The sequence below is a fragment of the Pseudomonas sp. NIBRBAC000502773 genome (assembly GCF_006517195.1).
GTDB lineage: Bacteria > Pseudomonadota > Gammaproteobacteria > Pseudomonadales > Pseudomonadaceae > Aquipseudomonas > Aquipseudomonas marginalis.
The window spans coordinates 3,689,218-3,804,560 of record NZ_CP041189.1 but is presented as its reverse complement, the minus strand read 5'-3'; the positions used below and the strand labels follow the sequence as shown (position 1 = coordinate 3,804,560).

Here is a 115,343-nt window from a genome sequence, read left to right as displayed (position 1 = left end):
AACGTCGAAGTAAAACCAAGGCCGGGCACAACCTCTGTGGCGAGCGGGCTTGTCGAATCGTCGCACCGCCCGCGTTGGGCTGCGTAGCAGCCCCATTAAGATCACCGCGTTTTTTCAGGCAGATCACAGCGTCAGATTTGGGGCTAGCCCGCTCACCACCAACAACTCCACAAACGCCTTCGCCATCGGCGTTTGTGCGCCTTTGCGCTGCACCAGCCATACCGCCGTCACCGCCTCCTGATCCAGCAAGGTGCGATAGACCACGCCATCGATGCGTATCCGTTGGTATGACGCTGGCAGCACCGACACGCCCAAGCCCGCCGCCACCAACCCGATGATGGTCATCGCCTCCCCCGCTTCCTGGGCGAAGTGCGGGCTGAAGCCGGCATCACGGGCCAGGTTGAGCAGTTGGGCGTACAGGCCACTGCCGTAGGTGCGAGGGAAAAATACAAAGGGCTCCTCCGCCAGTTGCGCGAGGCGCAGGCCACGCTCACTGCCCTCCACTAAGGGGTGGTCAGCGTTTAATACGGCAACCAGCGGTTCGCGCATCAGCTCAATCACACTCAATGAGTCCGGCAACGGCAGCGGCCGCATCAGCCCAACCTGGATCGACTCATCCACCAGCGATTCGGCCACTTCGGTGCTGCTCATTTCCTGCAGGTTCAGGTGCACCGCCGGGAAGGCTTGGCGAAACGCGAAGATCGCCTGCGGAATCGTGGAGTTGAACGGCGCCGACGAGGTGAAGCCGATCTTCAGCTCGCCCAGCTCCCCCAACTGTGCGCGGCGGGCCACATCCGCCGCCTTGTCGACCTGGGCCAGTACCAGCCGCGCCTCGTGCAGGAACAGGCGTCCGGCCTCGCTCAGTTCGACCCGACGATTGGTCCGCTCGAATAACCGAGCCCCCACCTCCTGCTCCAGCGCCTGGATCTGCTGGCTCAACGGCGGTTGCGAGATGCCCAGCACCTGCGCCGCGCGACCAAAGTGCAGCTCCTCGGCGACAGCGATGAAGTACCGCAGGTGACGTAATTCCATGCCAGCCTCATTAGGTCGTAAAAGCTATCAAACGGGTCGAACAATATATTGGAAAGAATCATTAGCCAGCTATATTCTTTTTTGCATTGCCAGTCCTGGCAGGCTTTTCCTCCCCGAGGTCTCCGTGAAATCTGCTGTCGCTCCATTCGCCCAAGAAGTCCCGCCCACCGCCCTGGATGAGGTGGTGGCGCAGCTCAATGACGCATACATCGAAAAAGGCACGCCGATGTTCATGCGCACGGTGCTGGCGCTGTTCTCCGGCGGCTTCGCCACGTTCGCCCTGCTGTATTGCGTGCAGCCCATGATGCCGGCGCTGTCCCACGAGTTCTCGATCAATGCGGCACAAAGCAGCCTGATCCTCTCAGTGGCGACGGCGATGCTGGCGCTGGGTTTGCTGATCACCGGGCCGATTTCCGACACCCTGGGCCGCAAGCCGGTGATGGTCGCCGCGTTGTTTTGCGCCGCGCTGGCGACCATCGCCAGCGGCCTGATGCCGTCCTGGGAAGGGATTCTGCTGATGCGTGCGCTGGTGGGCCTGTCCTTGAGCGGCCTGGCTGCCGTGGCGATGACGTACCTGAGCGAAGAAATCCACCCCCAGCACATCGGCCTGGCTATGGGCCTGTACATCGGCGGCAACGCCATCGGGGGCATGAGCGGACGCCTGATCATCGGTGTACTGATCGACTTCGTCAGCTGGCACACCGCAATGCTGATCATCGGCGCCCTGGCGCTGATTGCCGCCACGGTGTTCTGGAAGATCCTCCCCGAATCGCGCAACTTCCGCGCCAGCAGCCTCAAGCCGCGCAGCCTGGTGGATGGCTTCGTCATGCATTTCAAGGATGCCGGCCTGCCGTGGCTGTTCCTTGAAGCCTTCCTGCTGATGGGCGCGTTCGTGACGATGTTCAACTACATCGGCTATCGCCTGCTGGCCGACCCGTATGACCTGAGCCAGGCCGTGGTGGGCCTGCTGTCGCTGGTGTACCTCTCGGGCATCTACAGCTCGGCAAAAATCGGCTCCCTGGCCGACCGCCTCGGCCGCCGCCGCGTGCTCTGGGCCACCATCGTGCTGATGCTCGCCGGCATGGCCCTGACCCTGTTCACCCCGCTGTGGCTGGTGGTGCCGGGCATGCTGATCTTCACCTTCGGCTTCTTTGGCGCCCACTCGGTGGCCAGCAGCTGGATCGGGCGCCGCGCGGTGAAAGCCAAGGGGCAGGCGTCGTCGCTGTATCTGTTTTGCTATTACGTAGGCTCAAGCATCGCCGGGACAGCGGGCGGATTCTTCTGGCACTTCGGCGGATGGAACGGCATCGGCGCGTTTATCGTGGCGCTGTTGATGGGTGCGTTGCTGGTGGCGTTGAAGTTGGCGAAGTTGCCACCGCTGACCGCCCCTTGAACAACCGGCGCCTTGAACAACATCCGCGCCATCACCCGCTTGCCTCGTCGCTCATGCATGACTACGGCGCCGATATGCAGGACCAGCATCAGCAGCAACCCCACACACGAGAGCACATGCACACGGGTATACAGGGCGATGCGGGCCGGGTCGTGCTCGAGGGGGGCGATGGAGAGCAGGTTAAAGATATTGATCGGGCGATCCATCATCAGCACGCCGGTCGCCAACACCATGGCGAGCACCAGGTACATGGCCTTGTGAACCAGCAACGCCAGGTATTCCTGCAGTGTTCGCTTGACGGAAAAGTCCAGGCCGTGGGCAAAGGAACAATAGACCCGCAAGACAAACACCGGAATATAGACAGTGGTCAGCGACACATTGAAGAACGCCACCCACGCCTTGACCGAGGCGGGCACGCTGAATACCGCCACGAAAAAACCCGACAATAACGCCCACACAATAATGACAGCCGAAACCCAATGCAGCAGTTTCTGGCTCGTTGAATACGCTGAAGTGTTCATCCTGAGATCACCTGACAATGAACGCCATGCACTGGCGAGAGGAAGAGTCGGGTAGGATTTTTACCGAGGCAAGTTACCGGGGGCTGTAGGAGAAATCCCAAAGCACCCACACTACCAAGGCAGGACTTAACGAACGCTGAAACGCAGCGAATCCCCCTTCGCCAGGCAAAGGGGGATCCGATTCAGGCGGGAGTATTACGGGTGGTATTGCGCAGACAGCTCGTGCACGGCCTGCAGGAACGCACCCGCATGGTCCGGGTTCACTTCCGGAGTGATGCCATGGCCGAGGTTGAACACGTGGCCACTGCCTGTGCCGTAGCTGGCCAGGATGCGGCTGACTTCGGTGCGGATCGCTTCCGGCTTGGCGTACAGCACGGTCGGGTCCATGTTGCCTTGCAGCGCGACCTTGCCACCGACACGACGACGGGCTTCGCCGATATCGCAGGTCCAATCCAGGCCCAGTGCATCCGCGCCAGCGTCGGCGATGCTTTCAAGCCACAGGCCACCGCCCTTGGTGAACAGGATGACCGGCACTTTGCGGCCTTCGTGTTCACGGATCAGGCCGCTGACGATCTTGCGCATGTAGGCCAGGGAGAATTCCTGGTACGCCGCCGCGGACAGGTTGCCGCCCCAGGTATCGAAGATCTGCACGGCTTGCGCACCGGCCATGATCTGGCCGTTGAGGTAGGAGGTGACCGACTGGGCCAGCTTGTCCAGCAGCAGGTGCATGGCTTGCGGGTTGTCGTAGAGCATGGCCTTGGTCTTGCGGAAGTCTTTCGACGAGCCGCCTTCGACCATATAGGTGGCCAGGGTCCATGGGCTGCCGGAGAAGCCGATCAGCGGCACGCGGCCGTTCAGCTCGCGGCGGATGGTGCTGACGGCGTCCATCACGTAGCCAAGGTCTTTGTGCGGGTCGGGGATCGGCAGGGCTTCGATATCGGCCAGGGTGCTGACGACTTTCTTGAAACGCGGGCCTTCGCCGGTCTCGAAGTACAGGCCCTGGCCCATGGCGTCGGGGATGGTGAGGATGTCGGAGAAGAGGATGGCCGCGTCCAGCTGTGGGTAGCGGTCCAGTGGCTGCAGGGTGACTTCGCAGGCGAACTCCGGGTTCATGCACAAGCTCATGAAGTCGCCGGCGTGGGCGCGACTGGCGCGGTATTCCGGCAGGTAGCGACCGGCCTGACGCATCATCCACACGGGGGTGACGTCCACGGGTTGCTTGAGCAGGGCACGAAGGAAACGGTCGTTCTTGAGGGCAGTCATGTCGGCATCCGCAAAAAAAGTGCGGGCATTTTCTCAGAGCGCGACGCAAAAGGCACGGCAAGAGCGGTGCCTTTTGTCTATCGGGTCAATTTGTCGCGGTAGCTTGAACACAGCACAAAACAAATGTGGGAGAGGGCTGGCTGTGGTGAGCGGGCTTGTCCCGCGCCGGGCTGCGAAGCAGCCCCTTTGATCTGCGGTGAACCCGACGGGGGGCAAGCCCCCTCACCACAGCCAGCCCCCTCCCACATTTTGATCCCATTTCAACCTGGGATCAGGGTCAGACTTGCAGGTAGTCCAGGATCCCTTCGGCGGCATTGCGGCCTTCGAAGATCGCCGTCACCACCAGGTCAGAGCCGCGCACCATGTCGCCACCGGCGAAGATTTTCGGGTTGCTGGTCTGGTGCTTGTACTGGCCTTGTTCCGGGGCGACAACGCGGCCCTGGCTGTCGGTCTGGATCTCGAACTGCTCGAACCACGGCGCCGGGCTTGGACGGAAGCCGAAGGCGATGACCACGGCGTCGGCAGGGATGATCTCTTCGGAGCCCGGGATCGGCTCGGGGCTGCGGCGGCCACGGGCGTCCGGTTCGCCGAGACGGGTCTCGACCACCTTCACGCCTTCGACGCGGTCTTCACCGACGATGGCGATCGGCTGGCGGTTGTAGAGGAATTTCACGCCTTCTTCCTTGGCGTTCTTCACCTCTTTGCGCGAGCCGGGCATGTTGGCTTCGTCACGGCGATACGCACAGGTCACCGACTTGGCGCCCTGGCGGATCGAGGTACGGTTGCAGTCCATCGCGGTGTCGCCGCCGCCGAGGACCACGACCTTCTTGCCTTTCATGTCGACGAAATCTTCCGGCGACTTTTCAAAGCCCAGGTTGCGGTTGACGTTGGCGATCAGGAAGTCCAACGCGTCGTAAACGCCCGGCAGGTCCTCACCGGCAAAGCCGCCCTTCATGTAGGTGTAGGTGCCCATGCCCATGAACACGGCATCGTATTCGGCGAGCAGCTGCTCCATGGTCACGTCTTTGCCGATTTCGGTGTTCAGGCGGAACTCGATGCCCATGCCGGTGAAGACTTCGCGGCGATTGCTCAACACGGTCTTTTCCAGCTTGAACTCGGGGATGCCGAAGGTCAGCAGGCCGCCGATTTCCGGGTTTTTGTCGAACACCACCGGGGTCACGCCGCCGCGCACCAGCACGTCGGCACAGCCCAGGCCCGCCGGGCCCGCACCGATGATCGCGACACGCTTGCCGGTCGGCTTGACCTTGGACATGTCCGGACGCCAGCCCATGGCGAACGCGGTATCGGTGATGTACTTCTCCACCGAACCGATGGTCACCGCGCCGAAACCGTCGTTCAGGGTGCAGGCACCCTCGCACAGGCGGTCCTGCGGGCACACCCGGCCGCAAACTTCCGGCAGGGTGTTGGTCTGGTGGGACAGCTCGGCGGCGGCGAGGATGTTGCCCTCGGCCACCAGCTTGAGCCAGTTGGGAATGAAGTTGTGCACCGGGCACTTCCATTCGCAATACGGGTTACCGCACCCCAGGCAGCGGTGGGCCTGATCGGCCGAATGCTGGGGTTTGAAGGGCTCGTAGATTTCCACGAACTCTTTCTTGCGTTGACGCAACAGTTTCTTCTTCGGATCTTTGCGCCCGACATCGATGAACTGGAAGTCGTTATTCAGACGTTCAGCCATGTTAAAACCTCATCAAACTCTTCAGGCGCATATCACTGCGGGTTGGCACGGATGCTGGAAAGCAACGATTTCAGGTTGGCAGCCTTGGGCTTGACCAGCCAGAAACGACGCAGGTAATCATCGAGGTTTTCGGCGAGGTTACGACCCCATTCGCTGCCGGTCTCCTCGACGTACTCGTCCAGCACGTGCTGCAAGTGGTTCCGGTAGGATTCCATGGCTTCGCCGCTGATCCGCTGGATCTCGACCAACTCGTGGTTGACCTTGTCGACGAAGGTGTTGTCCTGGTCGAGCACGTAGGCGAAACCGCCGGTCATGCCCGAACCGAAGTTGTAACCGGTCTTGCCCAGTACCGCGACAAAGCCACCGGTCATGTACTCGCAGCAGTGATCGCCCGTGCCTTCCACCACGGTGTGGGCACCGGAGTTACGCACGGCGAAACGCTCACCGGCCGTACCCGCGGCGAACAGCTTGCCACCGGTGGCGCCGTACAGGCAGGTGTTGCCGATGATGGCACTGTCCTGGGTCTTGTAGACGCTGCCTTTGGGCGGAACGATGACCAGTTTGCCGCCGGTCATGCCCTTGCCTACGTAGTCGTTGGCGTCGCCTTCCAGGTACATGTGCAGGCCGCCGGCGTTCCACACGCCGAAGCTCTGGCCCGCAGTGCCCTTGAAGCGGAACGTGATCGGCGCCTTGGCCATGCCCTGATTGCCGTGCTTGCGCGCGATTTCGCCGGAGATGCGTGCGCCGATGGAACGGTCGCAGTTGCAGATATCCAGGGCGAATTCGCCACCAATGGCGTCGTTGATCGAGGAACCGGCCATTTCGACCATCTTCTCGGCCAGCAGGCCTTTGTCGAACGGCGGGTTGCGATCCACCTGGCAGAATTGTGGCTTGTCTGCAGGGATGTGATCGCTGCCCAACAACGGCGTCAGGTCCAGGTGCTGTTGCTTGGCGGTCTGGCCTTCGAGGATGTCCAGCAGGTCGGTGCGCCCGATCAGCTCTTCCAGGGAACGCACGCCCAGCTTGGCCAGCCACTCACGAGTTTCTTCGGCGACGTAAGTGAAGAAATTCACCACCATGTCGACGGTGCCGATGTAGTGATCCTTGCGCAGCTTTTCGTTCTGAGTGGCGACGCCGGTGGCGCAGTTGTTCAGGTGGCAGATGCGCAGGTATTTGCAGCCCAGGGCGATCATCGGCGCGGTGCCGAAGCCGAAGCTCTCGGCGCCGAGGATGGCGGCCTTGATCACGTCGAGGCCGGTTTTCAGGCCACCGTCGGTCTGCACCCGCACTTTGCCGCGCAGGTCGTTGCCGCGCAGGGTCTGGTGGGTTTCCGCCAGGCCCAGTTCCCACGGTGCGCCGGCGTACTTGATCGAGGTCAGCGGCGATGCGCCGGTGCCGCCGTCGTAGCCGGAGATGGTGATCAGGTCGGCATAGGCCTTGGCCACGCCGGCGGCGATGGTACCGACGCCCGCTTCTGCGACCAGTTTCACCGAGACCAGGGCCTGCGGGTTGACTTGTTTCAGGTCGAAAATCAGTTGCGACAAATCTTCAATCGAGTAGATGTCGTGGTGCGGCGGTGGCGAGATCAGGGTCACGCCCGGTACCGCATAACGCAGCTTGGCGATCAGGCCATTGACCTTGCCGCCCGGCAGCTGGCCGCCCTCACCGGGCTTGGCGCCCTGGGCCACCTTGATCTGCAGCACTTCGGCGTTGACCAGGTATTCCGGGGTCACACCGAAACGGCCAGTGGCAACCTGCTTGATTTTCGAGCTCTTGATCGTGCCGTAGCGCGCCGGGTCTTCACCGCCTTCACCGGAGTTGGAACGCGCGCCCAGGCGGTTCATGGCTTCGGCCAGGGCTTCATGAGCCTCAGGCGACAAGGCGCCCAAGGAAATACCGGCGGAGTCGAAGCGCTTGAGGATCGATTCCAGCGGTTCGATTTCGCTGATGGCCAGCGGCGTATCCAGGGTCTTCACCTTGAACAGGTCGCGGATCATCGACACCGGGCGGTTATCCACCAGCGCGGTGTATTCCTTGAACTTGGCGTAGTCGCCCTGCTGCACGGCGGCTTGCAGGGTGCTCACCACGTCCGGGTTGTAGGCGTGATATTCGCCACCGTGCACGAACTTGAGCAGGCCACCTTGCTGGATCGGCTTGCGCGCGCTCCAGGCTTCGGCGGCCAGGGCTTTCTGTTCGGCTTCGATGTCGACGAAACGCGCACCCTTGATGCGGCTCGGCACGCCACGGAAGCTCAGCTCGCAAACTTCTTCCGACAGACCAATGGCTTCGAACAGCTGCGCGCCACGGTAGGAGGTGACGGTGGAGATGCCCATCTTCGACAGGATCTTCAGCAGGCCCTTGGTGATGCCCTTGCGGTAGTTCTTGAACACCTCGTAGAGGTCGCCCAGCACTTCACCAGTACGGATCAGGTCACCCAGCACTTCATAAGCGAGGAACGGGTACACCGCCGAGGCGCCGAAGCCGATCAACACCGCAAAGTGGTGCGGGTCGCGGGCGGTGGCGGTTTCCACGAGGATGTTGGAGTCGCAGCGCAGGCCTTTTTCGGTCAGGCGGTGGTGCACCGCGCCGGTGGCCAGGGACGCGTGGATCGGCAACTTGCCCGGAGCGATATGACGGTCGGTCAGCACGATCTGGGTACGCCCGGCGCGCACGGCTTCTTCGGCCTGGTCGGCGACGTTGCGCACAGCGGCTTCAAGGCCGAGGCTCTCGTCGTAGTTCAGGTCGATGATCTGGCGGTCGAAACCCGGGCGCTCCAGAGTCATCAGCGAACGCCACTTGGCCGGGGAAACGACCGGCGAGCTGAGGATCACACGGGAGGCGTGCTCAGGCGACTCCTGGAAGATGTTGCGCTCGGCACCGAGGCAGACTTCCAGGGACATCACGATGGCTTCGCGCAGCGGGTCGATCGGTGGGTTGGTCACCTGGGCGAACTGCTGGCGGAAATAGTCGTACGGCGTGCGCACGCGCTGGGACAGCACAGCCATCGGCGTGTCATCGCCCATGGAGCCGACCGCCTCGTAGCCTTGCTCGCCGAGCGGACGCAGGACCTGGTCGCGCTCTTCGAACGTGACCTGGTACATCTTCATGTACTGCTTGAGCTGGTCGATGTCGTAGAACGCCGAACCGTGGTCGTTGTCTTCCATGGTCGCCTGGATGCGCAGGGCGTTCTTGCGCAGCCATTGCTTGTACGGGTGACGGGACTTCAAGCGGTTGTCGATGGCATCGGTGTCGAGGATCTGGCCGGTTTCGGTGTCCACGGCGAGGATCTGGCCAGGGCCTACACGGCCTTTGGCGATCACGTCTTCCGGCTTGTAGTCCCACACGCCGATTTCCGAGGCCAGGGTGATGAAACCGTTGGTGGTCGTAACCCAGCGGGCCGGGCGCAGACCGTTACGGTCGAGCAGGCACACCGCGTAGCGACCGTCGGTCATGACCACGCCGGCCGGGCCGTCCCACGGCTCCATGTGCATCGAGTTGTACTCGTAGAATGCACGCAGGTCCGGGTCCATGGTCTCGACGTTCTGCCACGCAGGCGGAATGATCATGCGCACGCCACGGAACAGGTCGATGCCGCCGGTGACCATCAGTTCGAGCATGTTGTCCATGCTGGAGGAGTCGGAGCCCACACGGTTGACCAGCGGGCCGAGTTCTTCCAGGTCCATCAAATCGTTGGCGAACTTGGTGCGACGGGCCACGGCCCAGTTGCGGTTGCCGGTGATGGTGTTGATCTCGCCGTTGTGGGCGAGGAAGCGGAATGGCTGGGCCAGCGGCCATTTCGGCAGGGTGTTGGTGGAGAAGCGCTGGTGGAACACACAAATGGCGGTTTGCAGGCGCTCATCGCTCAGGTCTGGATAGAAGGCGGTCAAGTCCGCCGGCATCATCAGGCCTTTATAAATGATGGTCTTGTGGGAAAAGCTGCAGATGTAGTGGTCGGCATCGGCGGCGTTGGCCACGGACGAGCGACGACGGGAGGTGAACAGCTTGATCGCCATGTCCTGGTCGCTCAGGCCGTCGCCTGCGATGAACACTTGTTCGATCTGCGGCAGGCGCTCCAGGGCCAGGCGGCCGAGCACGCTGGTGTCGATCGGCACTTTGCGCCAGCCGACAAGTTGCAGGCCGGCAGCGACGATCTCGCGGTTCATGTTCTCGCGAGCAGCTTCGGCTTTGGCCGGGTCCTGGTTGAAAAACACCATGCCCACGGCGTACTGCTTGGGCAGGTCGACCGCGAAATGCTCTTTGGCGACCGCGCGCAGGAACTGGTCGGGCTTTTGAATCAGCAAGCCGCAACCGTCACCGGTCTTGCCGTCGGCGTTGATCCCACCGCGGTGGGTCATGCAGGTCAGGGCCTCGATGGCCGTTTGCAAAAGGGTATGACTGGGCTCGCCCTGCATATGGGCTATCAGGCCGAAACCGCAGTTATCCTTGAATTCATCGGGTTGGTACAGACCTGCTTTCATAGACACTTTCTCACCAGGCTGCCTCTTGTAACGAGGCAAATTTCTTTTCAATTCAACCGGTTACCTTCCACGCCGAACGTACGCCGGCTTAGCGGGGGCAAAAGGGAGGTCATTGTACACACCGACACGAACGCTCACAAATTTAGCGACGAAATGTCGCAAATCTATGTCGCATTTATGAAAGGTTTAAAGCGATATGCTGTGCTAGTCAAAACTTTTTTAATTCTGACCGCTACGACTCAAAAGCTACTGTAACGCAGACACCACAAAGCGCGCGGCCTGGAGGGGCTGCACGCCTTGCGATCTTTTTTGAGGTGCCGGGAGGGCGGCCTGGGTAAGGCCGCCGGATCTTCAGCGAGTTGCTGCCAGTTCTTGTTGAACGCTGGCGACAGTGCGAGGCCAAGGTTTACCAGCCTGAACCTTCGCTGGCAAGGCTTTGATGGCGGAATCAGCTGCGGCACGGCTTGGGAAGCTGCCGTAGGTGATCACGTAGAGAGGCTTGCCGTTGAGCACTTTCTTGAAATAACGGTATTCGCCGCCCTGCTCTTTCACGAACGCCTGGGCGTTGGCTTCGGAGCTGGTGCCGAGGATCTGCACGACAAAGTTGCCGGTGGGCTGGCTGCTGTACCAGCTGCTGCCGGCCTTGGCGACGGTGGCTGCCGGCTTTTCGGCCGATTTGGCGGCTGGCGCCGGAGCCGGAGCCGGCTTCGCCACTGGCGCCGCAGGCTTGGCAGTGGCAACGGTCGGTGCCGGGGTCGGCTTGGCGGCTGGCGCAACAGGGGTCGCTGGCGTACCTGCGGGGACGCCGGCAGGTGGCGCAGTAGTGGTCACGGTCGGCGGTGTGGCGCTGGAGCCTTCCACCGGCACGCCGTCGTCGCCTTCAGAGATACCACCGGCTTCTTCGGCGAGCGGGCCACGCATCACCGGCTGACCCACCATCGGCAGGTTGGTCGGCTGACCGGAATTGGCGAACTCGACATTCGGCGTGGGCTTGCCCAGTGGCAACTGCGCCTGTTCGGTTGGCGCACCTGCGGTAGTCGGTGCCTTGCTGCGACCCGGAATCAACCAGGCGGCGGCAACAGCAACCACGACAACGGCGGAAATTGCCAATACGTGCTTCTTAGGCATAGTGAACCCCATCTTTGGACGCTTGACCGCAGAGCGGCTGGCAATCATGGCTTCGATCATGGCATCGCGGGCGACCTGGTTGATGGTGCCAGGCCAGCCGTCAGAGCTTTCGTGAATATCAGAGATCTGCGCAGCAGAGAAAAGTTCGATGCCCTGCCCTGCGCCTTCGAGGCGCTGAGCCAGGTATTCCCGGGTTTCTTCCTCTTCGTACGGCTGCAGTTCGATAACGTGGAACAGCTCCTGATCACCGCTGATCTGCTCCAGATCGGCGATCAACGACGATTCACCGAACAGGAACACATGGGGGCGACCTTCCGGCGTGCCCGCCGCCAGCGCCAACAGCGCTTCCAGGGCGGATTCGTCGAGCTGCTCGGCGTCATCCACCAGCAGGTAGACTTCCTGGCCGGTCAGACCCAGTTGCACCACCTGCTTGAGGATCGCATTCGGCTCGGCAGTGGCGACATCCAGCGCCTGGGCTACCTGACGCAGCACGCCCGCCGCATCACCGGCGCCACGGGCAGACACCACCACGCTCTGTACGGACTGTTTGTTGGTACTGGCCACCAGGGCCTGGCGCAGCAAGGTCTTGCCGCTGCCCAACGGGCCCGTGACGACCAGCAGCAGCTGGCTGTAGCGCGCGAGATGGTGCAGTTGCCCCAGCACCGGCTTGCGCTGGGCCGGGAAAAATTTGAAACCAGGCACCCGTGGAGCAAAAGGGTCGTGGCTTAACTGGTAGTGGCCGAGGAACGCCTCGTCGGCATGCAAACTAGTCATCGGGATCTTATTAACCTTTCAGCTGAGCCAGGGCGCGGTAATCCGCTCCCAGCGTGGCCTGTAAAATCTCTTTCGGATAATCGTCGGTCACTACCGCTTCGCCCATATGGCGCAACAGCACCAGTCGCAGGCGACCGTCGATCACTTTCTTGTCTATTGCCATATGTTCGAGGAAGTCCGCCTCGGTCATCTCTTCCGGTGGGATAACCGGCAAACCGGCACGCTGGAACAGGCGGATACCGCGATCACGCTCCTGGGCGCTGATCCAGCCCAGACGTTGCGACATCTCCAATGCCATCACTGTGCCAGCCGCTACGGCCTCTCCATGCAACCACACACCATAGCCCATGTGGGTTTCGATCGCATGGCCGAAGGTGTGGCCCAGGTTCAAGGTGGCCCGCACACCGGACTCCCGCTCGTCGGCATTCACCACCAGCGCCTTGGCGGCGCAGGAGCGGGAAATCGCCTCGGTGAGCGCCACCTGGTCGAGTGCGCGCAGGGCGTCCACATGTTCTTCCAACCAGGCCAGGAAGGGTTCGTCGCAGATCAACCCGTACTTGATGACCTCCGCCAGGCCCGCCGACAGCTCCCGCGGTAGCAAGGTGTTGAGGGTCGCGGTGTCGATCAGCACGGCCTGGGGCTGGTAGAACGCGCCGACCATGTTTTTGCCCAGGGGGTGGTTGATGCCGGTCTTGCCGCCCACCGACGAATCGACCTGGGACAACAGGGTGGTCGGCACCTGGATAAAGTCCACGCCGCGCTGGTAGCAGGCCGCCGCAAAGCCGGCCATGTCGCCGATCACACCGCCGCCCAGGGCAATCACGGTGGTTCGGCGGTCATGGCGTGCGGTCAGCAGGCCATCAAAGATCAGTTGCAGGGTTTCCCAGTTCTTGTGGGCTTCGCCATCGGGCAGAATCACGGAGATCACTGAGTACGCCGCCAGGCTGCGGCTCAGACGCTCAAGATACAGCGGCGCGACCGTCTCGTTGGAGATGATTGCCACTTGCCGCCCGGCGATGTGCGGGGCCAGCAATTCGGGCTGGTCCAGCAGACCTTCGCCAATATGGATCGGGTAGCTGCGCTCGCCTAGATCGACCTTAAGTGTCTGCATGTGTCCCCGCGTTGAAGATGTATTGACGACCGGCAACGTCAAGATCTGACGTTGCCTGATGGCTCTACGCCACACCCCGCAGGGTGATAGCGCGCCGCCGAGAATAGCGCATTTCGGGCCTGGCTTTAACGGGGTGGCAGCCGTTGCAGGCGCTCGAGAATATCGAGAACCACCATCCGAGGCGGCCGCTCATCGGTTTCCACCACCAGATCGGCGATTTCCCGATACAGCGGATCGCGCAGCGCGAGCAGGTCGCGCAAGGTTTTTTCCGGGTTTGCCGTGCGCAGCAAAGGACGATTGCGATCACGGGCGGTACGCCCCACCTGCTGCTCGACCGACGCATGCAGATAGACCACCCGACCACCGGCATGCAGCGCCCGCCGATTTTCATCGCGCATCACCGCGCCGCCGCCGGTGGCCAATACCACGCCGTCGCAGCTGCACAGCTCGGCAATCATCGCCTGCTCGCGGTCGCGAAAGCCCAGCTCACCTTCCTTATCGAAGATCCATGGGATATTGGCACCCGTGCGCAATTCAATTTCCTTGTCGGAATCTTTGAATGGCAGGCGCAGCTCTTTGGCCAGCAATCGGCCGATGGTGCTTTTTCCAGCCCCCATCGGTCCTACAAGAATCAAATTTCGCACAGAATCAACGACTCACAGCAATCGCCTGGTTATTCATAATACGCGGAGTCAGGAATACCAGCAGCTCGGATTTTTTCTCCGCCAGCACATCGCGCCGGAAAAGGCGGCCAAGATACGGCACATCGCCCAAAAATGGCACTTTATCTACCACTTTGCTTTGGGTATTGGAGAAAACCCCGCCGATGACGATGGTCTCGCCGTCCTTGACCAGCACCTTGGCATTCACCTCGTTTTTCTTGATCGGCGGTACGTCGTTGAGTTTGTTGAGATAGTCGGGCTCGTCCTTGGTGACCTTGACCACCATGATCACATGGTCATCGGGGGTGATCTGCGGCGTGACCTCCAACGACAGGGACGCCTCCTTGAACGACACCGAGGTAGCACCTTGAGAAGTGGATTCCTGATAGGGAATTTCGGTGCCCTTTAGAATGCGCGCGGTTTCCTTGTCGGAAGTGACCACCTTGGGCTGCGAGACGATTTCGCCATTGCCGGTTTTCTCCATGGCGGTCAGTTCCAGGTCCAGCAGGAGGTTATCGGCGATGAAGGCGATGCCCAGGCCTGATGTACCCGTGAGTGAACCCAAGTCGACAAATGGCGAGCTGGGCACGTTTTCCGGCGCCTGGGCACCGTCCGGCAAAGGCTTCTGGATCCCCCCGGCAGCCCAATTCCCGCGATTGAGCCGCCCACCCCAGCGTGCGCCCAGGCTTTTGTCGTAGTCGACATTGGCCTCTACAATCCGCGCTTCGATCATCACCTGGCGCACCGGCACATCCAGTTGCGCCACGATCCGCCGCAACTCTTCCAGGCGCTCGCCGGTCTGGTAGGCAATGATGTTATTGGTGCGGTCATCCACTGCCACTGAGCCACGTTCATCGGTCGTGCCTTCAAAGCCGCTCACCGACTGAAACAGCTTGGCCAGGTCTGCCGCCTTGGCGTGGTTGACTTGCAGTAGCTCACGGCGCAGCGGCGCCAGGTCGGCCATCTGCTTGCGTGATTCCAGCGCCAGCAGTTCGCGCGCAGCCAGCTCCTCGGCCGGCGCCACCAGCAGGACGCCAGCCTTTATCCGCTTATCCAAGCCTTTGGTTTGCAGCACCAGGTCCAGCGCCTGATCCCAGGGCACGTCTTTGAGCCGCAGGGTGATAGAGCCCTGTACGTCATCGCCGACCACCAGATTGAGGCCCGCCACGTCGGCGATTTGCTGCAAGGCAGCGCGCAGCCCGATGTCCTGGAAGTTGAGGTTCAATTTGTCCCCGCCATAGGCGCCCGAAACCGCGCTGCCGGGAGGCGGTAGCTGGATCAGGTCCACACGATTGGGCACAGCAGCAGCCATCGGTGCCGTGAACGCTATCCATAGCGCCACACCGAAGGACGAGAAAGTCCTTTTCATTGTTTGATTCCGTTATGAGTTGACGTTTAGCACGAGGGTTCGCGGGCGCTCCAGCCATGCCCCCTGTTCATCGGGAAATAACTCGATCAGTTCGATATGGCCGTCATGAATCGCTGTGACTCGACCATGATCCGGCCCCAGATAGTCACCGACTGCCAGGCGATGCACGGTTGAAGCCTGGCGCAGCAAGGCGAAGGTCTGCGCCCCACGGGACAACGTGCCAACCATCTCGAACTGATCCACTGGGTGGCCTTCCAAGGCTTCACGCCGGCGAGCGAGGTCCGGGGCAGCGGCCGTCCGCCCTGGCGCGCGGTCGACTTGCAGGGCAATGGGCTGGAACGGGTCACGAATACCAGAAGCGCCGTATACAAAGGGTTGCCCTTGCATGACAGCCGCGTCCCGCTTGATGCCTTGTCGCTCATGCCAGTACGTCTTGGCCAGCAGATCAAGGTGCAGCAGCTTGCCATCCCGTCGCATGGCAATATCGTGCGCCGTGGCGATTCGCGAAAGGCCGCCCAGGGCACTCACAAACGTCGCCAGGTCGTGATAGGTACCGGTGGCGCCGATGCGAACGGGCTGTTCGTGATAGAACGACCTAGACAGCTTATCCAGCGGAGTGACGCTCTCAATCACCAAACCGTTGGCCAGCGCCATCCTGGCGATGTCTTCAAGAAAGCCGGGCATTTCGGACTCTTCGGGCATTTGCTGCAAAAGCTCGCTGACCTTCTCCTGCATAAGCTGGACCTGGCGAGCCCGCTCTTCAAGGTCCGCAGCCAGGACGGCTTTTTCCGCAAGTTGCTGCTGCAAGCTCACTTCCTGCACCTGGACCTCGTGCAAGCGCTCCCGCGACGGGCTGAGGCACACAAAGTCGCCCACCAACAGCACCAAGCCGGCCAGCGCACAGCCCAGCAAGATCCTGCCAGGTAAGGGCCATTTGGCAGCATTGTGAGTCAGCGCGGAAAATTCGAGCCTGGGCCGGCTCATGGCTGGGCCTCGGAAGATTCTCCCTGGCGCACCATCAACTGGAATTCAGTGTTGCCGCGAGCGCCTTCGGTTCGTACATGCTGCAGGCGAGTGGCGTGGGCGCCTTCGGATGCCTCCAGGCGACGCATCAGTTGGGCGATATCCTGGCTGGACTCAGCACTACCGCTGATACTCACCGTATCGCCTTTCGCCACGACCTCATGCAAATGCACACCGTCGGGCACCGCACGGGCCAACTGATCCAGCAGCTGTGCACCGGCGGAGCGATTATCGTGCAGGTCCTGCACGACTTTCATGCGCTCCGCCAGTTGCTGGCTTTGCACCTGGAGGTCATCAATGGTCTGGATACGCGAGTCCAGGACGCCGACGTCCTTGCGCACATGATCGTTTCGCGTCACCTGCCGGTCGATCGCCTGGTCGATCACCTGGTCCGCCAGCCACACCGTCGCGAGCGCGACACAGGCAAACGCCACCAGCAGTATCAGGAAATATTTACGCCTGCGCTCCGCCAGCGCCTGGCGCCAAGGCAAAAGATTGATTCGTGTCATCCAGCGAAACTCCTCAGGGCCAACCCGCAAGCGACTCCCATCCCAGGGGCATCCACGATCCACTGGGCACCATCGACTCGATGGCCCGGTGTAAAGCTGGCGAAATCCTGACGGCAAGCGCGCGCCAATGCAAACCCTTCGACATCCACCACCCTGGGCACCAGCCCCGCCAGGGCCAACACGGCTTCACGGACCTCCACGTGCTCCTTGAGACACGCCGCCAGCAACACCTCGACCCGCGCGGGATCCTGCGTCGACGGCCCCTGGACCTGAAAGTCCAGCGCCACCTCGTCCAGCGGGTAGGGAATGTATTGCTCTGCCTCCACCTGGATCCTCCGGGCCATTTCGTCGTCGCCAAGCCCAGCCTGCATTTCAATGACCCGTGTAATGACCGAAGGACCGGAAACGGCGACCGCCGCCTGCCTGGCCGACGTGCCCAGCCGGGACAGCGCCGTGTACAGCGCATGGCCTATGCCTTCCAGGTCCAGCCAGACGCCGTCGACCACCGCCTGGGCCGGCAGCGCCTGTATGGCGTAGCCCTGCACGGTGTAACGGTTGGCCGAACAGCTCAGTTCTACCAGCTTGATCCCTGCTTCATTGATGTCGACGCCAAGAACGGTGTCGACTTTGCGCCTGAAAAATCCCTTTCCCATAAAACTCCCCAAAGCTTTCCCTGTCTTAACGCCTGATTGCCGCCGGAAGCCCTGCATTCGGTCGACTTGTTGAGCCGGCGCGAATGACGCCCCAAGGCGAAAAATGCTTTAATGCCCAGCGTTTTTCCCCGCTTTTTATCCGCAGCTCGGGTCGATCCATCGTTTGCCATGCATGCCCCGACGCGTAACCCATTCTTTTCTCTGGAAATCCAAAAGCCTTGATCCGTCTGCTGAAGTTTTTCGGGTACTCCATTGTCGCGATCGTCTGCGGGCTGCTGCTCGTACTCAGCGGGGCCTACCTCTACCTTAGTCCGGGTTTACCCTCCGTAGAGGCCCTCAGAAGTATCCAGTTGCAGATTCCTTTGCGGGTCTACAGCAGCGATGAAAAGCTGATCGCGGAGTTCGGCGAAATGCGCCGCACACCGATCCGTTTTGCCGACATTCCACCTAATTTCATCAGCGCATTGCTGTCGGCCGAAGACGATAATTTTGCCAACCACTATGGCGTCGACCCCAGCAGCCTGGTGCGTGCGGCCACGCAACTGGTAAAAAGCGGACACATTCAATCCGGCGGCAGCACCATCACCATGCAGGTGGCGAAAAACTTCTTCCTCACCAGCGAGCGCAGTTTTTCCCGCAAAGCCACTGAAATCCTGCTGGCATTGCAGATCGAACGTCAGCTGACCAAGGACGAGATCCTCGAGCTGTACGTCAACAAGATCTACCTGGGCAACCGTGCCTACGGAATCGAGGCGGCCTCGCAGGTCTACTACGGCAAGTCGATTCGTGACGCCAGCCTGGCGCAGATGGCGATGATTGCTGGCCTGCCCAAGGCCCCTTCGCGCTTCAACCCCCTGGCCAACCCGGCGCGCAGCAAAGAGCGCCGCGACTGGATCCTGGGGCGCATGTACAAGCTGGGCAAGATCGACCAGGCCGCCTATGAAAGTGCGGTGGCGGAGCCGTTGAACGCCAGCTACCACGTGCCGACGCCGGAAGTGAATGCCCCGTATATCGCAGAAATGGCGCGTGCCGAGATGGTCGGCCGTTACGGAAGCGAGGCCTACACCGAAGGCTTCCGCGTGACCACGACGGTTCCGAGCGACTTGCAGGAGATCGCCAATGACTCCGTGCATTCCGGCCTGATCACCTACGACCAGCGCCACGGCTACCGAGGCCCTGAGTCGCGCCTGCCAGGCAAGACCCTGAGCGCTTGGACGGCCGAGCTGGGCAAACAGCGCGCGATCAGCGGCCTGGAACCGGCCATCGTCACCCAGGTGAAGAAAGATGGTGTGCAGGTACTGACCCGCACCGGCGAAGCCCACGTGGCCTGGGACAGCATGAAATGGGCGCGCCCGTTCCTGAACACCAACAGCATGGGCCCGATGCCGAAGCAACCGTCGGATGTCGCGCAAGTGGGCGACCTGATCCGCGTGCAACGCCAGAAGGACGACAGCCTGAAATTCAGCCAGGTGCCGCTGGCCCAGGGCGCACTGGTATCGCTGGACCCGCAGAACGGTGCAATCCGCGCCCTGGTGGGTGGCTTCGCGTTCGAACAGAGCAACTACAACCGGGCCACCCAGGCCAAGCGCCAGCCAGGCTCGAGCTTCAAGCCGTTCATCTACAGCGCCGCCCTGGATAACGGCTACACCGCCGCCAGCCTGGTCAATGATGCACCCATCGTGTTCGTCGACGAGTACCTGGACAAAGTCTGGCGCCCCAAGAACGACACCAACACTTTCCTTGGCCCTATCCGTATCCGTGAGGCGCTGTACAAGTCACGCAACCTGGTGTCGATCCGCCTGCTGCAGGCGATGGGTGTCGGCAAGACCATCGACTACATCACGCGCTTTGGCTTCAACAAGTCGGACCTGCCGCCGAACCTGTCCCTGGCCTTGGGTACCGCGACCCTCACGCCGATGGAAATCGCCACCGGCTGGAGCACCTTTGCCAACGGCGGCTACAAGATCGCGCCGTACCTGATCGACAAGATCGAAAGCCGCAACGGCGACACCCTGTTCACCGCCAACCCGCCACGCGTGCCGGGTGATGTGGTCAACGGCATCGCTGCGACGGATGGCTTGGCGGCGCCAGGCAATGGCGGTATCACCATCGAGCCGACCCCAGGAACCGCGCCAGCCACCAATCCCGCTGCAACCGAACCGCAGGCACCCGCCGTGGCCGAGCGCATTGTGGATGGCCGTACCACCTATATCCTCAACAGCATCCTGGAAGACGTAATCAAGAAAGGCACCGGCCGTCGCGCCCTGGCCTTGGGGCGCGCGGACATCGCGGGCAAGACCGGTACCACCAACGAATCCAAGGATGCCTGGTTCTCGGGCTATAACGCCGACTACGTGACCACCGTGTGGACCGGCTATGACCAGCCGGAAAGCCTTGGCCGCCGCGAGTTCGGCGGTACAGTAGCGCTACCGATCTGGATGAGCTACATGGGCGCGGCCTTGAAGGACAAGCCGCTGCACACCCAACCGGAGCCGGAAGGCATCCTCAGCCTGCGGATCGATCCGGTCAGTGGCCGTGCGGCCTCGCCGAGCACGCCGAATGCGTACTTCGAACTGTTCAAGAGCGAAGATACGCCGCCGTCGGTCAATGAACTGGGCAACGGCGTCGTACCGGGCAGCCCGTTGCCGGCGGATGAGGCGGCGCCGATCGATCTGTTCTAACCTGGACCTTAAGCCCCCTCCCACATTTGATCTCCACAGGACACAAGTTAATCGCCACACCCACAAAAAGCCCCGACTCGCGAGAGCCGGGGCTTTTTGTTGGTGCGCTACAACGGCTTAGCCGTTGAACACATCATCCACGCTTTGCAGCGGGTAGTTTTTTGGATACGGCAGGGTGGCCACACCGGTCTCGATCGCGGCCTTGGCCACGGCATCGGAGATCAGGGTGATCAGGCGCTTATCCATTGGTTTCGGGATGATGTACTCACGACCGAATTCCAGCTTGGCGCCACCGTAGGCGTCGCACACGTCCTGAGGCACGGGCAGCTTGGCCAGTTCACGCAGGGCGTTGGCGGCAGCTACTTTCATCTCTTCGTTGATGCGCTTGGCGCGAACGTCCAGGGCCCCACGGAAGATGAACGGGAAGCCCAGCACGTTGTTGACCTGGTTCGGGTAGTCCGAACGACCGGTGGCCATGATCACGTCGTCACGGGTGGCGTGGGCCAGTTCCGGGGCGATTTCAGGATCAGGGTTGGAGCAGGCGAACACGATCGGGTTGGCCGCCATGGACTTCAGGCCTTCAGCGCTCAGCAGGTTCGGGCCGGACAGGCCGACGAACACGTCAGCACCGTTCAGGGCGTCAGCCAGGGTACGCTTGGAGGACGGGTGGGCAAACATCGCCTTGTACTGGTTCAGGTCGGTACGCTCGGACTGGATCACGCCCTTGCTGTCGACCATATAGATGTTTTCTAGCTTGGCGCCCATGCTGACGATCAGCTTCATGCAGGAGATGGCCGCAGCGCCGGCGCCCAGGCAGACGATCTTGGCGTCAGCCAGGGTCTTGCCGGCGATTTCCAGGGCGTTGATCATGCCGGCCGCGGTGACGATCGCGGTGCCGTGCTGGTCATCGTGGAATACCGGAATGTCGCACTGCTCGATCAGGGCCTTTTCGATCTCGAAGCACTCAGGTGCCTTGATGTCTTCCAGGTTGATGCCACCGAAGGTGATGGAAATGCGCTTGACCGTGTCGATGAAAGCCTGCGGGCTCTCGGAGTCGACTTCGATATCGAAAACGTCGATGCCGGCGAAGCGCTTGAACAGCACGCCCTTACCTTCCATGACTGGCTTGGAGGCCAGTGGGCCGAGGTTACCCAGGCCGAGAATCGCGGTGCCATCGGAAATCACTGCAACCAGGTTGCCTTTGCCGGTGTACTTGTACGCCAGTTCGGGGTCGCGGGCGATTTCACGTACGGGCTCGGCCACGCCAGGGCTGTAGGCCAGCGACAGGTCGCGGGCGGTGGCGGTGGCTTTGGTGAGCTCTACACTCAGCTTTCCTGGACGAGGATGGGCATGATATTCGAGAGCGGCAGTTTTCAAATCAGACATATCGGCATTCCGCTTTTACTGTTGGTCGACGGACCGCCGAGGATACTCGTGTCGTAAAGTCCCTACAAGACTGGGCAGTCACAGGTGTCAAGGGCCCTGCACTAAGACTTTCGGCCAAGAGCCACGGGATACAAGGGCTCAACTGTTCACAATCGACTCAAAAAATGTCTACAATTTTTTCTCAAGGCGTCGATTTGAGCATGCCCGGATCGGTCAACGGCAGAAGCCAGCGCGCCTGACCTTTTTTCAGCCCGCCGCGTCGCGAGCGATCCTGTACCCAGCCCCGCGCCTCAACAGTGCGGCCTTGCAGACCATTGAGCCCGGCAGCATCGAATTGACTGACCAGAGCAGGCGAGACGCGTAATACCAGTGATCCCCGCATTTCAATCCAGATACCGCCACGATTGCGCTTTACCTGGCTGACCCGGCCGCTGACCACGGCAAAACCTGAGCGCTTGAGTTGCACCACAGACCGCACCGGCGATTGGCGCCACAGGCCCAGGCGCGCTTTACGGGCGCTGTTTTCAGCCGCCTGCTGACAGGCGACGAGATCGACATTCGGGGCCACGCCGACCTGGAACCCCAGGCCCTCGGCCAACAGTTGCGCCTCCAGGTTCTCGCCGTTGGCACCATAGAGGTGGGCCAGGGTGCGACCGTAATGATCCTTGCGATCACGCCCCGGCACCAGGCCGACACGACCACCGCTGGCAGCCACCAGCGCCTGCAGGCGCTGACGAGCCGCGACTGCAAATGGCTCGTCGGCGCGCCCTTTCTTGCCGGTTTCCGGGGCATTGATACCGATCATCCGCACACTGCGGCCATCCTTGAGGCGCACCGTGTCGCCATCCACTACCCGCTGCACTTCCACGCGGGCCAGGGCCGTCGGCGCGGGGCAGAATACCTCGGCCTGCACGGCCGCCACCCAAATCGCAGGCACAAAAAAGGCGCCCGCAAGGGACGCCTTTTTCAACAGCTGGCAAAAGCCCATAAGGCTTTTGAGCCTTACTCTGCTGGAGTAGCAGCAGGCTTCTTGCCGAAAGCACCAAAGCGATCTGCGAAGCGCTGTACACGGCCGCCGGTGTCCAGAGTTTTCTGCTTACCGGTGTAGAACGGGTGGCACTCGTTGCATACGTCAGTACCCAGTGGCTTGCACAGGTTCGAGCGAGTTTCGAACTTGTTGCCGCAGCTGCAGGTTACTTCGATGGTTTCGTACGCTGGATGGATATCGGCTTTCATGGTGACTTCCTCGGGCTAGCGTGCCGCCACTCGACACTATTGTCGAATACCGCACGTAATTAGGCCGCGGATTCTACCAGACCTTTTTAAACGCGCAAGCGGCGACACCCATCGCGTGTCAACATAAAAGCACCTTTCATCAGAAAACTGGCGGCTACCCCAAGCCTCCCCCGGTCTGCTAGGCTCCCGCCCCTGCGCCACCGCCTGCCTTTATAGATGAGACCTCTCGCGTGCCCGACGCCATTTTGCGCCTAGCCCTGCCCTCGCCCCTGCGCCGCCTGTTCGACTACCGGGCCCCGGCCGGTGTGCTGCGCGCGCAGTTGCAGCCGGGCATGCGCGTGCGCGTGCCGTTTGGCCGTCGGGAGATGATCGGCATCCTGGTGGAAGTCGCCGACCACAGTGAAGTGCCGGCCGAGAAGCTCAAGCCGGCCATCGCCCTGCTCGATGCCACCCCGCCGTTGCCGCCCGCGCTGTTCAAGCTGTGCCTGTGGACCGCCCAGTATTACCAGCACAGCCTCGGTGACACGCTGAGCTGGGCACTGCCGGTGCTGTTGCGCCAGGGTGAACTGGCCGAAACACGCCAGGAGCGCTTCTGGTCGACGGTGCCCGGCGCACACCTCGACGACCCGCGCATCGCCCGCGCCCCGCGCCAGCGTGAAGCCCTGGCAACCCTGGCCCAGCATCCCCATGGCGTCGCCCATCAGCTATTGAGCAAGCTGATGCTGAGCAAGGACAGCCTCGACCTCTTGCTGGCCAAGGGCTTGGTGCAGGTGGAAATCCGCAGGCACGCCCCCGACCCGCGCCACGAACACTGGCTGGCCCAGCCCGAACTGCCGCTGAACCCTGAACAACGTGCCGCCTATGAAGCGATTCGCGCGGGTTTCGACAGCTTCCATGCGTTCCTGCTGGCGGGCGTCACCGGCAGTGGCAAGACCGAAGTCTATTTGCAGTTGATCCGCGAAACCCTGCAGGCCGGCAAACAGGCACTGGTGCTGATCCCCGAGATCAACCTGGGCCCGCAGACCCTGGCGCGCTTCGAACAGCGCTTCAATGCGCGCATCGCCCTGGTGCACTCGGCGGTCAATGACCGTGAGCGCCTGGAGTCATGGCTGGCGGCGCGGGACGGCGAAGCCGACATTATTATCGGCACCCGCTCGGCGCTGTTCACGCCGATGAAAAATCCCGGGCTGATCATCATCGACGAGGAGCACGACGGCTCCTATAAACAGCAGGAAGGCCTGCGCTACCACGCCCGCGACCTGGCGCTGGTGCGCGCGCGCCAGGAAGACATCCCGATTGTGCTGGGCTCGGCCACACCGTCCCTGGAAAGCCTGCACAATGCCTACACCGGCCGTTACGGGCTGCTGCGCCTGAACGAGCGCGCCGGCGGCGCCAAACAACCCCGTTTCCTGCGCCTGGACGTGAAAAGCCGGCCGCTGGACAGCGGCATTTCCGGGCCGATGCAACAAGCTATCGGCCAGACCCTGGCGGCCGGCCAGCAGGTCTTGGTGTTTCTCAACCGCCGGGGCTTTGCGCCGACGCTGCTGTGCCATGACTGCGGCTGGATGTCCGAGTGCGAGCGTTGCGATGCGCGCATGACCGTGCACCAGCGCCATGGCGAACTGCGTTGCCACCATTGCGGCCATGTGGAGCGTGTACCGCGCCATTGCCCACAATGCGGCAAGGTCGACCTGCGTCCGGTGGGCGCTGGCACCGAGCGCGCCGAGGAGCGCCTGGGCATTCTGTTCCCGGACTACCCGGTTTTGCGGGTCGACCGCGACAGCACCTCGCGCAAGGACGCCATGAACCAGCTGTTCACCACCATCCAGAAGGGCCAGCCGTGCATCCTCGTGGGTACGCAAATGCTCGCCAAAGGGCACCACTTCCCCCGGGTGACCCTGGTGTCGATCCTGGATGCCGACGGCGGCCTGTTCTCCGGCGACTTCCGCGCCAGCGAGCGCATGGCACAGTTGATCGTGCAGGTCGCCGGGCGTGCCGGGCGCGCGGAGGAGCCGGGCAAGGTGATTATCCAGACCCACCTGGCCGACCATCCGTTGCTGATTCAACTGACCGAACAAGGCTACTTTGCCTTCGCCGAACAGGCGCTGAGCGAACGCCGCTCCGCCGGCCTGCCGCCCTTTGCGCACCTTGCGCTGTTGCGCGCCGAAGCCCATAAACCGGGGCAGGCCGAGGGTTTTCTGGATGAAGCCTGCAGCGCCGCCGAACGCTTGCTCGGCGAGCTGGGGCTGAGCGGCATCGAATTGCTCGGCCCGGTACCCGCGCCCATGGAGCGTCGTGCCGGGCGTTATCGTGCCCAGCTACTCTTGCAGGCCACGTCCCGCGCACCGTTGCATCGGCTATTAAGTAGCTGGTTACTTGCGCTGGAGCAAATGCCCAGTGGCCGCCAGGTGCGATGGTCGTTGGATGTAGACCCGGTAGATTTGTATTAAGCCTGGCCACAGGTCCTGCGAAGGTTGGCAAGCCCGCCCTCGCCACGGATAATGTCCAGTTTTTCCACCTGCGCATCGCGCGCCGCCGCTTGCGGTCGAAAGAGAACACCATGAAAGACACCATTCGCCAGCTGATCCAACAAGCCCTCACCCAACTCGTCAACGAAGGTGTGTTGCCTGAAGGCCTGACGCCGGCGATCCAGGTGGAAAACACCCGCGACAAGACCCACGGCGACTTCGCCAGCAACATCGCGATGATGCTGTCCAAGCCGGCCGGCATGAAGCCGCGCGACCTGGCGGAAAAAATCATCGCCGCGCTGCCTGCCGACGAGAGCGTTACAAAGGCCGAAATCGCCGGCCCGGGCTTTATCAACTTCTTCCAGAACACCCAGGCCCTGGCTTCACGCCTGGATGCGGCACTGGCCGACGCCAGGATCGGCGTGCGCAAGGCCGGCCCGGCTCAGCGCGTGGCCATCGACCTGTCGGCGCCCAACCTGGCCAAGGAGATGCATGTCGGTCACCTGCGCTCGACCATCATCGGCGACGGCGTGGCCCGGGTACTGGAGTTTCTCGGCGACACCGTGATCCGCCAGAACCACGTAGGCGACTGGGGCACCCAGTTCGGCATGCTGATGGCCTATCTGCAGGAAAACCCGATCACCAGCAACGAGCTGTCAGACCTGGAGAACTTCTACCGCGCCGCCAAGAAGCGTTTCGACGAATCCGAAGAGTTCGCCGATCGCGCCCGCGGCCTGGTGGTCAAGCTGCAAGCCGGCGACAAGGAATGCCTGGAACTGTGGGGCCGCTTCCGCGAGATCTCGCTGTCCCACTGCCAGGAAATCTACGAACTGCTCAACGTCAAGCTGACCATGGCCGATGTAATGGGCGAAAGCGCCTACAACGACGACCTGATCAACGTGGTCAACGACCTCAAGGCCAAGGGCCTGCTGGTCGAGAGCAACGGCGCGCAGTGCGTGTTCCTCGAAGAATTCAAGACCGCCGACGGCGAGCCGCTGCCGGTGATCATCGTCAAGGCCGATGGCGGCTACCTCTACGCCACCACCGACCTCGCGGCCGTGCGCTACCGCAGCGGCGTGCTCAAGGCCGACCGTGCGCTGTATTTCGTCGACCAGCGCCAAGCCCTGCATTTCCAGCAGGTGTTCGAAGTGGCACGTCGCGCCGGTTTCGTCACCCATCCGATGCACATGGAACACATGGGCTTCGGCACCATGAACGGCGCCGATGGCCGCCCGTTCAAGACCCGCGACGGCGGCACCGTCAAGCTGATCGACCTGCTCAACGAAGCCCAGGACCGCGCCTACAACCTGGTGAAGGAAAAGAACCCGGAGCTGGCCGAGGCCGACCTGCGCAATATTGCCCGCGTGGTGGGGATTGGCGCGGTGAAATACGCCGACCTGTCCAAGCACCGCACCAGCGACTACAGCTTCAACTTCGAACTGATGCTCAACTTCGAGGGCAACACCGCGCCGTACCTGCTGTACGCCTACACCCGCGTGGCCGGTGTGTTCCGCAAGCTGGGCAAGGACTTCAGCGAAGTCGAAGGCCGGATCGTGCTGGACGCGCCCCATGAACAGGAGCTGGCCGCCAAGCTCGCCCAATTCGGCGAAGTGCTGAACAGCGTCGGCGAGAAAGGCACACCGCATATCCTGTGCACCTACCTGTACGAAGTCGCCGGGTTGTTCTCCAGCTTCTACGAGAATTGCCCGATCCTCACCGCCGACGACGAAGCCCAGAAGCAAAGTCGCCTGCGCCTCGCCGCACTGGCTGGACGGACCCTCAAGCAAGGCCTGGAACTGTTGGGCCTGGAAACTCTGGAGCGTATGTAAGTTGGCTGCCAAGAAAAAACCTGCACCCAAGCGCGGCGCCAGCCGCTACCAGGCCCCGGCGAAGAAGCCGATCCCAGGCTGGTTGTGGATGGCGATCGGCCTCACGGTCGGCGCGTTTATCGTGTTCCTGATGAAGCTGGATCCAGGCCAGGGCGATGACGTCAAACGGGTCAAGCAGGAACAGCAGAAGGCCACGAAAATGGCTGAAGCCAACAAGACTGCACCGAGCCCGACAGCTCCGGTAAAGCCGAAGTACGACTTCTATACGCTGCTGCCGGAATCGGAAGTGATCGTGCCGCCTGACGCCGTGCCGGAGAAAACCCTGCCGACGCCGCAAGTGCCGACCACCCCGGTAACCCCGGCAGAAGCAGCGAAAATCGATACCGCCCGGGCCCAGGCAGCACTGGCCGGGATTACTCCGCCGCCAGCACCACCGGTTGCCGAAACCAAGGCCGCGCCGGTGACCAAGTTCTTCCTGCAGGCAGGCTCGTTCCCGAAGCAGGCCGATGCGGATCGCGTGCGTGCGCAGATCATTCTGTTGGGCCAGACGGTGACGGTGGAGTCCGGCACGGTGAAGGACGCGACCTGGTATCGCGTGCTGGTGGGGCCGTTCAGCAACCGCGAACAGCTGACCGTGGCGCAGAAGCAATTGGCCGGGGCCGGGTTTAGCAACCTGTTGTTACAACAGCGCCAGAGCCGCTGACCCCAGCCAACACCGAGCAAAATGTGGGAGGGGGCTTGCCCCCGATGGCGGTGTATCAGTCGCCGAAAATATTGACTGATCTACCGCTATCGGGGGCAAGCCCCCTCCCACATTTGGTATTGCAGCCCTCTGAAATGGGTGTCAGACCGATAAACACCACTCGTCCGCCATAAACCCCCATGGTTGAAATCCCCCCCGCCACCCCCATATGAGTTTCCATCAGGGCATTTTCGCCCCGCTGCGTGGAGACTCTCCCTTGACCACCATCGTTTCAGTACGTCGCCACGGCAAAGTCGTCATGGGCGGCGACGGCCAGGTTTCCCTGGGCAATACCGTGATGAAAGGCAATGCGAAAAAAGTGCGTCGCCTGTATCACGGCCAGGTCCTCGCCGGTTTTGCCGGCGCCACCGCCGACGCCTTCACCCTCTTCGAGCGTTTCGAAGGCCAGCTGGAAAAACACCAGGGCCACCTCGTACGTGCCGCTGTCGAACTCGCCAAGGAATGGCGCACCGACCGTTCCCTCAGCCGCCTGGAAGCCATGCTGGCCGTCGCCAACAAAGATGCGTCCCTGATCATCACCGGTAACGGCGATGTGGTTGAACCTGAACATGGCCTGATCGCCATGGGCTCCGGCGGCGGTTATGCACAAGCCGCAGCCAGCGCACTGTTGAAGAAAACCGACCTGTCGGCCCGCGAAATCGTCGAGACCGCCCTGGGCATTGCCGGCGATATCTGCGTGTTCACCAACCACAACTTCACCATTGAGGAGCAGGACCTCGCCGAGTAAGCCGTAGGCTTATTCCCGCTTGAGGCCGCCAAACACTATGTCCATGACTCCCCGCGAAATCGTCCATGAACTCAATCGCCATATCATCGGCCAGGACGATGCCAAGCGCGCGGTTGCCATCGCGCTGCGTAACCGCTGGCGCCGGATGCAACTGCCCGAAGAATTACGCGTTGAAGTAACGCCCAAGAACATCCTGATGATCGGCCCGACCGGCGTCGGTAAAACCGAGATCGCGCGACGCCTGGCCAAGCTGGCCAACGCACCGTTCATCAAGGTCGAAGCCACCAAGTTCACCGAAGTCGGCTATGTGGGCCGCGATGTCGAGTCGATCATTCGTGATCTGGCCGACGCTGCCCTGAAACTGCTGCGCGAACAGGAAATGACCAAGGTCAGCCACCGTGCCGAAGACGCCGCCGAAGAACGCATCCTCGACGCCCTGCTGCCACCGGCGCGCATGGGCTTCAATGAAGACGCCGCACCGGCCTCGGATTCCAACACCCGCCAGCTGTTCCGCAAGCGCCTGCGTGAAGGCCAGTTGGACGACAAGGAAATCGAGATCGAAGTCGCTGAAGTCTCTGGCGTCGACATCTCCGCACCGCCTGGCATGGAAGAAATGACCAGCCAGTTGCAGAACCTGTTCGCCAACATGGGCAAGGGCAAGAAGAAAAGCCGCAAGCTCAAGGTGAAGGAAGCGCTGAAACTGGTGCGCGACGAGGAAGCCGGGCGCCTGGTGAACGAGGAAGAACTCAAGGCCAAGGCCCTGGAAGCGGTTGAGCAGCACGGCATCGTGTTTATCGACGAGATCGACAAGGTGGCCAAGCGCGGCAACGCCGGCGGCGTCGATGTATCGCGCGAAGGTGTGCAGCGCGACCTGCTGCCGCTGATCGAAGGCTGCACCGTCAATACCAAGCTTGGCATGGTCAAGACCGACCACATCCTGTTTATCGCTTCGGGTGCGTTCCACCTGAGCAAGCCAAGCGACCTGGTGCCCGAGCTGCAAGGCCGCCTGCCGATTCGCGTAGAGCTCAAGGCGCTGACCCCCGGCGACTTCGAGCGCATCCTCAGCGAACCCCATGCGTCGCTCACCGAGCAGTACCGTGAGCTGCTGAAAACCGAAGGGCTGGGCATCGAGTTCCTGCCGGACGGTATCAAGCGCCTGGCGGAGATTGCCTGGCAGGTCAACGAGAAGACCGAGAACATCGGCGCGCGTCGCCTGCACACCCTGCTTGAGCGCCTGCTTGAGGAAGTGTCCTTCAGCGCCGGCGACATGGCCGGGGCGCAGAATGGCGTAGCGATCAAGATCGACGCCGACTACGTCAACAGCCACTTGGGCGAATTGGCGCAGAACGAGGACTTATCGCGGTATATTCTGTAAGCCTCACACAGAACTGCTTTGCTTCAAATGTGGGAGGGGGCTTGCCCCCGATAGCGGTGAATCAGTCAGCTTATCTATAGCTGACCCACTGCAATCGGGGGCAAGCCCCCTCCCACATTTTTAAGCCGGTTTATTCAAGAGCACCTCATATGGCCAAGTTTCCTACCGCTGTAAACCTGCACAAAACCTCCAACACCCTAGGCCTCACCTATGGGCCCGACGAGGTCTACCAGTTGCCCGCCGAACTGCTGCGGGTGCATTCGCCTTCCGCCGAGGTCCAGGGCCACGGCAAGCCTATCCTGCAATTCGGCAAGCTCAACGTGCGGTTGACCAAGATCGAACCGGCCGGCCAGTACGCACTGAAATTGACCTTCGACGACGGGCATGACAGCGGACTGTTCACCTGGGACTACCTCTACCAACTGGCCGTGCGTCAGGAGGCGTTGTGGGCCGATTATCTCGCCGAGCTCAAGGCAGCCGGCAAAACCCGCGATCCGAGCGAGTCGGTCGTGCGGCTGATGCTCTAGTCCAGGCTTCTTGCTCTTTAGAGGGCATTTTCTAATTTCATCTGCTTGAATGCCCTGTCGCGTGGCCAACGATTGGCCCGCTTGCGAAAAAAATTAAACTCGGGTAACCAATGGAACTGGCAAGTTCCCTGCATTTGACGATGCGGTATCAACGGTCACCCGAGTCGCAGTACCTGGCTTGTGTTGTGTATCGAAACCTGGTGCGCAGCGGTACCCGGTACTCGTCTTTCGGACAATGGAGCGTCGTAGATGAGTAACAAGAACAACGATGACTTGAAACGCCAGGCCTCGGAAAACACCCTGGGGCTCAACCCGATCATCGCGTTACGTAAAAAGGATTTACTGGCCTCGGCCAAGATGGTGCTGACCCAAGCCATCAAGCAACCGTTGCACAGCGTCAAGCACGTCGCCCACTTTGGCGTTGAATTGAAGAACGTGATGTTCGGCAAATCGCAGCTGCAACCCGAAAGCGATGACCGTCGCTTTCACGACCCAGCCTGGAGCCAGAACCCGCTCTACAAACGCTACCTGCAAACCTACCTGGCGTGGCGCAAGGAACTGCACGACTGGATCGGCGACAGTAACCTGTCGGAACAGGACATCAGCCGCGGCCACTTCGTGATCAACCTGATGACCGAAGCCATGGCCCCCACCAACAGCGCAGCCAACCCGGCGGCGGTCAAACGCTTCTTTGAAACCGGCGGCAAGAGCCTGCTCGACGGCCTGTCGCACCTGGCCAAGGACATGGTGCACAACGGCGGCATGCCGAGCCAGGTCAACATGGGCGCGTTTGAAGTGGGCAAGACCCTGGGCATCACCGAAGGGGCGGTGGTATTTCGCAACGACGTTCTGGAGCTGATCCAGTACAAGCCGATCACCGAACAGGTGCACGAACGCCCGTTGCTGGTGGTACCGCCGCAGATCAACAAATTCTATGTATTCGACCTGAGCCCGGAGAAGAGCCTGGCGCGCTTCTGCCTGCGCAACGGGCAGCAGACCTTTATCGTCAGTTGGCGCAACCCGACCAAGGCCCAGCGCGAGTGGGGCCTGTCGACCTATATCGAGGCGCTCAAGGAAGCGGTCGACGTGGTCACCGCGATCACCGGCAGCAAAGACGTGAATATGCTCGGCGCCTGCTCCGGCGGTATCACCTGCACCGCCCTGCTGGGCCACTACGCGGCGCTGGGGGAGAAGAAGGTCAACGCCCTGACCCTGCTGGTGAGCGTGCTGGACACCACCCTGGACACCCAGGTCGCGCTGTTCGTGGATGAGCAGACCCTGGAAGCGGCCAAGCGCCACTCCTACCAGGCCGGTGTACTGGAAGGCCGCGACATGGCCAAGGTGTTCGCCTGGATGCGCCCCAACGACCTGATCTGGAACTACTGGGTCAACAACTACCTGCTGGGCAATGAGCCGCCGGTGTTCGACATCCTGTTCTGGAACAACGACACCACGCGCTTGCCGGCGGCCTTCCACGGCGACCTGATCGAACTGTTCAAAAACAACCCACTCGTGCGCGCCAATGCCCTGGAAGTGTGCGGCACGCCCATCGACCTCAAGCAGGTCACGGCCGATATCTATTCACTGGCCGGCACCAACGACCACATCACGCCCTGGCAGTCGTGCTACAAGTCGGCACAGCTGTTTGGCGGCAAGGTGGAATTCGTACTCTCCAGCAGCGGGCATATCCAGAGCATCCTCAACCCGCCCGGCAACCCCAAGGCGCGCTACCAGACCAGCGACAGCCTGGCGGGCAAGCCACTGGAGTGGCAGGAGAATGCGACCAAGCATACTGACTCGTGGTGGTTGCATTGGCAGGCGTGGCAAGCGGAACGGGCGGGCAAGCTGAAGAAGGCACCGACGACTTTGGGTAACAAGACCTATGCCGCAGCAGAAGCAGCCCCCGGGACTTACGTACACGAACGCTGAATTGAAATGCGTTCAAATGTGGGAGGGGGCTTGCTCCCGATGGCCGTGTGTCAGCCATCTGATCAATTGCAATCGGGGGCAAGCCCCCTCCCACAGTTGGCCTGCATTCCAACCGTCACATCTCACAGGGCTTGAGCATGCCGCAACCGTTCATCTTTCGTACCATCGACCTGGATGGCCAGACCATCCGCACGGCGGTACGCCCGGGCAAGCCCCACTTGACGCCGCTGCTGATCTTCAATGGCATCGGCGCCAACCTTGAGCTGGTGTTTCCGTTCGTCCAGGCCCTGGACCCGGACCTGGAAGTGATCGCCTTCGATGTGCCGGGCGTGGGTGGCTCCTCGACGCCCAACCGGCCTTATCGTTTTCCCGGCCTGGCCAAGCTCACCGCACGCATGCTGGACTACCTGGACTATGGCCAGGTGAATGCGGTGGGCGTGTCCTGGGGTGGCGCCTTGGCGCAGCAGTTTGCCTACGACTACCCGGAGCGCTGCAAGAAGCTGATCCTGGCCGCGACCGCGGCCGGTGCCTTTATGGTGCCAGGCAAGCCGAAGGTGCTGTGGCTGATGGCCAGCCCCCGGCGCTACATCCAACCGTCCCACGTGGTGCGCATCGCACCGATGATTTATGGCGGTTCGTTCCGCCGCGATTCGAAACTGGCGGCCGAGCACGCGAGCAAAGTGCGCTCGGCCGGCAAGCTGGGCTACTACTGGCAGCTGTTCGCGGGGCTGGGCTGGACCAGCATCCACTGGCTGCACAAGATCCGCCAGCCGACCCTGGTGCTGGCCGGGGACGACGACCCGCTGATCCCGCTGGTCAACATGCGCATGCTGGCCTGGCGCATTCCCAACGCACAGTTGCACATCATCGATGACGGCCACCTGTTCCTGATCACCCGGGCTGAAGCCGTGGCGCCGATCATCATGAAGTTTCTCGAGGAGGAGCGCATGCGGGCCGTGATTCACCCGCGACCAGCGGTGTAAGGACCACACCGCCGCGCAACTTGCCGAGAACCGACTATGGTTCTGAATTGGCGTGCCTGTTGATGGCTTGACGAAGGAGTGTTGGCTCATGCGAGAAAGACCCGTGACGAACCCGGCGCCCACCCCTGCCGCGTTCATCAACGCACAAAACGCGATCACCGGCCTGCGCGGTCGGGATTTGCTGTCGACCTTGCGCAGCGTTGCCGCCCACGGCTGGCGCAACCCGGTGCATACCGCCCGCCACGCCCTGGCCCTGGGCGGTCAGCTGGGTCGTGTGCTGCTGGGTGAGACCGTGCACGAGCCCAACCCACGGGACAGCCGCTTCAGCGACCCGACCTGGACGCTCAACCCGTTCTACCGACGCAGCCTGCAAGCCTATTTGAGCTGGCAGAAGCAGACCCGCCAGTGGATCGATGACAGCTCACTGAGTGACGACGACCGCGCCCGCGCGCACTTTGCCTTCGCCTTGATCAACGACGCCGTGTCGCCCTCCAACACCCTGCTCAACCCGCTGGCCGTCAAGGAGCTGCTCAACTCCGGCGGCAACAGTGTGGTGCGCGGCGTGAGCAACCTGTTCGACGACCTGCTGCACAATAACGGCCTGCCACGCCAGGTGAGCAAACAGGCCTTCGAAGTCGGCAAGACCGTGGCCACCACCCCAGGCTCGGTGGTGTTTCGCAATGAGCTGCTGGAGTTGATCCAGTACAAGCCCATGAGCGAAAAACAGTACGCCAGGCCATTGCTGATCGTGCCGCCGCAAATCAACAAGTACTACATCTTCGACCTGAGCCCGGCCAACAGCTTCGTGCAGTACGCCCTCAAGAACGGCCTGCAGACCTTTATGGTCAGCTGGCGCAACCCGGATGTACGCCACCGCGAATGGGGCCTGTCCACCTATGTGGCGGCGCTGGAGGAAGCACTCAACGTCTGCCGGGCCATCACCGGCGCCCGCGAGGTCAACCTGATGGGTGCCTGCGCCGGTGGCCTGACCATCGCAGCCCTGCAAGGCCACTTGCAAGCCAAGCGCCAGCTGCGTCGTATCTCCAGCGCCAGCTACCTGGTGAGCCTGCTGGACAGCCAGATCGACAGCCCCGCCATGCTGTTCGCCGATGAGCAAACCCTGGAAGCCGCCAAGCGTCGTTCCTACCAGCAAGGCGTGCTGGACGGCCGCGACATGGCCAAGGTGTTCGCCTGGATGCGTCCCAACGACCTGATCTGGAACTACTGGATCAATAACTACCTGCTGGGCAAGGAACCGCCGGCTTTCGACATTTTGTACTGGAACAACGACAACACGCGCCTGCCCGCCGCACTGCATGGCGACCTGCTCGATTTCTTCAAGCACAACCCGCTGAGCCATCCCGGCGGCCTGGAAGTGTGCGGCACCCCCATCGACCTGCAGAAGGTCACGGTGGACAGCTTCAGCGTGGCCGGGATCAACGACCACATCACGCCGTGGGACGCGGTGTATCGCTCCACACAATTGCTCGGTGGCGAGCGGCGCTTCGTGCTGTCCAACAGCGGGCATATCCAGAGCATCCTCAACCCGCCGGGCAACCCCAAGGCCAACTACGTCGAAAATCCCAAGCTGAGCAGCGACCCGCGTGCCTGGTACTACGACGCCAACCACGTCGAGGGCAGTTGGTGGCCGCAGTGGCTGGCGTGGATCCAGCAGCGCTCGGGCGTACAGCGCGAAACCCTCACCGCCCTGGGCAACCAGAACTACCCACCGATGGAAGCGGCGCCCGGCACCTATGTGCGAGTGCGCTGAGCTCAACGATCAGATTAAGAAGACTGGATGAAGACCCGCGACCGTATCCTTGAATGTGCCTTGCAGTTGTTCAACCAGAAGGGCGAGCCGAACGTGTCGACCATGGAGGTGGCCAATGAAATGGGGATCAGCCCCGGCAACCTCTACTACCACTTCCATGGCAAGGAACCGCTGGTGCTGGGGTTGTTCGAGCGCTTCCAGGGCGAGTTGGCGCCGCTGCTCGACCCGCCGGCGGACGCGCAACTGCAGGCCCAGGATTACTGGCTGTTCCTGCACCTGATCATCGAACGCATGGCCCAATACCGGTTTTTGTTCCAGGACCTGTCGAACCTGGCGGGGCGCCTGCCGAAACTGGCCAAGGGCATTCGCCACCTGCTGACCGCACTCAAACGCACCCTCGCGTCCTTGCTGGCGCGTCTGAAGGCGGACGGGCAACTGGTCAGTGACACCCAGGCGCTGGGCCAGTTGGTGGAGCAGATCACCATGACCCTGCTGTTCTCCCTGGACTACCAACGCATTCTCGACCGTGAGGGCGAGGTGCGGGTGGTGGTGTATCAAGTCATGATGCTGGTGGCACCACACCTGCTGTTGCCGGCGCGACAGGCGACGGAACGATTGGCGCTACGTTATCTGGACGATCAGGGCTGACTACCCGAGTTTTCCGAACTGGTGAGTAAACTTGAACAGTTCACTGTCGTTCCTGATTCCCAACTTTCGATAGGCGGATTGTTTTTGCGTGCTGATCGTACTTGCACTTCGAGAAAACTTAGCCGCAATGGAATTCACGGACATGCCGTCCAGAAAACACCGCAATACTTCCTGCTCTTTTGGCGTCAGGCATTCGTTAAACTGCAATGGCTTCGAAAAGTCTCTGTCCGATTTAATCTTTCCCTCCTTCAATACGGATTGCACACCCTGCAGCGCAGGCACCATGCAAAGCTGCAGGTAAATCCGTCCCTGGGCGACGGTTCGGATTGCCGTGATCAACTCCGTCAGGTTTTGGGTTTTTCCCATGATCCCCCTGCAACCCGCCTTCAACGATAAAGAAACAGTGGCGGGCGTGTAGTGCGAACACACAATCAAGAGCCTGCAGGTGCTGAAACGCCGGTGCAGCGCCTCGATCAGGCTGAGGCCATCGCTGTCCGATGGCGCGAGGCTAAAGTCCATCACCACGACATCGGCCGGCCGCCGCGTAAGAGCCTCCAGCAGTTCCTTGCCGGTTCCGAAGGAACCGATCACCGCGAGGTCGGCTTCCTTGCTCAACCCCAACTCGATGCCCTGCCGAACCATCTCGTGATCATCCAGCAGCATGACGGTATGCGTAGTGGACATTGAAGTAGCCATAATTACACCCATACAAGTGAATACAGCACCACACCCATAATCGCTCTGGTTAAATACACGGTATACCCAGTTACAGGCGAGGATCAATACGACAATTCAATAAGAAAAAACCCTTCAGGTATAACTTACAGATATTTCCCAGTACTACAGAAAACACCTACAAAAGTTAAATTAACTTATCGAACGATCACGAGATAAGTCTCGCTGATTCTCTATGGATACCACTCGGCAAACGCGACAAATTAGGGCACCCCGCCATTCGAAAGATCAGCGATCTTCATCGGCGACGGGCAAGACCTATGAATGACGACTGGAAATATCATGAACGTTAACCCCCTCTCCACGATTACAGCCGCGCTGGCCTTGACCTTCGCCGCTTCACAACCGGCGCACGCAGCAGATGGCATCATCAAGTTCAGTGGTCTTGTGACAGACCTGACGTGCACGGTCGAAGGTGCAGCCCCCGGCACTGGCGCAGTCGTCAAGGACGTCAACCTGGGAGGCGTCTCGGCGGCACGCCTGGCAAGCGCGGGCAGTCGTGCCAACCCGACGGGCTTCACCATCCGTATCGGCGCGCCGGGTGAAGGCAGCTGCAGCAACGGGCGTACCGCCATGGTCGCGTTCGATCCAACCAGCCCGGCCATTGATGTGGCGACCGGGCGCTTGAACATCGACGGCTACGATGACCCGTCCGACACCAGCGCCGCCAAGAACGTACAGGTGGAAGTGACTCAACGCGATGGCACGCCGATCAACGTCTACACCGAGAAATCGGCCGGCGCGGTGATCGTCGACAACCAGGCCGTGATCCCACTCGCGGCGCAAATGTATGCCAGTGGCCCTGCCACCGAAGGCAAGGTCAACACCCGTGTGGGCTTTTTGATCGAGTACGCCGAGTAAGGCAATCCAGATGAAAAGAATCGCCTGCCTGATGTTGGTTGCCACCGCGGCTTGCGCGTGGCTCTGGCTGTTGCCGCTTCCTGCCCGCGCAGGCGTGATCATCCATGGCACACGTGTGATCTACCCCATGCAGCAGCAGGAAGTCGTGGTGCGCCTGGAGAACAAGGGGCCGCTTCCGGCGCTGGTGCAAACCTGGCTGGACACGGGCGACCGGCATTCGACACCGGTAACGGCCCACACACCGTTCATTCTCTCGCCACCGATCTTCCGCATTGAGCCGCACCAGCAACAGGCTTTGCGCCTGCGCTATGGCGCAGGCGCCTTGCCGGCCGACCGTGAAAGCCTGTTTTGGTTGAACGTATTGGAAGTACCACCGCTTGCCGCTGACGCTGCACACAACAACCAGATCGAATTGTCGTTCCGCACCCGTTTGCGTGTGTTTGTGCGCCCGCCGGCATTGCCCTACTCCGTCGACAGCGCCCCGGAAAAACTGCAGTGGAAGCTGGTGGCCCATGAACAGGGTTTCGCCCTGCAAGCCACCAACCCCACGCCGTACCATATTTCCATCGCCTCGATCGAGTTGCTGAACGACGGTAAACGGTTCAGTAAAGCCGCCAACAAAGACGCCAACGACAGTCTGCTGATGCCGGCCGGTGACGTGAAACTGTTTGTGCTGCCCCTGCTGCGCCATCACCCCGTCGATGCAGCCACGGTCGAATTCACCACCGTCAGTGACTTTGGTGCCCGAGTCCGTCACTCGGCCCGCCTTACCCTTCAACCGCAGGATGATCGATGACATGAAGGCCGCTACCCGCTCACACCTGCCGACCCGGTGCATGGCGTTGGTGCTTGCGCTGTTGAGCACCCTGCCCGTGCAGGCGAGTGTGGTCATCAATAGCACCCGAATTGTCTACCCGCAGGACGACAAGGAAGTGACGATCAGGCTGCACAGCAAGAACCAGGCACCGGTGCTGATCCAGGCGTGGCTGGACAGCGGCGATGAGCAATCAACACCGGATCTGACGACAGCGCCCTTCGTCCTCACGCCACCGATCTTCCGCATGGAGCCAGGCAAGCAACAGGTGGTACGTATGGCCTACACCGGCGAAGCCTTGCCCACGGCACAGGAAAGCCTGTTCTGGTTCAACGTGCTGGAGGTGCCCTCACGCTCCCAGGGCGGCCAGCAGGGCGATCAGGTGCAGTTCGCCTTCCGCTCGCGCATCAAGGTGTTTTTGCGCCCATCGAACCTGCCTTACCAGGTCGAGGAAGCACCCGGGAAGCTGCAGTGGCGGTCTGTCCCGGGCGAACATGGCCAGGCGCTGGAAGTCTTCAATCCGACGCCTTACCACGTGACGTTCGAGCGCATCGAAGTGCAAGTGGCAGGGCAGCACCATGTCCGCGAACCGGCGGCGTCGGGTACGGAGAATATGGTGACGCCCGGTGGGCGCGCCCGCTTTGAGTGGCCTCGCCTGAAAACCCCGATGGGCAGCGCTGCAACCGTCGAGTTCCAGACGCTCGACGATTTCGGGGTCAAGACCCACCACAGCATCGAGGTCTCTCTATGACGACCGTTCTTCTGTAGCAATCCCACTTCGCCTAATTGAACGCACCGTCGATTGATACCCCATTCAGTGGGTAGGGATGCCCTTTGCCGACATTCGGGGAGCCCATTTATGGAAACGCGAAAAATGAGTTTTTACACGCCTGCCAGCCTCGTAAGCCGGCCCCGTTTAAAGCAGACGCTGCGTGGCATGCTGTTGGTAAGCGGAGCCCATGCCATGGCCGCCAATAGTGCAGAGCAGGCCGAGTTCAACCCGGCTTTCTTTACCGGTGGCCGGGGCGGGCTGCAGATCGATATTGCACGGTTCAGCCAAGGCAACGTCGTGCTCCCGGGCAACTATCGCACCGACATCCACCTCAACGGCCAATGGGTCGGGCGTGAAACCCTGACGTTCATTGCGGTGGAAGGTCAGCAGGTCACGCAGTTGTGCCTGGAGCGTGATGTGCTGCTCAGGTTTGGCATTGACCTGCAAACCACTGAAGCCAATCAGGCGTCCCGTACGCCGTTTGCGCGCTGTGCGGATATCGGCACCTACCTGCCGGGAGCCAGCAGCCAATTCGATTCAGGTGAAAACCGTCTGGATTTGCAAGTGCCGCAGGTTTTCCTGGTGCGCAAGGCGCGGGGCTATGTCGACCCGCAGCACTGGGACAGCGGGATCGATGCCGCCTTTGTGCGGTACAACGTTAATACGTTCGCCACCCAGACCGATACGCGCGCACTCGGCTCCAGCTACCTGGGCCTGAACACTGGGCTCAATCTGGGCGATTGGCACTGGCGGCATAGCGGCAGCTACAGCCATTCAGAGGCTGCCTCGAGCTATCAAAGCAGCGCCACCTATGTGCAGCACGAAGTGGACACGTTGCAATCCCAACTGATGGCGGGCGAAATCTACACGCCAGGCGAACTGTTCGATAGCGTGCGCCTGCGGGGTGCCAGCCTGTCCAGCGACGATCGGATGCTGCCCGACTCATTGAGCGGATTTGCACCGGTAGTGCGTGGCGTTGCCGAGACCAACGCGCGGGTCAGCGTGCGCCAACGCGGCGTGTTATTGGACGAAGTGTCTGTAGCACCCGGCCCGTTTGTCCTCAACGACCTGTTTCCCACCGGGTATGGGGGCGACCTGAGCGTCACCATCACCGAGGCCGACGGCCGCCAGCGTGAGTTCATCGTACCGTTCGCCGCCAACGCCAACCTCTTGCGTCCCGGCCACAGCCGCTATGCATTGAGCGTCGGCCAGCTGGATGAAGTGGGCCTGCACCATCCGCCCGCGCTGGTGCAGGCCACTTATCAGCATGGCCTGAGCAATCTCCTCACGGGGTACACCGGCGCGACGCTCGGCGACGACTACCAATCGCAGTTGCTGGGTACGGCGTTCAATACCTCAGTAGGTGCGTTGTCGTGCGACCTGACGCATTCGAGCGCGCATCTGCCGGGGCATGGTTCACGCCAGGGGCAAAGCGTACAACTGCGCTACAGCAAGAACTTCACGGACACCGGCACCCACTTTGCCCTCGGGGCGTACCGCTACTCCACCGAAGGTTTCCTGAATGTGGCTGATGCCGCACGCATTCGCGACCTGGCCATCGACGGACTGAACCCCGATAACCTGTCGCGGCTGCGCAACAGAATGGACATCAGCCTCAACCAGAGCCTGGGCAACGGTTCGGTGTACCTGACCGGTTCTTCGCAGCACTATTGGAACCGCACCCATGGCAACCTGACCTTTACCGCCGGGTACAGCGGCACGTGGCGAGGCCTCCACTATCTGCTGAGCGCACAGCGCAGCCGTGATCTGCGCAGTGAGCACGGGGACAAGCAACTGGAGCTCACCTTGAGCCTGCCACTGGGCAGCCACGCCCATTCGCCGACATTGACCACCACCGCCTATGGCGGCGATCAAGGCAGCGGCGAGCGCGCCAGCCTGGGCGGAGGCCTGGGTGAGCACAATCAGTTCAGTTACAGCGTCAGTGCCAACCGGACCCAGGGTAGCAGCAACGCCACCAGCGCCGACATGAGATACCACACCCGCCATGGCGTACTGTCCGCCAGCCATGGCCAGAGCAGCACTTACCGTTCCACATCGCTTGGCATGGCCGGAGGCATTGTCGCCCACGCAGACGGTGTGACCCTCGCCCCAGAACTCGGCGATACCATCGGCATCGTCCAGGCGCCTGACGCCCAAGGCGCGCGCATCAATGGCAATCACAGCGCGCAAATCGGCAAAGGCGGCTTTGCCGTGGTGCCGCACCTCACCCCTTACCGCCAGAACATCGTGGAACTGGACCCGAAGGATCTGTCCACCGATGTGGAGCTCAAGACCGCTGCCCGGAACGTGGCGCCGCGCGCCGGTGCAGTGGTGAAACTGCAGTTCGAGACGACCAGCGGCCAGGCCTTGTTGATCACGGCACTGCGCGAGGATGGCAGCCCGTTGCCGTTCGGTGCGGATGTGTTCGATGAGGACGGCGCAAGCGTCGGAGTGGTCGGGCAGGGCGGTCAGGCTTTTGTGCGCGTGCCCCGTACACAGGGGCCATTGACGATCAAGTGGGGTCCCCATGCCGGTGCCGCATGTCAGTTGCATTACGACTTGGCTACACAGTCGAACACTGCCGGCACCCAGCGCTTACTCAATCTGGACGCAGGCACCTGCCGGCCCGATACAGCACAGCGCATGACACCCTCGAGCGAGAGCAATGCAAGCAGTTGATCCGGCGCAGGCGAGTAATGCCATTGCACTGCTTGCCTGCAAACGCCCTACTTCTTTTGCGGGACTGAAGATGAAACGCGCCATACAACTCATATCAACAGTGCTGATCCTTGGCTCGCCAATCGCGGCTCAAGCGGCGTGTGACAGGTATCAGAACGACACATTCACACTCACCCTTCCTTCCACAATCGTCGTACCGGACAGCCTCCCGGTGGAGTCTGAAATTGTCATTAAGGAGTTCACTGGCACGGCCCCCTATTTCACTATGTACTGCAGCAACACTTTATTAACGATTACCGGACGCTACCGCGCAAGGTCCCACGCAAAGTACTACGAGACCGAAGTTCCGGGTGTGGGCGTACACATGCGCATCCGGCATTCCGGCGCGTTTTACCCTTTCTTTGGCATGCATAGCCAACAACGCACATTCAGTGGCCCCCTCACCAGCTTCATGGCCGCGGAGTTGAGGTTTTATAAAGCCGGGCCTGTAACAGACGGGACAGTGCCTGCCGGAGACATTTGGGTACAGAGACTGGATAACCGCCCGGAGAGTTTTACCCTGAGGCTCGGCAACGCAGTGCGCTTTGTCAGGCCCGCCGCCACCTGCGACCTGGCAGCCGGCGACGCCAACCGCACGATCTCCCTCGATCCGGTGCAAGTCGGCGCATTCGAACACTCCACCACCGTCGGCGCCCGCGAATTTGAGCTGTCGGCGCAGTGCACCAACGCCTCCAACGTCACCTTCAGTTTTTCTGGCACCCCCGCACCAGGCAATGACCGGCTGTTCGCCAATACCGGCACCGCTGGCGGAGTGGCCTTATGGCTTTACTCACGCCTCGATGGGGGCGTCCAGAACATTCTCGCCAATGGCACCGAGAATAGCCGCACGGTACCGGTTTCCGGCAACCGTGCAGTCTTGCCGCTTGGCGCGGCGTACCACCTGAACGGCACGGTCAGCCAGGGCACGCTCGCCAGTACCGCCACCGTCACCATTACCTACAACTGAAACCCTGAGCACTCTTTGATGAAGATCCGAACGCGCGCCCTGCTGCTGACAATGACTGCGAGCCTGGCCTCCCTGCCTGCTGTGCACGCCGATACCACCGGCACTTTAAACTTTACCGGCCAAGTCAACGCCGGTACCTGCGACCTGGCCGCAGGTGACCTGAACCGCAGCCTCGCCCTGCCGGCCATCAAGATTTCGGACTTCGATGCGACCTCCACGGCAGGCTCGCTTGATTTTGAGATTTCTGCCGAATGCGACTCGGATATACGCAAGGTGGTTTTCCAGTTCGGGGGCACACCCGCAGAGGCGAACCCCTTGTTGTTCTCCAATACCGGAACGTCGAAAGGGACGGCCCTGGCGTTATCACACCGCGCGGCCAAGGCTTACGCCATCCCTGCGAACGGCACGGTCGAGCAGCGCAGCCGTACGATTGCAACAAAAGGCAAGAAGGCCGTGATACCACTCACGGCGGCCTATCACAAAACCGGCGTAGCGATCACCCAAGGAACCCTTGCCAGCGCGGTGACTGTCTCGATCACCTACAACTGAGGCACTGACAACGCACAAAAAAAATGCCCCACCTTCGCAGGTGGGGCATTTTTTGTGTCCCGGAAAAATCAGGACTGACTGGTTGGCGTCGGGGTGACCGGCGTTGCAGTCGGGGCGGCAGCAGGCGTGGGTGCCGACACCGAGTTGGCTGTCGAAGCAGACGGTGCGGTGGTTGCCGGCTTGGCGGCAACAGCAGGCTTAGGCGCTGCCGGTTTTTTCGCTGCAGCTGGCTTCTTCGCCGCAGCAGGTTTGGCGGCTGGCTTGGCCACCGGTTTCGCGGCAGCAGGCTTGGCTGCAGGTTTAGCAGCGGCAGGCTTGGCCGCGGATTTGGCGGCTGCGGTTTTGGCTGCGGGCTTAGCGGCCGGTTTGGCTGCTGGCTTGGCCGCAGGTTTGGCAGCGGCTTTCGCAGCCACGGGTTTAGCGGTGGCCTTGGCAGCCGGTTTGGCCGCTGCGGTTTTGGCAGCCGGTTTAGCGACTGCTTTTGCAGCAGCCTTGGCCGCAGGTTTGGCAGCTGGCTTGGCGGCAGCTTTCACCAGAGGTTTGGCAGCCGTTTTAGCCGCCGGTTTGGCAGCGGCCGTTTTTGCAGCAGGCTTGGCAGCCGGTTTAGCGGCAGCCGCTTTCACTGGAGCCACTTTGGCACCGGTCAGTTTTTCGATTTGCTTTGTCAGGGTATCGACCTTGCTGTGCAGGGTCTTCAGCTCAGCTTTACTCGGCACGCCCAGGCGCGAAATAGCACTGTTGAGGCGCTTGTCCAGAGCCCCTTCGAGTTCGCCCCAAGTACCCAATACCTGTTTCTTCGCATCACTGATGCGCGAACCGGCAGTCGCTTTGGCAGCACCTACTTGTTTACCCACTGCGCTCTTGGTCAACTTCTCGGCTTTCTCGCCGTCTTTAACCAAGGTCTCGAAGAGTTTACTGCCGTCACTGTCGATCTTCGAGTAAACGCCTAAACCAGCCAGCCAGATCTTGCGGGAATACTCTTCAACTTTCCCGACCCACGAGCTGCCTTCTTTCTGAGTAGTCTTTTTAACAGCCATCCCGATGTCTCCTTAGTGTTTACGCGCGACACGTTCGAGCAATGCCGTCAGCTCTTCGAGCTTAGCAGAGAGTGTCTCCACGTCATGTTTAGACGCAATGCCAATTCGATTCAAGGCACTGGCAACGCGAGTATCAAAAGCTTTTTCAACTTTATCCAGCTGAACTTCTACCAGACCTTTGACCGCGGAGACATTACTCTTTACTTGATCAATCTGACTGTTGGCCGCATCAAGTTGTTCCACCGCAACTTTTTTGCCTTTACTTTCAACATGTTGACCGGCTTTTACCAGCTCTTTGAAGTAGTCGCCGCCCTCGCTGCCGACCTTCGCGTAGGCACCAAGACCCGCCAACCAGATCTTGCGGGCATAGGTTTTAACGTCACTCAACGCGCCGGTCTGAGCATCGATTTTTTTCTTCAGGATAACTTTGGCCATGGTGCACCTCACGCAGAAAGGGGGGGAGGAACGGCCCGCAGGAGTTGAGGACCTGGGCACAAAGTAGGCTGGAAAATTAGAATCGGCACCCTAAGTACTCGCGGATCAGGCCAAGGCTTTATCCAGGGCTTTCTCGATTTCGGACTTGATAGTGCCACTCATGGCCGACATCAACAGGCCCAGTTCCACATCAATGCGCAGCGAATCATCCGCCACCAACACGGTGCCTTTAACCCCCGAACGCTTGAGGTTCAAGGTATCGCCGGACCACGAGGGCTCCAGGCCATATTGCTCCTGGAGTTTATGCGCCAACTTCTCGGCCTTTGCGCGTGCCCCTTCTTTACCCAGGGAATGTGCACGCTCAACGGTTATACGGGCCATTACGATGACTCCTCTTTATAGGGATTTGAATACCTTGAATGCGGCAAAAGGTCTCGGTGCGTGCCTATCTTACCTGCAGCCTTGCCAAGACAAAGCAGGCCTTGGGGATTATCATGTCCTGCATTCTCTTTTGGTGACAGCGATATGACTGATCAGCGCAAAGGCAGCGATGCCGAACCCACCACTCACTTCGGTTTCAAGAACGTCCCGGAAAGCCAGAAGGCGGAAAAAGTCGCTGAGGTGTTCCACTCCGTGGCGGCCAAGTACGACCTGATGAACGACGTGCTCTCCGGCGGCATGCACCGCCTGTGGAAACGCTTCACCATCGAGCTGTCGGGTGTACGCACCGGCAACCGTGTGCTGGATATCGCCGGCGGTACGGGTGACCTGGCGGCCAAGTTCTCCAAGCTCGTCGGCCCTACCGGCCAGGTGGTGCTGGCGGATATCAACGGCTCGATGCTCAAGGTCGGCCGTGATCGCCTGCTCGACAAGGGCGTGGCCGGCAATATCGAATTCGTCCAGGCCGACGCTGAAAAGCTGCCGTTCCCCGACAACCATTTCGACTGCGTGACCATCGCCTTCGGCCTGCGCAACGTGACCCACAAGGAAGACGCGATCCGCTCGATGCTGCGCGTCCTCAAGCCGGGTGGCCGCCTGTTGGTACTGGAGTTCTCCAAGCCGACCAACGCGCTGATGTCCAAGGTCTACGACACCTACTCCTTCGCCTTCATGCCGTTGATGGGCAAGCTGATCACCAATGACGCCGAAAGCTACCGCTACCTGGCCGAATCGATCCGCATGCACCCCGACCAGGAAACCCTGAAGTCGATGATGGTAGAGGCCGGTTTCGACCGCGTGACCTACCACAACATGACCTCGGGCATTGTCGCCCTGCACCGTGGCATCAAGCCCTGATGCTGCTCAAAGGCCTTCTCGCCAGCGTCGAACACGGTATCAACCGTGTACTGCGCCTGGACAGCACCGCCCTGGCACGGCTGGCGCACTTGAACGGCAAGGTCATCGCCGTGGACTGCACCAGCCCCGCCCTGCAGCTGTTTATCCTGCCCAGCGATGAAGGCCTGCTGCTCGCCACTCAATGGGCCGCCGAAGCCGACTGCACCCTGCGTGCACCGGCCTCCAGCCTGTTGCACCTGGCGCTGAGCCGCAACAAGACCGCCATCCTCCACGGCCCCGACGTGCACCTGGAAGGCGACAGTGCGGTCCTGATGGACCTGGCCGCCGTGCTGCAGGACCTGGAGCTGGACTGGGAATACGAGCTGTCACGCTGGATCGGCCCCGTCGCCACCCAACTGATCAGCGGGCACCTGCGCAGTCGTACGCGCTGGTACCAGCAGGGGTTCGCCAGTCTCAACCAGAACCTTGCCGAATACCTGAGCGAAGAATCGCGCACCCTGGTCGGAGAACGCGAAGCGCAAGCGCGCTTTCGTGAACTCGACAAGGCCAAAATCGACCTGGAACGCCTCGAGGCCCGCTTCGAGCGCCTGAGCCGTTCCCTTGATCCAAGCGATAACGCATGAAGCTGCTCGCCGTCCGCCGTTTGTTCCGTATCCAGCGCGTCGTAATCCGCTACCGCCTCGATGACCTGCTGTTCGCCCTGCCCTTGCCATGGTTCCTGCTGGCGGTGCGCTATGTGCTGCCGTGGCGCTGGTTCCCGCGCAAACAGCTGGAGTTGAGCCGAGGCGCGCGCCTGCGCCTGGCGCTGCAGGACCTGGGACCGATCTTTATCAAGTTCGGGCAGATCCTCTCCACGCGCCGCGACCTGCTGCCCGAAGACATCGCCGACGAACTGATGCTGCTGCAGGATCGCGTACCGCCGTTCGACTCCCAGCAGTCGATGAAGCTGATCGAAGAGCAACTGGGCAAGAAGATCAGCGAGGTGTTCAGCCGCTTCGACGTCGAACCGCTGGCCTCGGCCTCGGTGGCGCAAGTGCACGCCGCGCAGTTGAAGAGCGGCGAAGAAGTGGTGGTGAAGGTGATCCGCCCGGGCCTCAAGCCGATCATCGGCCAGGACCTGGCGTGGCTGTTTATCCTGGCCCGCGCAGCCGAACGTTTCTCTGCCGATGCGCGCCTGCTGCACCCGGTGGACGTGGTCGCCGACTACGAAAAAACCATCTACGACGAACTCGACCTGCTGCGCGAAGCAGCCAACGCCAGCCAGCTCAAGCGCAACTTCGAAGGTTCGCCGCTGCTGTACGTGCCGCAGGTGTACTGGGACTGGTGCCGCCCGAAAGTGCTGGTGATGGAGCGCATCTACGGCGTGCAGGTCACCGACCTCGCGACCCTGGCCGACCAGCGCACCGACATGAAGATGCTTGCCGAGCGCGGTGTGGAGATTTTCTTCACCCAGGTGTTCCGCGACAGTTTCTTCCACGCCGACATGCACCCCGGCAATATCTTCGTCAGCACCGTCAACCCGTGGAGCCCGCAGTACATTGCGATCGACTGCGGCATCGTCGGCAGCCTGACCCCGGAAGACCAGGACTACCTGGCGCGCAACCTGTTCGCCTTCTTCAAGCGCGACTACCGCCGCGTGGCGCAGTTGCACATCGATTCGGGCTGGGTGCCGGCGGAAACCAAGCTCAATGAATTCGAAGCGGCGATCCGCACCGTATGCGAGCCGATCTTTGAAAAGCCACTGAAAGATATCTCCTTCGGCCAGGTGCTGATGCGCCTGTTCCAGACCGCGCGGCGCTTCAATATGGAAGTGCAGCCGCAACTGGTGCTGCTGCAAAAAACCCTGCTCAACATCGAAGGCCTGGGCCGTCAGCTGTACCCGGACCTCGACCTGTGGAACACCGCCCAGCCGTTCCTGGAACGCTGGATGCGCGAGCGGGTCAGCCCGAAAACCCTGCTGGGCAACCTGCACAGCCAGTTCGAACAGCTGCCGCACCTGGCCAACATGACCCGCGACCTGCTGGAGCGCATGTCCCAGCCCCATGCCAAAGACCCCGCACCGCCCTGGCAGAAGCGCAAGGACGACTGGTTCCTGCGCCTGCTGGGGGCCGCGCACCTGGTCGGTGGCGTGATGCTGGCCATTGGCGGGCCGCTGAACCAACTGGGCCACTGGCCGGCCGGCATCATGGTCGCCGTGGGTGTTTATCTGATCGTGCGTCGATAGCCAATCCGGTTATACACTGTCGCAAATTGCCGGAGCCGAAGATGAAAGACTGGCTGGACGAGATCAAGTGGGACAGTGACGGCCTGGTGCCGGCCATTGCCCAGGACTACAAGACCGGGCGCGTGCTGATGATGGCCTGGATGAACCGCGAGGCCCTGAGCCTCACCGCCACTGAGCAGCGCGCCATTTACTGGTCACGTTCCCGTGGCAAACTGTGGCGCAAGGGCGAAGAGTCCGGGCACGTGCAAACCCTGCACGAGATGCGCATCGACTGCGACGCCGACGTGGTGATCCTGAAGGTCGAGCAGATCGGCGACATCGCCTGCCACACCGGCCGCCACAGCTGCTTCTATCGCGTGTTCGAGAACGGCGAATGGAAGGTCGTGGAGCCGGTGCTCAAAGACCCGCACGCCATCTACTCGGCAGGACACTGACCATGAGCGATACCCTCAACCGTGTGGCCCAGGTGCTGGAGGACCGCAAAGGTGCGGACGCCGACAGCTCCTACGTCGCCAGCCTGTACCACAAGGGCCTGAACAAGATCCTGGAAAAACTCGGCGAAGAGTCCATCGAGACCATCATCGCCGCCAAGGACGCACAAATCAGCGGCGATTGCAGCGATGTCATCTATGAGACCGCCGACTTGTGGTTCCATAGCCTGGTCATGCTCGCCCAACTGGGGCAGCATCCACAGGCCGTGCTGGATGAACTGGACCGTCGCTTCGGCTTGTCCGGGCACGCCGAAAAGGCCTCGCGCCCGTCCGCTTGAATAACTTTTACTAGAGGATTTGCAGCATGGGCATTTTTGACTGGAAACACTGGATCGTCATTCTGGTGGTGGTGGTACTGGTATTCGGCACCAAGAAACTCAAAAACCTCGGCACCGACGTGGGCGAGTCGATCAAGGGCTTCCGTAAAGCCATGAACGACGATGAGAAGCCTGCCGACCCGGCCGCCAACCCGGTGCCACCGGCCCAGCCTGTACACCCCCAGGCCACCCAGCCGATCACCGAGCGTCGTACCTTCGACGTGCAGGCTGAAAAAGTCGAAGAGCCGACCCGCAAAGACTCGTGAGCACTGACTAATGTTTGGTATCAGCTTCTCTGAACTGCTGCTCGTCGGCCTGGTTGCCTTGCTGGTACTGGGGCCGGAACGCCTGCCCGGTGCCGCACGCACGGCCGGCCTGTGGATCGGGCGCCTGAAACGCAGTTTCAACGCCATCAAACAGGAAGTTGAACGGGAAATCGGCGCCGACGAGATCCGTCGCCAACTGCACAACGAACATATTCTGTCGTTGGAACAGGAAGCCCGGAAGATCCTGTCGCCGGTGCAGGAGCCCGCCAAACCGGTGGAGCCTGTGGCCGAGCACAGCATCGCGCCTGCGCCTGCGCCTGCGGTGGATACCCCGCCAGCCGCCCCGACCCCGACCCCGACCGCTGCAACCGAGCCTGCGCCGACGCCCGCTGCGTCGCCCGCGCCCCATGACCCTACATTGCCGCCGCGAGCCCCATGAGCGCTGATAAACCGGAAAACGACCAGCATATGCCGCTGGTCTCGCACCTGACCGAGCTGCGGACCCGCCTGCTGCGTTGCGTGGCCGCGATCTTCGTGATCTTTGCCGGGCTGTTCGCCTTTACCCAGCAGATCTACACCTTCGTCTCCACGCCGTTGCGCCAGTACCTGCCGGCCGGCGCGACGATGATTGCCACCGATGTGTCGTCGCCCTTCCTCACACCGTTGAAGCTGACGATGATGGTCTCGCTGTTCCTGGCGATCCCGGTGATCCTGCACCAGATCTGGGGCTTTATCGCGCCGGGCCTGTACAAGCATGAGAAGCGCATCGCCGTGCCCTTGCTGGTGTCGAGCATCCTGCTGTTCTATACCGGCATGGCCTTCGCCTACTTCCTGGTGTTCCCGTTGATCTTCAAGTTCTTCGCCGCCGCCACCCCGGCCGGCGTGGAAATGATGACCGACATCACCAGCTACCTCGACTTCGTGATGACGCTGTTCTTCGCCTTTGGCGTGGCGTTCGAAATCCCCGTGGCCGTGGTGCTGCTGGTGTGGATCGGCGTGGTCAACGTGGCGTACCTGAAGAAAATCCGCCCGTACGTGATCATCGGCTGCTTCGTGGTCGGCATGATCCTCACGCCGCCGGACATCTTCTCCCAGACCCTGCTGGCCGTGCCAATGTGGATGCTGTTCGAGATCGGCATCCTGTTCAGCGGCCTGATCAGCAAGCGTGGCGATCACCCGGATGACCAACCCGCCGACGACGACCAGCCGCCAGCGACCCAGCCGTGAACCTGCTGCTGCTGTTCGATGCCGACTTTATCGCGGCCGACCGGGTGATCCTGCGTGATCGGCGCCTGGTGCATATGCAGGAAGTCCACCGCGCCGCCGTAGGCGACAGCCTGCGGGTCGGGCGCCTTGGCGGGTTGATGGGCAACGCGCAATTGCTGCGCCTGGAAGCCCGCGAAGCCGAACTGCAAGTGAGCTTCGACCAACCACCGCCGGCCAAATTGCCCCTGACCCTGCTGCTGGCCCTGCCACGTCCGAAGATGCTGCGCCGGGTCCTGCAAACCGTGGCGGCCATGGGCGTGCCGAAAGTGGTGCTGGTCAATAGCTACCGGGTGGAAAAAAGCTTCTGGCAGACCCCCTTCCTGGAGCCCGAGGCCATTCGCGAACAACTGATCCTCGGCCTGGAACAGGCACGGGACACGGTGCTGCCGCAAATCGTTATCGAAAAGCGCTTCAAGCCCTTCGTCGAAGACCGCCTGCCGGCCATGACCGAAGGCACCCTTGGCCTGATCGGCCATCCCGGCGACTACCCACCCTGCCCCCGTGGGCTGGATGAACCGGTCACCCTGGCCATAGGCCCGGAAGGTGGCTGGATCCCCTATGAGGTGGACCTGCTGGCCAAGGCCGGCTTGCAGCCGGTGCAATTGGGCGCCCGCATCCTGCGCGTCGAAACGGCCGTCACCGCCCTGCTCGCCCGCCTTTTCTAACCACACCGCATATCCCTGTGGGAGGGGGCTTGCTCCCTCCCACAGGGTAGAGCGTCGCTACAGAATCCCGTATGCAGGCCGATAACCCGTGAATAAGTCCAAGCTTTGTTCCAGGGGAGTTCGCAGCATGTATCGTTGGTTAGCCGAAAAACTGGGGAATGTCAGCGTCAAAACCAAGCTGGCGGTGGGCTTTGGCCTGGTATTGCTGTTGACACTGATGATCACCTTCACCGGCTGGAGCGGCCTGGGCAGCGTGATCAGCCGGGGCGACAAACTGGGTTACATCTCCAGCCTCAATGAGCTGACCAAGGACCTGCGCCTGGCGCGCCTGGACTACGAAATGCGCCGGGGCGAACAAGGCCCGACGGCGGTCAACGAGCTGATGAGCAAGCTTGAAAGCGGCCTGAAAACCGCCGACACCTTGATCGATCAACCCGCCGACAATCTGCTGGTGGACGAGCAATTGGCCGCGATCGCCCAATACAAGCATGCGTTCGACGATATGGTCCAGGCCGGCGCCAACCGTGAAAACGCCCGTAGCAAGCTGGGCGATACGGCCGACAATGCGGTGCTCAAGATCGGCGAGATCGAAAAATCCCTGTTGCAAGGCGACAGCGTCACCCAGTTCAACAGCGTGGTCGAGCTGAGCAAGCTGATCCAACAGGCGCGCTTCCAGGTGCGCGGCTACACCTACAGCGGCAAGGTTGAAGCAGAACAGCCGGCCCTGGACGCCATTGATAACGCCCTGAAGAAAATCACCACCCTCAACGGCACGCTGCCTGAGCAGTACGCAACCAACCTGCAGCAGGCCAGCGTTTCGCTGCAAGCCTACCGCGCGGCCGTCAGCCAATACCGAGACTCCCAGGTCGCGAGTACCGCCGCCATGAAAAAGATGGGCGAGCAGGGCGACATCTTGCTTGAGCGCAGTAAAAAACTGACCCTCTCCCAGACCGTCGTGCGCGATACCGACGCAGCCCAAGCCAAGAGCCTGTTGCTGCTGGCCACCGTGCTTGCCTTGGTCTTCGGACTGGTAGCGGCCTGGGCCATCACGCGGCAGATCATTCTTCCGCTGAACCAGACCCTCGAAGTGGCCGAGCGCGTCGCCTCGGGTGATCTGAGCCACAACCTCATTTCACTGCGCCAGGATGAATTGGGCCAATTGCAACGCGCCATGCAAAGCATGACCGTGGGCCTGCGCGAGTTGATCGGCGGCATCAGCGAAGGGGTCACCCAGATCGCCAGCGCCGCCGAGCAACTGTCGGCCGTCACAGAACAAACCAACGCGGGGGTCAACAGCCAGAAAGTCGAGACCGACCAAGTGGCCACCGCCATGAATGAAATGGCCGCCACCGTGCAGGAAGTGGCGCGCAATGCCGAGGAAGCCTCGGAAGCCGCAGTGGCCGCCGACCAGCAGGCCCGCGAAGGCGACAAAGTGGTCGGCGAAGCGATCGCCCAGATCGAACGCCTGGCCACTGAAGTCGGCAACTCTACGGTCGCCATGGCCGATCTGAAGCGCGAAAGCGACAAGATCGGCAGCGTGCTCGATGTGATCAAGTCCGTGGCCCAGCAAACCAACCTGCTGGCGCTCAACGCGGCCATTGAAGCGGCGCGGGCCGGCGAAGCCGGACGCGGTTTCGCGGTGGTGGCCGATGAAGTGCGCAGCCTGGCCCAGCGCACCCAGAAGTCCACCGAAGAGATCGAAGAGCTGATCGTCGGCCTGCAAAGCGGCACCCAGCAGGTGGCGAACATCATGGACAACAGCCGTGGCCTCACCGACAGCAGTGTCGAGTTGACGCGCCGCGCCGGCAGCGCCTTGGAGAACATCACACGTACGGTCTCGACCATCCAGGCGATGAACTCCCAGATCGCCACCGCCGCCGAGCAGCAAAGCGCCGTGGCGGAAGAGATCAATCGCAGTGTGTTGAACGTGCGCGATATCTCCGAGCAGACGGCTTCGGCCAGTGAAGAGACCGCCGCATCGAGTACCGAACTGGCGCGCCTGGGCACTCATCTCCAGGCGCTGGTCGGCCGCTTCCGGGTCTGACCCCTTCCCCGCGTGGCGACCCGCCCTGGGTCGCCGCCTGCAATCTGTGAAATTTCCTACGCGTTTATCAGCCCCACCTCTGCGCCGAGAGAACTAGCGTTCAATTCAGCTCAATGTGCCTGCGCATGTTGAGAACGCCCACTGTTCACTTGTCGGAGGTTGATCATGCTTCGTCGAATGACTTACCTGTTGGGTGACGCCAGTGTCACTCTCAAACTGGCCCTGGGCTTCTCCCTGGTCCTGGCCTTGAGCCTTGTGATTGCCGTGACTGGCTGGCAGGCGCTGGCCGCGTCCCTTTACCGCTCGCAGACCCTGACCGTGCTCGCGCAATTGGCCGTGACGGGTGAAGAACTGCGGGCCGACCGAATCGTTTACCGCACCCTGGACGATACCAACAGCCTCAACAAATTGAGCGTGAGCATAGAAAAAATAGACGGGCTCCTGAGCGAGCTTTCCAACCGCCTCAAAGCCCCAAAACCCATTCAGTACCTGCAGGAGATGACCCGCCTTTCTGCAACGTTCAAAGCCACGCTCAAGGAGGTGCCCGCGCTGGTCGAGACACGTGAGAGTGCCCGTGAACAGCTCAAGCAGAGCTCCGTACGCACCGGCGATGTACTGGCACAACTGGCCAGCGACTTACCCGACCAGGAGGATGAAAAAGCCCTCGATGCCATCGAAAACCTGCGCCAGGCCATAGAGCAGGCGGAGGATCGTGCCCAAACCCCTGCCTGGGCCGCCAGCTCGCTGGATGCCTACGCCCAGGCCGTCAGCGACGCCGAGCGCAACCTCGAACTCGCCCAGGCGGGCGTAGCAAAATTGCCGGTCGACAGCGGCGCCCTGAAAAATACCGTGCTCAGTATCCGCACCCACCTCACACGCCTCAAGGACACGCAACTCACAACCGAGGGCGCGCAAAATCAATTGGAACAGCAACTGGACCAACTGCTCGCCCAGAGCGATCTCTTGAGCCAGGACCAGACTCAACGGCGCGAACGCGAAGCCGAACAAGCCCGCACCCAAACCCTTGGTACAACTGCTGCCGCCTTGCTGCTGGGCACCCTGGCGGCCTGGCTGATTGCCGGGCAAATCGTGAAACCGCTGCGCAAAGCGCTGTCCGCTGCCAATCGCATTGCGCAGGGCGACCTGAGCCACGACGTGCAGTCCCGACGGCGTGACGAGTTGGGCCAACTGCAACGCAGCATGAGCCAAATGACGCTGAACCTGCGGGGGCTGATTGGCAACATCAGCGACAACGCTCGGCAAATTGCCAGCGCCGCCGAAGAGCTTTCCGCCGTGACCGAACAAACTCGCGCCGGGGTGAATCATCAGCGCGATGAAACCGAGCAGGTCGCCGCCGCCATGAACCAGATGCTCGCCACCGCCCAGGAGGTTGCGCGCCACGCCGAGCAGGCTTCGCTCGCCGCCGGACAGGCCAATCAACAGACTGAGCTGGGCGATCAGGTGGTGACGGATGCCGTGGCGCAAATCGAGCACCTTGCCCATGAAATGGCGCGCGCGGGTCAGGCCATGGTGGGGCTGCAACGGGAAAGCCAGAAAATCAGCAGTGTGCTGGATGTGATCAAGTCCGTGTCACAGCAGACCAACCTGCTGGCGCTCAACGCCGCGATAGAAGCCGCACGAGCCGGCGAGGCCGGTCAAGGCTTCGCGGTGGTCGCCGATGAGGTGCGCGGTCTCGCCCAACGGACCCAGCAGTCCGCCGAGGAAATCGAAGAGCTGATTGGCGGCCTGCACAGCGGAACCCAACAAGTGGCCGACATCATGGACTACAGCCGCACCCTGACCGACAACAGTGTCGGCCTGGCCCGCAATGCCGGGGACTCCCTGACGGAGATCGCCCGCACGGTGTCGGTCATCCAGGAAATGAACCCGCAGATCGCCGCTGCCGCCGAGGAGCAAAGTGCGGTGGCCGAAGAGATCAACCGCAGCGTATTGAAAGTACGCGACGCCTCGGAGCAAACCGCCGCCGCCAGTGAACAGACGGCAGCGGCCAGTATCGAACTGGCGCGGCTGGGAACGGATTTGCAGCAATGCGTGGGGCGGTTCAAGGTATGAACGCCCCGCGCCCTATAGCACCTGGCGCAGGAACGCCTGGGCGCGCGGGTCTTTGGGCGCTGCGAAGAACTCGGCCGGGGCCGCATCTTCCAGCAATTTGCCATGATCGAAGAACAGCACCCGATCCGCCACTTCACGGGCAAAACCCATTTCGTGAGTGACGCAGACCATGGTCATGCCTTCCAGGGCCAGGGTCTTCATCACGTCCAACACCTCGCCGACCATTTCCGGGTCGAGGGCCGAGGTGGGCTCGTCGAACAGCATCACCTTGGGCTCCATCGCCAACGCCCGGGCAATCGCCACCCGCTGTTGCTGGCCGCCGGAAAGCCGCGACGGGAACTCGTTGGCTTTCTGCGCAATGCCGACCTTTTCCAGCAGCGCCAGGGCCTTGGCTTCGCGCTCCTTCTTGCCGCGCTTGCGCACGACTTTTTGCGCCAGGCACAGGTTTTCCAGCACCGTCATGTGGGGGAACAGGTTGAAGTGCTGGAACACCATGCCGACTTCACGGCGATAGGCATTCACATCGGTTTTCGGGTCGGCCAGTTGCAGGCCATCGATACTCACCGAGCCGGAATCGAACTCTTCCAGGCCATTGAGGCAACGCAGGAACGTGGACTTGCCGGAGCCGGACGGGCCGATCACCACCAGCACTTCGCCCTTGGCCACCTGGGTGGTCACATGGTCCACCGCGCGCACCACATGCCCGCGGGTATCGAAGACTTTCACCAGATCGCGGACTTCAATCACTTTGGGCGAGCCTCCGCTCAAGCCGGCTGGCCATTTTCGACAGCGGCAGGTTGATCAGCAGGTACAACCCTGCGACGCAGAACAGGATTTCAAACGGCGAGAACGAGGTGGTGATCACTTCGCGACCGCTTTTGAGCAGCTCGGTAATCGCGATCACCGAGACCAGCGAGGTGTCTTTCACCAGGCTGATAAATTGCCCGGCCAGCGGCGGCAACACGCGCTTGAAGGCCTGCGGCAGCACCACATGGCGCATCGACTGGCTGGCGCTCAGGCCCAGGGAACGAGCCGCCTCGTTCTGGCCACGGGTGATGGACTGCACGCCGGCGCGGACGATTTCCGCCACATACGCGCCCGTGAACAGTGACAGCGCGGCGATCCCGGCAAACTCCCGAGACAGGTTGAGCACCGTGCCGATAAAGAAGTAGAAAATGAAAATCTGCACCAACAACGGCGTACCACGCACCAGTTCGACGTAGATCGTCGACAGATCGCGCAGGGTCGGATTAGTGGAGAGTCGGCACAACCCCGTGGCCAGGCCAATCGCCAGGCCGAGGATCCCGGACACCACCGACAGCCACAACGTGGTCCACAGGCCCCACATCAAGGGGCCCAACGCCCAATGGCGGTTAACCCCGATGACATCGCCTTCGGCCACATCATCGCCGCGCGCCACTTGCAGGCTGTTGTCGGCCACGCTCACGCGCTGTTCGACGCCGGCATCGTTGCGCAGGGTGACTTCGGCCACATCGCCCTTGCGGACCAGCTCCACGACAGTGGAGATGTCCGCAGCGCGCTGGGACTCTTCGGCCTGGTAGGCGAAGTATTGCGGGACCCGGTTCCAGCGCCATTCGTAGGACATCAGCGAGGTGGCGTAGTACAAGGCGCCAGCCAGGCCGACCAGCACGACGACGGTTAGCAGGTGCCAGGGCCATTGGGCTTTTTTCTGTTTCATCTACTCAGCATCCAAAAAAAATCGAGGCCCGCACACCTCATGTAGCGAGCGGGCTTGCTCTCATGCCGTTCAGTTAAGAGCGAACACCATACCTGTGGCCCTTTCTGCGTCTTGACTGAACGGCATGAAGGCAAACCCGCTCCCCGCTTTATTCCATGTCCTTGAGCCACTCGGAGCTCTTGAACCACTTGTCATGGATGCGATCGTAGGTGCCGTCGTTCTTGATCTGGTGCAGGAAGTTGTTGATGAAGTTGATGCTGTCGTAGTCACCCTTCTTCAGGCCGAACGCCAGCGGTTCAAAGGTGAAGGGTTCTTCGAGGAACACCAGCTTGCCGTTACCGACTTTTTTCTCGGCGACCACGTTATACGGCGCGTCATACACGAAGGCATCGGCCTTGCCGTTGACCACGTCCAGCACACCTTCCTGCTCGTTGTCATAGCCGTGGTACTTGGCCTTGGAGATCAGCTTCTTGGCGACCATCTCACCGGTGGTGCCGAGCTTGGAGGTCAGGCGGTACTTCTCGTCGTTCAGGTCTTTATAGGACTTGATGGTGCCTTCCAGGTCCTTGCGGATCAGCAGGGTCTGGCCAACCACGATGAAGGGCTCGCTGAAGTTCAGGCGCAGGTTGCGTTCCTGGGTCAGGGTCATGCCGCTGCCGATCATGTCGAACTTGCCGGTGAGGAACGCCGGGATGATGCCGTCATAACCGGTGGACACCAGCTCGAGCTTGACGCCCATGGACTTGGCCATGGCCTTGAGGATATCGACCTCGAACCCAATGATTTCGCCCCGTTTGTCGGTCATTTCGAACGGCATGTAGGTCGGGTCCATGCCGACTTTCAGCGTGCCGCGCTTGACCGCATCATCGATGGCACCGGCCTGGGCGGCATTGGCCGCAACCAGCGCGGCAACGCCGAGCAGCAGCATCGAAAGATACTTTTTCATCATCAAGTCCCCTGAACGATTCTTATACGGTCGGCGCGCAAAAGGGCTGCACCAATTCGGGGTGCGATCCTAACCCACTCATTGCCTGTCACAAAGGTTTCACGGGTATTTGTTATCTGCGTATGTCGGAAAAGTCCCACAACAACGCAGCCAACTGCTGGGATAGACGCTTGCGTTGGCAGCGCTGGCAACGGGTTGATGTGTAAGAAGTTATGACTTCCAGTCGACCTCTACCAGCCAGTCCATGTCCTTGAACCACTTGTCGTGCAAGCGATCGTAGGTCCCGTCCTGGGCGACTTGATTGAGGAAATGGTTGATCCAGTTGAGGCTGTCAAAATCGCCTTTTTTCACGCCAAATGCCAAGGGTTCAAAGGTGAATGGCTGTTCAAGCGCCAGCAGCTCGCGGTTTTCCGGCAAGCTCAGGGCGATCAGGTTGTAGGGCGCATCATAAATAAAGGCATCGGCGGCACCGTTCACTACTTGGTGCACAGCCTCCCGGGGCGTTGCAAAACTGCTCAAGCGCGCCGCCCCCAGGAAGCGTTGCGCCGCCGCCTCGCCAGTGGTGCCCTGGACGGTGGTGACGCGGTAAGTGGCGTCGTCCAGGTCTTCGACACTGGTGACCTTGCCCCTCAGGCTGGGGTGCAGCAATACGGTTTGCCCCACCACGATAAAGGAGTCGCTGAAATTCAGCTTCAGGTTGCGCTCCTGGGTGACGGTCATGCCGCTGCCGATCAGGTCGAACTTTTTCGCCTGCAGCCCAGGCAGCAACTCGGTATAGGGCACGCTGACCAATTCAAGCTCAACGCCCAGGGCCTGGCTCATCACCTTGAGCAGGTCGATTTCAAAGCCAACGATACGGCCCTCTTTATCGGTCATTTCAAAGGGGACATAGGTGGGCGTAGTACCCACTTTCAACACACCACGCCGAACCGCATCGTCGATGGCACCGGCCTGCACCAGACCACTGTGAATCAATGCGATAACGCCGATCAGCAATGCCGAACAATACCTTTTGATCATGAATCCCCCTGTGATCGAGTCAAATTTGGGGGGCGATCCTACCCCACTCGCGGGCACGCAAATATGCCTCGAACAAGGGACTTTTGTTTCGAAATAACAAGGAGTTAGGGCGGTAGAAAAACGCTGTAGGACCAGCGCTTCGAACGCCCCCGAAGTGAACCCTCGGGGGCGCCTGAATCAGGCCGGTTGGGCCTGGGACGACAGCGGTTGCAGCGGCAGTAACGGCGCGTGCGGGTCGGCCTTGATCGAATTACGCCAGGCAGCGAGCCACTCGGCGTGCCCTTCGCTCCAGATCTGCTCATGCAAGCGGGCCAGGGCTACCGGGTCGCTGAGCAACGCCAGGCGTTCGCCGTTGTTGAGGCCGGCAGGGCCGACTTTCAACGCGTGGCGCACACGTTCGGTACGCAGGTACTCGATCGGCTCGGCCTGACCGTGACGCGAGGTCGCCAGGGCACAGGCCAGGGCGTTCTGCTGCGGGTCGACCACCGAGCGCACGAAGCCGTCTTTCAGCGCGTGCCAACGGTTTTCGTGGGTGTACTTGTCGGTGGACAGCAACGCTTGCGGCGGATTGTATTCCTCAGGGATCAGGAACAGGCTCTCATCGCGGGACTTCAGGCCAAGGTTGACCCGGCTGGAGATCACCGACACCGGGATCGACAGCATCAACGAACCCACGATCGGTACCAGCCACCACAGGAAGCTCGGGTTCAACCACACCACCAGCAGGGCCCAGAAGAAGCCCAGCAGGGTCTGCGTGCCGTGACGCTTGATCGCTTCGCCCCACGGGGTGGAGTCGTCGTCACGCTGCGGCGAGTTCCAGGTCGCGGCCCAGCCGAGGAACGCGGCGAGCACGAAACGGGTGTGGAAAATCATCCGCACCGGCGCCAGCAGCATGGAGAACAGCATCTCCAGCAGCATGGACATGGTTACCTTGAACTTGCCACCGAACTCTTTCGCGCCCTTGGCCCAGATCAGGATGATGCTCAGCAATTTCGGCAGGAACAGCAGCACGATGGTGGTGGAGAACAGCGCCACCGCCTTGTCCGGATGCCATTGCGGCCACAGCGGGTACAACTGGCGTGGCGCCATGAAGTACTGCGGCTCCATCAGGGTGTTGACCGCCAGCAAGGCCGTCGACAGCACCAGGAACAGGAACCACAACGGTGCCGACAGGTAGGACATCACGCCAGTCAGGAACACCGCGCGGTGCACCGGGTGCATGCCCTTGACCAGGAACAGGCGGAAGTTCATCAGGTTGCCGTGGCACCAGCGACGGTCACGCTTGAGTTCATCCAGCAGGTTCGGCGGTAGTTCTTCGTAGCTGCCCGGCAGGTCGTAGGCAATCCACACGCCCCAGCCGGCACGGCGCATCAGCGCCGCTTCAACGAAGTCGTGGGACAGGATGGACCCGGCGAATGCCCCTTTACCCGGCAATGGCGCCAAGGCGCAGTGCTCGATAAACGGTTTCATGCGGATGATCGCGTTGTGACCCCAGTAGTGGGATTCACCCAGCTGCCAGAAGTGCAGGCCGGCGGTGAACAGCGGGCCGTACACGCGGGTGGCGAATTGCTGCATGCGCGCATACAGGGTGTCCATGCCCGACGCACGCGGCGCGGTCTGGATAATCCCGGCATCCGGCGTGGCTTCCATCAGGCGCACCAGGCTGGTCAGGCATTCGCCGCTCATCACGCTGTCGGCGTCGAGAACCACCATGTACTTGTAGTCGCCGCCCCAACGACGGCAGAAGTCGTCGAGGTTGCCGCTTTTACGCTTCACGCGTCGGCGACGGCGGCGATAGAAGATCTTGCCGAAGCCACCCGCCTCACGGCAGACGTCGAGCCAGGCTTGCTGCTCGGCGATGCAGATGTCGGCCTCGTTACTGTCGCTGAGCACGAAGAAGTCGAAACGATCGAGGTCACCGGTGGCGGCCACCGATTCGAACGTCGCGCGTAAACCCGCGAATACCCGCGGCACGTCTTCGTTGCAGATCGGCATGACCAGCGCAGTGCGCGCGTCTTTCGGGATCGGCTCGTCGCCGGCACTTTTACCGGAAATCCGGTATTTATCGTGGCCGGTGAGCAGTTCGAGAAAGCCCATCAATGCAGTCCAGAAACCGGCCGAGACCCAGCAGAACAGGATCCCGAACATGATCAGGATGCTGGTCTGCAAGGCGTAAGGCAGCACCTGGGTGGCGGTTTGCAGCAGGGTCTGGTTGCGGATCTCGTCGAAGTCGACCAGCGACCAGCCCTGGTACGGCATGATGCCTTTCATGTACCAGCCGGCCACGATGGTCTGGCCGAGCATCAGCACCAGCAGGATGTAACGACGAATCGAACCCACGGTACGCCAGCGGGCTGCCGGCAATACGCGCTCATCCTTCGGCGGGGCCGGCGGGTTGCTGCGGCCGGTGATCCGCCGCCAGCCGCGCACCAGGATATTGGTGCGCCACGGCTCAGGCACCACGCGGGTACGGCGGATGGGCGGCGTGGCCTTGAGGCACACGCGCCCACTGGCGTCGAGCCCGAGCATTTCGGCGTCTTGCAGCTCTTCGGCCGTGCTGAGGGTCAAGCGGCGACCCACCGACGCCTGGGCGGCGTCGACGGGTGCATCGAACGCCTTGGACGACAAGCGCTCGTGCAACTCGGTGAAGGATGTGCAGCCCGCCAACTCGGCGCGCTGCTCAGCGGTCATCGGAAGATGCGCCAGGTACTCGGAGAGAGTCTCTGGCTGGACTTGAGAATTACTCATCGGCAGGCAACTGATAGCTCCAGGTTTCGGTCAGGACTTGCTCGGTCTTGATCGGCTCCGGTGTGGCTGGGGCAGCTTCTGGCTGCTTGGCTTCCTTGTCTTTCGCGTCTTTCTTGGCCTGTTTCTCGTGTTGCTTGGCCAGAACCTTATCGGCCTTCAGCACCTGGGTCGAAACATGCTCAGGCTCAGGCGGCGTGATGTCCTGGACCAGGGCTGCACGCATCTCGGTCGGCTTGCCTGCGTCCTTGATCTTCATACGCAGTGTCAGGCGCCAGCCTTTGGTGTGTTCGTTGTAGCGCACGCTGTTTTCTACCAGCTCGGCGTTGTCACTCACGCTCACCTGGCTACGCACCGGGGCGTCCGGCAGCAGTTTCTTCAAGGACGGGCCCTCGAAGTCCACCAGGTACGCCACGCTGCCATCCGGCTGACGGATCAGGTTGGATTGCTTCACATCACCGGTGGAGCGCAGGGTCTGCTTGACCCAGGCACTGTCCGGCGAATGGAACGCGGCATCATCGAGGGTCCAGTGCAGGCGGTAGGCCACTTCCAGCGGCTTGCCGACTTCCGGCAACTCGGCCGGACTCCAGAACGCAACGATGTTGTCGTTGGTTTCATCGGCAGTCGGGATCTCCACGAGGTCGACGGAACCCTTGCCCCAGTCGCCTTCAGGCTCGATCCACGCACTCGGGCGCTTGTCGTAGTTGTCGTCGAGGTCTTCGTAGTGGCTGAAGTTGCGACCGCGTTGCAGCAGGCCGAACCCACGCGGGTTCTCCACGGTGAAGTTGCTGACCGACAGGTGTTTAGGGTTGTTCAGGGGGCGCCAGATCCACTCGCCGTTGCCGGCATGGATCGACAGGCCGCTGGAGTCATGCAGCTCGCGACGGTAGTTGAGCACCTTGGACGGCTGGTTGGCGCCGAACAGGAACATGGAGGTCAACGGAGCAACGCCCAGTTTGCTGACCTTGTCACGCAGGAACATCTGGGATTTCACATCGACAACCGTGTCGGTGCCCGGACGCAGGATCAGGCGATAGGCACCGGTCGCACGTGGGGAATCCAGCAGGGCAAAGATCACCAGGTGCTTGTCACCCGGTTTTGGACGTTCGATCCAGAACTCGGTGAAGCGCGGGAACTCTTCACCCGACGGCAGCGCGGTATCGATCGCCATGCCACGGGCGGACAGGCCATAGACCTGGTCCTTGCCGACGACGCGGAAATAGCTGGCGCCGAGCATGGTCATGATTTCGTCTTGCTTGTCGCCCTTGTTGATCGGGTACAGCACACGGAAACCGGCATAACCCAGCTGTTCGGTGGCTTTAGGATCAAACTTCACGTCGCCGAAATCGAAGCGAGTCGGGTCGTATTTGATTTCCTGGACGCTGTCGGCGGTCACTTCGTTGATTTTCACCGGTGTATCGAAATGCATACCCTGATGATAGAAGGACAACTTGAACGAAGTGTTCTGATCGGCCCATTCGGCTTTTTCGTTGCGGAAACGAATCTTCTGGTAGTCCGCGAACTTCATTTCGCGGAATTCGTTCGGCAGATTGCTGCGCGGAGCTTCGTATTTCTGCCCGGCCAGCTCTTTTGCCTTGGCCGACACATCATCCAGACTGAATGCCCACAGTTGACCCGCGCCGAACAGGCAAAACAGGGCGGAGCCCGTCACCAGTGCGTTTCGTAACCGTTTGGCAGACAATTTTGGTGCATTACAGGGACTAACAATCACGAGCAACCCTCGCCGAAAACAGATCAAAAAACCAACGGCCAGCTATCTATATGCCAGGTTGGCGAGCATTGTTCCGACTCCCCTGGGTCAAAATGATTCCCCAGTGGTTATCGGACAAGTCTCTACCTAAGTCAAAAATGGACCAAACAACGCTGATCCCCGTAGCGCGCGATTATCTAGTAGCCCGCGAGACAACGCATCAGGGACAACGAAGTATTTGTAGCGAAACCCTACGTTTTTAGGCATTAAAGTCGTTTTTAATACATTCATGTCTGTAAGAGAAAGGTCACAGGGCCATCATTGACCAAATGCACCTGCATATCCGCGCCAAAACGCCCCGAGGCCACCTTGCCATGCAATTGTTGCGCTTGTAACAGCAAGTGATCAAAAAGCGCCGCTCCCAGGGCCGGCGGGGCAGCGGTGGAAAAGCTCGGCCGCAGGCCGCTCTTGGTATCCGCCGCCAAAGTGAACTGCGATACCAGCAGCAATCCCCCATCGATATCCTTCAACGACAGGTTCATCTTGCCCTCGTCGTCGCTGAACACCCGGTAGTTAAGCAGCTTGTGCAGCAGTTTGTCGGCGCTCTCGGGCGTATCTGAAGGTTCGACGGCCACCAGCACCAGCAAACCCTGGTCGATCGCCCCGACAATTTCGCCCGCCACTTCGACCCGGGCGCCGCGCACCCGTTGCAGCAAGCCCTTCATGCTTCTTCTGGCGGCAGATCAAGCAGGCGCCGCGCCATTTCGCCAGTCGCGCGTACCAGTGCATCGGTAATCCCGGGCTCGGACGCCGCATGGCCCGCTTCACGGATGACCTGCAGTTCACTGTTCGGCCAAGCCTGATGAAGCTCCCAGGCGTTATCCAGCGGGCAGATCATATCGTAGCGGCCATGGATGATGACGCCAGGCAGATGGGCGATCTTGTGCATATCGCGAATCAGCTGGTTGGGCTCCAGGAAGGAGTTGTTGGTGAAGTAGTGGCACTCGATACGCGCGATGGACAGCGCGCGCTGAGGCTCGGAAAAGCGCTCCACGTGCTGCGGGCTCGGGCACAGGCCGAGCATGCGCCCTTCCCAGCCGGACCAGGCCTTGGCGGCGTGCATCTGGGCGATCTGGTCGTTGCCGGTCAGGCGCTTGTGGTAGGCCGCGATCATGTCGTGACGCTCATCGGCGGGAATCGGCGCGATGTAGTCCTGCCAGTAGTCCGGGAACAGGCGGCTGGCACCGGCCTGGTAGAACCATTCGATGTCCTGGGGGCGGGCGAGGAAAATACCGCGCACGATCAGGCCATGCACACGTTCGGGGTGGGTTTGCGCGTAGGCCAGGGCCAGGGTCGAGCCCCAGGAGCCGCCGAACAGCACCCATTTGTCGATGCCAAGATGTTCGCGGATGCGCTCGAGGTCGGCGACCAGGTCCCAGGTGGTGTTGTTTTCCAGGCTCGCGCGCGGGGTGGAACGGCCGCAGCCACGCTGGTCGAAGGTGACGATGCGGTACAGGTTGGGATCGAAATAGCAGCGGCTCTGGGCATCGCAACCGGCGCCAGGGCCACCGTGGATGAATACGACAGGCAAGCCTTCGGGGGAGCCACTTTCATCGACGTACAGCGTGTGGGTGTCATCGACGGCCAGATCGTGCCGGGCGTAGGGTTTGATCTGCGGGTACCAAGTCTGCATTGCGCGCTCCGTAGGGGGTCGGGTTCATCCCTGGGGGGACGTCTTTTATTTTGCCGTCTGGCACTATAAACCCGAATTGTGCAATGAGCATGTCCTTGAGCGCTTAGAGCTGCGTCAGTAGTTCGCTCCTCAGGTAATCCAACAGGTAGCCGTACAGCCGATCCACCTCCGGGGCCTGGCCCTTTGCGCGTAGACAGCCGTGGACCAGGCCTTTGCCCGGATACAACAGTGCAGGCACACCGGCCTGTTGCAGGCGCTCGGCGTACAGCATGCCGTCGTCGCGCAGCGGGTCGAATTGGGCTACTGCGATCAAGGCCTTGGGCAAACCACTGAAATCATCGGCCAGCAGCGGCATGGCATAGGGCGATGGTTTAGCCAAATCGCGCAGGTAGAGCGCCAGGTAGTAGTCGGTGTCGGCAGTGCTGAGCAGCGGTGCATCCATGCAGTCACGGCGCGAGGGCAAATCGGCCGGGCCGCCCAGCCCGGGGTAAATAAGGACCTGGGCCCGCGGCATAGGCTGGCCATCATTGCGCAACCCCAGGCACAACGCCGCCGCCAGGTTGCCGCCTGCGCTGTCACCGACCACCGCCAGGCGTTGCCGATCGATGGCGTGCGGGCCCTCCTCTGCCTGGATCGCCTGCCACACCGCGCGACAGTCGTCGTATGCAGCCGGGAATGGGTGCTCGGGCGCCAGGCGGTAGTCGATGGCGATCACCAGCACCCGGAGGGCATTGGCCAGCTCGAAGCAGATGAAGTCGTGGGAATCCAGGCCGCCGACCACCCAGCCACCGCCGTGTATATAGAGGAGGCATGGCCAGCCATCGGCGGGCGGCGGTGCGGGGGGCAGATAACTGCGCACGCCCACGCCAGCCAGGGTGAAGTCCCTGAGCTGCAAGCCTTCCGGTTTCGGCGGGGTGAATGCCTGGCACATGCGCTGGTAACTTTGGCGCTGGCTCGTCAGGGAAGAGTCGGCGCAGGTGAAGGACTCGGTTTTTGCGACGAAGGCGGCGAGTTGCGGGGATATCGGGTACATACGCGATGATCTCTGGCGCGGCAGGTTCAAGGTCGGGGGTTTCCGATTGCGATGGATCAGTCACTTGATAGGTTGCCCGGCATGGCGCTATCGGGGCAGTCGTATCTACACATCTTCGGTGAAAGAATAATCTAAGGTAATGAAGTCCTTGTGGTGAGCGGGCTTGCCCCGCGCTGGGCTGCGAAGCAGCCCTAAAACCCCACACGCTGAGTACTAACAGAAAATCCCGGCGCCTTTATTGGGGCTGCTTCGCAGCCCAGCGCGGGGCAAGCCCGCTCACCACAGCGTTATGCGTCAATCCTTAAGATACCCATGGCTATCGGGGCTGCACTTGGCTTAGGGTTTGAGGTAGGCCTGGAGCGACGCCAAGCCATCGCTGCCATCAAATGCTGTAACCCCGGCCAACCAGCGCTGCAAATCCTCAGGGTGGTCGCGCAGCCACTGCCTGGCCACGTCCTGTGGTGACTGGCGCTCCATGATCGGCACCATGAGCTGGCTTTCCTGGGCGGCGGTGAAGGTCAGGTTTTCCAGCAATCGGTTAGCGTTGGGGCAGCGTTCGGCGAAGTCCGGCGCGGTCACGGTGGAGACCGTGGCGCGCCCTTCGTCAGGACCGAACACGTCTTCGCTGCCAGTGAGATAGGCCATTTTCATATTGATGTTCATGGGGTGCGGGGTCCACCCGACAAATACCACGAACTCCTTGCGGTTCACCGCGCGCTGCACCGCCGCCAACATGCCAGCCTCACCGGAAGCCACCAGCTTGAAGCCGCCCAGACCGAAGTGGTTGGTGTCGATCATTTTCTGGATATCGGTATTGGCGCCACTGCCGGGCTCGATGCCGTAGATCTTGCCGCCCAGCTTGTCCTTGAAACGGGCGATGTCGGCAAAGGTCTTCAGCCCGGCGTCAGCCACGTATTGCGGCACGGCCAGGGTGGCCTGGGCATCGGCGAGGCTGGGTTTATCAAAGACCTTGACCTGCCTGGCGGCCAGAAACGGCGCGATGTTGTTGTCCATCGCCGGTTTCCAATAGCCGAGGAACACGTCCAGGCGTTTATCGCGGATACCGGCAAAGATGATCTGCTGCACGGCGCTGGTCTGCTTGCTGTCATAGCCCAGGCCGCTGAGCAGCACGTCGGCCATGCCCGAGGTGGCGACCACATCGGTCCAACTGACCACGCCCATGCGCACGGTTTTGCAGGAGGCCGGTTCGGCGGCCATGGCTTGGGCACTGAGGAGTGCGGCGCCGGTGAGGGTCAACAGGTAACGGTTGAACAGCCTTTTCATAAAAGAAGTCTCACTCGGCAGCTTTTATTATGGGAAGTGGCGTCTGGTGCGCCATAACCACAACCTTACCGAGCGAGACCTCTCCCAACACGACCTGTGGCGACTGTGAGTTGCACAGGGGCGACCGTTCGTCACTCGTAGCGCTTGCGCCCCCACGCCAGCAAGCCTTCCAGCAGCTGCTTCAACACCACTTGCGTCGGCTCGGCCAGATCCGGGCGATAGCGGAACGGCTCGAACTCTTCCATATACGTGCTCTGGCACAACTCCAGCTGCACCGCATGGATATCCTGCGCAGGATTGCCGTAATGACGAGTGATATGCCCGCCCTTGAAGCGCCCGTTCAGCACATGGGTGTACTGAGGATGGGTGGCACAGATGGCCTCGAGCTGGCTGGCCAGTTCCGGATCGCAGGCGGCGCCGTTGAAGGTGCCGAGGTTGAAGTCCGGCAGCTTGCCCTCGAACAGGTGCGGGATCACTGAGCGGATCGAGTGCGCATCGAACAGCAGCGCATAACCGAACTCAGCCTTGAGCCGCGCCAGTTCCTCTTGCAGCGTGCGGTGATACGGGCCCCAGATCTTTTGCAGGTAACTGGCGCGCTCTGTCTCGCTCGGCTCCAGACCTTCGCGGAACAACGGCACGCCCTCGAACAGGGTCGCCGGGTACAGGCCGGTGGTGGCACCGGCGTACAGCGGCTTGTCGTCCGAAGGCCGGTTCAGGTCAATGACAAACCGCGAGTACTCCGCCGACAGGGTGCTGGCGCCCAGTTCATCCGCGAAGTCATACAGCGTGGGGATGTGCCAATCGGTGTCCGGCAGGCTTTGCGCTTCGGGGATCAACCCGGCTTCCACCGCAGGCGTCAGGCGCAGGCCGGCGTGGGGCATGCTGATCAGCAGCGGCACACGGCCTTGTTTGAAGTTCAGAACCTTATCCACAGCAGTGCTCCTTATACAGTGACGTCGACGCCGTGGCGCACGACGCGTTTATCCAGCTCACCGCCCAGCCAGTAGGCGAGGTCGGCGGGGCGATCAATCTGCCAGGCGACAAAGTCGGCCACCTTGCCCACTTCCAGGGCCCCATGGGTGTCGCCCATGCCCAGGGCGGTGGCCGCATGTTGTGTGACACCGGCCAGGGCTTCTTCCGGGGTCATGCGGAACAGGGTGCAGGCCATGTTCAGCATCAGGCGCACCGACAACGCCGGCGAGGTGCCGGGGTTGAGGTCGCTGGCGATGGCGATCTTCACACCGTGCCTGCGCAGGGCGTCCATCGGCGGCAGCTGGGTTTCGCGCAGGAAGTAGAACGCCCCCGGCAGCAACACGGCGACGGTGCCGGCAGCGGTCATGGCGATGGCGTCTTCTTCGGTCATGAATTCCAGGTGATCCGCCGACAGCGCGTGGTAACGCGCCGCCAGGCTGGAGCCGTGCAGCGACGACAACTGCTCGGCGTGCAGCTTCACCGGCAGGCCGAGTTGCCGGGCGACCTTGAACACGCGCTCCACCTGCTCGGTGGAAAACGCCAGGTATTCGCAGAACGCATCCACCGCGTCCACCAATCCTTCCTCCGCCAAGGCCGGCAGCATCTCGGCGCAGATGTGCTCGATGTAATCATCGGCGCGATCCTTGTACTCCGGCGGCAATGCATGGGCCGCCAGGCACGTGGCACGCACGCTGACCGGCAGCGCTTCGCCCAGGCGCCGAGCCACCCGCAACATCTTGCGCTCGTTGGCCAGGTCCAGGCCGTAGCCGGACTTGATCTCCACGGTGGTCACGCCGTCACGCAGCAGGCTGCGCAGGCGCTTATGGGCGCTGGCGAAGAGTTCATCCTCCGTGGCGGCGCGGGTGGCACGCACGGTGCTGGCAATACCGCCGCCCTTGGCCGCGATGTCGGCATAGCTCACGCCCTCGAGGCGCTGCTCGAATTCGCCGCTGCGATTGCCGCCAAACACCGCGTGGGTGTGGCAGTCGATCAGCCCGGGGGTGACCCACGCGCCTTGCAGGTCATGCACCTGGGCGTAATCCGCCGTCGGTACTTCGCTGCGCGGACCAATCCACTCGATGAGCGAACCAGTGGTGACCAGGGCGGCATCCTCGATGATCGAGTATTTGCCCTGGGCCATGGTTGCGACGTGGCAGTGTTGCCAAAGCGTTTTCATCAACGCCTCCCTAAGTTATCGATGAGACAAGGCCGGGTCGTAATGGACCTTGGCCGCTTGCCCGGCGGCGGGCTTGACCCACAGCAGATAGGCAACGACCAGCAACACGATCCACACCGCACCGACCAGCAAGGCCGCCTGGGTGTCCGGGAAGTAACCGAGCACGCCAAACACAAACAGCATGAACACAATGGCCGCAGCCGGCGCGTAGGGCCAGAACGGCACCGGGAATTTCAATTCGGCGACCTGCTCTTTCGTCATCGATCGGCGCATAGCGACCTGGGTGAACAGGATCATCAGCCACACCCATACGGTGGCGAAGGTGGCAATCGACGCGATCAGCAGGAACACGTTTTCCGGGATCAGGTAGTTGAGCAGCACACCGCCGAGCAAGGCGGCGCCCATCACCACCACCGTCATCCACGGTACGCCTTGCCTGGACAACCGGGCAAAGCCCTTGGGCGCCTGCCCTTGCTGCGCGAGGCCGTACATCATGCGGCCGGCACCGAAGATGTCGCTGTTGATGGCCGACACGGCCGCCGAAATCACCACGATATTGAGGAGGGTCGCCGCCGAGCCTATCCCGAGGTTGCTGAAGATCTGCACGAACGGGCTGCCCTGGCTGCCGATCTGCGGCCATGGGTAGATGGCCATCAAGACAAACAACGTCAGCACGTAGAACAACAGGATGCGCAGCGGCACGGCGTTGATCGCCTTGGGGATCACGCGCTGCGGGTCCTTGGCTTCACCGGCGGTGATGCCGATGATCTCGATGCCGCCAAACGCGAACATCACCACGGCAAACGAGGCGATCAGCCCACCAATGCCGTTGGGCATGAAGCCGCCGTGGGCCCACAGGTTGCTCAGGCCGCTGGCCTGGGTTTCGCCGGCAGAATGAATGCCGAACAGCATGATGCCGAAACCGCCGAGGATCATCGCCACGATGGCGCCGACCTTGAGCAGCGACAGCCAGAACTCCATCTCGCCAAAGACCTTGACGTTGCACAGGTTCAGGCCGCCGATCAAAAACACGATGCCGAGCACCCAGACCCAGCGTGCGACCTCGGGAAACCAGAAGCCCATGTAGATGCCGAAGGCGGTGACGTCGGCGAGACAGACGATGATCATTTCAAAGGCGTAGGTCCAGCCCAGGATAAAACCGGCCAACGGGCCCAGGTAGGTGCTGGCGTATTGGCCGAAGGAGCCGGAGACCGGGTTGTGCACGGCCATTTCACCGAGGGCGCGCATCACCATGAACACCGCGGCGCCGCCGATCAGGTAGGCCAGCAGCACGGCGGGGCCAGCCATCTGGATAGCCGAGGCGGACCCGTAGAACAGCCCGGTACCGATCGCGGAACCGAGGGCCATGAAGCGAATATGTCGGGCGCTCAGCCCGCGTTTCAAACCCTTTTCTTGCTGGTGCATTTCTCGTCCCTAATTATTTTTATCCTGAGAAAGTTGTTTGTGGTGAGCGAGCTTGCTCGCGCTCGAGTGCGAAGCGCTCGCGGCCTTTTTTGGGGCTGCTGCGCAGCCCGGCGCGAGCAAGCTCGCTCACTACAGAGAGCCATGCCGTCCTCTGAACCGCTTACAGGCTCGGCAGCAACGTGGCCGGCACCAGCTCATTCAGGCAGCGGCTGGCGAGCAGTTCGCTGGCGGCGATGATGTCCGGGGCGAAGAAGCGGTCCTTGTCGTAGAACGCCACTTTGGCGCGCAGGATGCCACGGGCTTTTTCCAGCTTCGGCGAGGTTTTCAGGCCTTCGCGCAGGTCCAGGCCCTGGCACGCGGCCAACCATTCCACCGCGAGGATGCCGCGGGTGTTCTCGGCCATTTCCCACAGGCGCTTGCCGGCCGCCGGGGCCATCGACACGTGGTCTTCCTGGTTGGCGGACGTCGGGATGCTGTCGACGCTATGGGGATGAGCCAATGCCTTGTTCTCACTGGCGAGGGCGGCGGCGGTCACCTGGGCGATCATGAAACCGGAGTTCACCCCGCCATTGCCCACCAGGAACGGCGGCAGTTGCGACATGTGCTTGTCCATCATCAGCGAGATACGACGCTCGCTCAGGGAGCCGATTTCGGCGATGGCCAGGGCCATGTTGTCAGCGGCCATGGCCACCGGTTCGGCGTGGAAGTTGCCACCGGAGATCACGTCACCCTCAGCGGCAAATACCAACGGGTTATCGGACACGGCGTTGGCTTCGACCACCAGTACCTCGGCCGCCTGGCGCAACTGGGTCAGGCAGGCGCCCATGACTTGTGGCTGGCAGCGCAGGGAGTACGGGTCCTGCACCTTGTCGCAGTTCTGGTGCGACTGCGACACCTGGCTGCTCTCACCCAGCAGGTCACGATAGGCCGCCGCCGAATCGATCTGCCCACGTTGACCGCGAGCCGCATGAATACGCGCGTCGAACGGCGAGCGCGAGCCCAGCACCGCTTCCACGGTAAGGCCGCCGCACGCCAGGGCGCCGGCGAACAGGTCTTCGCCTTCGAACAGGCCACGCAGGGCATAGGCGGTGGACACCTGGGTGCCATTGAGCAGCGCCAGGCCCTCCTTGGCGGCGAGGGTCAGCGGCGTCAGGCCGGCGACTTTCAGCGCGTCGGTGGCTTCCAGCCACTCGCCCTTGTAGCGCGCCTTGCCTTCGCCCAGCAGCACCAGGGACATATGCGCCAACGGCGCCAGGTCACCGGAAGCACCAACGGAGCCTTTCAGGGGAATATGCGGGTACACCTCGGCATTGATCAGCGCGATCAGTGCGTCGATCACCTGCCGGCGAATCCCGGAGAACCCACGGCTGAGGCTATTGACCTTGAGCACCATGACCAGCCGCACCAGCGCATCGCTGATCGGCTCACCGACGCCGGCGGCGTGGGACAACACCAGGGAACGCTGGAGGTTTTCCAGGTCTTCGCTGGCGATGCGGGTCGAGGCCAGCAGGCCGAAACCGGTGTTGATGCCGTAGGCGGTGCGGTTCTCGGCGAGAATCTGTTCCACGCAGGCCACACTGGCTTCGATCTGGGCCGAGGCACTGTCATCCAGGCGCAGGGTTACCGGCTGCTGGTAGATGGCCCGCAGTTGGGCGAGGCTCAATTGGCCTGGAATCAGGTTTAGCGCAGTCACATTCATACTCCTTGTGAATTATTCTTTTGAAATAAGTGTTCAGTGCAGATTCGGTAATGCGGTGTCCTTGAGCACCTTGGCGGCGGCCGCAATATCCGGCGCCAGCCAACGGTCCTGCTCATAGGCCGGCACCACTTCACGCAACAGGCGCCAGGCGCGATCGGTGCCCACGCCGAAGCGCTGGTCTTTCAGGAATTCGAAGGCCTGGGCCGCCAGCAGGTACTCGATGGCGAGGATCTGGGTGACGTTGGCCACTACCTGGTGCAGCTTGAGCGCGGCGTTGGTGCCCATGCTCAGGTGATCTTCCTGCAGCCCCGAGGTGACGAAGTTGTCGAGCACCGCCGGTTGCGCCAACTGGCGGTTCTGTCCGCACAGCGAGGCGGCGACGTACTGCACGATCATCATCCCGGAGTTGACCCCGGGGTTGCTCACCAGGAACGCCGGCAGGCCGCTGACGTGGGGGTTGATCAGGCGGTCGAGGCGGCGCTCGGCCACCGAGCCGATTTCGGCCAGGGCAATCGCCAGCAGGTCGGCGGCCAGGGCGACGGACTGACCGTGGGGGTTGGCCTGGGACACCACGCGGTAGTGGTCCGGCGTGCCGAGCACCAGCGGGTTGTCGGTGGCGCTGTTGAGTTCGGTCTCGATCTGGCGAGTGGCGTGTTCCACCTGGTCGCGCGCCGCGCCGTGAATCTGCGGGATCGAGCGGATGCTCAGGGCGTCCTGTGTGCGGATGCCTTTGCTGCTCGCAATCACCTCACTGCCATCGAGCAACGCACGCAGGTTGCGGCCGACATGCTGCATGCCCGGGTGCGGCTTGAGGGCGATGATTTCTTCGTCGAAGGCATCGATCTGGCCGCGTTGGGCCTCGAAGCTCATGGCGCCGATCACGTCGGCCCATTGCAGCAAATGATGGGCGTCGGCCAGGGCCAGGCAGCTCAGGCCGGTCATGCACGGCGTGCCGTTGACCAGGCACAGGCCGTCCTTGGCGCCGAGGACCACCGGCTGCAAACCTTCTTCGTCCAGGGCTTGTTGCGCCGGCACGATCCGGCCGCGATAGCTCACATGCCCGACACCCAGCAGCGCCACGCCGACATGGGCCATATGGGTCAGGTAGCCCACCGAGCCCTGGGACGGTACTTGCGGCGTGATGCCGTGGTTGAGCAGCGCCAGCAGCGAATGCACCACCTGCGGATGCAGGCCGGATTTGCCGTGGCTGTAGTTGATGACCGCCGCGCAGATGATTGCGCGGGTCTGCTCGTCGCTGAGGACCGGGCCGACGCCACAGGCGTGACTCAACAGAGTATTGCGCGACAGCTGGCTCAGTTGCTCGCCTTTAAGCGACACGTTGCACAATGCGCCCAACCCGGTGTTCACGCCGTAGGCACGTTCGCCGCTGGTAACGATGCGCTGCACGATGGCCTGGGCATTGTCGATCCGCGCCCAGGCCTGGCCCGAGAGTTCGAGCACCGCACCTTGACGGGCCACGGCGACCACGTCCTGCCAGCGCAGCGGAGTGTCGGCGATGATGATTTTTACTGCCTGGGACATTGTTGACCTCTTCATATTCTCTACAGCTTTGCCGGCCTCACCACAGAACCTGGGTCAAACCACCGCCGCACGCCGCTGGACAAACCGGTCCACGTACTCATCCGCCGGCGAATGCAGGATCTCCCTCGGCGTGCCGACCTGGATCAGCTTGCCGTCCTTGAGGATCGCGATGCGGTTGCCGATACGCACGGCCTCGTCGAGGTCGTGGGTGATGAACACGATGGTCTTGTGCAGGGTCTTTTGCAGCTCGAGCAACTGGTCCTGCATCTCGGCGCGGATCAGCGGGTCGAGGGCGCTGAAGGCTTCGTCCATCAGGATGATGTCGGTGTCAGCGGCCAGGGCGCGGGCCAGGCCGACACGCTGGCGCATGCCACCGGAAAGCTGGTGCGGGTATTTGTTTTCGTAGCCCTTGAGGCCCACGGTTTCGATCCAGTGCAGCGCGCGTTCGGCGCAGACCTGCTTGGTTTCGCCACGCACCTTGAGGCCGTAGGCGACGTTGTCGAGTACGCTCTTGTGGGGCAGCAGGCCGAAGCTCTGGAACACCATGCTGATCTTGTGCCGACGGAACTGGCGCAGGGCGTCCATGTCCAGTTGCAGGATGTCTTCGCCGTCCACCAGGATCGCGCCGCTGGTGGGGTCGATCAGGCGGTTGAAGTGGCGCACCAGCGTGGATTTACCCGAGCCCGACAGACCCATGATCACGAAGATCTCACCGGTGCCGATGCTCAGGGACAAATCGTTCACGCCGACCACGCAGCCGGTCTCGGCCAGCACCTGGTCCTTGGTCTTGCCTTGGCCGACCATCGCCAGCGCCTCCTTGGAGCGGGCGCCGAAGATCTTGAAGACGTTTTTAACTTCGATTTTGCTGACAGTAGTCATTTGCTCGCCTCATGCCGTGGACGACCATAGGCCTGGGTAATGCGGTCGATGACCACGGCGAGAATCACGATCGCCAGCCCGGCTTCGAGGCCACGGCCGACGTTGAGGGTCTGGATGCCGACCAATACGTCTTCACCCAAGCCACGGGCGCCGATCATCGAGGCGATCACCACCATCGACAACGCCATCATGGTGGTCTGGTTGATACCGGCCATGATGCTCGGCAGCGCCAGCGGCAATTGCACGCCGAACAGCTGTTGCCAGCGGTTGGCACCAAAGGCGTTGATGGCTTCCATGACTTCGCCGTCAACCTGGCGAATCCCCAGGTCGGTCAAGCGAATCAGAGGCGGTGCGGCATAGATCACCGTGGCGAAAATCGCCGGCACCTTGCCCAGGCCGAACAGCATCAGCACCGGGATCAGGTACACGAAGCTGGGCATGGTCTGCATGATGTCGAGCAGCGGCATCAACACCGAACGCAGGCGATTGCTGCGCGCCGACAGGATGCCCAGCGGGATGCCGATCAACACCGAGATCACCGTGGCGACCATCATCAGCGCCAGGGTCTGCATCAGCTTGTCCCACAGGCCGACCGCGCCCACCAGGAACAGCAGACCGACGATCACCGCCGTGGTCAGCACCTTGCGGGTGGCATGCCAGGCAACGGCGCCGACGATGGCCAGCATCAGCCACCATGGGGCGGCGCGCAGCAGCCCTTCCAGGTTGACGATGGCCCACAGCAGGGTGTCGGAGATGTGCCGGAACACATCGCCGTAATTGGTAACCAGTGAATCCACCCAACCATTGACCCAGTCGGCGATGGAAAACGTAAAACTCTCAGGAAACATAGCGTGCTCTCGATCCAGTGGGTTGTGGCCAGGCGCCCGGCCACCCCTGAGGGTAGCCGGGCACACTTGACCTACAAGGCCGCGTCGATTTTCTTGGCTGCCTCGTCACTCACCCAGGCGTGCCAGACTTCAGGATGTTCCTTGAGGAAAATTTTCGCCAGTTTCGGCGACTCAATGCGCTCCTTGGCCATGCGCCCCAGGTTCTGGTTCAGCAGGTCGATGGGCAGGTTGACTTTTTCCAGCACGGCCACCAGTTCCGGGGCTTGCTCGTGGAAGGTCTTGGACAGGCCGACCTTGATGCTCACGGTCTTATCCACACCGGGTTTTTCTTCCAGCTTGACCAGGTCGACCTGGCCCATCAGCGGGGTTGGCGACCAGTAGTAGAACAGGATCGGCTCGCCACGCTTGTAGCTCGACAGCACCGCCGCATCCAGCGCCGGGCCGGTGCCTGGGCGGAAGTTGGTGTAGGTGCTTTCCAGGCCGTAGCTCTTGAGCATTTCGCTGTTGTCCAGCTCGCAGGTCCAGCCGGCCGGGCAGTTGTAGAAGCGGCCCTTGGACGGTTCTTCCTGGTCCTTGAACACCGCGGCGTACTTGGCCAGGTCGGCGATGTTTTTCAGGTCCGGCGCCTTGGCTTCCAGCTTGCGCTTGGCGTCGCCTTCGATCACGTAGCGCGGTACGTACCAGCCTTCGACGGCGCCCACCACCGGGGCACCGACACCGACGACTTTGCCGGCCTTCTCGGCCTTGTTCCAGACTTCGCTGCGGCCGACCCATTCTTCGGCAAACACTTGGATGTCGTTGCTGCTCAGGGCGTTTTCCATGGTGATGGAGTTGCCCGGCAGGCTGTCGGTTTTGCAGTCGTAGCCTTTTTCCAGCACGGTTTGCAGGATGTCGGTGAGCAACATGCCGCTTTCCCAGTTCAGGCCGGCGAATTTCACCGGTTTGCCGGATTCACACCAACCGGCCGCCTGGGCGCCAGCAGTGGCCAGCAAGCCCGCGGAAAACACGGTGGCCAACAGGGTCTTATGCATTTTCATTGTTGTGACGCTCCCAAATCTTGAAATGGATTACGGCAGTCAGTAGGCATCCTGCCCTGTCCACGTCCCATCAGGCCTGTGCAACCAGCCCGTTTGTCGTCGTCGGTGCAGCGCCCTGCTCTGTCGGCAGGGTCAGGTGTTCAGGCGTTGCGCGAGGCCACTTTTTCGCCGCCCAGTAATAGAGCGCGGCGGGAAGAACCAGGCCGATGATCCAGGAAATATCCACATCCCCCAGGGCCGCCACCAAGGGACCGGTGTAGAACTTGGTGGAGATGAATGGCAATTGCACCAGCACACCGAAGACATACACGCTGATACCGAGCAGGTTCCAACGGCCATAGCGCCCGTTCGGATCGGCCAGCGCCGGCACGTCGTAGCGATCGCGGGTGATGCAGTAGTAGTCGACCAGGTTGATCGCGCTCCATGGGGTAAAAAACGCCAGCAGGAACAAGATGAAGGACTTGAACGCCCCCAGGAACGAGTGCTGCCCGAGCAAGGCGATCAGGGTCGCCGTACCGACGATGGCCAGTACGAAAAACAGGCGCTGCAAGCGCGTGACCTCGAGGCGACCGCGAAAGCCGCTGATGATCGTGGCAATGCACATGAAGCTGCCGTAGGAGTTCAGCGTGGAGATGGTGACCTTGCCGAACGCGATGCTGAAATACAGCAGCGCTGCGGTGGCTCCGGTACCGCCCAGGCCGACGATATAGGCCACTTCGTGACCGGCAAATTGCCCGTTGGACATGGCCGCCGCGAACACGCCGAGGATCATCGCCACCTGCGCGCCAACCACCGAACCTGCACCTGCGGCAAGAAAGGTTTTCAGCGAGGACGTGTTGCTCGGCAGGTAGCGTGAATAGTCCGCCACGTACGGGCCGAAGGCGATTTGCCAGGATGCCGCGAGCGACACCGCCAGCAGGAAGCTGCTCCAGCTGAAGTGGCGGATTTGCAGGAGTGCGCCAACGTCGGCCTGGCTCATCAGACGGCTGAACAGGTAGACAAAGGCAATCACGCCAATGACGCTGGCAACGCGGCCGATGAAGTGGATCACCCGGTAACCGAGCACCGTGACCAGCACGATGACACTGGCGAAGATCAGGATCCCGACGCTGTCGCTGACACCAAACAACTGGCCCAGGGCCTGGCCGGAAAGCACGGTGCCGGTTGCGGTGAAACCAAGGTACATCAGGCAGACCAGCACGATCGGAATCGCCGCGCCGTACACACCGAACTGCACCCGGCTGGAGATCATCTGCGGCAGGCCCAGCCTGGGCCCTTGCGCCGCATGCAACGCCATGACGCCGCCGCCCAGCAGTTGACCGATCAACAGACCGAGCAACGACCAGAACACATCACCGCCCAGCACCACGGCCAGGGCCCCGGTGACGATCGCGGTGATCTGCAGGTTGGCACCCAGCCACAGGGTGAACTGGCTCAATAGACGACCGTGTCTTTCCGCTTCCGGGATGTAGTCGATCGAACGCCTTTCGATCAACGGGGTGGTGTCGTTTGCAGCCATGTGTATTCAACCTCTGATGGATTGTCCTGGGTTCGCCGCCATCGGGGGCAAGCCCCCTCCCACATCGGGTTACTTGATCATTGGAAGATTGAGGCCCTGCTCTTTGGCGCAGTCGATGGCGATCTGGTAACCGGCGTCCGCATGACGCATCACACCGGTGGCCGGGTCGTTGTGCAGCACGCGGGCAATGCGCTCGGCCGCTTCGTCGGTGCCGTCACAGACGATCACCATGCCGGAGTGCTGGGAGAAGCCCATGCCCACGCCGCCGCCGTGGTGCAACGAAACCCAGGTCGCGCCGCTGGCGGTGTTGAGCAAGGCGTTGAGCAGTGGCCAATCGGACACGGCGTCGGAACCGTCCTGCATGGATTCGGTTTCGCGGTTGGGGCTGGCAACCGAGCCGGAGTCCAGGTGGTCACGGCCGATCACCACCGGCGCCGACAGCTCGCCGCTGCGCACCATCTCGTTGAACGCCAGGCCGAGCTTGGCGCGCTGGCCCAGGCCGACCCAGCAGATACGCGCCGGCAGGCCCTGGAAGCTGATGCGCTCGCGCGCCATGTCCAGCCAGTTGTGCAGGTGGGCGTCGTCGGGGATCAGCTCTTTGACTTTGGCGTCGGTCTTGTAGATGTCCTGCGGGTCGCCCGACAGCGCAGCCCAGCGGAACGGGCCGATGCCACGGCAGAACAGCGGGCGGATGTACGCCGGTACGAAGCCTGGGAAGTCGAAGGCGTTTTCCACGCCCTCTTCCTGGGCCATCTGGCGGATGTTGTTGCCGTAGTCGAAGGTCGGGATGCCTTGCTTCTGGAATTCCAGCATGGCTTTGACGTGCACCGCCATCGACTGCTTGGCGGCCTTGATCACGGCAGCCGGTTCGGTCTTGGCGCGGGCGCGGTATTCGTCCCAGGTCCAGCCGGCCGGCAGGTAACCGTTGAGCGGGTCATGGGCGCTGGTCTGGTCGGTAACCATGTCCGGGCGTACGCCACGCTTGACCAGTTCCGGCAGGATTTCAGCGGCGTTACCCAGCAGCGCAATGGAGATGGCCTTGCCTTCCTTTGTGTACTTGGCGATGCGGGCCAGGGCGTCGTCGAGGTCGGTGGCCTGCTCGTCGACGTAGCGGCTGTTGAGGCGGAAATCGATGCTGACCTGCTGGCATTCAATGTTCAGCGAGCACGCGCCGGCCAATGTCGCGGCCAGAGGCTGTGCACCGCCCATGCCGCCGAGACCGGCGGTGAGGACCCAGCGGCCCTTGAGGTTTGAATCGTAGTGCTGGCGACCGGCCTCGACGAAGGTTTCGTAGGTGCCCTGGACGATGCCCTGGCTGCCGATGTAGATCCAGCTGCCGGCGGTCATCTGGCCGTACATGGCCAGGCCCTTGGCGTCCAGTTCGTTGAAGTGTTCCCAACTGGCCCAGTGCGGCACCAGGTTGGAGTTGGCGATCAGCACGCGTGGGGCATTGCTGTGGGTCTTGAACACGCCGACCGGCTTGCCGGATTGCACCAGCAGGGTTTCATCGTCATTCAGGTGGGTGAGGCTCTCGACGATCTGGTCGTAGCACTCCCAATTGCGCGCTGCACGGCCGATACCGCCGTACACCACCAGTTCTTTCGGGTTCTCGGCCACTTGCGGGTCGAGGTTGTTCATCAGCATGCGCAGCGGCGCTTCAGTCAGCCAGCTTTTGGCGGTGAGCTTGTTACCGCGGGCGGCGCGGATTTCGACGTCACGGTATTTTGTAGGCTTGGTCACAACAAGAACTCCTCGGCGATCGATGCGCGAACATGGATGGTGCGAAGGAGAGTCTTACGCACACATCTTTACTTGTACATACAAGCATATGCAATCAAGCGGCCAACTTTCTGAGGAAGGTATTCGGATTTTTCTGAAAAGCGCGTACGAGCCTTGGAAATCAGGGCTTCGAGGCATGATGAAATTTCTTGCGAAGGGGTTGTATAGCGAAGGGGGTTTGTCACGACAGCGCAGTTTTGCGCCACGCTGGGGCGTTCGGTAACAAATTGGTGCGAGACCTGGAAACAGATCGCAAGAACCGTGAGAAACAAATGTGGGAGGGGGCTTGCTCCCGATTGCGGTGTGTCAGCCCAGGATATACCCACTGATCCACCGCTATCGGGAGCAAGCCCCCTCCCACATTTTTTAACCCCGCGGGGTCAGTTCGATGATGCAGCAGCGACCCGTGACGGAAATATCCAGCAGACCGCTGTTACCGTCCACTTGCAGGCAATCGTGATGGCCCAGTACCTCGTCCAGCACCTTCACTTCATCCGCCACGCTGAACACCAGCACCGTCTGCGCCGTAGTAAAGAACTGCTGCACACCATCCACCCACTGCAACCGCGCATGGTAACGCTGGGGTGAGTAGATCAGGTTGAAGTCGCGGATAGGCCCGGTAATCAAGCGGCATGAAACCTGGCTGTCGCCTTTGAAGGCGAACGGTTGCAACGGTAACAACCCGCGCTGCTCCTCGCCATCCACCGTCAGCACCATGCCTGCGCCTTTGATCACGGTGATCACGCGCTGGTAGCCGGCAAAGGTGGAAAACCCGCCAGACTCGCCGATATCGGCAATCGACAGGCGCCAGCCGAAGCCTTCCAGGCCCTCGCCGGCATCGCGGGTGATTTCTTCGGTGCTGCCGCCGCCGTTTTTCCACGGCATGCGCACGTAATCGGCGGCGCGCCAGACTTTCACTGCACTCATTTACTGAACCGTCCTTCCAGGCTGTGGCGGGAACCGGGGTGGATCAAACGCGCGGCCGTCACCGGCTGACGACCGGACCAGGTACGCCGGCGAATCAACAGGCACGGCTCGCTCGGCTCGATCTGCAGCAACTTGCACTCGGTAACGTCGGCGAGAATCGCTTCGACCACGTGCTCGCCTTCGGTCAACGGCGCCACCTGGTTGAGATAGGCATAGGGGGTTTGCAGGGTGAAGTCCTGTTGCAGGTATTCCGGCGCGACCAGGGCGTTGACGAAACGGTCCTCGATTTGCACAGGAATATCGTTTTCGTAATGCACGATCAGCGAGTGGAACACCCGCCCGCCTTCGCGCATTTCCAGGGCGACAGCGCGCTCGGAACCGGCAGCCTCTTCGCCCAGGGTGATGACCTGGCAGGTATGCCGATGACCGCGGGAGGCGATCTCATCGGCAATGTTGTGCACTTCAAACAGCGCCGACTGGCTCTTGGGCTCGGCGACGAACGTGCCGACACCTTGCATGCGCACCAGCAAACCTTCGGCGGTAAGCTCGCGCAGGGCACGGTTGATGGTCATGCGGCTGAAGCCCAACTGGCTGACCAGTTCGCTCTCCGACGGTACGCGGTAATGGGGCGGCCAGTTGCCGTTGAGGATCTGCTGGCTGATCATCTGTTTGACGCGGGCATACAAGGGCGCCGGACTTTCGTCCATGTGGGCAGCCAGTGAAGACTTGGCGGGCGGAGTCGGCACAGGGAATCCTTGCAAGGGGAAAAGATGCATAGATTGCCGGAGTTTACCGAGCAGGCAAACGTCTGTATATGTATATACAAATAAACACACGACCGGGGTGCTCTAATCATGTCCGCTTTCTTTGCCGAACGCGCGCTGCTGCCTAGTGGATGGGCCAACGATGTACGTCTTGAAGTCAGCGCCGATGGCCTGCTGACACAGGTTGAGGCCAACGCCAGCGCAGCCGGTGCCGAACGGCTCAGGGGCCCGGTGCTGGCGGGCATGCCGAACCTGCACTCCCACGCCTTTCAGCGCGCCATGGCGGGGTTGGCCGAAGTGGCCGGCAACCCGAATGACAGTTTCTGGACCTGGCGCGACCTGATGTACCGCATGGTCGGCAAGATCAGCCCGGAGCAACTGCAGGTGATCGCGCGGCAGTTGTATATCGAGATGCTCAAGGCCGGCTACACCTCGGTGGCCGAATTCCACTATGTGCATCATGACGTCAGCGGCCAGCCGTACGCCGACCGTACGGAACTGTCGCGGCAGATCAGCCAGGCCGCAGCGAGTAGCGGCATCGGCCTGACGCTGGTGCCGGTGCTCTATACCCACTCAGGGTTTGGCGGCCAGGCGCCGAATGAGGGGCAGCGACGGTTTATCAACAGCACCGAACATTACCTGGACCTGCAAGCGCACCTCAAACCGATCCTCGCGGCGCAACCGGCGCAGCAACTGGGCTTGTGCTTCCACTCCCTGCGCGCGGTTACGCCACAGCAGATCAATGAGGTATTGGCCGCCAGCGACAAGACGTGCCCGGTGCATATCCATATCGCCGAACAGCAAAAGGAAGTCGACGACTGCCTGGCCTGGAGCGGCAAACGCCCATTGCAATGGCTGTACGACTACGTCGAGGTCGATGAACGCTGGTGCCTGGTGCACGCCACCCACGCTAACCCGGAAGAAGTGACGCGCATGGCCAAGAGCCGCGCAATTGCCGGTTTGTGCCTGACCACCGAGGCGAATCTGGGCGACGGGATTTTCCCGGCCGTGGATTTTCTCGCCCAGGGCGGACGCCTGGGCATCGGTTCCGACAGCCATGTGTCCCTGAGCGTGGTGGAAGAGCTGCGCTGGCTGGAATACGGCCAACGCCTGCGCGATCAACGGCGCAATCGCTTGTATCGCAGCGACCAGCCGATGGTCGGCCGTACATTGTTCGATGCGGCGCTGGACGGCGGCGCACAAGCGCTGGGGCAGCCGATAGGTCGACTGGAAGTGGGCAAGCGTGCGGATTGGATCGTGCTGGACGGTAACGATCCTTACCTGGCGACAGCCACCGAAGACGCGATTCTCAACCGTTGGCTGTTCGCTGGGGGTGATCGGCAGGTACGGGATGTGCTGGTCAATGGCAAGTGGGTGGTGCGGGATGGGCGGCATGCCGGCGAGGAAGAGAGTAACCGGTCGTTCACGCAGGTCTTGAGGGATTTGTTGGGCTGATGAATGTGGGAGGAGGCTTGCCCCCCTCCCACATTTGATTGATGGGGTGTTCGCGTTACTGCGAAGTCTTCGCCATCTGCTTATCCGACGTACGCCAGATCAACCGCGTGGTGTCATACCCTTGCTGCCGCGCCCTGCTCAACAGGTCTTCGCGGGTGTCCGCGCTGACCGTCGGCGTGCGTGACAGGATCCACATATAGCGGCGGCTCGGGCTGCCGACGATGGCGGTCTTGTAGTCATCGCTGACGTACAGCACCCAGTAATCGCCCTTGGCGACGCCTGGCAGCAGTGACGTAAACCAGTTGTTGAATTCCACCCAGAGCTTGTCGGTCTTGCCAGGCACCTGCGGCGTGGCCGTGCCCTTGGCTTCTTCCCACTTCCACTCGGTGGTGAGGCAGCGGTTGAATACTGACATATCGCCATCAGGCAGCAATGTGTAGCGGGCTTCGGACTGCGCGCAGTTGCGCTGGAAGTACATCGGCAATCGAGCCAACTCATACCAGGTGCCCTGGTAACGCTTGAGGTTGACGTTGCTCGCTGTCTTGGGTTGCAGATCATCGCCAGAATGGCTGGCGCAGCCCGCCAAAAACAGGCTGGCGCAAAGGAACAAAACAAAACGCATCATTCTTCTTCTCCCGCAGGCTTTCGCCCCGGTTTACTTCAGGCCTTGCCCGGAAAACATCAGAACTTTGTCACCGGCATATTGAACGCTGATAAAGCTGTTTTTATCGCCCCATGTGCAGCTGGACATGCCCAGTGCGCCGGAACAATCGGTCGGCTTGCCCAGCAGCGACTCCACTTCGGCCTTAGGCATGCCGGCCGACAACTTTGCGTAGTTTTCTTGATTGACCTTGCTGCAAGCGGCCAACAGCACGCAAAAAGCCAGCAAAGCGAGACGGCGTAACGACATGGAATAACTCCTGGAGGGACGAAGCAGCTTGGGTATCTGCCAGAAGCTTAGAAGGGAAAAGAGGTGTCTGGTTCCCGACGAACGAAAACAAAAAAGCCCCGAAAACGCTGAAACGTTTCGGGGCTTCTTTAAGGGTGAACCGGCTCACAACAACGCCGCTCACTTATCGCCGCAGGTTACTTCTTGTGGTAAGCGGTCACACGCTCAACTTCTTCCTTGGAACCCAGGAACACCGCCACACGCTGGTGCAAGCCGTCGGGCTGGATGTCGAGGATGCGCTGGTGGCCGTCGGTGGACGCACCGCCCGCCTGCTCGACCAGGAAGGACATCGGATTGGCTTCGTACATCAGGCGCAGCTTGCCCGGCTTGGACGGCTCGCGGCTGTCGCGTGGGTACATGAACAGGCCGCCACGGGTCAGGATACGGTGCACATCGGCCACCATCGCCGCGACCCAACGCATGTTGAAGTTCTTCTTCAACGGGCCTTCTTCACCTTCCATCAACTCGTTCACATAGCGCTTGACCGGCTCTTCCCAGTGACGCTGGTTGGACATGTTGATCGCGAATTCCTGGGTGGAAGCCGGAATGGTGATGTCTTCGTGGGTGAGGACGAAGCTGCCCATTTCACGGTCCAGGGTGAAGCCCTTGACGCCATCGCCCAGGGTCAGCACCAGCATGGTCTGTGGGCCGTAGATCGCGTAGCCGGCAGCGACCTGCTCGGTGCCTGGCTGCAGGAAGGCCTTTTCGTTCAGGGCTTCGTTCTGGCTCAGGTATTCGTTCGGGCAACGCAGTACCGAGAAGATGGTGCCGACCGGGGCGTTGATATCGATGTTGGACGAACCGTCCAGTGGGTCGAACACCAGCAGGTAGGCGCCCTTCGGGTATTTGCCCGGGATCTGGTAGGCATTGTCCATTTCTTCGGACGCCATGCCGGCCAGGTGACCGCCCCATTCGTTGGCTTCGAGCAGGATCTCGTTGGAAATCACGTCGAGCTTCTTCTGCACTTCGCCCTGCACGTTTTCAGTGCCCATGCTGCCCAGGACACCACCCAATGCGCCTTTGGACACGGCGTGGCTGATTTCCTTGCAAGCACGCGCCACCACTTCGATAAGGAAGCGCAGATCGGCAGGCGTGTTGTTGCTGCGGGTCTGCTCAATCAAATAGCGACTCAAGGTAACGCGGGACATGGAAGGCTCCGATGAAGGGGGGCTAAAAACCCGCGCAGTTTAACGCGAGTCGGGGCGTATTTCCTCCTATCAGAGGATTTAAACCCAATAGAGTTCATGGACTTTATTTAACGTGCCTGCGGCGGCTTGCGCAGCAAACTGTAGGCCATGCCTCCCAGCGCCGCCACGCCGAGCAGTAATACGGCCCAGAGTCCGAGTTTTTTCCAGTTCGGCCCGGTGTCGACAGCCGCCGGGACCGGTGGCGAAGTGACCGCGACGGCCCCGGCCACCTTGGCCTGTCCCAAGGTGTTGAGGCGCTCGGCGGTGTAATCCGGGATCAGCGTCGACAACGGCAGGTTCGCCGCCTTCACCGAGGCATTCCCCAGCGCCAGCGTGAACGGCGGCTCGCCCCGCGCCAGGAACACCAACTGCGTGGCGCGCACCGCGAAGCGCAGGGCCGGCGCTTCGACGCCCAGGCCGCCGCCGCGCTCGTCGACCTGCAACTTGAGTTCGGTGACCGTCTGGCCGGGCAGTTGCAACTCGTCCTGCACCACGTCCTGGCCATTCTGGGTCAGGCGGTAGAGCAGACCATTGCTCAACGGCTGCCAGGCTTGATTGCCATCGCGCCGCCCCGCCAACGTCACCGGCGCCAGCGTATTGGCCTGCTTCAGCTCGACACGCAAGCGCTCGACACCCAGCCCGGTGGGCAACTTCCAAGTGTACTCACCCGCCTTGAGCCGCGTGCCCGAGAGCGGCTGCGACCATACCAGCGGCAGCGGCAGGCTGCTGCTGGTGGCACTGGCCAACCTGGCCGAGGTCAGCAACGGCGCCGCCTGCCCCTTCCACACCAGGCGCAGGTAACGCGCGGACTGGCCCGGCAAACTGACGTCATGCTGCTCGACCCGCTCGTCGGCAAACGACAAACGCGCCACTTGCCCATCGCCCCAGGATTGCCAGTGCTGCAAGTCATCACTGGCTTCAATGCTGAAGCGCTGGAAGCCCTCCTGCTCGCGGCTCCAGTCCAGGCTCAACTGCTGCAACGGCGCCTTGATTTTACTGGCATCGAGCACCCAGCCACGTAGCACCTGCTTGCCGGGCTTGGCTGCGGTGGACGGTTTGATTTCCACCAGGGTGCCTTCGGCCGTGGTTTTCATCACCACACCGGGCAAGGTTGCCTGGGTGTCGGCGGCATACAGCGGGAACCACTTCACGTCGGTGACTTCACGACTTTCGGCGCGTTGCGACGCTTGACGCGCCAGCGCGTAGGCCTGGGGTTCACCGGCAGCGTTAAACACGCGCACATCACTGAGGTCAGCCTGGCGCGCATTCAGTTGCACGGCCAAGGGCAACTCAAGGCGATACCAGGGGCCGTTGCCGCTGACGCTCAGCGCCACCTGGCTGCTGAAGTCGGCCGGCGTTTCCTGCGCCCACGCCGACAATGTCGTACAGATGCCCAGCACGACCACGCTCAACTTACCGATCAAGAGGATGCTCCTTCAGTTTCCAACACAGGTTCGGCACGCTTGGGCGGCAGCGGCGCAAAGTAGCCCACCACCAGCAACAACCCGCCGACGCCGATAAACGACACGATCCGCGCCAGGCCGCCACGGTTGCTCAGCTCGACAAAGAACAGCTTGGCCACCACCACCGCGATCAGCGCCGCGCCGATCAGCCAGACTTCGCGGCGATGGCGCAGGTGACCGCCGATCATCAGGCCGAGGGCTATCAGGGTCCAGACAATCGACAGGCCGGCTTGCACCAACATCGATTCCAGCAACCCATCCAGATGGAACGGTACGCCGCCCCAGTGGTGGGCGGTGCGCATCACCAGGGCCGTAAAGAACGCGAACAGCGAAATACCGGCAATACCTTGGGCGATCAATTCAGCCCGCGGCCCGCGCTGCGGCGCCACGCTGCGCGACCACAGGTACACGCCCAGCAGCGCAAACAGCAGACCCAGGTCCAGCGGGTTGAGCAGCGGCACATAGGGCAATGGCTCGGCCGTGCCGTCACTGAAGGTATTCGCCAGCCAGAACCAGCCCAGCATCAGTACCGCCAAGGGCAGTGCCGCCAGCACACGATATTCCCGTGGATACGCCGACAGCGGCCACGGCCAGTTGCGCGGTGCGGCAGCCAGCACCAGGTACAGGCTTGGCAGGATCGCCCAGCCCAGCCAGCGCCAGGCGTTGTATTCGCTCGACAGCAACAACAGGCCGTAGCGCAGTTCCAGCGCCAATACGCCGATCAGCATCCAGCCACCCAACACGTGAGCAATGCTCAGGACGGTGGCCGGCACCAACGTCGCCAAACGCCGCAGCGCGATGAAATGCACCCCGAACACCGCCAGCCAGGCCAGCCAGCCGTAGTGCGCTGCCGGGTGGTAATAATTATGCGCAGACACCAGCAAAACCATCCCTGCCGCCGGCATCAACAGGGTGCAGAGCATGCCCAGGGACGCCCAGCGCAGGCGCGTCGCGAGCAACGCCCAGATCGCCACGCTGACCGCGGCAATACCCAGCAGGCACGTACCCCGCAGTTCATCGGGTATAAACCGCAGCACTTCAGCGATCAACGCCAACGCCCACCACGCCGCGCTCCACACCAGCAGCAGGTCAGACAGGCGTTGCAGCTTGAGCACGGCAAACACCGGCGCATGGGGTTCACGCTGCAGGCGCCAGGCACCGATCAAGGCGGCCAGGCCCAGCACCATCGGTGTCCAGAAACCGCTGTGCCCCAGGGGACGCACGCCCTCGCTGGTCAAAGGCCCGAGCAGCTCCGGCACCGCCAGCAGGAACGACGCGCCGCCGATCACTTGCAGCAGTAACCCGAACACAAAACTGACGCGCTGTTGCAGGTACAGGCTCAACCAGATGATCAACAACCCACTGGCCGCCCACACACCGCTGGCGCTTTCCCATGGCAGTACAAACAGCACGGCGAGGTTGATCAGCACCAACCCGGCCAGCAGCACCACGGACAGCCCGCGCAACAGCCGTACATCGCTGCGCACCATGTCGTCACGCGCCGCCAGCAGCATGCCGCCGATCAACGCCAGGCCGATCAACGACGCGCTGAGCAGGCCGCTCCATCCGGCGTTGAATACCGCTGCCGAGTCGCCGCCTTGCAAGCGCAGCAGGAACAACGCCCCGCCCAGCAGTTGCACGGCGAACGCCGTGAACAGGAACGTGCGCGAGCCAATCCGCAAGCCGATGAACAGGGTCGCCAGGCCGGCGAGCGCCCAACTGATGGCAGTGCCTTGAGTCAGCAACAGCAGCGGCGCGAGCAGGTACACGAAGGTCAGGCCGAGGCTGGCCAGAACCGGCAGGCCCTTGCGCTCCCACTCCGCCGCCTGCTCCGTCGCGGCCCTGCGCAGTTGGTCGAAGCTGAACAGCAAGGCCGCGCCCAGCAGCAACGCCCCCAAGGGCGCCCCCTCCAGCAGCGTGTGCTCGCCGATGCGCAGCTCACTGACAAACGCCAGCGCCGAGCCCAATTGCAGCAACAGGCCAAATGCCCGCGCCAACGGCCGCTGCTGGCGCAAGCCGAGCCAGAAGATCCCGGCACCTTCCACCGCCCAGGCGGCTGCGGTCCAGCGTGCATCAAGGCCCAGGGGAATCGCCAGGCTGGCAAAGATCACCCCCAGGGCCAGGCAGGTTTCCGCCAGCAGCAAGGCGCGCCCGCCATTGAGTACGCGGGCCAGGCCCATGTAGAGGATGCCCAGGCCCAGCGCGCTGAATGCTGCGGCGAACTCAAGGTGCTGCACCAGCGCAAACTGCAGGCCAAACCCCACCAGCGGCGGGCCGAACAGCATGCTGCCATCGACGTAATCGCCTTTGGATGCCGACCAGCGCAACAACGCATCACGGCCTTCGGGCGCGTCGCCCATCTCCCGCAACTTGCGCCGGGCGAACAACAGGCCGATAGCCAGGTACATCAGGAAAAACAGGATCAGGAACGGCTCGGTACTCCACAGCAGTTCCGGCGTATAGGAACGCATGCCCCAGGCAAAGCCGATACCGAAGGTGCCGACAAAGCCGATCAGGTTGAGCAAGCGCCAGGCCTTGAACCAGGCGATGGCGAGGATACCGGCATTGAGCAGGGCAAAATAACTGAACAGCGCGACATGATTACCGGCGCCGGTGGACGTGAGGATCGGCGCCGCGAAGCCGCCGAGCGCTGCCGCACAGGCCAGTCCCAACGCATCCTGGGTAATCGCCAGGATCGCCGAGAACACCGTGACCGCCACCAGCAGGCCCAACGCCGCGCTTGGGTCGATCAACGGGTGCAGGCGCATCGCGGCAAACACCGTCAGGTACAGCACCGCGATCCCGGTGCCTTGCAGCATCAAGCCGTAGTTGCTGTTGCGCAACCGCAGCCACCAGCCCAGGCCCAACAGGCCAAGGGCCGCCGCGGCAACACCGGCGTAACGCAGTTCGATCGGCACCACCATGCCTTCGGTGGCGTAGCGCAACAGGAAGGCCAGGCCGAGAAACAGCAGCACCACGCCGACACGCAGCACGGTGTTGCCACCAAACAGCCAATTGCGTGCGCCGCCGATGGCGCGCTCGATCAGGTTGGGGCCACGGGGAGCGACAGGTTCTTGAGGCGGGCGTGGCGTCGGGGCAGGCGTCCAGACGTCATCCGGCAATGGCTGGCTCGGTTCGGCAACCATGGCGACAGGCGCCAATTCAACCGGCAGCTCCCACACCAGTTCAGGCGCCTTGGCGACAGGTGCCGCCTCAGGCACAGGCGGCTCGACGATGACAGTGCGTGTCGGCGTGGGTACTTCCAGTTGCCGCAGGCGCTCACCCAGGGCGATCAGCGCCTTCTGCGTGGTTTCCAACTGAACAGCCTGTTGCTGCGCCTGGGTCGCCAGCTTCGACAGGCGAATCGCCTGGCCGATGCCCAACCCCAACAGCGCACCGATGCCCGCATCATAGAACGACTCATCGAGCGTCCAGCCGAGCACCAGGCCAATCAGCATGAAAATCCATTGCATGGTCGATATTCCCTGAGCAAACCGGCGCTCAGTATATCGACGCGCAACCAATGTGGGAGGGGGCTTGCTCCCGATAGCGGTGTACCAGTCGACATATCTGCAAACTGACACTCTGCTATCGGGAGCAAGCCCCCTCCCACATTTGCTATCGCAGTGTTTAGTCCAGGGCTTTCCAGATCTCGGTAGCGTACTCGCGGATCGTCCGGTCCGACGAGAACCAGCCCATGCGCGCGGTATTGAGCACCGCCGAACGCCACCACGCCTTGGAATCATGCCAATGCGCTTCGACCCGCGCCTGGGCATCCCAGTAGGAATCGAAGTCGGCGCAGACCAGGAAGCGGTCGTAGTCGATCAACCCGTCGATCAAGCCCACATAGCGGCCCGGATCGTCCGGCGAGAACACCCCGCCCCGAATCGCTTGCAGCACATCGTTCAGACGATGGGACGCCGCAATATCGGGCCCGGCGTTGAATTCCCCGGCGTGTTTACGTGCCTCGACCTGCTGTGCGCTGAGGCCGAAGATAAACATGTGATCGGCGCCCACGCGCTCGTGCATCTCCACGTTGGCGCCGTCCATGGTGCCGATGGTCAGCGCGCCATTGAGGCCGAACTTCATGTTGCTGGTGCCCGAGGCTTCAAAGCCGGCGGTGGAGATCTGCTCCGACAAGTCCGCCGCCGGAATGATGCTTTCCGCCAGGCTGACGTTGTAGTTGGGCAGGAACACCACCTTGAGCAGGCCGCGTACGGTCGGGTCGTTGTTGACGGTGCGCGCGATATCGTTGGTCAGCTTGATGATCAACTTGGCCTGGTGATAGCTGGCCGCCGCCTTGCCCGCGAAGATCTTCACCCGTGGCACCCAGTCGGTACCCGGCTCGGCACGGATCGCCTGGTACAGCGCCACGGTGTGCAGCAGGTTGAGCAACTGGCGCTTGTATTCGTGGATACGCTTGACCTGCACGTCGAACATCGCCGCCGGGTTCACCGAAATGCCCAGGCGCTCATGGATGATCTCGGCCAGCGCACGCTTGCTGTGCAGGCGCTGGTCGGCAAAGGCTTTGCGGAAGGTCTGTTTCTCGGCGAAGGTTTCCAGCTCGCCCAGGCGGGTTTCGATGTTGTCGAGAATGTCCGGGCCCAAGGCTTCCACCAGCATATCGGTGAGCTTGGGGTTGGCCTGGTACAGCCAGCGGCGGAAGGTAATGCCGTTGGTCTTGTTGTTGATGCGCTCCGGGTAGAGCTTGTGCAATTCGGAGAACACCGTGCTGCGCATCAGTTGGGTGTGCAGGCCGGACACGCCGTTGACGCTGTGGGAGCCGAGGAACGCCAGGTTGCCCATGCGTACACGGCGGCCGTTGTCTTCTTCGATCAGGGACACGGCGCGCAGTACGTCGAAGTCATGGATGCCCTTGGCGCGCAGCGCATCGATGTGCTGGGCGTTGATCAGGTAGATGATCTGCATGTGCCGGGGCAGCATGCGCTCCATCAGGCCGACCGGCCAGGTTTCCAGGGCTTCGGGCAACAGGGTGTGGTTGGTGTACGACAGGGTTTCGACGGTCACATCCCACGCGGCTTCCCACGGAATGTCGTGCAGGTCGACTAACTGGCGCATCAACTCGGCCACGGCGATCGAGGGGTGGGTGTCGTTGAGCTGGATCGCCGCATGTTCGCCCAGGCTCAGGACCGAGCCGTGCATGTTCTTGTGGCGACGCAACAGGTCTTGCAAGGAGGCGGCGACGAAGAAGTATTCCTGACGCAGGCGCAGTTCCTGCCCCGCTTCGGTGCTGTCCGCCGGGTAAAGCACTCGGGAGATGCTCTCGGCGCGGGCTACTTCGGCGACGGCGCCCAAGTGGTCACCGGCGTTGAAGCGCTCCAGGTGCAGGTCTTCCACCGCCCGGGCACGCCACAGGCGCAAGGTATTCACGCTGGCGCCGCGCCAGCCGACCACCGGGGTGTCGTAGGCAACGGCGCGCACGGTTTCGTTGGGCGTCCACACCTGGATCAGCTTGCCGGAGGCATCCGGCAGGGTTTCGACGCTGCCGCCAAAGCCAATCGGGTAAATCACCTCGGCCCGCTCGAATTCCCACGGGTTGCCGAAATCCAGCCAGCGTTCGGTCTGTTCCTGCTGCCAGCCATCGACAATCGCCTGGCGGAACAAGCCGTGCTCATAACGAATGCCATAGCCGTGGCCGGCGATGCCCAAGGTCGACATGCTTTCCATAAAGCACGCGGCCAGACGGCCGAGGCCGCCGTTGCCAAGCGCCGCGTCGGGCTCCAGCAGGCGGATGCGCTCGAGGTCCACACCCAGCTCGGACAAGGCTTCGCGAGCGATCTCCAGCACGCCGAGGTTGCTCAGGCTGTCGTAGAGCAGGCGGCCGATAAGGAATTCCAGGGAGAGGTAATACACCCGCTTCTGGCCTTTGCGGTAGATACGCCGCGTGTGATCCATCCAGTGGTCGACCATCTGGTCGCGGGCGGCCAGGGCAATGGCTTCGAACCAGTCATGGTCGAAGGCATGGTCCGGGTCTTTGCCCACCGCGTAGGTGAGTTTGGTCAAGACAGCATCGCGGAATGCGGCTACCTCTGCTTCTCGTGCAAGCGGTTCCTGAGACATCGGTGTGACCTCGGGCGAGATTGAAGGAGTTGCTAGAGCCTAGTCGGTCTGACAGACGGTAGACGCTCTGGTTCGGCAGTTTTTTAACTCATTCACCTTTAATACGCTTTTGATGCAGGGGTCGTGCCCGATCAGCCCTCGTCCGCGCCTTTGAGCTGAAATCCGTAAAATATTGTTCAAAAAACCACCAATCCCGGTATGATCGCGCGCCCGGATACCGCCCCACCTTTTGGAACCCTGATGAAGCCTCAACTGATCGCCGCCGCGGAACTCGACCGTCTCGAGACTTGGCAGAAATACTCCGCCCATATGTGCGGCGGCTGCGTGTCCAGCTGCTGCACGCTGCCGGTTGAGGTGAAGATCAAGGACCTGATCCGCATTGGCATCGTCGATGAGTTCGAGCGCGGCGACCCGCCGAAGAACATCGCCAAGCGGTTGCAGAAGGAAGGCATCGTCGAGCGCTACAACAACAAATCCGAGATTTTCACCCTGCAGCGCATGAGCAACAACGACTGCCTGTACCTGGATCGTAAGACGCGCTTCTGCACTATTTATGACAAGCGCCCGGATACTTGCCGCAACCACCCGAAGATCGGGCCGCGCCCGGGGTATTGCGCGTACAAGCCGAAGGAAGTGGTGCGCGAGACCAAATTCAAGACCCTCGACAAGTTCTGATTCGGGTTTTGTGGGGCTCTCAAGGGCCCTATCGGGGGCAAGCCCCCTCCCACATTTTGATCTGTGAACACATTCAAAGGTGGGAGGGGCTTGCCCCCGATGAGGCCAGTACAGCTACCCTAAAACCTGCAGGCATAAAAAAACGCCCCCGGCCTTTCGACCGGGGGCGTTTTTCATTCAGCCTGAGTTAACTCAGTTCTTGGCTTTCTTGGCAGCGCGGGTGCGCTCGCCTTCGTCCAGGATCTTCTTACGCAGGCGGATCGACTTCGGCGTCACTTCGCACAGTTCGTCGTCCTGGATGAACTCCAGGGCCTGTTCCAGGGTGAAGCGAACAGGTGGAACCAGGGCGATGGTTTCGTCTTTACCCGAAGCACGCATGTTGTCGAGCTTCTTGCCTTTGGTTGGGTTGACGCCCATGTCGTTGTCACGGCTGTTCAGGCCAACGATCTGACCGTTGTAGATCTCTTGACCGTGTTCAACGAACAGCTTGCCACGCGCCTGGAGGGTTTCCAGGGAGTAGGTCAGCGCCTTGCCGGTTTCTACCGATACCAGAACACCGTTCTGACGGCCGGACATGTCGCCGGACTTCATGGTGTCGTAGCGATCGAAGATCGAGGTCAGGATGCCAGCACCGTTGGTCAGGGTCAGGAACTGGTTACGGAAACCAATCAGGCCACGAGCAGGGATGTTGTATTCCAGACGCACACGGCCTTTGCCATCCGGCACCATGTTGGTCAGGTCGCCCTTACGCAGGCCCATCTCTTCCATGACCTTGCCCTGGGATTCTTCAGGGGTGTCGATGGTGACGTTTTCGAACGGTTCCTGCTTCACGCCGTCAACCTGACGGATGATCACTTCAGGACGACCAACGCCCATTTCGAAGCCTTCGCGACGCATGGTTTCGATCAGTACCGAGAGGTGCAGCTCACCACGGCCGGAAACCTTGAACTTGTCAGCCGAGTCGCCTTCTTCAACGCGCAGTGCAACGTTGTACAGCAGCTCTTTGTCCAGACGTTCCTTGATGTTACGGGAAGTCACGAACTTGCCTTCTTTACCGCAGAATGGCGAGTCGTTTACCTGGAAGGTCATGGAAACGGTTGGCTCGTCGACGGTCAGAGGCTTCATCGCCTCGACATTGTCCGGCTGGCACAGGGTGTCGGAGATGAACAGCGAGTCCATGCCGCTGACGCACACGATGTCGCCGGCGAAGGCTTCTTCAACGTCGATACGGTGCAGGCCGTGGTGACCCATCAGCTTCAGGATACGACCGTTGCGCTTCTTGCCGTCGGCGCCGATTGCCACAACCGGGGTGTTCGGCTTGACGCTGCCACGGGCGATACGGCCAACGCCGATCACACCCAGGAAGCTGTTGTAGTCCAGTGCCGAGATTTGCATCTGGAACGGGCCGTCACGGTCAACTTTCGGCGCAGGTACGTTGTCGACGATCGACTGGTACAGCGGGGTCATGTCTTCGGCCATGTCGGTGTGGTCCAGACCGGCAATGCCGTTCAGGGCCGAGGCGTAGACGACTTTGAAGTCCAGCTGTTCTTCGGTAGCACCCAGGTTGTCGAACAGGTCGAAGATCTGGTCCAGAACCCAGTCCGGACGCGCGCCCGGACGGTCCACCTTGTTGATGCACACGATCGGACGCAGGCCGGCTTCGAACGCCTTCTTGGTCACGAAACGGGTTTGCGGCATAGGGCCGTCTTGAGCGTCAACCAGCAGCAGAACGGAGTCAACCATCGACATTACGCGTTCTACTTCGCCGCCGAAGTCGGCGTGGCCCGGGGTATCCACGATGTTGATGTGGTAGCCGTTCCAGTTGATGGCGGTGTTTTTTGCCAGGATGGTAATACCGCGCTCTTTTTCCTGGTCGTTGGAGTCCATCACGCGCTCGTCGTTGAGCTCGTTGCGCTCCAGGGTGCCGGATTGACGCAGGAGTTTGTCTACCAGGGTGGTTTTACCATGGTCAACGTGGGCAATGATGGCGATGTTACGTAGATTTTCGATCACTTGTGTATCTCGATCAGAGGATTCGGTGTGCTGACAGGTCGTGGCAGCGATTAACAGTAGAGTCAGGCCTTGCCGTTACAGCTTGACGGCAGAGTCGGGGGCCGGTGACGCAGGCCACAGGCAAACAGCCCCGGGCTCTTAGCTCGGTCGATAAACGCGCACATTGGCATGCCCCTCACTGAGCAAATGGTGGGCATGCAGGCGACTCATCACGCCTTTGTCGCAATACAGCAGGTACTGACGGCTGTTATCCAGTTCCTTGAAACGCGCGTTCAATGCATAAAACGGCAGCGTTTGTACGTCGATGCCGGCGATTTCCAGCGGCTCATCTTCAGCGGCATCCGGGTGACGGATGTCGATGACGATCTGGCCGGCCAGGGCTTCGCTGACTTCTTCGATCTGCACATCCTGGCCCAGTTCGTCGATAACACGATCGATCGGGACCAGCTTGGCGTTCTCGAGCGCACGCTCCAGAACCGCCATATCAAACTGTTGTTCTTCGTACTCCACGCGGTTGCGCTTGGCGTGGGTCTTGGGGTTCACCGAAATGACCCCGCAGTATTCAGGCATATGCTTGGCAAAGTCGGCGGTGCCGATTGCTTCTGCCAAGTCGATGATGTCCTGCTTGTGGCTGGCGATCAGCGGGCGCAGTACCAGCTTCTCGGTCACGCAGTCGATCAGCGACAGGTTCGGCAGCGTCTGGCTGGAAACCTGGGAAATCGCTTCACCCGTCACCAGCGCGTCGATCTGCAACTGATCGGCGATTCGGGACGCAGCGCGCAACATCATACGCTTCAAAACTACGCCCATATGACTGTTATCGACTTTACCGAGAATTTCGCCCAGCACTTCCTCGAACGGTACGCTCACAAATAGCACGCGCTGGGAGCTGCCGTACTTCTTCCAGATAAAGTGCGCAACTTCCATCACGCCCAATTCGTGTGCACGCCCGCCCAGGTTAAAGAAGCAGAAGTGGCTCATCAGGCCGCGGCGCATGATCTGGTAGGCCGCCACCGTGGAATCGAAACCGCCGGACATGAGGACCAGGGTCTGTTCCAGGGCGCCCAGCGGGTAGCCGCCGATGCTGTCGTGCTGGCTGTGAATCACAAACAACCGTTGGTCGCGAATTTCCATGCGCACTTCAATTTGCGGTGCCTTGAGGGAAATTCCGGCGGCGCCGCACTCGCGACGCAGCTTGCTGCCGACGTATTTCTCGACGTCCATGGAGCTGAACGGGTGCTTGCCGGCACGCTTGCAGCGCACCGAAAAAATCTTGCCTTCAAGGCTGTCGCCGAAGTGCCGTTTGCATTTTTCGGTGATGTCGTCGAAGTCCCCCAGCGGGTACTCATCCACCTGCAGGAAATGCGCGATACCTGGCATGCAGCTCAGGCGCTCGGTCATGTCCTTCAAGGCTTTGGCGTCGGTCAAGCGGGTTTCCAGCTCGAGGTTGTCCCACACACCGTTCACCACCACAGCCGGGTCCAGATCGCGGAGCACGGCACGGATGTTCTTGGCCAACTGACGGATGAAACGCATCCGTACCGGTCGGCTCTTGATGGTGATCTCGGGAAAGACTTTAACGATTAATTTCATGGAAACAGCGCGCGCAGGGCCTGCCGAAAAAGGGGGGCGCGGATTATAGCGGAAATCGCTCAAGGTTTAACCAGTTAATATGCACAACACTCGTCTCGCACTAAAGAGGTGCGTTTACGCTCACGCGCGCAACATTGCGGTGCGCTAATTTCGGACATTTGTCGCAATGCACCTTTATAGGGGCGTTTTTTTAGCAAAAAACCCATGTTGGCGCACTGGCATGCAATTTGCTCTCTTGTGAGGCAGGTTGCCATGGCGGACTATCCGCGCCGGCATCACCCACATTCTAAGGGCTAACTCCACTACCCCAGCCCGAAGCCACCCGGAGGACACTATGTCGAAGTCGGTTCAACTCATCAAAGATCATGACGTTAAATGGATTGATCTGCGCTTCACGGACACCAAAGGCACTCAGCACCACGTGACCATGCCGGCTCGCGACGCGCTGGATGATGCTTTCTTCGAAGAAGGCAAAATGTTCGACGGCTCCTCCATCGCTGGCTGGAAAGGCATCGAAGCCTCCGACATGATCCTGATGCCGGACGACAGCACTGCCGTCCTCGACCCGTTCACCGAAGACCCAACCCTGATCATCGTCTGCGACGTGATCGAGCCTTCGACCATGCAAGGCTACGACCGCGACCCACGTGCGATCGCCAAGCGTGCCGAGGAATACCTGAAGTCCACCGGTATCGGCGACACCGTATTCGTCGGCCCGGAACCGGAATTCTTCATCTTTGATTCGGTCAAGTTCAAGTCCGACATCTCCGGCTCCATGTTCAAGATCTTCTCCGAACAAGGTTCGTGGATGTCCGACCAGGACGTGGAAGGCGGCAACAAAGGCCACCGTCCAGGCATCAAAGGTGGCTACTTCCCGGTTCCGCCGTTCGACCACGACCACGAAATCCGTACCTCCATGTGCAACGCCATGGAAGAAATGGGCCTGGTCATCGAAGTTCACCACCACGAAGTGGCGACTGCCGGCCAGAACGAAATCGGCGTTAAGTTCAACACCCTGGTGGCCAAGGCTGACGAAGTCCAGACCCTGAAGTACTGCGTACACAACGTGGCTGATGCCTACGGCCGTACCGCTACCTTCATGCCTAAGCCGCTGTACGGCGATAACGGTTCGGGTATGCACGTTCACCTGTCCATCGCCAAAGAAGGCAAGAACACCTTCGCTGGCGAAGGTTATGCCGGCCTGTCCGACACCGCCCTGTACTTCATCGGTGGCATCATCAAGCACGGTAAGGCCCTGAACGGCTTCACCAACCCGTCGACCAACTCCTACAAGCGTCTGGTCCCAGGTTTCGAAGCACCGGTCATGCTGGCCTACTCGGCTCGCAACCGTTCCGCCTCGATCCGTATTCCTTACGTGTCCAGCCCGCGCGCTCGCCGTATCGAAGCTCGCTTCCCGGATCCAGCAGCCAACCCATACCTGGCTTTCGCTGCCCTGGTCATGGCCGGCCTGGACGGTATCCAGAACAAGATCCACCCTGGCGACGCCGCCGACAAAAACTTGTACGACCTGCCGCCTGAAGAGGCCAAAGAGATCCCACAAGTGTGCGGCAGCCTGAAAGAAGCCCTGGAAGAGCTGGACAAGGGCCGTGCGTTCCTGACCAAAGGCGGCGTATTCAGCGACGACTTCATCGATGCCTACATCGAGCTGAAAAGCGAAGAAGAAATCAAAGTACGCACCTTCGTACACCCACTGGAATACGAGCTGTACTACAGCTGCTGATCCGGTAGCGCTGCTTGACGCAGCGTGATGAAAAAGGCCTCCTTCGGGAGGTCTTTTTTTTGCCCGCACCCTAGGAGGTCACCTCTTGAAGCGTCTACTTGCATTCACTTTATTGTTCGCCAGCGCCAGTGCATTCGCTGCACCGCCGACACTGGAGCCATTGCTCAACAGCATCGCCGAACGCTTGGCCATTGCCGACCAGGTGGCCCTGAGCAAATGGGACAGTAAAAAACCGGTAGAAGACAAAAAGCGCGAGCAGGACGTGCTCGCCAGCGTCATTGCCCAGGCACCGAGTTACAAACTGGAGCCCGCCGCCGCCGAGCAATTTTTCTCGGCGCAGATCGAGGCAAACAAGCTGGTGCAATACACCCACCTGTCCGACTGGCAGTTCCAGGGCAAGGCACCCGACGACCCGCGCCCGGACCTGGTGAAGCAGATTCGCCCGCAACTGGATCAATTGCAAAAACGCCTGCTGCAACAGCTCGCGGACTTCACGCCACAACGCAGCGACCCGCAGTGCCCTCAATGGCTGGCTGAAGCGGTGCATGAGCCGCTGAACGACCCGTTGCGGCAGCTGGCGATGATTCGCGCCACGGCCGAGCTATGTATCCACAAAGACTGAATCTGTAACCCGAGCCGAACATGTGGGAGTTCCTCCCACATTGGATTTGTGTGAATTCGGCACTTCCTGAACAATCTTCACAAAACCGCACTATATTGGTGCGACATCCCGCACCCTTCCCACTGGCTCACACCATTTTGGTTCGAAACTTCCCCAGCAGGCTGGCAGAACGCCACAGTTTCGCGCCTTAACCCCTTATTTCAGGGGATTCACGCTTCTTTTCGGAGCCTTGGTTTGGTTTTTGCATTTTCCTTGTATCAGCGTGTGCCTCAAGCCCGCGCCTTGCTCCAAAAGAGGTCCCGATGACCATCAGCGATGCACTGCACCGTTTGCTACTCGACAACCTGACCACCGCGACCATCCTGCTCAATGACGACCTGCGCCTTGAGTACATGAACCCGGCGGCAGAGATGCTCCTGGCCATCAGCGGTCAGCGCAGCCATGGGCAGTTCATCAGCGAATTGTTCACCGAGTCGGCCGAAGCCTTGAGTTCGTTGCGCCAGGCGGTGGAGCAGGCACACCCGTTCACCAAGCGTGAAGCGATGCTCACGGCACTCACCGGCCAGACGCTGACCGTCGACTACGCCGTGACCCCGATCCTGAGCAACGGTGCCACGCTGCTGCTGCTCGAAGTGCACCCCCGCGACCGCCTGTTGCGCATCACCAAGGAAGAAGCCCAGCTGTCCAAGCAGGAGACCAGCAAGATGCTGGTGCGCGGCCTGGCCCATGAGATCAAGAACCCGCTGGGCGGCATTCGCGGCGCGGCGCAGCTGCTGGCCCGTGAACTGCCGGACGAGCACCTCAAGGACTACACCAACGTCATCATCGAAGAGGCCGACCGCCTGCGTAACCTGGTGGACCGCATGCTCGGCTCCAACAAGCTGCCGTCGCTGGCGATGACCAACGTGCACGAAGTACTGGAGCGCGTCTGTCAGTTGGTAGAAGCCGAAAGCCAGGGCTGCATCACCCTGGTGCGCGACTACGACCCAAGCATTCCCGACGTGTTGATCGACCGCGAGCAGATGATCCAGGCGGTGCTCAACATCGTGCGCAACGCCATGCAGGCCATCAGCAGCCAGAACGAGCTGCGCCTTGGCCGCATCAGCCTGCGCACCCGTGCCCTGCGCCAGTTCACCATCGGCCACGTGCGCCATCGCCTGGTAACCAAGGTCGAGATCATCGACAACGGCCCGGGCATTCCTGCGGAACTCCAGGAAACCATTTTCTTTCCCATGGTCAGCGGCCGCCCGGACGGTACCGGGCTGGGCCTGGCCATTACCCAGAACATCATCAGCCAGCACCAGGGTCTGATCGAATGTGAGAGCCATCCCGGCCACACCACATTCTCGATCTTTCTGCCTCTGGAACAAGGAGCCCCATCGACATGAGCCGTAGTGAAACTGTGTGGATCGTCGATGACGACCGTTCTATCCGCTGGGTCCTCGAGAAAGCCTTGCAACAGGAAGGCATGACCACCCAGAGCTTCGACAGCGCCGACGGGGTGATGAGCCGCCTGGCGCGCCAGCAGCCCGACGTGATCATCTCCGACATCCGCATGCCCGGCGCCAGTGGCCTGGACCTGCTGGCGCGGATTCGCGAGCAGCACCCGCGCCTGCCGGTGATCATCATGACTGCCCACTCGGACCTGGACAGCGCTGTCGCGTCCTATCAGGGCGGCGCCTTCGAGTACCTGCCCAAGCCGTTTGACGTGGACGAGGCCGTGGCGCTGGTCAAGCGCGCCAACCAGCACGCCCAGGAACAGCAGAACCAGGAAGCTCCGCCGACCCTGACCCGCACCCCGGAAATCATCGGTGAAGCGCCGGCGATGCAGGAAGTGTTTCGCGCCATCGGGCGCTTGAGCCATTCCAACATCACCGTGCTGATCAACGGCGAGTCGGGTACCGGTAAAGAGTTGGTGGCCCACGCCCTGCACCGCCACAGCCCGCGGGCGGCCTCGCCGTTTATCGCGCTGAACATGGCGGCGATCCCCAAGGACCTGATGGAGTCCGAGCTGTTCGGCCATGAGAAAGGCGCGTTCACCGGCGCAGCCAACCTGCGTCGCGGCCGCTTCGAACAGGCGGACGGCGGCACGCTGTTCCTCGATGAAATCGGCGACATGCCGGCCGACACCCAGACCCGCCTGCTGCGCGTGCTGGCGGACGGCGAGTTCTACCGCGTGGGCGGGCACACACCGGTCAAGGTCGATGTGCGCATCATCGCCGCGACTCACCAGAACCTGGAAACCCTGGTGCACGCCGGCAAGTTCCGTGAAGACTTGTTCCACCGTCTCAACGTGATCCGCATCCACATCCCACGCATGTCGGACCGCCGCGAAGATATCCCGACCCTCGCCCGCCACTTCCTCAGCCGCGCCGCCCAGGAGCTGGCCGTCGAACCGAAGCTGCTGAAAAGCGAGACCGAGGAATACCTGAAGAACCTGCCGTGGCCCGGCAACGTGCGCCAGCTGGAGAATACCTGCCGCTGGATCACCGTGATGGCGTCCGGCCGTGAAGTGCATATCGGCGACTTGCCGCCGGAGCTGCTGAGCCTGCCGCAGGATTCGGCACCGGTGACCAACTGGGAACAGGCGCTGCGCCAATGGGCCGACCAGGCCCTGGCACGCGGCCAGTCGAACCTGCTGGACAGCGCCGTGCCGGCCTTCGAGCGGATCATGATCGAAACCGCCCTCAAGCACACCGCCGGCCGCCGTCGCGATGCCGCCGTGTTGCTGGGTTGGGGTCGCAATACCCTGACGCGCAAGATCAAGGAGTTGGGCATGAAGGTCGATGGTGGGGATGACGATGAGGGCGACGACGCCTGATCTCCAATCTACCGAGGTCTAATGTGGGAGGGGGCTTGCTCCCGATGGCGGTGGATCAGTCAGATAGATATCGACTGACACTCCGCCATCGGGAGCAAGCCCCCTCTCACATTTGGCCCCCCACACGGACTCAGAACCGTGCACCGCTTCAATGCACCCTGTTCTAGCATCGCGCACACGTTCCAAGCCCGAAACATGCGTTTTGTTAAGAAAATGCTGAACCCCGAAAACACCAAAGCCCCGTATTCCGGGGCTTTGCGCTTTCTGGAGAATTTTTTTGGCACAACTCAGCCACTCTGGCACGCGCCCTGCAATAACCCCAGTACAACCCAGTTTCGGGGACCTTGGTACAGGCAGGCCGAGAATCCCCTCTTTACACCCGGGGTGCTTGATGCGAACCGCGTCGCGCTCCACGCCGCTTTCGGGAACCTCGGTACAGGCAGGCCGGGGATTCCCTCTTTAACACCGAAGCCTCTGGCTTCACCCCGTTTTGGGAGCCCTGGTACAGGCAGGCCGGGAACTCCCTCTTTTATTGCTCTTGGAGATGGATCTCCAGCCGCCAGCGGTCATCGACCTCCTCGCCCTTCCACTCCCCGCGCAGCGGCCGAGCCGCCACCAGGTTCAGCAGCAAGCCCGCATCGGTCTTGCGCACGCGCCAGTTCACATCCTTGTCGTTGACCTTGAGCTGCCCACTGGCGGCCTTGCCTTGCGCGTCGAACAACAGCGCCACGGTGCCGTCGATATGCTCACCGTGCAGCTTGGGTTCGCGGTTGAACCACACCACCACACCGTCCGCCGCCGTCTCTATCTGCTGCAACTCGACCGGGTCAGGGGTGGTCAGGCGGCCGATCATCAGGCCCACCATCAGGCCGACAATCGCCAATGAGCCCATCACCCTCGGCATTAGCTTCGGTCTTGGGTCTTCTTCAGGGGTAGAATGCAGCGCATCTTTGCCTTCGGAGCCGTGCATGTTTCACGTCATCCTTTTTCAACCAGAAATTCCGCCGAATACCGGCAACGTTATCAGGCTGTGCGCCAACAGTGGCTGCCACCTGCATTTGATCGAGCCCCTGGGCTTCGACATGGACGACAAGCGCCTGCGCCGTGCCGGCCTGGACTACCACGAGTATGCCACCCTGCAACGCCATGCCGACCTGGCCAGCTGCCTGGAAAGCCTGGGCCACCCACGGCTGTTCGCGTTCACCACCAAGGGTTCGCGACCGTTCCATGATGCCAGCTTCGCCGAAGGCGACGCCTTCCTGTTCGGCCCGGAAAGCCGTGGCCTGCCGGCCGACGTACTCGACGCCCTGCCGGACGGGCATCGCCTGCGCCTGCCGATGCGCGAAGGCTGCCGCAGCCTGAACCTGTCGAACACCGTCGCCGTTGCCGTCTACGAAGGCTGGCGCCAACTCGGCTTCAAGTAACACACATAACAAATGTGGGAGGGGGCTTGCCCCCGATGGCGGAGTGTCAGTCGACATCTACGTGACTGATCCACCGCTATCGGGAGCAAGCCCCCTCCCACATTGGGTTCTGCGTCGGGTTCGAGATTACTGAACCGTCGGCGCGCCTTCCTGTTGCATGCGCTGCAGCTCTTGGGCGTACAGGGCATCGAAGTTCACCGGAGCCAGCATCAACGCCGGGAACGAACCACGGGTGACCAGGCTGTCCAGGGTTTCGCGGGCATACGGGAACAGGATGTTCGGGCAGAACGCACCCAGGGTGTGGCTCATGGACGCTTCGTCCAGGCCCTGGATCAGGAAGATACCGGCCTGTTGCACTTCAGCGATGAAGGCCACTTCTTCGCCATTCTTGACGGTGACCGACAAGGTCAGCACGACTTCGTGGAAATCGCCTTCCAGTGCCTTTTGACGGGTGTTCAGGTCCAGGGCAACGCTTGGGGTCCATTCCTGGCGGAAGATAGCCGGGCTTTTCGGCGCTTCGAACGACAAGTCACGCACGTAGATACGCTGCAGCGAAAATTGTGGGCCTTGGGCTTCTGCTGCTTCGGTGTTCTGTTGGTCAGTCATCGCAGATCCTTCTTGATCTTGGGGTCTTTTAGGGGTTAGGAGTCAGACGAGCAGCAGCGCATCGAGTTTACCGGCGCGCTCCAGGGCAAACAGGTCGTCGCAACCACCGATGTGTTTAGCGCCGATCCAGATCTGCGGCACCGACGTGCGCCCCGCCTTCTGGGCCATTTCGGCACGCACCTGGGGTTTGCCATCGACCTTGATCTCTTCGAAGGCAACGCCCTTTTTCTCCAGCAGGGCTTTGGCCCGCATGCAGTAAGGGCACCAATCGCTGGAATATACGACGACCTGGCTCATATCACTTCACCAGCGGCAGGTTATCGGCGCGCCAGCTGCTGATGCCACCGGACAGCTTGGCGGCGGTGAAACCGCTCTTGAGCATCTCGCGGGCGTGGGTACCGGCGTGCTGGCCCTGGGCGTCGACCAGGATGATGGTCTTGGCCTTGTGCTTTTCCAGCTCGGCCAGGCGCGCGATCAGCTTGTCCTGAGGAATGTTCAGGGCACCGACGATGTGGCCGGCGGCGAAATCCTTGACTGGGCGGATATCCACCACAATGGCCTCATCCTTGTTGACCAGCGCGGTCAGCTCCGACGTGCTCAGGCTGCGGCCACCACGGCTCAATTCGTGAGCGATCAGCAGCGCAAGCAGGATGACGAAGGCACCCACGAGCAGATAGTGGGCAGTGGCAAATGCAATCAGGTGATCAACCATCAAGGAGGTTCCAGGGCGTTAAAATGGCGGTAAGTATACACAGCCGTCAGGGGGGCCAACCCCCGTAAGGCGGTGACGTGGTCGGAACTTCGCTTTAAACTGCCACTCCCTTTTCAATTGCCTTCCTTTATTACCGCCGCGAGAGGATCTATGACTACTACGCCTAAACCTTTGGTCCTGATAATTCTCGATGGCTTCGGACACAGTGAAAGCCACCACGACAACGCGGTGTACGCGGCCAAGAAGCCCGTACTCGACCGCCTGACCGCGACGGTGCCCAACGGCCTGATCTCCGGCTCGGGCATGGACGTGGGCCTGCCGGACGGCCAGATGGGCAACTCGGAAGTCGGCCACATGAACCTCGGCGCCGGACGAGTGGTCTATCAGGACTTCACCCGCGTGACCAAATCGATCCGCGATGGCGAGTTCTTCGAGAACCCGACCCTCTGCGCAGCGGTAGATAAAGCCGTGGCCGCCGGCAAAGCCGTGCACTTCATGGGCCTGCTGTCCGACGGCGGCGTTCACAGTCACCAGGACCATCTGGTGGCAATGGCCGAGCTGGCCTTCAAGCGCGGCGCCGACAAGATCTACCTGCACGCCTTCCTCGATGGTCGCGACACCCCGCCAAAAAGCGCCCAGTCCTCCATCGAGCTGCTGGACGCCACCTTCGCCGCCCTGGGCAAGGGCCGCATCGCCAGCCTGGTGGGCCGCTACTTCGCCATGGACCGCGACAACCGTTGGGACCGCGTGTCCCAGGCCTACAACCTGATCGTCGACGGCCAGGCCGAATTCCACGCCGCCACCGCCCAGGAAGGCCTGGAAGCCGCCTACGCCCGCGGCGAAAGCGATGAATTCGTCAAGGCCACTACAATCGGCGAGCCGGTCAAGGTCGAAGACGGCGATGCCGTGGTGTTCATGAACTTCCGCGCCGACCGTGCCCGCGAGCTGAGCCGTGTGTTTGTCGAAGACGGTTTCAAGGAATTCGAGCGGGCGCGCCAGCCAAAAGTCCAATTCGTGGGCCTGACCCAATACGCCGCCAGCATCCCGGCCCCCGCTGCCTTTGCTGCCGGCAGCCTGGACAACGTGCTGGGCGACTACCTGGCGAAGAACGGCAAGACCCAGCTGCGTATCGCTGAAACCGAAAAATACGCCCACGTCACCTTCTTCTTCTCCGGCGGGCGTGAAGAACCGTTCCCGGGCGAAGAACGCATCCTGATCCCTTCGCCGAAAGTCGCCACCTACGACCTGCAGCCGGAAATGAGCGCGCCGGAAGTCACCGACAAGATTGTCGACGCCATCGACCACCAGCGTTACGACGTGATCGTGGTCAACTACGCCAACGGTGACATGGTCGGCCACAGCGGCAACCTGGAAGCTGCGACCAAGGCTGTGGAATGCCTGGACCTGTGCGTCGGCCGCATTGTCGAGGCCCTGGAAAAAGTCGGCGGCGAAGCGCTGATCACGGCCGACCACGGCAACTGCGAGCAGATGTCCGACGAAACCACCGGCCAGGCCCATACCGCCCACACCACCGAGCCGGTGCCGTTCATCTACGTCGGCAAGCGCGATTTCAAAGTACGTGAAGGCGGCGTGCTGGCGGATGTGGCGCCGACCATGCTGATGCTGATGGGGTTGGAGAAGCCCAAAGAGATGACCGGGACCTCAATTCTGGTCTGATCTCAACAAACATGTGGGAGGGGCTTGTCCCTTCCCACATGGGATCTGCGGTGTTTGGCAGATGTCTTTTTGCCATACCACCGCCGCTCGGCACCTATCTTGCCTTCCAGGCCGAATTGGGCGTTTTTTTTGCAGCGCTTGGCGGGCATACTAGGCCGTCCCTTTCCCTGGTGTCGCCCGCCTCTATGCTTCGCGCCTTGATTACCCTCGCTCTTGTCTGCCTGCTCCAACCGGCGTTTGCCGACGAGCGCGCACAAACTCAACAACAGTTGGACGCTACGCGTCAGGACATTACCGAGCTGAAAAAACTGCTCGGCAAGCTCCAGGAAGAAAAATCCGGGGTGCAGAAAGACCTGCGCGGCACGGAAACCGAAATGGGCAAGCTGGAGAAGCAGGTCCAGGAGCTGCAAAAAGAACTAAAGAAGAGCGAGTCGGAACTGGAGCGACTCGACGCTGAGAAAAAAAAACTCCAGAGCGCACGCGTTGAACAGCAACGCTTGATCGCGATCCAGGCCCGCGCTGCCTACCAGAGCGGCCGCCAGGAATATCTCAAGCTGCTGCTCAACCAGCAGAACCCGGAGAAATTCGCGCGCACCCTGACCTACTACGACTACCTGAGCAAGGCCCGCCTGGAGCAATTGAAAAGCTTCAACGAGACCCTGCGCCAGTTGGCCAACGTCGAACAGGAAATCGCCAACCAGCAGTCGCAGCTGGAGGACCAGAAAGCCAGCCTCAACGCCCAGCGCGACGAGCTGGACAAGGTCCGCAAGGAGCGCCAGCTGGCCCTGGCCAAGCTCAATGACGACGTGAAGGCCCGCGACGCCAAGCTGCAGGCCCGCGAGCAGGACCAGGCCGACCTGGCCAAAGTGCTCAAGACCATCGAAGAAACCCTGGCACGCCAGGCACGCGAGGCCGAAGAAGCGCGACAGAAAGCGCTGATCGCCCAGCAGGAAGCGGAAAAAAAGCGCCAGCGTGAGGCCGAACTGGCAGCCACCAGCGATGCCCCGGCACCGCGTAAACCGGCACATGCCGCCCCTGGCCCGCTGGTTTCCAGTGCCGGCGAGTCGTTCGGCGGGCCTTTTGCTTCAGCCCGCGGCAAACTTCCATGGCCGGTTGATGGTCGACTGCTGGCACGCTTTGGGGAAACCCGAGGCGATGACACCCGCGCCAAGTGGGACGGGGTGATGATCAGCGCCTCTGCCGGCAGCCAGGTCCACGCCGTACATGGTGGGCGCGTGGTGTTTGCCGATTGGCTGCGGGGCGCCGGTTTGTTGGTGATTCTCGACCACGGTAATGGCTATTTAAGCCTTTATGGCCACAATCAGACGTTACTCAAGTCGGCAGGTGATGTTGTAAAAGCCGGTGAATCCATCTCCACTGTCGGTAACAGTGGTGGCCAGGACACCCCGGCGCTGTACTTCGCTATTCGTCAGCAGGGTCGCCCGAGCGATCCCGCACAATGGTGCCGGTCCCAAGGATAGGGTCGCATCTACATTAGGAGTTCGTTCGACATGCTGCATTTGTCCCGCCTCACTTCGCTGGCCCTGACGATCGCCCTGGTCATCGGCGCGCCTCTGGCTTTTGCCGACCAGGCCGCCCCGGCTGCACCCGCCGCCACGGCCGCGACCACCAAGGCGCCATTGCCGCTGGACGAGCTGCGCACCTTTGCCGAGGTCATGGACCGGATCAAGGCCGCCTATGTCGAACCTGTAGACGACAAGACCCTGCTGGAGAATGCCATCAAGGGCATGCTCAGCAACCTTGATCCGCACTCCGCCTACCTGGGTCCGGAAGATTTTGCCGAGCTGCAGGAAAGCACCAGCGGTGAATTCGGCGGCCTGGGCATTGAAGTCGGCGCCGAAGACGGCAATATCAAGGTGGTCTCGCCCATCGATGACACCCCGGCGTCCAAGGCCGGCATCCAGGCCGGTGACTTTATCGTCAAGATCAACGGCCAGCCGACCCGCGGCCAGACCATGACCGAAGCCGTCGACAAGATGCGCGGCAAGATCGGCCAGAAAATCACCCTCACCCTGGTGCGCGATGGCGGCAACCCGTTTGACGTGACGCTCACCCGCGCGACCATCGTGGTCAAGAGCGTGAAGAGCCAGCTGCTGGAATCGGGCTACGGCTACATCCGCATCACCCAGTTCCAGGTCAAGACCGGCGAAGAAGTGGCCAAGGCCCTGGCCAAGCTGCGCAAGGACAACGGCAAGAAACTCAGCGGCATCGTGCTCGACCTGCGCAACAACCCGGGCGGCGTGCTGCAGTCGGCGGTGGAAGTGGTCGACCACTTCATCACCAAGGGCCTGATCGTCTACACCAAGGGCCGTATCGCCAACTCCGAGCTGCGCTTCTCGGCCACCGGCAACGACCTCAGCGAGAACGTGCCATTGGCCGTGCTGATCAACGGCGGCAGCGCCTCGGCCTCGGAAATCGTCGCCGGCGCCCTGCAAGACCAGAAGCGCGGCGTGCTGATGGGCACCACCAGCTTCGGCAAAGGCTCGGTACAAACCGTGCTGCCGCTGAACAACGATCGCGCCCTGAAGATCACCACCGCGCTGTACTACACGCCGAACGGCCGCTCGATCCAGGCCCAGGGCATCGTGCCGGACATCGAAGTGCGCAAGGCCAAGATCACCAACGAAATCGACAGCGAGTACTACAAGGAAGCCGACCTGCAAGGTCACCTGGGCAATGGCAACGGCGGTGCCGACCAGCCAACCGGCAGCAGCAAGAAAGCCAAGCCGATGCCGCAGGACGATGACTACCAGTTGGCCCAGGCGCTGAGCCTGCTCAAGGGCCTGAGCATTACGCGCAGCCGTTGATATGCGTGTTGCCCTGATCATCGCTGTGCTGTGCAGCCTGGCAGGGGTCGCCCAAGCGACCCCTGTCGGCGAATCCCACAAAGCCTACCTGACCCTCATCATCGATGACCTGGGGCAAAACCTGCCCCGGGATCGTCGCGTGCTGGCCCTGCCTGGGCCGGTGACCACGGCGATCATGCCCGACACGCCCCACGCCGCCGAATTCGCCCGCGAAGCGCACAAGGCCGGCAAGATCGTGATCCTGCACATGCCCATGGACCCCGCCACCGGCCCGTTCGCCTGGCACCCGGAACTCTCCCTCGAAGAACTTGGCCAACGCCTGGACGCCGCCTTCAAGGCCGTGCCCTACACCGCCGGCATCAACAACCATATGGGCAGTCGCATGACTGCCCAGCCGGCCGCCATGGCCTGGCTGATGGCGGAACTGCAGCGGCGCAACAAATTCTTCGTCGACAGCCGCACCAGCGCACAGACCGTGGCCGCCGCCGAGGCGCAGAAGATCGGCCTGGCCCATGTCTCGCGGGATGTATTCCTCGATGATGAGCGCACCGAAGCGGCGATTGCCACGCAGCTGCAAACCGCGATCAAGCTGGCGCATAAACAGGGTTCGGCGGTGATGATCGGCCACCCCTATCCGCAGACGCTGGCGGTGCTCGAGCGCGAATTGCCCAAGCTCCAGGCCCAGGGCATCGAGTGGATTGATATCAAGCTGATGATCAGTGTGCGCAGCAATCAAGCCATGGCGGGGCACGGCAAGAACGGCGTCTACCGCTACAAATAGTCCGCCATGATCTGTTCCACCCGCCCTTCAGAGCGCAACTGATCCAACGCTGCCTGCAGCCTGGCCACCGTCTCATCCGGCACATCCTTGTTCAGCGCCAGGTACAACTGGGCACTGTTGAACCGCAGCACAGTCTTGAGCCCTGTCACACCGACCTGGCGCGCCAGGTAACGCCCGGCCGGATCGCCGGTGGCCCACAGGTCGATCTGGCCATCCACGAGCTTTTGCGCGTTGTCCTGGTCACGCAACACCACCACCGGGTTAAGGCCCTGCTTCTCCAGGGTCTCGGCGATGGCATCGCCTTTATAGGCGCCGATCCTGTAGCGGCGCGCGTGCTCCAGGTCGTCGAGCTGGATCTTGCTGTCGGCCTTGGCCAGCAGCACCCAGTCGTCCGGGCCGATGGGGCCGACCCACTTGAACAGCGCTTCCCGATCCGGCAGGCGCGCCATCACAAACACGCCATAGCCGGGTTTCTCCAGGGCGAGCTTGTAGATTCGCTCCCAGGGAAAACGCAGGGTGAGATTGTAGGAAATGCCGGCACGCTTGAAGGTTTCGCGCACGATGTCTACGGCGATGCCTTCGATGTTCTCGTCCCTGGCGAAGTTCTTGCCGTTCTTGGCCATGTTGTAGGGCGGGAAATTTTCCGTCAGCAATACCAGGGAGGCGTCGGACGGCTCTTCGGCGTGGGCTGCACTCACCATGAAGATGGAGGTGCTGGCGAGGGCAAGCAGCAGGGTCTTGAACATGAAGGCTACCGGAATCCATGGCAAGCGCAGAGAGTGCCGCGCGCCTGCCATGGTGTCCAGCAACGTTTAGCGAACGACGATACCGCGCGCCGCCATGTAGGCCTTGGCCTCGGGAACGGTGTATTCACCAAAGTGAAAAATACTCGCCGCCAACACCGCGCTGGCATGGCCTTCGATCACGCCGTCGGCCAGGTGTTGCAGGTTACCGACGCCGCCGGAGGCGATCACCGGAATACCCAGCGCATCGCTGATGGCGCGGGTCACGCCCAGGTCGAAGCCGTTCTTCATGCCGTCCTGGTCCATGCTGGTCAGCAGGATTTCCCCGGCGCCCAGGCCTTCCATCTTCATCGCCCACTCCACCGCGTCCAGGCCGGTCGGCTTGCGACCGCCGTGGGTGAAGATCTCCCAGCGCGGGGTTTCGCCCGGGCCGGAGACTTTCTTGGCGTCGATGGCGACCACGATGCATTGCGAGCCGAAGTGCTGTGCGGCTTCGCCGACGAACTCCGGGTTGAACACCGCAGCCGTGTTGATCGAGACCTTGTCCGCACCGGCATTGAGCAGGTTGCGGATGTCCTGCACGGTGCGCACGCCACCGCCCACGGTCAGCGGGATAAACACCTGGCTGGCCATGCGCTCGACGGTATGCAGCGTGGTGTCGCGGCCGTCGACGCTGGCAGTGATGTCGAGAAAGGTAATTTCGTCGGCACCTTGCTCATCGTAGCGACGGGCGATTTCCACCGGGTCGCCGGCGTCACGGATGTTCTCGAACTTGACGCCCTTGACCACGCGACCGTTGTCGACGTCCAGGCAAGGGATTATGCGTTTGGCCAGCGCCATGGTCAGTCCTCAGCCGTTATAGGCATCGCAGTAAGCCTGGGCTTCGGCGACGTCCAGGGTACCTTCGTAGATCGCGCGGCCGGTGATGGCGCCGATGATGCCTGGAGCCTTGGCGTCCAGCAGTGACTTGATGTCGCCCAGGTTGTGAATGCCGCCGGAAGCGATCACCGGAATCTTCGTCGCCGCCGCCAGCGCCGCGGTGAACGGCACGTTGCAGCCCTGCATCATGCCGTCTTTGGCGATGTCGGTATAAACGATGGCGGACACGCCGTCGGCTTCGAACTGCCTGGCCAGGTCGATGACTTGCACGGTGCTGATTTCAGCCCAGCCGTCGGTGGCGACGAAACCATCCTTGGCGTCCAGGCCCACGATCACTTTGCCTGGGAACGCGCGGCAGGCTTCGGCGACGAAGGCCGGGTCTTTCACGGCCTTGGTGCCGATGATCACGTAGCTCACGCCAGCCTTGACGTAATGCTCGATGGTTTCCAGGGAGCGGATACCGCCGCCGATCTGGATCGGCAGGTTCGGGTAGCGCCTGGCGATCGCGGTGACCACCTCGCCGTTGACCGGCTGGCCTTCGAAGGCGCCGTTCAAGTCCACCAGATGCAGACGCCGGCAGCCCCCTTCCACCCATTTGGCAGCCATGCTCACCGGGTCATCGGAGAACACGGTGGAATCTTCCATACGGCCTTGGCGCAGACGGACGCAGGCGCCGTCCTTGAGATCGATAGCGGGGATAATCAGCATCTGGCAAACCTTATTCGATATTCAGCAATGCTTGGGAAATCAGGGTTTCTCAAGCGACCACAGGTCGCTTTCGATGCTTTCGAACCTTTCTTTAAGGAGCGTCTGCGTATCGAAAATCGCCCGGTTGTAATAGTGCGGAGCCACTTCGGTGGTGAACAGCTCAAGAATCTCGGCGACCTCGAACGAGCCCAGCTTGAGCTCGAAGCGGTCTTCCATGAAGCGCTTGATCTTGAGGGTAGCCTCACTTTCCTGCTCCGGCGTGAGGGTCAAGATCGGCGGCTTCGGCTTCCTGGCCATTTACCAGCGCCCATCCCAGGCGGCGAAGTTCTGCAGCAATTGCAGGCCATGGGTATGGCTCTTCTCGGGGTGGAACTGCACGGCAAAACGCGAACCTTCGGCCAACGCTGCGGCGAAGTCGACGCCGTAGTGCCCACCACCCACCACCTGGCGCGGCTTACCGGCGGCGATGTAGTAGCTGTGCACGAAGTAGAAGCGCGCCATGTCCGGGATGTCGTGCCACAGCGGGTGATCCACTGCCTGGCTGACTTCGTTCCAGCCCATGTGCGGGACTTTCAGGTGGGCGCCGTCTTCGTGCAGGTCCTTGCCGAAGAACTTCACCTGGCCGGGGAACAGGCCGATGCAGTCAACGCCGTCGTTCTCTTCACTGCGATCGAGCAAGGCTTGCATGCCCACGCAGATGCCGAGGAACGGGCGATCCTGGCTGACTTCGCGCACCAGGCTGTCAAAGCCCAGGCGACGGATCTCGGCCATGCAATCGCGGATCGCGCCCACACCGGGGAACACCACGCGGTCGGCTTCGCGAATCACGTTGGCATCGCTGGTGATCAGCACCTTGCCGGCCCCTACGTGTTCGAGGGCCTTGGCCACCGAGTGCAGGTTGCCCATGCCGTAATCGATAACCGCGACCGTCTGCATTACAGGACGCCCTTGGTCGAGGGCATCTGCCCGGCCATGCGCTCATCCAGCTCCACGGCCATGCGCAGCGCGCGGCCGAAAGCCTTGAACACGGTTTCGATCTGGTGGTGGGTGTTGGTGCCACGCAGGTTGTCGATGTGCAGGCTGACGAGTGCGTGGTTGACGAAGCCCTGGAAGAATTCCTGGAACAGGTCGACGTCGAAGCCGCCCACGGTGGCGCGGGTGTACGGCACGTGCATCTGCAGGCCTGGGCGGCCGGAGAAGTCGATGACCACACGCGACAGCGCTTCGTCCAGCGGGACATAGGCGTGGCCGTAGCGACGGATGCCTTTTTTGTCGCCGATGGCCTTGGCAAACGCCTGGCCGAGGGTGATGCCTACGTCTTCCACCGTGTGGTGGTCGTCGATATGCAGGTCGCCCTTGCTGACGATATCCAGGTCGATCAGCCCGTGACGGGCGATCTGGTCCAGCATGTGCTCAAGAAAAGGTACACCGATATCAAATCGGGCCTTTCCGGTGCCATCCAGGTTGATCGAGGCTTTGATCTGGGTTTCCAGAGTGTCGCGCTCGACGGACGCCTTACGTTCGGCCATCACCAGCTCCGCAAAATCATTGGGCGAAAAAGGCAGCCATTATAGGGGCGCGGGCGCTAAACAGAAACATCGAAGGGGATAAGACTGACGAGTTGAGGCGGGTAATGTCGAGGATAGACATGTATACACAAGCGGGTGCTCCAGGATGGTGCACCCGCTTGTATTCAACTTAGTGGAACAGTACCGCCGTCTTCTGCAGGGTCACCCACACACCCCACGCCAACGGAATACCCACCACCAGCCAGGCCGCGATCGCCAACGGCACGGTGCCGGGTGCCGCTTTCCACTCCAGGGAAGTGCTGGCATCGGCACCCTTGTCATGGCCCAGCGCCTGCTCGGCGGCCAGTTCCGCGTCGGTCATGAAGTACTTGTCGGCCACCGGGCGGACCAGCATGTTGCAGATAAAGCCCAGCACCAGCAGGCCGGCGAGAATGTACAAGGTGATGTCATAGGCCGCAGCGCGTTCAACGCCGATGCTCAGTTGATACTCACGCAGGTAGTTCACCAGCACCGGGCCCAGCACGCCCGCCGCTGCCCAGGCGGTCAGCAGGCGACCGTGGATCGCGCCGACCATCTGGGTACCGAACAGGTCCGCCAGGTAGGCCGGGACAGTCGCAAAGCCACCGCCGTACATCGACAGGATGATGCAGAACGCCGCCACGAACAGCGCCACATTGCCCAGGTGCCCCAGG

Annotated in this window: 99 protein-coding genes and 3 pseudogenes (2 of these 102 only partly in view); 42 read left to right on the top strand and 60 right to left on the bottom strand. The window is 61.6% G+C overall.

Going from position 1 to position 115,343, the window contains the following annotated elements; translation table 11 throughout:
• A protein-coding gene (locus tag NIBR502773_RS17505; RefSeq protein ID WP_115486460.1) for a hypothetical protein crosses the window boundary here: on the top strand, positions 1–13 show its final stretch. 434 nt of this gene lie to the left of the window's left edge; the window shows 13 of its 447 coding nt (coding positions 435–447); its start codon lies beyond the left edge, outside the window; the stop codon is at positions 11–13.
• A 110-nt stretch (positions 14–123) separates the two neighbouring features.
• On the opposite strand, the gene NIBR502773_RS17500 is transcribed toward NIBR502773_RS17505, so the two are convergent.
• Positions 124–1,032 (bottom strand): LysR family transcriptional regulator, encoded by a 909-nt coding sequence (locus NIBR502773_RS17500; protein ID WP_141156544.1) that lies wholly within the window; start codon positions 1,030–1,032, stop codon positions 124–126.
• Positions 1,033–1,204: 172 nt separating this feature from the next.
• On the opposite strand from NIBR502773_RS17500, the gene NIBR502773_RS17495 reads away from it, so the two are divergent.
• Positions 1,205–2,425, top strand: coding sequence for an MFS transporter (locus NIBR502773_RS17495; RefSeq protein ID WP_370671259.1), 1,221 nt, complete (start codon positions 1,205–1,207; stop codon positions 2,423–2,425).
• Between the two features lie 74 nt (positions 2,426–2,499).
• On the opposite strand, the pseudogene NIBR502773_RS17490 reads toward NIBR502773_RS17495, so the two are convergent.
• The 11 genes and pseudogenes from NIBR502773_RS17490 to pilM all read right to left on the bottom strand — a co-directional run.
• Positions 2,500–2,946, bottom strand: a pseudogene (locus NIBR502773_RS17490) (cytochrome b/b6 domain-containing protein); the annotation flags it as partial.
• Positions 2,947–3,141: 195 nt separating this feature from the next.
• A complete protein-coding gene (gene hemE, locus NIBR502773_RS17485; protein WP_141156543.1) occupies positions 3,142–4,209 on the bottom strand; it encodes a uroporphyrinogen decarboxylase in 1,068 nt (355 codons plus the stop codon).
• A 277-nt stretch (positions 4,210–4,486) separates the two neighbouring features.
• Positions 4,487–5,905 carry an FAD-dependent oxidoreductase gene (locus tag NIBR502773_RS17480; RefSeq protein ID WP_027605000.1) on the bottom strand — a complete coding sequence of 473 codons (1,419 nt, stop codon included), beginning with the start codon at positions 5,903–5,905 and terminating at the stop codon, positions 4,487–4,489.
• A gap of 32 nt (positions 5,906–5,937) precedes the next feature.
• Positions 5,938–10,383 (bottom strand): glutamate synthase large subunit, encoded by a 4,446-nt coding sequence (gene gltB, locus NIBR502773_RS17475; protein ID WP_027605001.1) that lies wholly within the window; start codon positions 10,381–10,383, stop codon positions 5,938–5,940.
• A 351-nt stretch (positions 10,384–10,734) separates the two neighbouring features.
• A complete protein-coding gene (locus NIBR502773_RS17465; RefSeq protein WP_141156542.1) occupies positions 10,735–12,285 on the bottom strand; it encodes an SPOR domain-containing protein in 1,551 nt (516 codons plus the stop codon).
• A gap of 10 nt (positions 12,286–12,295) precedes the next feature.
• Positions 12,296–13,396 carry a 3-dehydroquinate synthase gene (gene aroB, locus NIBR502773_RS17460; RefSeq protein ID WP_141156541.1) on the bottom strand — a complete coding sequence of 367 codons (1,101 nt, stop codon included), beginning with the start codon at positions 13,394–13,396 and terminating at the stop codon, positions 12,296–12,298.
• A gap of 125 nt (positions 13,397–13,521) precedes the next feature.
• Positions 13,522–14,040, bottom strand: a complete 519-nt coding sequence (gene aroK / locus NIBR502773_RS17455; protein ID WP_115486468.1) for a shikimate kinase AroK — start codon at positions 14,038–14,040, stop codon at positions 13,522–13,524.
• 4 nt (positions 14,041–14,044) lie between these two features.
• Positions 14,045–15,301: pseudogene (locus tag NIBR502773_RS17450) on the bottom strand (type IV pilus secretin PilQ); the annotation flags it as partial.
• Positions 15,302–15,439: 138 nt separating this feature from the next.
• Positions 15,440–16,411 (bottom strand): pilus assembly protein PilP, encoded by a 972-nt coding sequence (locus NIBR502773_RS17445; RefSeq protein ID WP_141156540.1) that lies wholly within the window; start codon positions 16,409–16,411, stop codon positions 15,440–15,442.
• Entirely contained in the window at positions 16,408–16,959 is a 552-nt protein-coding gene (locus NIBR502773_RS17440) for a PilN domain-containing protein (RefSeq protein ID WP_092489395.1), read from the bottom strand. The genes NIBR502773_RS17445 and NIBR502773_RS17440 overlap by 4 nt, the downstream gene beginning before the upstream one ends.
• The gene (gene pilM / locus NIBR502773_RS17435) at positions 16,956–17,612 is read right to left on the bottom strand and encodes a type IV pilus biogenesis protein PilM (RefSeq protein WP_141156539.1); all 657 of its coding nucleotides are present in this window, start codon (positions 17,610–17,612) and stop codon (positions 16,956–16,958) included. The genes NIBR502773_RS17440 and pilM overlap by 4 nt, the downstream gene beginning before the upstream one ends.
• Before the next feature lie 221 nt (positions 17,613–17,833).
• On the opposite strand from pilM, the gene NIBR502773_RS17430 reads away from it, so the two are divergent.
• A complete protein-coding gene (locus NIBR502773_RS17430; RefSeq protein WP_371263358.1) occupies positions 17,834–20,293 on the top strand; it encodes a penicillin-binding protein 1A in 2,460 nt (819 codons plus the stop codon).
• A gap of 117 nt (positions 20,294–20,410) precedes the next feature.
• On the opposite strand, the gene NIBR502773_RS17425 is transcribed toward NIBR502773_RS17430, so the two are convergent.
• The 3 genes from NIBR502773_RS17425 to rpmE form a co-directional block, all read right to left on the bottom strand.
• Positions 20,411–21,679: a malic enzyme-like NAD(P)-binding protein gene (locus NIBR502773_RS17425; RefSeq protein ID WP_027605010.1), complete on the bottom strand. Its 1,269-nt coding sequence runs from the start codon at positions 21,677–21,679 to the stop codon at positions 20,411–20,413.
• Positions 21,680–21,860: 181 nt separating this feature from the next.
• Positions 21,861–22,667: a thermonuclease family protein gene (locus tag NIBR502773_RS17420; RefSeq protein ID WP_141156538.1), complete on the bottom strand. Its 807-nt coding sequence runs from the start codon at positions 22,665–22,667 to the stop codon at positions 21,861–21,863.
• A gap of 14 nt (positions 22,668–22,681) precedes the next feature.
• A complete protein-coding gene (gene rpmE, locus NIBR502773_RS17415) occupies positions 22,682–22,915 on the bottom strand; it encodes a 50S ribosomal protein L31 (RefSeq protein ID WP_005784030.1) in 234 nt (77 codons plus the stop codon).
• Positions 22,916–23,145: 230 nt separating this feature from the next.
• On the opposite strand from rpmE, the gene NIBR502773_RS17410 reads away from it, so the two are divergent.
• The 10 genes from NIBR502773_RS17410 (at position 23,146) to NIBR502773_RS17365 (ending at position 35,935) form a co-directional block, all read left to right on the top strand.
• The gene (locus NIBR502773_RS17410) at positions 23,146–25,365 is read left to right on the top strand and encodes a primosomal protein N' (protein WP_141156537.1); all 2,220 of its coding nucleotides are present in this window, start codon (positions 23,146–23,148) and stop codon (positions 25,363–25,365) included.
• Positions 25,366–25,475: 110 nt separating this feature from the next.
• Positions 25,476–27,212 carry an arginine--tRNA ligase gene (argS, locus tag NIBR502773_RS17405; RefSeq protein WP_027605013.1) on the top strand — a complete coding sequence of 579 codons (1,737 nt, stop codon included), beginning with the start codon at positions 25,476–25,478 and terminating at the stop codon, positions 27,210–27,212.
• A gap of 1 nt (position 27,213) precedes the next feature.
• A complete protein-coding gene (locus NIBR502773_RS17400; RefSeq protein ID WP_027605014.1) occupies positions 27,214–27,915 on the top strand; it encodes an SPOR domain-containing protein in 702 nt (233 codons plus the stop codon).
• A gap of 256 nt (positions 27,916–28,171) precedes the next feature.
• Complete coding sequence (hslV, locus tag NIBR502773_RS17395) at positions 28,172–28,702, top strand: ATP-dependent protease subunit HslV (RefSeq protein ID WP_010563201.1); 531 nt, start codon at positions 28,172–28,174, stop codon at positions 28,700–28,702.
• Positions 28,703–28,739: 37 nt separating this feature from the next.
• A complete protein-coding gene (gene hslU, locus NIBR502773_RS17390; protein WP_065940783.1) occupies positions 28,740–30,077 on the top strand; it encodes an ATP-dependent protease ATPase subunit HslU in 1,338 nt (445 codons plus the stop codon).
• A gap of 149 nt (positions 30,078–30,226) precedes the next feature.
• The gene (locus NIBR502773_RS17385; protein ID WP_115486473.1) at positions 30,227–30,604 is read left to right on the top strand and encodes a gamma-butyrobetaine hydroxylase-like domain-containing protein; all 378 of its coding nucleotides are present in this window, start codon (positions 30,227–30,229) and stop codon (positions 30,602–30,604) included.
• Between the two features lie 249 nt (positions 30,605–30,853).
• Positions 30,854–32,533 (top strand): class II poly(R)-hydroxyalkanoic acid synthase, encoded by a 1,680-nt coding sequence (gene phaC / locus NIBR502773_RS17380; RefSeq protein ID WP_027605017.1) that lies wholly within the window; start codon positions 30,854–30,856, stop codon positions 32,531–32,533.
• A 137-nt stretch (positions 32,534–32,670) separates the two neighbouring features.
• The gene (phaZ, locus tag NIBR502773_RS17375) at positions 32,671–33,516 is read left to right on the top strand and encodes a poly(3-hydroxyalkanoate) depolymerase (protein ID WP_027605018.1); all 846 of its coding nucleotides are present in this window, start codon (positions 32,671–32,673) and stop codon (positions 33,514–33,516) included.
• An 88-nt stretch (positions 33,517–33,604) separates the two neighbouring features.
• Entirely contained in the window at positions 33,605–35,287 is a 1,683-nt protein-coding gene (gene phaC, locus NIBR502773_RS17370) for a class II poly(R)-hydroxyalkanoic acid synthase (protein WP_027605019.1), read from the top strand.
• A gap of 27 nt (positions 35,288–35,314) precedes the next feature.
• Positions 35,315–35,935: a TetR/AcrR family transcriptional regulator gene (locus NIBR502773_RS17365; protein ID WP_141156536.1), complete on the top strand. Its 621-nt coding sequence runs from the start codon at positions 35,315–35,317 to the stop codon at positions 35,933–35,935.
• Here NIBR502773_RS17365 and NIBR502773_RS17360 read toward each other — a convergent pair whose 3' ends face one another.
• Positions 35,936–36,598 carry a response regulator transcription factor gene (locus NIBR502773_RS17360; protein WP_141156535.1) on the bottom strand — a complete coding sequence of 221 codons (663 nt, stop codon included), beginning with the start codon at positions 36,596–36,598 and terminating at the stop codon, positions 35,936–35,938.
• A gap of 354 nt (positions 36,599–36,952) precedes the next feature.
• Between NIBR502773_RS17360 and NIBR502773_RS17355 the strand changes: the two genes are divergently transcribed.
• The 6 genes from NIBR502773_RS17355 to NIBR502773_RS17330 all read left to right on the top strand — a co-directional run bounded on the left by NIBR502773_RS17355 (position 36,953) and on the right by NIBR502773_RS17330 (position 43,351).
• Entirely contained in the window at positions 36,953–37,531 is a 579-nt protein-coding gene (locus NIBR502773_RS17355) for a fimbrial protein (protein WP_141156534.1), read from the top strand.
• 10 nt (positions 37,532–37,541) lie between these two features.
• Positions 37,542–38,327, top strand: a complete 786-nt coding sequence (locus tag NIBR502773_RS17350) for a molecular chaperone (protein ID WP_141156533.1) — start codon at positions 37,542–37,544, stop codon at positions 38,325–38,327.
• A 1-nt stretch (position 38,328) separates the two neighbouring features.
• Positions 38,329–39,096: a molecular chaperone gene (locus NIBR502773_RS17345; protein WP_141156532.1), complete on the top strand. Its 768-nt coding sequence runs from the start codon at positions 38,329–38,331 to the stop codon at positions 39,094–39,096.
• A gap of 123 nt (positions 39,097–39,219) precedes the next feature.
• A complete protein-coding gene (locus NIBR502773_RS17340; RefSeq protein ID WP_141156531.1) occupies positions 39,220–41,796 on the top strand; it encodes a fimbria/pilus outer membrane usher protein in 2,577 nt (858 codons plus the stop codon).
• Positions 41,783–42,802: a fimbrial protein gene (locus NIBR502773_RS17335; RefSeq protein ID WP_306669963.1), complete on the top strand. Its 1,020-nt coding sequence runs from the start codon at positions 41,783–41,785 to the stop codon at positions 42,800–42,802. Before NIBR502773_RS17340 ends, NIBR502773_RS17335 begins: the two co-directional genes overlap by 14 nt.
• An 18-nt stretch (positions 42,803–42,820) precedes the next feature.
• Positions 42,821–43,351, top strand: a complete 531-nt coding sequence (locus tag NIBR502773_RS17330; RefSeq protein ID WP_141156530.1) for a fimbrial protein — start codon at positions 42,821–42,823, stop codon at positions 43,349–43,351.
• A gap of 68 nt (positions 43,352–43,419) precedes the next feature.
• Here NIBR502773_RS17330 and NIBR502773_RS17325 read toward each other — a convergent pair whose 3' ends face one another.
• The 3 genes from NIBR502773_RS17325 to NIBR502773_RS17315 all read right to left on the bottom strand — a co-directional run bounded on the left by NIBR502773_RS17325 (position 43,420) and on the right by NIBR502773_RS17315 (position 45,204).
• Positions 43,420–44,388: a phasin family protein gene (locus tag NIBR502773_RS17325; protein WP_141156529.1), complete on the bottom strand. Its 969-nt coding sequence runs from the start codon at positions 44,386–44,388 to the stop codon at positions 43,420–43,422.
• Positions 44,389–44,400: 12 nt separating this feature from the next.
• Complete coding sequence (locus NIBR502773_RS17320; RefSeq protein WP_065940773.1) at positions 44,401–44,823, bottom strand: phasin family protein; 423 nt, start codon at positions 44,821–44,823, stop codon at positions 44,401–44,403.
• A gap of 105 nt (positions 44,824–44,928) precedes the next feature.
• Positions 44,929–45,204, bottom strand: coding sequence for a polyhydroxyalkanoic acid system family protein (locus tag NIBR502773_RS17315; RefSeq protein WP_027605029.1), 276 nt, complete (start codon positions 45,202–45,204; stop codon positions 44,929–44,931).
• A 144-nt stretch (positions 45,205–45,348) separates the two neighbouring features.
• On the opposite strand from NIBR502773_RS17315, the gene ubiE reads away from it, so the two are divergent.
• From ubiE to NIBR502773_RS17260, 12 genes and pseudogenes are all read left to right on the top strand, one after another.
• The gene (gene ubiE, locus NIBR502773_RS17310) at positions 45,349–46,119 is read left to right on the top strand and encodes a bifunctional demethylmenaquinone methyltransferase/2-methoxy-6-polyprenyl-1,4-benzoquinol methylase UbiE (RefSeq protein ID WP_003171186.1); all 771 of its coding nucleotides are present in this window, start codon (positions 45,349–45,351) and stop codon (positions 46,117–46,119) included.
• Entirely contained in the window at positions 46,119–46,742 is a 624-nt protein-coding gene (locus tag NIBR502773_RS17305) for an SCP2 domain-containing protein (RefSeq protein ID WP_141156528.1), read from the top strand. Before ubiE ends, NIBR502773_RS17305 begins: the two co-directional genes overlap by 1 nt.
• On the top strand, positions 46,739–48,343 hold the full coding sequence (ubiB, locus tag NIBR502773_RS17300; protein ID WP_027605031.1) for a ubiquinone biosynthesis regulatory protein kinase UbiB: 1,605 nt from the start codon (positions 46,739–46,741) through the stop codon (positions 48,341–48,343). The genes NIBR502773_RS17305 and ubiB overlap by 4 nt, the downstream gene beginning before the upstream one ends.
• 41 nt (positions 48,344–48,384) lie before the next feature.
• Entirely contained in the window at positions 48,385–48,777 is a 393-nt protein-coding gene (gene hisI, locus NIBR502773_RS17295; RefSeq protein WP_012721796.1) for a phosphoribosyl-AMP cyclohydrolase, read from the top strand.
• A gap of 2 nt (positions 48,778–48,779) precedes the next feature.
• Positions 48,780–49,112, top strand: coding sequence for a phosphoribosyl-ATP diphosphatase (locus NIBR502773_RS17290; RefSeq protein WP_027605032.1), 333 nt, complete (start codon positions 48,780–48,782; stop codon positions 49,110–49,112).
• 26 nt (positions 49,113–49,138) lie between these two features.
• The gene (locus NIBR502773_RS17285; protein WP_003171180.1) at positions 49,139–49,417 is read left to right on the top strand and encodes a twin-arginine translocase TatA/TatE family subunit; all 279 of its coding nucleotides are present in this window, start codon (positions 49,139–49,141) and stop codon (positions 49,415–49,417) included.
• A 10-nt stretch (positions 49,418–49,427) separates the two neighbouring features.
• The gene (tatB, locus tag NIBR502773_RS17280) at positions 49,428–49,856 is read left to right on the top strand and encodes a Sec-independent protein translocase protein TatB (protein WP_141156527.1); all 429 of its coding nucleotides are present in this window, start codon (positions 49,428–49,430) and stop codon (positions 49,854–49,856) included.
• The gene (gene tatC / locus NIBR502773_RS17275; protein ID WP_092490204.1) at positions 49,853–50,644 is read left to right on the top strand and encodes a twin-arginine translocase subunit TatC; all 792 of its coding nucleotides are present in this window, start codon (positions 49,853–49,855) and stop codon (positions 50,642–50,644) included. The genes tatB and tatC overlap by 4 nt, the downstream gene beginning before the upstream one ends.
• Positions 50,641–51,348, top strand: a complete 708-nt coding sequence (locus NIBR502773_RS17270) for a 16S rRNA (uracil(1498)-N(3))-methyltransferase (RefSeq protein ID WP_141156526.1) — start codon at positions 50,641–50,643, stop codon at positions 51,346–51,348. Before tatC ends, NIBR502773_RS17270 begins: the two co-directional genes overlap by 4 nt.
• A gap of 127 nt (positions 51,349–51,475) precedes the next feature.
• A pseudogene (locus tag NIBR502773_RS31325) lies at positions 51,476–52,486 on the top strand (methyl-accepting chemotaxis protein); the annotation flags it as partial.
• A gap of 33 nt (positions 52,487–52,519) precedes the next feature.
• Positions 52,520–53,392: a methyl-accepting chemotaxis protein gene (locus NIBR502773_RS31320; RefSeq protein ID WP_371856075.1), complete on the top strand. Its 873-nt coding sequence runs from the start codon at positions 52,520–52,522 to the stop codon at positions 53,390–53,392.
• A 165-nt stretch (positions 53,393–53,557) separates the two neighbouring features.
• The gene (locus tag NIBR502773_RS17260; RefSeq protein WP_168209005.1) at positions 53,558–55,465 is read left to right on the top strand and encodes a methyl-accepting chemotaxis protein; all 1,908 of its coding nucleotides are present in this window, start codon (positions 53,558–53,560) and stop codon (positions 55,463–55,465) included.
• Positions 55,466–55,477: 12 nt separating this feature from the next.
• Here NIBR502773_RS17260 and NIBR502773_RS17255 read toward each other — a convergent pair whose 3' ends face one another.
• The 22 genes from NIBR502773_RS17255 to hutC all read right to left on the bottom strand — a co-directional run bounded on the left by NIBR502773_RS17255 (position 55,478) and on the right by hutC (position 82,107).
• The gene (locus tag NIBR502773_RS17255; RefSeq protein ID WP_027605038.1) at positions 55,478–56,212 is read right to left on the bottom strand and encodes an amino acid ABC transporter ATP-binding protein; all 735 of its coding nucleotides are present in this window, start codon (positions 56,210–56,212) and stop codon (positions 55,478–55,480) included.
• Positions 56,205–57,164, bottom strand: a complete 960-nt coding sequence (locus NIBR502773_RS17250) for an amino acid ABC transporter permease (protein WP_053140470.1) — start codon at positions 57,162–57,164, stop codon at positions 56,205–56,207. The genes NIBR502773_RS17255 and NIBR502773_RS17250 overlap by 8 nt, the downstream gene beginning before the upstream one ends.
• A gap of 148 nt (positions 57,165–57,312) precedes the next feature.
• Positions 57,313–58,110, bottom strand: coding sequence for a transporter substrate-binding domain-containing protein (locus tag NIBR502773_RS17245; RefSeq protein ID WP_065940764.1), 798 nt, complete (start codon positions 58,108–58,110; stop codon positions 57,313–57,315).
• A 210-nt stretch (positions 58,111–58,320) separates the two neighbouring features.
• Positions 58,321–59,130 carry a transporter substrate-binding domain-containing protein gene (locus NIBR502773_RS17240; RefSeq protein WP_141156524.1) on the bottom strand — a complete coding sequence of 270 codons (810 nt, stop codon included), beginning with the start codon at positions 59,128–59,130 and terminating at the stop codon, positions 58,321–58,323.
• A 177-nt stretch (positions 59,131–59,307) separates the two neighbouring features.
• Positions 59,308–61,878 (bottom strand): glucans biosynthesis glucosyltransferase MdoH, encoded by a 2,571-nt coding sequence (gene mdoH / locus NIBR502773_RS17235; RefSeq protein ID WP_065940762.1) that lies wholly within the window; start codon positions 61,876–61,878, stop codon positions 59,308–59,310.
• On the bottom strand, positions 61,871–63,607 hold the full coding sequence (locus tag NIBR502773_RS17230) for a glucan biosynthesis protein G (protein WP_141156523.1): 1,737 nt from the start codon (positions 63,605–63,607) through the stop codon (positions 61,871–61,873). Before NIBR502773_RS17230 ends, mdoH begins: the two co-directional genes overlap by 8 nt.
• A gap of 266 nt (positions 63,608–63,873) precedes the next feature.
• Positions 63,874–64,311, bottom strand: coding sequence for a D-aminoacyl-tRNA deacylase (dtd, locus tag NIBR502773_RS17225; protein ID WP_076951701.1), 438 nt, complete (start codon positions 64,309–64,311; stop codon positions 63,874–63,876).
• The gene (gene pip / locus NIBR502773_RS17220; RefSeq protein ID WP_027605045.1) at positions 64,308–65,279 is read right to left on the bottom strand and encodes a prolyl aminopeptidase; all 972 of its coding nucleotides are present in this window, start codon (positions 65,277–65,279) and stop codon (positions 64,308–64,310) included. The genes dtd and pip overlap by 4 nt, the downstream gene beginning before the upstream one ends.
• 103 nt (positions 65,280–65,382) lie before the next feature.
• A complete protein-coding gene (locus NIBR502773_RS17215; RefSeq protein WP_141156522.1) occupies positions 65,383–66,312 on the bottom strand; it encodes an alpha/beta hydrolase in 930 nt (309 codons plus the stop codon).
• 336 nt (positions 66,313–66,648) lie between these two features.
• Positions 66,649–67,596: a choline ABC transporter substrate-binding protein gene (locus tag NIBR502773_RS17210; RefSeq protein WP_141156521.1), complete on the bottom strand. Its 948-nt coding sequence runs from the start codon at positions 67,594–67,596 to the stop codon at positions 66,649–66,651.
• A gap of 131 nt (positions 67,597–67,727) precedes the next feature.
• Positions 67,728–68,528, bottom strand: a complete 801-nt coding sequence (hutG, locus tag NIBR502773_RS17205) for an N-formylglutamate deformylase (protein ID WP_141156520.1) — start codon at positions 68,526–68,528, stop codon at positions 67,728–67,730.
• Positions 68,529–68,539: 11 nt separating this feature from the next.
• Positions 68,540–69,745, bottom strand: a complete 1,206-nt coding sequence (gene hutI / locus NIBR502773_RS17200; RefSeq protein WP_141156519.1) for an imidazolonepropionase — start codon at positions 69,743–69,745, stop codon at positions 68,540–68,542.
• 15 nt (positions 69,746–69,760) lie between these two features.
• Complete coding sequence (locus NIBR502773_RS17195) at positions 69,761–71,170, bottom strand: amino acid permease (protein ID WP_065925740.1); 1,410 nt, start codon at positions 71,168–71,170, stop codon at positions 69,761–69,763.
• A 160-nt stretch (positions 71,171–71,330) separates the two neighbouring features.
• On the bottom strand, positions 71,331–72,869 hold the full coding sequence (hutH, locus tag NIBR502773_RS17190; protein WP_141156518.1) for a histidine ammonia-lyase: 1,539 nt from the start codon (positions 72,867–72,869) through the stop codon (positions 71,331–71,333).
• A 33-nt stretch (positions 72,870–72,902) separates the two neighbouring features.
• Positions 72,903–74,411 carry a histidine ammonia-lyase gene (hutH, locus tag NIBR502773_RS17185; protein ID WP_141156517.1) on the bottom strand — a complete coding sequence of 503 codons (1,509 nt, stop codon included), beginning with the start codon at positions 74,409–74,411 and terminating at the stop codon, positions 72,903–72,905.
• Between the two features lie 54 nt (positions 74,412–74,465).
• Positions 74,466–75,290, bottom strand: a complete 825-nt coding sequence (locus NIBR502773_RS17180; RefSeq protein WP_065940754.1) for a glycine betaine/L-proline ABC transporter ATP-binding protein — start codon at positions 75,288–75,290, stop codon at positions 74,466–74,468.
• Positions 75,287–76,138 carry a proline/glycine betaine ABC transporter permease gene (locus tag NIBR502773_RS17175; protein ID WP_027605053.1) on the bottom strand — a complete coding sequence of 284 codons (852 nt, stop codon included), beginning with the start codon at positions 76,136–76,138 and terminating at the stop codon, positions 75,287–75,289. Before NIBR502773_RS17175 ends, NIBR502773_RS17180 begins: the two co-directional genes overlap by 4 nt.
• A 71-nt stretch (positions 76,139–76,209) precedes the next feature.
• Complete coding sequence (locus NIBR502773_RS17170) at positions 76,210–77,175, bottom strand: ABC transporter substrate-binding protein (RefSeq protein WP_027605054.1); 966 nt, start codon at positions 77,173–77,175, stop codon at positions 76,210–76,212.
• 70 nt (positions 77,176–77,245) lie between these two features.
• Entirely contained in the window at positions 77,246–78,694 is a 1,449-nt protein-coding gene (locus NIBR502773_RS17165) for a cytosine permease (RefSeq protein ID WP_027605055.1), read from the bottom strand.
• A 69-nt stretch (positions 78,695–78,763) separates the two neighbouring features.
• Positions 78,764–80,434, bottom strand: coding sequence for a urocanate hydratase (hutU, locus tag NIBR502773_RS17160; RefSeq protein WP_065940753.1), 1,671 nt, complete (start codon positions 80,432–80,434; stop codon positions 78,764–78,766).
• A gap of 405 nt (positions 80,435–80,839) precedes the next feature.
• Positions 80,840–81,400, bottom strand: a complete 561-nt coding sequence (locus NIBR502773_RS17155) for a HutD family protein (protein ID WP_141156516.1) — start codon at positions 81,398–81,400, stop codon at positions 80,840–80,842.
• Complete coding sequence (gene hutC / locus NIBR502773_RS17150) at positions 81,397–82,107, bottom strand: histidine utilization repressor (RefSeq protein ID WP_373682393.1); 711 nt, start codon at positions 82,105–82,107, stop codon at positions 81,397–81,399. Before hutC ends, NIBR502773_RS17155 begins: the two co-directional genes overlap by 4 nt.
• A gap of 147 nt (positions 82,108–82,254) precedes the next feature.
• Between hutC and NIBR502773_RS17145 the strand changes: the two genes are divergently transcribed.
• Positions 82,255–83,619 (top strand): formimidoylglutamate deiminase, encoded by a 1,365-nt coding sequence (locus NIBR502773_RS17145; protein ID WP_141156514.1) that lies wholly within the window; start codon positions 82,255–82,257, stop codon positions 83,617–83,619.
• Between the two features lie 55 nt (positions 83,620–83,674).
• Here NIBR502773_RS17145 and NIBR502773_RS17140 read toward each other — a convergent pair whose 3' ends face one another.
• The 6 genes from NIBR502773_RS17140 to NIBR502773_RS17115 all read right to left on the bottom strand — a co-directional run bounded on the left by NIBR502773_RS17140 (position 83,675) and on the right by NIBR502773_RS17115 (position 93,299).
• Positions 83,675–84,244 (bottom strand): lipocalin family protein, encoded by a 570-nt coding sequence (locus tag NIBR502773_RS17140; protein ID WP_027605060.1) that lies wholly within the window; start codon positions 84,242–84,244, stop codon positions 83,675–83,677.
• A 30-nt stretch (positions 84,245–84,274) separates the two neighbouring features.
• Positions 84,275–84,529 carry a hypothetical protein gene (locus NIBR502773_RS17135; RefSeq protein ID WP_027605061.1) on the bottom strand — a complete coding sequence of 85 codons (255 nt, stop codon included), beginning with the start codon at positions 84,527–84,529 and terminating at the stop codon, positions 84,275–84,277.
• Between the two features lie 176 nt (positions 84,530–84,705).
• Positions 84,706–85,716: a class 1 fructose-bisphosphatase gene (locus tag NIBR502773_RS17130; protein WP_027605062.1), complete on the bottom strand. Its 1,011-nt coding sequence runs from the start codon at positions 85,714–85,716 to the stop codon at positions 84,706–84,708.
• Positions 85,717–85,823: 107 nt separating this feature from the next.
• The gene (locus NIBR502773_RS17125) at positions 85,824–87,176 is read right to left on the bottom strand and encodes a DUF3999 domain-containing protein (protein ID WP_141157849.1); all 1,353 of its coding nucleotides are present in this window, start codon (positions 87,174–87,176) and stop codon (positions 85,824–85,826) included.
• A complete protein-coding gene (locus tag NIBR502773_RS17120) occupies positions 87,176–90,691 on the bottom strand; it encodes a DUF2339 domain-containing protein (RefSeq protein ID WP_141156513.1) in 3,516 nt (1,171 codons plus the stop codon). The genes NIBR502773_RS17125 and NIBR502773_RS17120 overlap by 1 nt, the downstream gene beginning before the upstream one ends.
• A 157-nt stretch (positions 90,692–90,848) precedes the next feature.
• Positions 90,849–93,299 (bottom strand): glycogen/starch/alpha-glucan phosphorylase, encoded by a 2,451-nt coding sequence (locus NIBR502773_RS17115; protein ID WP_065925746.1) that lies wholly within the window; start codon positions 93,297–93,299, stop codon positions 90,849–90,851.
• 240 nt (positions 93,300–93,539) lie between these two features.
• Here NIBR502773_RS17115 and NIBR502773_RS17110 point away from each other — a divergent pair, with 240 nt between their 5' ends.
• Positions 93,540–93,974 carry a YkgJ family cysteine cluster protein gene (locus NIBR502773_RS17110; RefSeq protein ID WP_024072902.1) on the top strand — a complete coding sequence of 145 codons (435 nt, stop codon included), beginning with the start codon at positions 93,540–93,542 and terminating at the stop codon, positions 93,972–93,974.
• Between the two features lie 192 nt (positions 93,975–94,166).
• On the opposite strand, the gene typA is transcribed toward NIBR502773_RS17110, so the two are convergent.
• Positions 94,167–95,987, bottom strand: a complete 1,821-nt coding sequence (gene typA / locus NIBR502773_RS17105) for a translational GTPase TypA (RefSeq protein ID WP_098480533.1) — start codon at positions 95,985–95,987, stop codon at positions 94,167–94,169.
• Positions 95,988–96,125: 138 nt separating this feature from the next.
• The gene (thiI, locus tag NIBR502773_RS17100; RefSeq protein WP_027605067.1) at positions 96,126–97,580 is read right to left on the bottom strand and encodes a tRNA uracil 4-sulfurtransferase ThiI; all 1,455 of its coding nucleotides are present in this window, start codon (positions 97,578–97,580) and stop codon (positions 96,126–96,128) included.
• Between the two features lie 334 nt (positions 97,581–97,914).
• On the opposite strand from thiI, the gene glnA reads away from it, so the two are divergent.
• The 4 genes from glnA to ntrC all read left to right on the top strand — a co-directional run bounded on the left by glnA (position 97,915) and on the right by ntrC (position 102,764).
• A complete protein-coding gene (glnA, locus tag NIBR502773_RS17090) occupies positions 97,915–99,321 on the top strand; it encodes a glutamate--ammonia ligase (RefSeq protein ID WP_024072899.1) in 1,407 nt (468 codons plus the stop codon).
• An 85-nt stretch (positions 99,322–99,406) separates the two neighbouring features.
• Positions 99,407–99,943 carry a chorismate mutase gene (locus NIBR502773_RS17085; protein ID WP_065940747.1) on the top strand — a complete coding sequence of 179 codons (537 nt, stop codon included), beginning with the start codon at positions 99,407–99,409 and terminating at the stop codon, positions 99,941–99,943.
• A 302-nt stretch (positions 99,944–100,245) separates the two neighbouring features.
• On the top strand, positions 100,246–101,331 hold the full coding sequence (gene glnL, locus NIBR502773_RS17080) for a nitrogen regulation protein NR(II) (protein ID WP_024072896.1): 1,086 nt from the start codon (positions 100,246–100,248) through the stop codon (positions 101,329–101,331).
• On the top strand, positions 101,328–102,764 hold the full coding sequence (ntrC, locus tag NIBR502773_RS17075) for a nitrogen regulation protein NR(I) (RefSeq protein WP_027605069.1): 1,437 nt from the start codon (positions 101,328–101,330) through the stop codon (positions 102,762–102,764). The genes glnL and ntrC overlap by 4 nt, the downstream gene beginning before the upstream one ends.
• Before the next feature lie 529 nt (positions 102,765–103,293).
• Here the strand turns inward: ntrC and NIBR502773_RS17065 are convergent.
• Positions 103,294–103,734: a hypothetical protein gene (locus tag NIBR502773_RS17065; protein ID WP_092358719.1), complete on the bottom strand. Its 441-nt coding sequence runs from the start codon at positions 103,732–103,734 to the stop codon at positions 103,294–103,296.
• On the opposite strand from NIBR502773_RS17065, the gene NIBR502773_RS17060 reads away from it, so the two are divergent.
• The gene (locus NIBR502773_RS17060; protein ID WP_046070509.1) at positions 103,733–104,188 is read left to right on the top strand and encodes a tRNA (cytidine(34)-2'-O)-methyltransferase; all 456 of its coding nucleotides are present in this window, start codon (positions 103,733–103,735) and stop codon (positions 104,186–104,188) included. The genes NIBR502773_RS17065 and NIBR502773_RS17060 overlap by 2 nt on opposite strands.
• A 126-nt stretch (positions 104,189–104,314) precedes the next feature.
• Here NIBR502773_RS17060 and secB read toward each other — a convergent pair whose 3' ends face one another.
• The 3 genes from secB to NIBR502773_RS17045 are packed head-to-tail and all read right to left on the bottom strand — an operon-like array spanning position 104,315 to position 105,506.
• Positions 104,315–104,794, bottom strand: coding sequence for a protein-export chaperone SecB (secB, locus tag NIBR502773_RS17055; RefSeq protein WP_014716520.1), 480 nt, complete (start codon positions 104,792–104,794; stop codon positions 104,315–104,317).
• A gap of 42 nt (positions 104,795–104,836) precedes the next feature.
• A complete protein-coding gene (gene grxC / locus NIBR502773_RS17050) occupies positions 104,837–105,091 on the bottom strand; it encodes a glutaredoxin 3 (protein WP_010213876.1) in 255 nt (84 codons plus the stop codon).
• 1 nt (position 105,092) lies between these two features.
• The gene (locus NIBR502773_RS17045; RefSeq protein ID WP_027605071.1) at positions 105,093–105,506 is read right to left on the bottom strand and encodes a rhodanese-like domain-containing protein; all 414 of its coding nucleotides are present in this window, start codon (positions 105,504–105,506) and stop codon (positions 105,093–105,095) included.
• Positions 105,507–105,656: 150 nt separating this feature from the next.
• On the opposite strand from NIBR502773_RS17045, the gene gpmI reads away from it, so the two are divergent.
• The 4 genes from gpmI (at position 105,657) to NIBR502773_RS17025 (ending at position 110,792) form a co-directional block, all read left to right on the top strand.
• The gene (gene gpmI, locus NIBR502773_RS17040; RefSeq protein ID WP_141156512.1) at positions 105,657–107,183 is read left to right on the top strand and encodes a 2,3-bisphosphoglycerate-independent phosphoglycerate mutase; all 1,527 of its coding nucleotides are present in this window, start codon (positions 105,657–105,659) and stop codon (positions 107,181–107,183) included.
• 185 nt (positions 107,184–107,368) lie between these two features.
• Positions 107,369–108,664, top strand: coding sequence for a murein hydrolase activator EnvC (locus NIBR502773_RS17035; protein WP_027605073.1), 1,296 nt, complete (start codon positions 107,369–107,371; stop codon positions 108,662–108,664).
• A 30-nt stretch (positions 108,665–108,694) separates the two neighbouring features.
• A complete protein-coding gene (locus NIBR502773_RS17030) occupies positions 108,695–110,011 on the top strand; it encodes a S41 family peptidase (RefSeq protein ID WP_065940744.1) in 1,317 nt (438 codons plus the stop codon).
• A gap of 1 nt (position 110,012) precedes the next feature.
• Entirely contained in the window at positions 110,013–110,792 is a 780-nt protein-coding gene (locus NIBR502773_RS17025; RefSeq protein ID WP_098480537.1) for a divergent polysaccharide deacetylase family protein, read from the top strand.
• Here NIBR502773_RS17025 and NIBR502773_RS17020 read toward each other — a convergent pair.
• The 7 genes from NIBR502773_RS17020 to NIBR502773_RS16990 all read right to left on the bottom strand — a co-directional run.
• Positions 110,783–111,538 (bottom strand): ABC transporter substrate-binding protein, encoded by a 756-nt coding sequence (locus tag NIBR502773_RS17020; protein ID WP_065925754.1) that lies wholly within the window; start codon positions 111,536–111,538, stop codon positions 110,783–110,785. The two genes, NIBR502773_RS17025 and NIBR502773_RS17020, sit on opposite strands and share 10 nt — an antisense overlap.
• Before the next feature lie 66 nt (positions 111,539–111,604).
• Positions 111,605–112,375 (bottom strand): imidazole glycerol phosphate synthase subunit HisF, encoded by a 771-nt coding sequence (hisF, locus tag NIBR502773_RS17015; RefSeq protein WP_003171107.1) that lies wholly within the window; start codon positions 112,373–112,375, stop codon positions 111,605–111,607.
• A 9-nt stretch (positions 112,376–112,384) separates the two neighbouring features.
• Positions 112,385–113,122 carry a 1-(5-phosphoribosyl)-5-[(5-phosphoribosylamino)methylideneamino]imidazole-4-carboxamide isomerase gene (gene hisA, locus NIBR502773_RS17010; protein WP_027605077.1) on the bottom strand — a complete coding sequence of 246 codons (738 nt, stop codon included), beginning with the start codon at positions 113,120–113,122 and terminating at the stop codon, positions 112,385–112,387.
• 39 nt (positions 113,123–113,161) lie between these two features.
• Positions 113,162–113,419, bottom strand: coding sequence for a DUF2164 domain-containing protein (locus NIBR502773_RS17005; protein ID WP_065940742.1), 258 nt, complete (start codon positions 113,417–113,419; stop codon positions 113,162–113,164).
• Positions 113,420–114,058, bottom strand: a complete 639-nt coding sequence (gene hisH, locus NIBR502773_RS17000) for an imidazole glycerol phosphate synthase subunit HisH (RefSeq protein WP_065940741.1) — start codon at positions 114,056–114,058, stop codon at positions 113,420–113,422.
• The gene (gene hisB, locus NIBR502773_RS16995; protein WP_017849940.1) at positions 114,058–114,651 is read right to left on the bottom strand and encodes an imidazoleglycerol-phosphate dehydratase HisB; all 594 of its coding nucleotides are present in this window, start codon (positions 114,649–114,651) and stop codon (positions 114,058–114,060) included. The genes hisH and hisB overlap by 1 nt, the downstream gene beginning before the upstream one ends.
• Before the next feature lie 169 nt (positions 114,652–114,820).
• A protein-coding gene (locus tag NIBR502773_RS16990) for an OFA family MFS transporter (RefSeq protein ID WP_115486508.1) crosses the window boundary here: on the bottom strand, positions 114,821–115,343 show its 3' end. 1,139 nt of this gene lie beyond the right edge of the window; 523 of the gene's 1,662 nt are visible here — the last part of the coding sequence; the start codon falls outside the window, past its right edge — the gene reads right to left on this strand; it ends in the stop codon at positions 114,821–114,823.

Excerpts from the sequence above, each read along its gene's own strand:
- gpmI (WP_141156512.1), top strand. The coding sequence starts at position 105,657 with ATGACTACTACGCCTAAACCTTTGGTCCTGATAATTCTCGATGGCTTC.
- NIBR502773_RS17340 (WP_141156531.1), top strand. The coding sequence starts at position 39,220 with ATGAGTTTTTACACGCCTGCCAGCCTCGTAAGCCGGCCCCGTTTAAAG.
- NIBR502773_RS17465 (WP_141156542.1), bottom strand. The coding sequence starts at position 12,285 with ATGACTAGTTTGCATGCCGACGAGGCGTTCCTCGGCCACTACCAGTTA.
- hisA (WP_027605077.1), bottom strand. The coding sequence starts at position 113,122 with ATGCTGATTATCCCCGCTATCGATCTCAAGGACGGCGCCTGCGTCCGT.
- NIBR502773_RS17215 (WP_141156522.1), bottom strand. The coding sequence starts at position 66,312 with ATGTACCCGATATCCCCGCAACTCGCCGCCTTCGTCGCAAAAACCGAG.
- hutC (WP_373682393.1), bottom strand. The coding sequence starts at position 82,107 with ATGGACGAAAGTCCGGCGCCCTTGTATGCCCGCGTCAAACAGATGATC.
- glnL (WP_024072896.1), top strand. The coding sequence starts at position 100,246 with ATGACCATCAGCGATGCACTGCACCGTTTGCTACTCGACAACCTGACC.
- tatB (WP_141156527.1), top strand. The coding sequence starts at position 49,428 with ATGTTTGGTATCAGCTTCTCTGAACTGCTGCTCGTCGGCCTGGTTGCC.
- argS (WP_027605013.1), top strand. The coding sequence starts at position 25,476 with ATGAAAGACACCATTCGCCAGCTGATCCAACAAGCCCTCACCCAACTC.
- hslU (WP_065940783.1), top strand. The coding sequence starts at position 28,740 with ATGTCCATGACTCCCCGCGAAATCGTCCATGAACTCAATCGCCATATC.
- NIBR502773_RS17445 (WP_141156540.1), bottom strand. The coding sequence starts at position 16,411 with ATGAGCCGGCCCAGGCTCGAATTTTCCGCGCTGACTCACAATGCTGCC.
- NIBR502773_RS17285 (WP_003171180.1), top strand. The coding sequence starts at position 49,139 with ATGGGCATTTTTGACTGGAAACACTGGATCGTCATTCTGGTGGTGGTG.
- NIBR502773_RS17035 (WP_027605073.1), top strand. The coding sequence starts at position 107,369 with ATGCTTCGCGCCTTGATTACCCTCGCTCTTGTCTGCCTGCTCCAACCG.
- mdoH (WP_065940762.1), bottom strand. The coding sequence starts at position 61,878 with ATGAGTAATTCTCAAGTCCAGCCAGAGACTCTCTCCGAGTACCTGGCG.
- ntrC (WP_027605069.1), top strand. The coding sequence starts at position 101,328 with ATGAGCCGTAGTGAAACTGTGTGGATCGTCGATGACGACCGTTCTATC.
- gltB (WP_027605001.1), bottom strand. The coding sequence starts at position 10,383 with ATGAAAGCAGGTCTGTACCAACCCGATGAATTCAAGGATAACTGCGGT.
- NIBR502773_RS17250 (WP_053140470.1), bottom strand. The coding sequence starts at position 57,164 with ATGAAACAGAAAAAAGCCCAATGGCCCTGGCACCTGCTAACCGTCGTC.
- NIBR502773_RS17170 (WP_027605054.1), bottom strand. The coding sequence starts at position 77,175 with ATGAAAATGCATAAGACCCTGTTGGCCACCGTGTTTTCCGCGGGCTTG.
- NIBR502773_RS31320 (WP_371856075.1), top strand. The coding sequence starts at position 52,520 with ATGCAAAGCATGACCGTGGGCCTGCGCGAGTTGATCGGCGGCATCAGC.
- NIBR502773_RS17425 (WP_027605010.1), bottom strand. The coding sequence starts at position 21,679 with ATGTCTGATTTGAAAACTGCCGCTCTCGAATATCATGCCCATCCTCGT.
- NIBR502773_RS17180 (WP_065940754.1), bottom strand. The coding sequence starts at position 75,290 with ATGACTACTGTCAGCAAAATCGAAGTTAAAAACGTCTTCAAGATCTTC.
- NIBR502773_RS17260 (WP_168209005.1), top strand. The coding sequence starts at position 53,558 with ATGCTTCGTCGAATGACTTACCTGTTGGGTGACGCCAGTGTCACTCTC.
- dtd (WP_076951701.1), bottom strand. The coding sequence starts at position 64,311 with ATGAAGGGCTTGCTGCAACGGGTGCGCGGCGCCCGGGTCGAAGTGGCG.
- NIBR502773_RS17360 (WP_141156535.1), bottom strand. The coding sequence starts at position 36,598 with ATGCTGCTGGATGATCACGAGATGGTTCGGCAGGGCATCGAGTTGGGG.
- ubiB (WP_027605031.1), top strand. The coding sequence starts at position 46,739 with ATGAAGCTGCTCGCCGTCCGCCGTTTGTTCCGTATCCAGCGCGTCGTA.
- NIBR502773_RS17210 (WP_141156521.1), bottom strand. The coding sequence starts at position 67,596 with ATGAAAAGGCTGTTCAACCGTTACCTGTTGACCCTCACCGGCGCCGCA.
- glnA (WP_024072899.1), top strand. The coding sequence starts at position 97,915 with ATGTCGAAGTCGGTTCAACTCATCAAAGATCATGACGTTAAATGGATT.
- secB (WP_014716520.1), bottom strand. The coding sequence starts at position 104,794 with ATGACTGACCAACAGAACACCGAAGCAGCAGAAGCCCAAGGCCCACAA.
- NIBR502773_RS17060 (WP_046070509.1), top strand. The coding sequence starts at position 103,733 with ATGTTTCACGTCATCCTTTTTCAACCAGAAATTCCGCCGAATACCGGC.
- NIBR502773_RS17440 (WP_092489395.1), bottom strand. The coding sequence starts at position 16,959 with ATGACACGAATCAATCTTTTGCCTTGGCGCCAGGCGCTGGCGGAGCGC.
- NIBR502773_RS17240 (WP_141156524.1), bottom strand. The coding sequence starts at position 59,130 with ATGATCAAAAGGTATTGTTCGGCATTGCTGATCGGCGTTATCGCATTG.
- NIBR502773_RS17325 (WP_141156529.1), bottom strand. The coding sequence starts at position 44,388 with ATGGCTGTTAAAAAGACTACTCAGAAAGAAGGCAGCTCGTGGGTCGGG.
- grxC (WP_010213876.1), bottom strand. The coding sequence starts at position 105,091 with ATGAGCCAGGTCGTCGTATATTCCAGCGATTGGTGCCCTTACTGCATG.
- NIBR502773_RS17140 (WP_027605060.1), bottom strand. The coding sequence starts at position 84,244 with ATGATGCGTTTTGTTTTGTTCCTTTGCGCCAGCCTGTTTTTGGCGGGC.
- NIBR502773_RS17025 (WP_098480537.1), top strand. The coding sequence starts at position 110,013 with ATGCGTGTTGCCCTGATCATCGCTGTGCTGTGCAGCCTGGCAGGGGTC.
- hisH (WP_065940741.1), bottom strand. The coding sequence starts at position 114,058 with ATGCAGACGGTCGCGGTTATCGATTACGGCATGGGCAACCTGCACTCG.
- NIBR502773_RS17365 (WP_141156536.1), top strand. The coding sequence starts at position 35,315 with ATGAAGACCCGCGACCGTATCCTTGAATGTGCCTTGCAGTTGTTCAAC.
- NIBR502773_RS17500 (WP_141156544.1), bottom strand. The coding sequence starts at position 1,032 with ATGGAATTACGTCACCTGCGGTACTTCATCGCTGTCGCCGAGGAGCTG.
- ubiE (WP_003171186.1), top strand. The coding sequence starts at position 45,349 with ATGACTGATCAGCGCAAAGGCAGCGATGCCGAACCCACCACTCACTTC.
- NIBR502773_RS17315 (WP_027605029.1), bottom strand. The coding sequence starts at position 45,204 with ATGGCCCGTATAACCGTTGAGCGTGCACATTCCCTGGGTAAAGAAGGG.
- NIBR502773_RS17335 (WP_306669963.1), top strand. The coding sequence starts at position 41,783 with ATGCAAGCAGTTGATCCGGCGCAGGCGAGTAATGCCATTGCACTGCTT.
- tatC (WP_092490204.1), top strand. The coding sequence starts at position 49,853 with ATGAGCGCTGATAAACCGGAAAACGACCAGCATATGCCGCTGGTCTCG.
- aroB (WP_141156541.1), bottom strand. The coding sequence starts at position 13,396 with ATGCAGACACTTAAGGTCGATCTAGGCGAGCGCAGCTACCCGATCCAT.
- NIBR502773_RS17345 (WP_141156532.1), top strand. The coding sequence starts at position 38,329 with ATGAAGGCCGCTACCCGCTCACACCTGCCGACCCGGTGCATGGCGTTG.
- NIBR502773_RS17420 (WP_141156538.1), bottom strand. The coding sequence starts at position 22,667 with ATGGGCTTTTGCCAGCTGTTGAAAAAGGCGTCCCTTGCGGGCGCCTTT.
- NIBR502773_RS17120 (WP_141156513.1), bottom strand. The coding sequence starts at position 90,691 with ATGCAATGGATTTTCATGCTGATTGGCCTGGTGCTCGGCTGGACGCTC.
- NIBR502773_RS17350 (WP_141156533.1), top strand. The coding sequence starts at position 37,542 with ATGAAAAGAATCGCCTGCCTGATGTTGGTTGCCACCGCGGCTTGCGCG.
- NIBR502773_RS17005 (WP_065940742.1), bottom strand. The coding sequence starts at position 113,419 with ATGGCCAGGAAGCCGAAGCCGCCGATCTTGACCCTCACGCCGGAGCAG.
- NIBR502773_RS17305 (WP_141156528.1), top strand. The coding sequence starts at position 46,119 with ATGCTGCTCAAAGGCCTTCTCGCCAGCGTCGAACACGGTATCAACCGT.
- hisB (WP_017849940.1), bottom strand. The coding sequence starts at position 114,651 with ATGGCCGAACGTAAGGCGTCCGTCGAGCGCGACACTCTGGAAACCCAG.
- hutH (WP_141156517.1), bottom strand. The coding sequence starts at position 74,411 with ATGTCCCAGGCAGTAAAAATCATCATCGCCGACACTCCGCTGCGCTGG.
- NIBR502773_RS17195 (WP_065925740.1), bottom strand. The coding sequence starts at position 71,170 with ATGCACCAGCAAGAAAAGGGTTTGAAACGCGGGCTGAGCGCCCGACAT.
- hutI (WP_141156519.1), bottom strand. The coding sequence starts at position 69,745 with ATGAAAACGCTTTGGCAACACTGCCACGTCGCAACCATGGCCCAGGGC.
- phaC (WP_027605017.1), top strand. The coding sequence starts at position 30,854 with ATGAGTAACAAGAACAACGATGACTTGAAACGCCAGGCCTCGGAAAAC.
- NIBR502773_RS17145 (WP_141156514.1), top strand. The coding sequence starts at position 82,255 with ATGTCCGCTTTCTTTGCCGAACGCGCGCTGCTGCCTAGTGGATGGGCC.
- NIBR502773_RS17175 (WP_027605053.1), bottom strand. The coding sequence starts at position 76,138 with ATGTTTCCTGAGAGTTTTACGTTTTCCATCGCCGACTGGGTCAATGGT.
- NIBR502773_RS17020 (WP_065925754.1), bottom strand. The coding sequence starts at position 111,538 with ATGTTCAAGACCCTGCTGCTTGCCCTCGCCAGCACCTCCATCTTCATG.
- thiI (WP_027605067.1), bottom strand. The coding sequence starts at position 97,580 with ATGAAATTAATCGTTAAAGTCTTTCCCGAGATCACCATCAAGAGCCGA.
- NIBR502773_RS17330 (WP_141156530.1), top strand. The coding sequence starts at position 42,821 with ATGAAGATCCGAACGCGCGCCCTGCTGCTGACAATGACTGCGAGCCTG.
- NIBR502773_RS17245 (WP_065940764.1), bottom strand. The coding sequence starts at position 58,110 with ATGAAAAAGTATCTTTCGATGCTGCTGCTCGGCGTTGCCGCGCTGGTT.
- rpmE (WP_005784030.1), bottom strand. The coding sequence starts at position 22,915 with ATGAAAGCCGATATCCATCCAGCGTACGAAACCATCGAAGTAACCTGC.
- NIBR502773_RS17155 (WP_141156516.1), bottom strand. The coding sequence starts at position 81,400 with ATGAGTGCAGTGAAAGTCTGGCGCGCCGCCGATTACGTGCGCATGCCG.
- NIBR502773_RS17065 (WP_092358719.1), bottom strand. The coding sequence starts at position 103,734 with ATGCACGGCTCCGAAGGCAAAGATGCGCTGCATTCTACCCCTGAAGAA.
- hemE (WP_141156543.1), bottom strand. The coding sequence starts at position 4,209 with ATGACTGCCCTCAAGAACGACCGTTTCCTTCGTGCCCTGCTCAAGCAA.
- pilM (WP_141156539.1), bottom strand. The coding sequence starts at position 17,612 with ATGGGAAAGGGATTTTTCAGGCGCAAAGTCGACACCGTTCTTGGCGTC.
- phaC (WP_027605019.1), top strand. The coding sequence starts at position 33,605 with ATGCGAGAAAGACCCGTGACGAACCCGGCGCCCACCCCTGCCGCGTTC.
- NIBR502773_RS17110 (WP_024072902.1), top strand. The coding sequence starts at position 93,540 with ATGAAGCCTCAACTGATCGCCGCCGCGGAACTCGACCGTCTCGAGACT.
- NIBR502773_RS17045 (WP_027605071.1), bottom strand. The coding sequence starts at position 105,506 with ATGGTTGATCACCTGATTGCATTTGCCACTGCCCACTATCTGCTCGTG.
- NIBR502773_RS17115 (WP_065925746.1), bottom strand. The coding sequence starts at position 93,299 with ATGTCTCAGGAACCGCTTGCACGAGAAGCAGAGGTAGCCGCATTCCGC.
- hutH (WP_141156518.1), bottom strand. The coding sequence starts at position 72,869 with ATGAATGTGACTGCGCTAAACCTGATTCCAGGCCAATTGAGCCTCGCC.
- NIBR502773_RS17130 (WP_027605062.1), bottom strand. The coding sequence starts at position 85,716 with ATGTCCCGCGTTACCTTGAGTCGCTATTTGATTGAGCAGACCCGCAGC.
- NIBR502773_RS17320 (WP_065940773.1), bottom strand. The coding sequence starts at position 44,823 with ATGGCCAAAGTTATCCTGAAGAAAAAAATCGATGCTCAGACCGGCGCG.
- NIBR502773_RS17480 (WP_027605000.1), bottom strand. The coding sequence starts at position 5,905 with ATGGCTGAACGTCTGAATAACGACTTCCAGTTCATCGATGTCGGGCGC.
- phaZ (WP_027605018.1), top strand. The coding sequence starts at position 32,671 with ATGCCGCAACCGTTCATCTTTCGTACCATCGACCTGGATGGCCAGACC.
- hisF (WP_003171107.1), bottom strand. The coding sequence starts at position 112,375 with ATGGCGCTGGCCAAACGCATAATCCCTTGCCTGGACGTCGACAACGGT.
- NIBR502773_RS17165 (WP_027605055.1), bottom strand. The coding sequence starts at position 78,694 with ATGGCTGCAAACGACACCACCCCGTTGATCGAAAGGCGTTCGATCGAC.
- NIBR502773_RS17385 (WP_115486473.1), top strand. The coding sequence starts at position 30,227 with ATGGCCAAGTTTCCTACCGCTGTAAACCTGCACAAAACCTCCAACACC.
- NIBR502773_RS17135 (WP_027605061.1), bottom strand. The coding sequence starts at position 84,529 with ATGTCGTTACGCCGTCTCGCTTTGCTGGCTTTTTGCGTGCTGTTGGCC.
- NIBR502773_RS17030 (WP_065940744.1), top strand. The coding sequence starts at position 108,695 with ATGCTGCATTTGTCCCGCCTCACTTCGCTGGCCCTGACGATCGCCCTG.
- NIBR502773_RS17355 (WP_141156534.1), top strand. The coding sequence starts at position 36,953 with ATGAACGTTAACCCCCTCTCCACGATTACAGCCGCGCTGGCCTTGACC.
- NIBR502773_RS17290 (WP_027605032.1), top strand. The coding sequence starts at position 48,780 with ATGAGCGATACCCTCAACCGTGTGGCCCAGGTGCTGGAGGACCGCAAA.
- hisI (WP_012721796.1), top strand. The coding sequence starts at position 48,385 with ATGAAAGACTGGCTGGACGAGATCAAGTGGGACAGTGACGGCCTGGTG.
- pip (WP_027605045.1), bottom strand. The coding sequence starts at position 65,279 with ATGCAGACTTGGTACCCGCAGATCAAACCCTACGCCCGGCACGATCTG.